The organism is Vibrio sp. 1F253, from assembly GCF_041439295.1.
GTDB lineage: Bacteria > Pseudomonadota > Gammaproteobacteria > Enterobacterales > Vibrionaceae > Vibrio > Vibrio tasmaniensis_A.
The window spans coordinates 1-108,848 of record NZ_JBGONU010000011.1; the positions used below are offsets into that span (position 1 = coordinate 1).

Genomic DNA, 108,848 nt, shown 5'->3' on the forward strand with positions numbered 1-108,848 from the left:
AGAAATACGCGAAACGGGGTTGTTCTATCTTTAAATTTAATTACGCAACAAAGCCGATAAAAGATATAAAAATGCGGTTAAATATCGATGGCATAAGGTTGGGACAGAAAAGTTAATTCCAGAAGAGTGGCCTGTGTCTTAATTTATGTACAAAGTTTCGAAGCGGACATTGGATAGAATATTCTGTCCGCTTCATTTTCATATTAATCGAATAAACATCCTGTGCTGCATTCTTTGTGCGCTGCTCATTGCCAGTTTATCCTGTGCTCAATTGTTGTGTATAATTCTCTCTCGATTTTAGGTCGAAAAACAAACGTTGGAACGGTTTTTAACCAATTGAATCCAATAAATAAATTTTTTTATTGACTCATTATCTTAATCAGTTAAAGTACGCCTCGTTCTCAGGACAACACAGTTCTAGAGATAAAGAATTTTGTAGTGTTGATTCATTTCGACATTAAGATGGTGTTTTACTTTTCAGTAATCGGCATCGCAATAAAGAATTGCGTGCCCTGGTGGTGGAATTGGTAGACACAAGGGATTTAAAATCCCTCGACGTTCGCGTTGTGCCGGTTCAAGTCCGGCCCGGGGCACCATCTATTCGATTGTTACCTTGTTGGGTAGTAATCAACAGAGTTGTTCTCTTAAAACACTATTGAAGGCGCCTTGGCAGAGTGGCTATGCAGCGGATTGCAAATCCGTGGACCTCGGTTCGACTCCGGGAGGCGCCTCCATCATTTAGAAAGCCCGATCAGAAATGGTCGGGCTTTTTTACGTCTTTAGGAAAGTGATTTGGCTTTTGAGTGTTGCTAGTTAAAAGGTCCAAAGCTGATCAGTGAACTGTACTTTTTCGATACTGGATAGCACGTTCAAGCCGTCACGCGAAACAACGGTATCATTAAGCTGAAATTTACCATTCCCCAGATCATGAATTTGGTATTCACTTTTAGGGCCATGGGCGATCACTGTATTTACCCCCGCGTTTCCGGTTACGCGGTTGTCATGCTGGTTGATCTCAATATTCGCATCATTGTTACCTGATAGCGTTAGTTTAGTAAGGTATTGAGAGTGATGAGTATAGGACGTCACTGGGTCATACCTCATTTTAAATGTTCCGGTGAATGTATCGGCAAGGTATGCATCGTAAGTTAATGTTGGAGAGAAAATCTGTTCTACTATCGCTTGTGCATCGGAGTCTTCTTTTGAGAAATCGTCGCGGGTTTTAACTTGGTATAACCCCCACATACCTTTGCCGTTGTATGCTCCCCAAAGCCCGTAGTAGCTATCAATTACAGCGGCAAAGTACTCTTGATCAACGCTGACTTCTTCTTGCCACTCTTCTAAAATATCACGGGGTGGTGTGTAAGCATTGTGTAATGCTTGTCTCTGTATCGCATTAAATTCTTTTTGAAATTCAGGTAATGCGGTTACTGCATCTTCAGGCGCGTTAAAAACCCCGATGCCATAGTCATGGACTAAATGCAGTATTTCCTCATAAGAGGCGTCACGATGCTCTTCATAATCTTGTTGGACATACCATTTACCGCCTTCAACCTGAATCTCTTCTTCGAACAAGGGCTGCCCGGGCAAGTCATCGTTGTATCGTGGCTCATCGTAATAATTCATTAGCTTTAGTATTGCGCCATTGTCGGCCATCGCGTTTGCAATCTCGCGTTTTGAGTCAGTGCTCCCATACTTAGTGCCATCAACAGGGGTTAGATAGTGGTTGAGAACATTGACGGCTTTGACTATTTGATAATCGCTCAGGCGATCCATAATCAAAATATGGATAGATTTGCCATTCGGGGCATTGACCGCGACATATCGGTTGTAGCCTGCTTGAGAGTATTCAGCGAATTGAGAGGGAACGGCTTCAATCGTGACCCCATGCACAACTGACGGTGCTGCGTTTGCCTGATTGAATAGCGATTTACTTTGATTTGAACCGCATCCAATGAGAAAGATAGCTGTCGCTAAGGTAGCTAAAGATAGAGTTTTCATGACACACCTTATTATTCATACGAAGTATCAATATACGGAACTGAAGTGCGTTGTTTAGTGACAGAAGTTGCTGTTAGACAAACCCATACAATACCTTACAAAGCGAGGCTTAATTCGTTGCTACTAACTTTACCGGCTGCGAGTGAAGTAAAAATGAAAGCCTCAAATCAATGGACATGATTTTGCTACCAGATTTGAGTTCTTTGTTAGGGGTGATTACTTGTCGTTTCAAGATACGTGAGAGTGGCTTGAAGAGTCGTTGAGGATCGGCGATCGAATTCACTTTCAAGTATTTCATAAACCGTATGTGCTTCAAAGTTTGCCAACTGTGGATAAAGTAACGGCTCTTCCAAAAGCAACCCGATCAGTTTCTTCTGGGGACAAACACCATTAAGCGCAAGTTGATTGAGCGCTGCGTGCTGAATGCCGATATACGAATGTTTGATCAATTCTAAAAATTGTTGCTCGTCATTGATGTGTTTTATTAAGCCGACTCTTAAAGATAGGCAGGGTGATGACATCAGTGACAAACGGTTCTGTTGTATCCAATCATCGCCAAGCCAGTCGAGGATGTCGCCGATATTTTCGGATTGCTCATCTAGCAAGAGTTCTAACGTGAGCTGATTAAAGTGTGATGATTGTACATCGGAAAAGCTTATATTGTGTCTACATAAGGCATGAATCAAGGCGTGAAATGCCGCTTTGGTTAGATGACTTATTTTGTCGTCAGAGCAAAGGCTGCACAGCCATGTTTTGTTTGAGCAAAACTCTAGAGCGATCGCTTGATTTTCTAGAGCCTCTATCTTTGCAGATCTGTTAGAACGCTTCTTTACTGAAGTAGAAGTAGAAGTAGAAGTAGAAGTAGAAGTAGAAGTAGAAGTAGAAGTAGATGCGACGGTAGAGTCAGCGTTAGGGATAGCAGGTGAGTGAGCTTGTTTTAATGCATCAAGTGTTGATGTAATAAGTGCTGGTTGAGCATTAGCGTCAATGATTTCCGCGCTAATCATTTCATTTATAGGGGCAATGTTCGTTGCTGTTCTACTTTTTACTGAAGAAGCCGCAACTATGATACCTGATGTCCCTAAAGTGAGTTCTTTTAAATAGCTTTGGTGGCTAGTTTTTGGGTTTTTCGAAAGGTGTTCAATTAACAGTCGCTTGATAGAGTTACTGCAAGCTTCCTGCTGAAGTTGTTGACGAATAAAGGCGACGCTAAGTTGTTCGGAAGTTTCAGTTAATAGGCTGTTTAGGCTGTCGAGTTGTACTGACTCTTCCAACTTTGAAAACACTTGGTAGAAATGGGGTATAAAACGGGCAAGTTGAAGCTGTTTGTGCTGACTCTCCAAACTGCAAATCAGCAGAAGGAGCGTTGTGGTTGAATAAGCAACATTGGGTTTATTTTGAAGTTGGTCAATGACATGCAGTTTATCTTCGTTACTCAGTAGCCCTGTGAGTGAGTAGAGCGGTATACCAGATAGCAGTAACTCAAAATTAAGGTGCTTTATATCTACTAGGTAATTCCATTTCGCTAATTGATGTACGGAACTTTTTCTTATTGATGGATCTGAATGAGACAGGCCGTTTAAAAACACCTGCAGATATTCACGACAATCCATTTCAGATAGACGCTGAAATGCCACTTTTTGGCAGCTAATATCAGGGTGTTGTGTGGCTTTGTATAATACGACTTTGTCTTGAGTGTTTCTCAAAAAAATCCGAGTATCAGCGGTGCTTTTGAGTACGTTGTTTTCATTTAGCAGAGTCGGGGAGTGGCGCGAAAGTAAAGCAATGAGTTTGCCTTTTAGATCTGGCTCGGGGTCATTCTGAAGTCGGTGTAGTAAACGCAGAGACTGTTCGTGATCTAGTTGGTGTTTGTGATTGTCTAAAATCCGCGCAGCTATCAAGCTGATGTCATCTCCGTCATTCCAACCCCCATCCCAGTAGTCATTTTCGTCGCATACTGCTTCTAATAATACAGGAACAGCGAGTAGAGAGTGTTGGTTGTTCTCAATAGCCATTAACGATGCCAATTTAATTTCGCTGTCGTCCCAGTATTGATAGCAGTTGAGGATGGGCTCAATAGGCGCTGCATTATCTAAAGCGAGGCATTCAAGACTAGTGAGAACAAGGTCAGGATTCTGGGACTCTAACCTTTCTATAATCAGATATTTAGTGTTTTGAAAACGGCTTAATATTTGTGCTGCCAATACCTGTTCGGATAGGTTTCCAGTCAAGTAGATGTGTTTAACTTTGTGAAGTAATTTATCTAGAGACATTTATTCAAGCACCACTGAATTAACAAGTTTGAATAATAACTCTTATCATTTCTAATTGTATGATCCTAATCATATCTTTAATGTTTCATGTGTTAATAATAGGGGTAGATGATAGTAACCCCGAAGGAATGTCGATGAGCATCGCACTAAAAAGCTTGGTAGGAGTGTGTGCCCTTTTCTCTGCAACTCTATACGCCGCTCTGCCCCCTATGAGTATAAATACGGCGAAGGCAGAACTCGGTAAACGACTGTTTTTTGATACGCGCTTGTCCGGGGACGACTCGATATCGTGCTCCAGTTGCCACATTCCGTCTAATGGTTTTTCTTACCCTGAACCGTTGAGCCCTGCCTATACGGGGAGTGATGGATTTCGTAATGCTCCAACACTTATTAATACAGTCTATAAAGAAGTGTGGTTTCACGATGGTCGTATTGGCACCAACCTAAACGATGTGGTGCGGGAGAATATCACTGAAGACTGGCTGATGAATATGGACATGCGTTTGATGCAGGAACGCCTCAAACAAGACCCAATATACGTCGAGATGTTTAAAGCGGCTAATCTAGGGGAACCTTCAAATGGCGGAGTACGCAAAGCTCTGCCTGAATACCTAAAAACATTGACTTCGAAAAACGTCCCTTTTGACAAGGGTGAGCTTAGCGACTTAGCGAGCCAGGGAGAAAAACTGTTCACAGGCAAAGCGGGGTGCAGCCAATGCCATAGTGGCGCGCTGTTTTCGGACGGAAAGGCACACAATACCGGAGTGCCAGAAAATCATGAGATATTTTTAGACCCCATGCGACATCAATCTTTTCTTGCCTACAACATGTTTATGGGTGTGCAAGATTACTTAACGTTAAAGCGCGATGTTGGTGCGCATGTTCAAACTCATAAAGCGGATGGTAGCGATCGCGGTAAGTTCATAACGCCAACGCTGCGAGAGCTCAGTCAAACTGCGCCGTATATGCACAATGGCATGCTTGCCACGCTTGAAGATGTGGTTGAATTTTATAATCAAGGTGGTGGCGAAGACTCAAACAAAGACTCTCGACTCACCACGCTTTCCCTAACGGACTATGAAAAAAAGGCGCTGGTGGCTTTTTTGGAATCGTTATCTGGAGACGCCCTTATAGGCGAAGAATACGAATGGTTAGACTATGACTTCGGCTACGAATACACGGAGGATTGGTCAAATGCTCGTAACTAAACGCTCTGTATTAAAGGCAGCACTCTTTATTCTTATTGGGATGACGGGGCTTCCCAATGTTGTTAATGCAAAGGTACAGCTTGAGCCTCTAGGGGAGGTGCCTGTGCCTGCGGATAATAAACAAACACCAGAAAAAATTGAGTTGGGAAAGATCTTATTTTATGACGGTCGGCTAAGTGGCGATACGACTAGCCCATGTGCTGGTTGCCATATTCAATCTCAGGGCTGGGGTTTTCCTGATGATTTATCCATGGGATATCCGGGTACGGTACATTGGCGTAATAGCCAAACGATTATTAATGCGGCTTATTATGACAAATTTTTCTGGGCGGGCAGCGCTATGTCATTGGAAGCGCAAGCCAAAGATGCTGCGAAGGGCGCGGTCGCGGGTAATGGTGAAGATGACATCATGGAAGCGCGTTTAGCCTTAGTACCTGAGTATGTTGAACGTTTTAAGCGAGTGTTTGGTGATGATACACCGAAGATAAATAATGCTTGGCGCGCCATCGCTGCGTTTCAACGCACTATGATTCAACGTGATACACCAATAGACAACTATTTACTCGGTGACAAAACCGCGTTGTCTGAGTCCCAATTGAAGGGAAAAGCACTGTTTGAGGGCAAAGCGAATTGCATTGCTTGTCACAACGGGGCTTTGGCATCTGACCAGAAATTCTACAACATTGGCGTGCCGCCAAGCCCTTGGTGGAATGATGATGGACTGGCACAGATAACGTTTCGATTTGAGCTTTATTCTAAAGGTGTCACCGAAGAGATGTACCGCACTACAAAGGCCGATCCCGGTGCTTACTTTCGTGCAAAACGTAAGGAGATGTTAGGTAAGTTTCGCACGCCAAGCCTACGTTATACAAAATACACAGCGCCATACATGCACAATGGCACTATTCCAACTTTAGAAGCGGTAATTGATTTTTACGATCAAGGTGGTGTAGCGGATGACGGGCGTACTACAGGGTATCCTCAGACCAAATCTGCTTTGATTCAACCTCTCGGTTTAACGGAGCAAGATAAAAAGAACTTACTGAGCTTTATCGAAGCATTTTCAGGTGAACAGATTTTTATTGAAGAGCCGACAATTCCAGAATACCAACCGTTATTTACTAAAGAAGAACTTGCTGGAGCAGAAAAATGATCGCCAACTCAGAGCAAAATTCGAGTAAACGACACAACAAATGCATGATGTCACGACGTAATTTTTTACTTTATTCCGGCGCGGCCACTGCCGTATCTATGGTTCCTCTTACCTTATTTGCAGGCACGGATTCTGAAACTCAGGTTGAAGGTCGTATTGTTGGTTACCCGCGTAAGAAAATCGCAAAGTTAAGTCAACTCAGTAACCACATTCCGGTTCACTTTCAATATCCAGATGAAGGAAAAAACTCGATTGCGATGCTGGTTAAATCCGACATCGAATGTGGCGGTGGGATAGGGTTACAGCGAGATATTGTGGCGTACTCGATGACGTGTACTCATCAAGGCGGGCCTTTAACTGGTGCTTACAAAGCAACAGGGGAGCATCGCATTGTCGGGCAATGTCCATTCCACCTGTCTACATTTGATTTACGACGTCATGGCATTATGGTTTCTGGTCAAGCCTTTGAGAGCTTACCTCAAGTACTGCTCGCGCTCGAAGGTGACGACATCTATGCAGTTGGCGTTATGGGGTTGATCTTTGGTCGCATGGAAAACCTGATCGATGTGGAGGTAGTTTAATGAGTGAATCTTCTTCAAGCAATCAATCTCCTTTAAACCGTCAGTACCTTCAACCGACAAATACTTTACTGCCTCCTGTTCATGCTGAAGTTATCACAACAGCCTGTGATTATTGTATCGTGGCGTGCGGTTATAAGGTTTACCGTTGGCCTGTGAGTAGCCCTTCCGGTGGGCCTGCTGCAAGTGAAAATGCATTTGGTGTCGATTTCCCGGTTCATGCTCTGCAAGCTTGGGTTTCGCCACAGCAACATAATATTGTTTCGCATAATGGCAAACCACACCATGTGGTTGTAGTGGCAGACAAAGACATACAGGTCGTCAATAAAGGCGGTGACTCTTCGGTTCGTGGTGGACTGCTCGCAAGAAAGCTTTATAACCCAGAAACACCAACCAAAGATCGATTGAAGCAACCACTTGTTCGAATTAACGGTCAGTTACAACCGGTAGAATGGGATTTTGCGTTGGATATAGCGGCCCAAGTTGGCCGTCATGTGATTGATACGCACAGTTCGAACAGTTACTGCGTAAAAACCTATTCCTATCAGTATATTGAAAACACCTATGCGATAACAAAGTACGCTTTACGTCATGTGAATACCGCGAATTTTTCGTTTCATGATACGCCGTCAGATGTTACCGCAACCCCAGGGTTTCGAGATGCGGGTTTTGATAATTTCGCTCCGAGTTATGATGATTGGGGCGCGGCAGACACCTTAATGATCTGCGGGACGGACCCATATGAGACAAAAACCATCATCTTTACCCAATTCATTATGCCAGCGGTACATCGCGGAATGAAAACGGTGATTTTGAATCCTCGTGAAACGGCTGGAATAGCGTGGCTTAAAGCTCAAGGTGGATTGCACCTCGATATTAATCCCGGTAGCGATAATCTTGTGATTGGTGCAATTGCTCGAGTGATCTTAGAGCAAGGCTGGCAAGACAATGAGTGGATTGAAAACTGGGTCAATAATAAGTGGGAATCGAGCTCTGGCTTTGGCCAAGGTACGCGTAATACGCCATGGCAATGGAGAACCACTTGGGGCAAGTTCCAAACCGATGGCTTTGATGATTATAAGCAATGGAATTTGGAGCAGAAAGAGTACGTACCTGAGTATGCCGCATCGATAGCGGGTATCGATGTGGAGAAGATTCATAAAGCTGCTGAGATGTTGGCAATGCCAGTGAATGGTCAAAGAGTTAAAGCCTCAATTGGTATAGAGAAGGGCTTTTATTGGTCGAATAATACCGGAAATACCAACGCCATTGCCTCCCTTGCAACGATCATCGGTACTGGTGGCCGAGAAGGGCGTGTGATTGGTCGATTTGGTGGGCATCAACGCGGTGGGCTAGCGGGTGGGAAACTACCAAGGAATAAGTCACCTGAAAAAGTGGCAGGCAGACGCAGACGCTCAATAGACACCGATAGATATCTCTATTCCGGGCATACCCGTATGGCCCATGTCATTGGTACAACATGGATTCAAGCTATGTGTGGTAGTTATGGGTTGAAAGAGAAATTCACCGACTTAACAGCACGTAATCCTCACCAAGCGATGCGACGTGATAAACAGCACATTATAGATACACTCAAAAAGCGTGCAGATTCCGGTGGAATGGTCGTCATCAATCAAGATATTTATTTACGTGATCCTATTGGTAAACAATTCGCTGATATCATCTTTCCGGCCGCGACTTGGGGGGAAGAGGATTTCATGCGCGCTAATGGTGAGCGTCGTCTACGCCTTTACCAAAAGTTCGCTGATGCGCCGGGTCAGGCTAAGCCAGACTGGTGGATTGTTGCTCAAATGGCTTCGCGAATGGGGTACGATGGGTTTGATTGGCAAAACTCAAATGACGTTGCTGAAGAGTCATCACGATTTAGCCGTGGTAGCCGTAAAGATTTTAATATGATTAAAGTTGCAGCACATGCTGAAGGGAAAACTCTTCATCAAAAGCTCGCTGAATTTGGTACTGAAGGGATTCAAGGGCCTGTTTTTTATAACTATGATACCAAAAAGCTGATTGGCACTAAGCGCTTGCATGACACTGAAATGAGTTGGGATGATTTGGTCGACAAAGGGCTACAGGATGGGCCTCAAGGCGCCAATATTATGCGTAAACAGCTCACTCAATTTAATAGTCAGACGGGGAAGGTCAATCTTCAAAAACATCCTTGGGATCTGTTTAGTGATTTCCATGCTTGGCTTACTCCCCAAAAGGACGAGTTGTGGTTCTCGAATGGTCGTATCAACGAAATTTGGCAGTCAGGGTTTGATGATACCGAGCGCAGGCCTTACATCACTCATCGCTGGCCTGAAAACTGGATTGAAGTTCACCCAGAAGATGCGGACAAACGGGGCATAGAAGCCGGAGATGAAGTGCTTGTGTACTCGGAGCGGGTGGCCAATTTTAAAGATACGATTCTGGGTATCGAGTCAGATGATTTTCAGTTTAGTAACCTAATGAAAAATGGTCACATTCAACTGGATTACGCGGAGATTAAAGCCGTTGCGATTGTCACCTCAGCCACGAAAAAAGGTGTGTTGTATTGCAATATGATGGACATGAAGAACCCAGCGAATGCTTTAACAACAAGGGTAGTTGACCAAATCAGTGGTAACTACAACTACAAAATGGGCGTCGCCAAAATAAAGAAAATTGGTGAATCAAAATATAAGCGTGAGTTTGAAGGGTTCTCCTTTGCACCACGTAACATTGTGTAAGGGAAGTTTATGTTTGGCGTATTATTGGTTTTGCATGTATTGGCTGCCACCATTTGGACGGGAGGGCACATTATTCTCAGCGTCGTTATCCTTCCTAAAGTCTTGAAACACCGTTCTCCAGAAATGTTATTGGAATTTGAGCAAGGGTACGAAAAGGTGGGAATGCCTGCTTTGGTAGTTCAAGTGGTGACTGGGTTGATGCTCGCTTATCACATGTTGCCGGACGTTAGCTTATGGTTTGATATGTCGATTCCACTGGCTCATGGCATTGCCGCTAAATTGACGTTGCTGTCTCTGACGGTATTGCTAGCCCTAGACGCACGCTTTCGTGTGATTCCAAAACTATCGAAGGACAACTTGGTTGATATGGCGCTGCATATTGTGCCAGTGACCATTATTTCAATTTTGTTTGTGGTTGTCGGAGTTTCATTTAGAACGGGTTGGCTAGTTTGATCTGCTTTTACGTTTAGTGCGGAATATTTGACAATGTCTAAGTTAGATAAGTTAGAAGAAACAGCGCCAATTCGGCGGTGTTTCTTCTTGTTACTGACCCCTTAGCCTGTCTTCAGGCTGGCATTCCTATCACACATCAACAGAGAGCTGATGCTTCAAGGAAGGGACAAAGGTTATTGAACCTTTTGCTCTGCTTGATCGAGCAAGCCTTGCATCTTTTTCTGAGCTCTGCGACTCACACGTTTTTTTGCCGCGGTGCGAGCTTCTTCTAAGTTAACACTTGGATCACCAACAACCACAAGTGCCACCATTCCGTGTCGGTGATGTACTTTACATTTTATGCCATAAACTCCGGGCTTATCAAAAGTGACTTCCTGAGCATTTGACCCAGATATCATAAGAGGTTTAGCTCCGTCAGGAAGCATCCCTTGAATGCTATGAGCAGTATGAGAGCCAACGGTTCCTTTAAAAAGCACCTTGTCACCAGGTTCGATTTCTACGTAATCAGGAATGAATTGATACATCTTGTCGATGTTTTCAGAATTCATGTCCATCACTTGTTTGATGACCTTTGTTTCAGCACACGCAGGGGCTGCAATAATAGATAGGATTAGTAAAATTAGGCGCATCGTATTCACTCTGTTAAATAAGAATTATTTTCAATAATGCTAATTTATTCAGGGTTTGGTTGGAAGTTGATTTTTACATCACACATGTGAATCAAAAGGGTTCTTGTGTTAGATCAAGCAAACAAACCGATGACCCAAGTTATAAACTGAGTTCATCTCGACATTAAAGGGCGAACAGCTTTGTTTACATTCCGAATAGGTAGGAGTGGTTTTCACAATTACACATAGTTTTTCACGCAAACGGTGTTCTACATGTATTTATAGGCTTCTATATATATTTATAAGAAGCTAAATGAAAATGATTGTCATTTACTTGCGTTATTGGTAACCTATTATGAAACTTTACAACATTCCGCTTAATGCACTGAAGTGTATATAAAACCCCGCTAAACCCTATATAAACTATGGTCATTCGTTTGCTTTGCTTGTTAATTAAGCATATCTACCTCTTTTGTTCTACCCCTTTAGGGTAGTTTGTTTTCGTAATTGATTTACATCATATTTTCATTTTCTTTCATAATTCATTATTCGCTCAGTTAAGAAATATATAACCTTCAGGAATTCTTATGAGCAAGATGAAGCTAGTCGTAATCGGTAACGGGATGGTCGGTCATCGCTATATCGAAGATTTAGTCGAGAAGACAGATGTTGCAAACATGGACATCACGGTGTTCTGCGAAGAACCACGTGTTGCGTATGACCGTGTGCACCTTTCTTCTTACTTTTCACACCATACTGCAGATGAACTTTCTTTGGTAAAAGAAGGCTTCTACGAGAAACACGGCATCAACATGCTGATCGGTGAACGTGCTATCAACGTTAACCGTGAAAAGAAAACAGTTTACTCAAGCACTGGTCGTGAAATTCAATACGACAAACTTGTTCTTGCGACTGGTTCTTTCCCGTTTGTACCGCCAATTAAAGGCCACGAAGGTAAAGACTGTTTTGTTTACCGTACTATCGAAGACTTAAAAGCTATCGAAGCGACGGCAAAGAACTCAAAGTCTGGTGTTGTTGTTGGTGGTGGTCTACTTGGTCTTGAAGCGGCTGGTGCACTAAAGGCATTAGGTGTGACGACTCACGTTGTAGAGTTTGCTCCCAAGCTTATGGCAGAGCAGCTTGATCTTGCTGGTGGTAATCAACTTCGTCAAAAAATCGAACGTATGGGCGTAAACGTTCATACAAGTAAGAACACGCTTGAAATTGCTCCTGAAGGCACTGAAGCTCGTAACGTAATGCGTTTTGCAGACGGTACAGAGCTAGAAACTGATTTCATCGTATTCTCTGCTGGTATTCGCCCACAAGACAAACTTGCTCGTCAAATGGGCCTAGGTATTGCGCCTCGCGGTGGTATCGAGATTAACGATCACTGTCAAACAACAGACAAAGATATCTACGCTATCGGTGAGTGTGCATCTTGGAACCAAACGTTCTACGGTCTAGTGGCTCCTGGTTACAAAATGGCGACAGTGGCGGTTGACCACGTTGTCGGTAACGAAAGCACATTTGAAGGTGCAGACATGTCTGCGAAGCTTAAGCTTCTTGGCGTGAAAGTAGGTTCTATCGGTGATGCTAACGGCCGCACTCCAGGTTGTAAGAGCTACGTTTACCAAAACGAAGAACAAGAAATTTACAAGCGACTAATCGTTTCTGAAGACAACAAGAAGCTGCTTGGCGCGGTAATGGTCGGTGATACGTCTGACTATGGTGATCTTCTTCAGTTAATGCTGAATGAAATCGACCTGCCAGAGCATCCAGATGCATTGATTCTTCCTGCTCACGCGGGTGCTGAAAAGCCAACGCTTGGCGCGGATTCTCTTCCTGAGTCTGCTGTTATCTGTTCTTGTTTCGATGTAACTAAAGGCAAGATCGCTCAAGCCGTTGCTGAAGGTCACCACACAATTGGTGATATCAAAGCAGTAACTGGTGCGGGTACTGGCTGTGGTGGTTGTATTCCACTTGTGACTTCAGTACTGAACGCTGAACTTGCTAAAGCCGGTGTTGAAGTGAAGAACGACGTATGTGAGCACTTTGCTTACTCTCGCCAAGAGCTTTTTCACCTGATTCGTATCGAAGAAATCAAAACATTCGACGAGTTACTAGAGAAATACGGCAAAGGCTACGGCTGTGAAGTATGTAAGCCTCTAGCGGGTTCTATTCTTGCGTCTTGCTGGGGTGAGCACATCCTTAAGCCTGAGCTAGTGAAGCTGCATGATACCAACGACAACTTCCTAGGTAACATCCAAAAAGACGGTACTTACTCTGTTATCCCTCGTATGGCAGGTGGTGAAGTAACGCCTCAAGCACTAAGCGTTCTTGCTGATGTAGCGGCTGAATACAACCTGTACACCAAGATCACAGGTGCACAGCGTATCGGTCTATTCGGTGCTCAAAAAGATGACTTACCAGCAATCTGGAAGAAGTTAGTTGCTGCGGGCTACGAAACAGGTCAAGCGTACGCGAAGGCGCTACGTATGGCTAAGACATGTGTCGGTTCAACTTGGTGTCGTTACGGCGTTCAAGATTCAGTTGGCCTAGGTGTGATGATCGAGAACCGTTACAAAGGCATCCGTACTCCTCATAAGATGAAGTTTGGTGTGTCTGGCTGTACTCGTGAGTGTGCTGAAGCTCAAGGTAAAGATTTAGGTATTATCGCGACTGACGCGGGTTGGAACATGTACGTGTGTGGTAACGGTGGTATGAAGCCTCGTCACGCAGACCTACTGGCAAGCGACCTAGACCAAGAAACACTGTTGAAATACATCGACCGTTTCATGATGTTCTACATCCGCACGGCTGCGCCACTACAACGTACTTCGGTATGGATGGACAACCTAGAAGGTGGCGTTGACTACCTACGTGAAGTGATTGTTGATAACAAACTTGGCATCAATGACCAGCTTGAAGCTGACGTGGCTGGCCTAGTGGGTAACTTCGCTTGTGAGTGGACTGACACTATCAACGACGAAGCTCAACTTAAGCGCTTCTCACACTTCATCAATGCTGATGACCGTGATGAAAACGTTGTGTTTGTTGACGATGGCCGTGAACAACACCGCCCAGCGACATTCACAGAAAAACACCCAGAAGCGAAGGGCGACATCCTTCACGTTGAACTGGTTTAATTGGGAGACGACATCATGGCATTTACCAAAGTTTGTAAGATCGAAGATATTATTCCAGGTACCGGTGTTTGTGCATTGGTTGGTGGTGAGCAAGTTGCTATTTTCCGCCCAACTAAAGCCGAAGAAGTTTTCGCTATTAGTAATACTGACCCGTTTTTCCAATCAAACGTTTTATCTCGTGGTTTAACGGTTGAGCACAAAGGTGAGCTTTGGGTGGCGAGCCCACTTAAGAAGCAACGCTTTAACCTAGCAACAGGTGTGTGCATGGAAGACGAGAGCTTCAGTGTAAAAGCATATAAAGCTCGCGTTACTAAAGGTGCTGTAGAAGTTTCAGCATAGTTAGTTTGAAACCATAGTTAGTTCGAAACTTCGATACAGTTACTTAGCAAGATTTGATAGATCAAGGGTTCTAGTTGTCGACATTGCCTTAATTCGGCAATTAGAACCTTTTCCTATCCGATTTCAACTTTTAATTTTAACTTTTTAAGGACAATCTTATGTCTACTGATTTTAAACCAGCAGAATTCGTTCAAACAATGATCGATGTAGGTGAAGCGAAAACGAAAACAAGTACTCGTGATCTACTGATTCGAAGCACAATGGCAGGCATCATTCTTTCTCTTGCTGTTGTAGTGGCAATCACGACTATCGTGCAAACAGGCATTGGTATTGTTGGCGCTCTTGTGTTCCCTGTGGGCTTCGTCATTCTAAGTGTAATGGGCTATGACCTAGTAACAGGTGTATTTGGCCTTGCTCCTTTAGCGAAATTTGATAACCGTCCAGGTATTACTTGGGGTCGTATTTTACGTTGTTGGGGTCTTGTTGGTCTTGGTAACCTTATCGGTTCTTTAATTGTTGCAGTGTTAGTGGCAATTTCACTTACAGGTAACTTCTCTTTAGAACCAAACGCAGTTGCTCAAAAGTTCATTGCTGTTTCTACAGGTCGTAGCCTAGGGTTTGAAAACATGGGCATGGACGGCTGGATCACATGTTTCGTGCGCGGCATCTTCTGTAACCTAATGGTTTGTCTAGGTGTGATTGGTAACATGACTGCACGTACAGTTGCTGGTCGTGTAGCAATGATGTGGTTCCCGATCTTCATCTTCTTCGCACTTGTATTTGAGCACACAGTTGTAAACATGTTCCTATTCCCACTGGGTATGATTCTTGGCGCTGACTTCGGTATCGCGACATGGTTGAACTTCAACCTTATCCCAACAATTTTAGGTAACATCGTTGGTGGCCTACTGTTAACGTGTGTTCCTCTATACCTGACTCATGCTAAAACAGCTCCTTCTCTAGGCGCGAAGTAATACGGTAAACGTAAGTTAGTATGAGATTGAAAGCCCCAACAACGTGTTTGGGGCTTTTTTAGTTTGAAAGCTGTCAGTGTATTCTCGGGCAGACAACATCTTAGTTATCATGGATGCGTTGTTTGCTATTGAGCAAAACATCCGCAATAGATTGTTTTGTTATAATTATTTCTATCTTCGTTAGTATTTAGACTGAATATTTATTTCAACACCTGATAGTCTAAGAGTTAAGGATTTTGATAAGTCATCATGAATACAGTGACTTATCACATAGATTGAAGCTTGAGATAAAACAAGCAAACCTTCGGAGCGCAGAATGTCAGAAGTATCGTCATCGAATGTTAAAGAAGTAAGCAATGGATTTGTTTCATTGGTAGGTGCAGGTCCGGGCGACCCAGACTTACTTACACTAAAAGCCGCACGAGTGATTCAACAAGCAGACGTTTTGGTTTATGACCGCTTGGTATCAAAAGATATCTTAGCGATGGCTAATCCAGAAGCTGAAATGTTGTATGTGGGTAAGAAGCTCGATCATCACTGCGTGCCACAAGATCAGATCAACCAACTATTGGTGACCAAAGCACAAGAAGACAAGCACGTTGTGCGTCTAAAAGGTGGTGATTCGTTTATCTTTGGCCGTGGTGGCGAAGAGTGCGAAACGTTAGCTGAGAATGACGTGAGATTTGAAGTGATTCCTGGCATTACTGCAGCCGCAGGAGCGACCGCATATGCGGGAATTCCATTGACTCACCGTGACCACGCGCAAAGCGTACAGTTTATTACGGGTCATTTGAAGAAAGATGGCGAAGATATTGACTGGCGTTCTCTTGCTCAACACAATCACACGATCGTGTTTTACATGGGCTTGAAAGAGAGTCCTAATATTCAGAAGAATTTACTCGATAACGGTATGCGAGAAGACATGCCAGTTGCGATTATCGAAAATGGCACTCGCCAAGAGCAGAAAGTGTTTAGAGGTGGGCTACGTGACCTAGCTGATCTTGCTGGCGTTGCAAAGAGCCCAGCACTGATTGTGGTTGGAAGTGTTGCTCAGCTCCATGAAAAACTGGCTTGGTTTAACAAGCAAGCTTAAGTGATTGATGATCAAGCTTAGCTTGTTAGCTTGTTAGCTTGTTAGCTTGGTTGATGGTTGATGGTTGATGGTTGATGGTTGATGGTTGATGGTTGTTTGCTTGATGGTTAACCAAAGGCTTAGCTGACCAAGAATCAAATACTGCAGCGGCTACTCTGTCGCTGCATTTCTTGTTGGCGCATGGGCATTTCGTCAATAATATTGGTGATTAAACTCCAATCGGTTTTACCACTCCACCTGTGTTTCTCTTTCCCGTCTTTGCCAATCAACACGGCAGTGTGTGAACCTTTGGGTATTCCATAACTGTTAGTCACTGCATCCAAATTAAACTCTTCAACTAACCATGCAGGAACGGTGTAGCCGCTTTCGGCGATGACCATGATAACTACATCTCGCTCGTCCAATTGACAATTGTTAATCAAGACTTCATTGAGAAACTCTTTTACGATCGAATCATCTGTTGGAGCGAAATAAATAACACTGCGGTGTGGCAGAGCTTTGGAATGAGAGTAGGCTGGGTAGGCGTGTAACGAGTTGACTGACAGAATCATAAACATAACCGTGCTTGTTATTAAAGCGTTCAGTGTTTTGGAAATTACGTTTGTTACCGATGCCTTAGTTATCGCAGCCTTAGTTATCGCAGCCTTAGTTATTGCCGCGCAGCAACGTGTCAATACTGAGTCAATGGTGTCGCTGCCGAGGCATGATCTGATTATTTGTCGGTACTTCATGTTCCACCTTCCTCGATAAACCCAAACAAGCTCTAAGTTAATAACAACTACGTTAAGCCAATAACAACTACGTTAAGCATAGCTAATGAGTTCATTTTTATTAAAGAAAGCGACTCGCATTTTAGAAGTGAATAGAATAGGGTATACGGAAAATCTAAAGGTATGAATTTATGGAAAACATAGCAATTTTGGTCGACGTTCAGAACGTTTACTATACAACACGCGATAAATACCGTTCTAACTTCGACTATAACCAGTTTTGGTATGTTGCCACGGAAGGACGTAACGTTGTCGAAGCCAATGCTTACGCAATCTCAAGCCAAGATCCTAAACAGCGCCAATTCCACCATATCCTTCGTGGTGTTGGTTTTAATGTGAAGCTAAAACCGTTTATTCAGCGTCGTGATGGTAGCGCCAAAGGGGATTGGGATGTCGGTATCGCGTTAGACGCGATAGAGCTTGCGGAGACGGTTGATACGATTGTTTTGGTATCAGGAGACGGTGATTTTGAAATCTTGGTAGAGCGAATCAAAGAGCGTTTTGGAAAGCCTGTTGAAGTATATGGCGTTCCTGGGTTAACAGCTCAAAATCTTATCGATTCTGCCTCAAAATTTGTACCGATTGAAAAAGATTTTCTTCTATAGAGGAAATCACGCACTTTATAATTGAAATCAATAATAACGATAATTAGAATGCAAACAGTTCTTATTTATCGGTGTGTGAAATGTCTCGTGTTTTAGTTGTTGATGATGATATTCAGTTGTGTGAGTTACTGGGTGAAGTGTTGGAAAATGAAGGGTATCACGTTGATACCGTTCATTGCGGTGAATCAGCTCTAGAGTTTATTCAATCAAATCCTGTTGATTTAGTCTTACTCGATGTGATGCTCCCCAATTTAAGTGGTATTCAAGTCGCAAGACGTATTTGTCAGCGTTTTGCTACTCCTATCCTTATGCTAACTGCGCTTAATGATGATGCCTCCATGCTAGATGGCTATCAAGCCGGGGCAGATCAATACATCGCTAAGCCTTTCAATGTTCCTGAGCTTTTGACCCGGATTAAGGTGATCTTACGCCGAGTTGGGTTTGAGCGTCAAAGACAATCAATGGCTTCATCTAATCAAGGTTTGTGCGAGCAACTTACCCGTTTACCTTTAACCGGCACTGAAAAAGAGTTGCTCGATTATCTGATCAAAAATAATGGCATCGTTGTATCAAAATCTGACTTGCAAGTACATGTATTGAAGAAAGAACTGTGTCCATTCGACCGTAACTTAGATATGCATATCAGCAACATACGTCGAAAATTGGTGCAGGCTGGCTTATCAAAGCAACATATTAAAACTGTGCGCGGTCAAGGCTACAGCTACCTAGAGTCGGTAGGAGTATGAGTAACTGGTTTCTACGGTGCCCTGATTTCGTTATCAAGCGTAAGGATGGCTTAACGTTTCAGCTGTTCAGTTGCCTGACCGTGATTTTAGTCAGTATCCTCATCCTTCAAGGTGTCGCAGAACGAGCGCTGATGAAAGCCTTGTTGAAGGTACCTGAACCTGTCAAAGCTGAAATGTTGGATTTGGCTTATCAAGCTAATGTACTGATCGAAGAAGGGGACATGGATGAGCTTGCCGACTGGGGCAATGCCCAACGTTATTATTTATTCATTATCGATGAAAACAACCGACCGATTACCCACCGACACATGCATCCGCATTTTGAATTTAAGTTGAAGTACCTGCGTACATTAGACCATCAACTCAGTGATCGTGTGAGTAAGCCTATCTTCGGCTTGCCACTTGATAACGGCAATACACTCGTGATCCAACTGCCAGGCCAGTTTCATCCAGCAAAATCCTTTGCTCCGTATTCCTATGCGCTGAAAGCTGTGATTGCTTTGATCGTGTTGTCGCTGTTTTCGATTATTATGGCGAAAAGTTTGCAGCAGCCACTCGATCGTTTAAGGGAGGCCAGTCGAAGGCTCGCACAAGGAGACTTTTCAGTGAGTGTTGTGTCTGAGTTGGATTCAACTACACGTGAATTCAATGAGCTTGCCAAGGATTTTGACCATATGACCTTTGAGATTAAGTCTCTGGCTGAAAAGCAGCGTCGTTTGATTCGTGATGTATCACATGAGTTGAGGACACCGTTAGCAAGGCAGAATCTCGCATTACATTTGCTACGTAGTAAGGTCGATGAAAAAAGTATGGGTTTACTCGAACGGATGGAAAGCGAAACGGAAGAGATGAATAAGCTGGTGGGTGAAATTCTTGAGTTCAGTCGCCTAGAAACCTCTCGCTATGATTCTAAGTTAACTCCAATGCATCTTGAGCATTATTGCTCAATGCTAATTGCGCAGATGCAAAATGACTTGAAACCTAATCAAACTTTGACTGGTGATTTGGAAACAGCGACATCAATGGTTAATGTTGATGAGAGGCTACTTTTGAGGGTGATCAGTAACCTTGTAGGAAATGCGATCAAATACGCAGGGGGCAATGCGGATATTGTCGTCAAGACCTACGGGCAGGTCAATGATAAGCGTTACAGTGTCATTTCTGTGGAGGATGATGGTGAAGGTATTCCAGATAACAAGATTGCAGATATCTTTGACCCGTTTACCCGCATTGAGTCAGCCAGAGATAAACAGTCTGGTGGTTACGGTCTTGGACTCGCGATCGTTAAGGAAGCCATGGGAGTGATGAATGGGCATGTTACCGCTGAGAACAGAGAAGGTGGGGGACTTAGAGTGAACCTTATGTTTCCTATCGTAGATTAAGCTTTAGGCTCAGCCCCTGTAATGAGAAAATAGTTTCGGCTCAAAGGGCACCCAATAAAAAACGCCACTGTATCTGCAGTGGCGTTTTTGTATACACGCTTTTCATTATCAGGCTAAGGCACAGCCATTAATTGCGCCTTGACTTGAAAGTAAGAGCACCAGAGAAGCTAGATCATGCCTGTTGGCGTGCTAGCTTTACTTCTTCTTCTTTCTCACCGGCTGCTGGGTCATTGAAGCGAGCTTCGTCAAAAGATCCTTCAGATTTAGCCACAATGATAGTTACGGCACTATCACCAGTGATGTTTACGGCAGTACGGATCATGTCAAGAAGACGGTCAACACCCATGATTAATGCGATACCTTCGAGCGGCAGTCCAACTTGGTTCAATACCATCGCTAGCATAACAAGACCAACACCTGGAACACCTGCGGTACCCACAGAAGCCAGTGTCGCTGTTAGGATCACCATTAGGTAATCACCCATAGTCAGGTCGATGTTGTACGCTTGTGCGATAAACGCCGTTGCAACACCCTGCATGATAGCAGTACCGTCCATGTTGACAGTTGCGCCTAGTGGAACTGTGAACGAAGCGACTTTGTTGTCTACGCCCATGCGGTTTTTAGCCGTTTCCATTGTCACTGGAATCGTTGCGTTTGAAGATGCTGTTGAGAATGCAAACATGATTGCATCTTCCATCTTACGTAGGAACGTAATTGGGCTAAGGCCTGTAAACCCTTTAAGCATCGCACTGTAAGTTACTAAACCGTGTAACAGTAGAGTACCAGCTAACACTAAGAAATATTCCGCTAGGTTCCAAATTGCGCTTAAACCAAGGCCAGAGAACAGCTTCGCCATCAAGAAGAACACACCGTAAGGCGCAAGGTTCATCAGCAGCGCAACCAGTTTCATGATTACTTCGTTCAAATCAGAGAAAACCGCAGCGATACGCTCACCTGGTTTACCCGCTGCACTGATTGCAATACCAAACAACACAGCAAATACGATAACTTGTAGCGTTTTGCCCTCAGCCATCGCCTGAATAGGGTTGGTCGGGAACATGTCGATGATGACTTGGCCCAAAGAAGGAGCATCAGCTGATTTGAAAGAGCTCGCAGCAGTAAGATCCGCACCCGCTCCAGGTTGGAACAGGTTACCTATAGTCAATGCTAGAGTGATAGCAACGGCTGTAGTACCGATATAAAGTGCAAGCGTTTTGCCCCCCATACGGCCAAGAGTTGATAAATCTTTAAGAGAGCTTGTACCGCACACGAGTGAAACGAAGACGAGTGGTACAACAAGCATTTTTAAACTGGCGACAAAGATCTGTCCGCCTACTTCAAAGAGTCCGTTAACGATGTAGTTGTTAACAAATCCGCTGTCTGCAAAAAGGGATTGAATGGCAAATCCCGTTAATATGCCCACGACCATGCCGAGGATAACTCGACCAGTTAGAGACATAGGTTTCTTGGTATTCATTTAGAACACTCCTTATTATTTATAACTTTGATACCTTTCCAAAGTGAGCAGGAGATTAGCAGTCGGTTGTTTAAATCGAAAAACAAAAAATGAGTTTGGAATTACAGATGTGATCATAATCACTGATAATCGTTCAAATAAAACAAATTAAAACAAAATAATTCACCATTCATTTACATTTATCGAGTGTTTTATACAAAAAATCGTCGTTCTGAAGGTAATAAATAAGATAAGAGGATTTTGTTATAGATGTTTGCTTATTACATTGACTGCGCAAATGGCGGTGTTTCAAAAAGTTTGGCGCAGAGAACCGATTTTTAATTCAAGTGCTCGTTAAATGACTGTATTGAATTGGTTTCTTTTAACTGCAGGCTAACGACTCGTCAGCTCGTCTTTACAAAACTTTACGAATGCAAAGAATGTAAATTTAATGCAAATAGTAATAGTTATCACTTATATTCCCCCCTCGAAATAATTCAGTGGTACCGGAAACGGTCTAACGGACACATCGAATAAATAACAAAGTGTTCGTCTAAAAGAATAAAAGTGGAGAAAAGGACATGTTTTCAAAAAAGCCATTGGCTTTAGTGATCGGCGCAGCATTAGCTTCACCAGCAGTATTGGCAGAAGCAGTAAAAACTGACGAGCATATGGTTGTTGAAGGTCGTGATTACGGTTATAAAGCCGACACGAATACAACAGCAATGCGCATGGAGGCGACTCAATTAGAGACTCCAGGACAAGTTACGATTATCAGTGAACAAATCATTGATGAGCAACGCGCAAGCACGCTTGGCGAAGTATTAAAAAATGATGCGTCAATTTCAGCGGGTTCTAAATCAACAAACCGTGAGCGCTTCAACCTACGTGGTTTCTCTCTAGGAAGCAGTTCTGGTTACTTGCGCGATGGCGTTCAGCACTGGTCTCATTACCGTCAACCGGTAGAACTACTAGAACGTGTTGAAGTACTAAAAGGTCCTGCAGGTTTGCTCTACGGTAAATCAGCACCTGGTGGCCTTGTTAACATGGTTGCTAAGAAGCCTACGTATGAAACTCAAGTTAGCGTAAGCCAAGACATTGGTTCTGACAGCTACACACGTACTACCGCTGATGTAAGCGGTTCATTGAACGATGATCAAACTCTACGTGCTCGTCTTATTGTTTCACAAGAAAACCAAGACTCTTACCGCACACGTTTTGACGGCACAGATGTAGAGACTGACCGCTTTGTTGGTGGCCTATTTGTTGATTACGATATCAACGAAGATGTGATGCTATCTGCGCATTACGACCGTACTCAAGAGTTGGGTGATCTAGATAACGGCTCAAAGATTGATACGAAAACAGGTAAAGCGATTACCCCAAATACGGTTAATGACCAACGCTTCGCACAAACAGACAACGACGTAGCAAACTACGGTGTGGCTGTTACAGCAAACTTGAGCGATACATGGGCAGTTAAATCGGGTATCAGTCGTCAGTTTTACGAACGTCGCCGTACTGAATCAGATAACGTTATTGATTCAAAGAAAGACAGAAAAACCAAGAAAACACTAGGTTATGGTTACAAAATGTCAGACCGTCATGATGAGTGGACGTTTGATACGGCTTACGTGGATTTTACTGGTGATGTTGATGCATTTGGTGTGAATCACCGTCTGTTGGTGGGTGCAAATGGGTTGCACTACGATTACAAGCGCCTGTACGTATCAGACTATGCTTGTTTTAACGCTTCAGAAGCAGACACAATGAAAGAGTGTGGCAAAGGCTTTGATATGCCTGCAGACATTCACTATAACAACGATGATTCAGTATCACACTCGAAGAGCCAACACTACGGTCTATATCTTCAAGATTTAGTGACGTTCAATGAGCAGTGGCAAGCACTTGCTGGTGTTCGTTTCGCTTACGATGATACGACGAGCAGTTCTGGTAAAGAAGAGAGCTACAATAACATCCTACCTAAGTTCGGTGCGATTTACTCTCCGGCGCCAAACGGTTCTATTTACGCGGTTTACTCTGAAAGTTTTGAACCTGTAAGTGAGATTTCTGATAAAGATGATGTGAACTTCGGCCAGTCTCAAGATGCGAAGAAAGGTACACTTTATGAGCTAGGCTCAAAGTGGGAACTGTTTGATGAGCGTTTATTCGTATCAGGAGCAGTATTCCAGATCACACAAACGAACATGCAAGTTACAGAAGACCTTCCTGCATCTCATGCAAAAGATACTCGTACTACACAGGTGGGTGAGCAAGTTCACACTGGTGTGGAGCTAGCTGCGACGGGCTACGTGACGGATGTGTTCTCTGTAAGTGCATCAACAATGTTCTTAGATGCTGAATATAAGAATGACCCTGCTCTTAATGGTAAAACACCAGCAGACGTTCCTGAATTTACTGCAAGCATCTGGTCTACTTACGCATTCAACAACGGTACTGATGTAAACCTAGGTGTGTATCACGTAGGTGAGCGTTACACTGAAAGTGCTAACACGTTTAAGAAAGACGCTTACACTCGTGTAGATGCTGGTGTTGCACATACGATTAAGTACGATGAAAACTTAGACTTTGTTGCACGCTTTAATGTAGAGAACTTATTCGATACAGATTACCTAGAAGGTGGCAGCACTCGCGGCGTTGTTGTTGGCGAAGGTCGTAACTACATGGCTACGTTACAGGTAAAATACTAATTTGTTAGTAGGGTACTATTGGTAGCTTAAATATTAAGGGGAAGGTTTCGACTTTCCCCTTTCTTGATTCTGCTATTTAGTAAAAATACCCCTAGCAATGCGAGTGGTTTTTAATGATAATGAGACTGCTTATCAATAAAACTCATTTGTTCTTCTTCTAAAGTAAATGACTACAATTATGAATCTTTTAAAAACTAGCCTAGCACTTGCCATCAGTTTGGTTGCAACGTCATCGATGGCAAACAGCTTGGATCAAGCTCAATCAATTCAAAACAAGACCAATAACGCGTCGGCTTCGAGCCAAAAGGTTATTGATAAAAGCTCACAAGCAACATTATTGCTGCAAGCTGAGGTTGAGCGTCTACAAGAAGAAGTGAAAAATTTAGAAATCTATCACGATCATCTTGCCGCATTGGTTAAGAGCCAAGATCAAGAAGCGCAGAGTATTGAAGGGCAGATCGACGAAATCAAACTAACACGTCAAGGTGTTGTGCCTTTAATGTACAAGATGCTCGATGGTCTCCAGGAAGTTATTGAAAGCGATCTACCTTTCAAGACAAATAGCCGTCTGCGTCGCGTTGAAAAGCTGAAAGCGATGATGACTCGTGCTGATGTCAGTGATGCTGAAAAATATCGCCGTATTTTAGAGGCGTACCAAATTGAAGTGGATTACGGTATTAAGCTAAGTTCTTATTCAAGCCGTGTCGAGTTAAGTCAAGATAAAGTGCTTGAAGTTGATATTTTGCATCTTGGCCGCATTTCACTGGTCGCTCGTAACTTAAATGGTACTCAATATTGGTCTTGGGACCAAAATAGTGCTCAATGGCAAGAGTTGGATTCTTCCATGAAATCTGAGTTGGACAAAGCGTACGATATTGCTAATAAACAAGCATCTCCAAGCTTAATCACATTACCTGTTTCTTTAACTGTTGCGGAGGTTAAGTAATGAACTTAAAGCCATTAGCAGCATTGCTTTGCATTACGTCAATTTCATTTTCTGCTTTCTCTGCATCAGACACGACAGCTCAGCTTGTTAACAAAGCAAAATCAGAGAGTCGCACGCAAGCGTCTCATAACGTAATTCGTGAAGCTGACTTTAAAAAGACAGAACAACAACTCAAAGCGATCAAAGCACAGCTTGAAGCTAAACGTAGCTCTATTCAAGGTGCGACCGATGTTCTGACTCAGACATTCAGTGATAACGAAAACAAGCTTGCTCGTTTAGAAGAGAAACTGCGTTTAGAAACAGGTAGCTTAGGTGAGTTGTTTGGCGTTGTAAGACAAAATGCAAAAGACCTTGAACATGAGCTTACGGATACAGTAACTAACGTAGATCGCGCAGCGCATACAGAAACTGTTTATCAAATCGTGGACGCAAAATCATTACCGTCAATGCCCCAGTTAACAGGTCTTTGGTTGAGCATGATGGAGCAAATTCAAGCAAGTTCAGAGATAAGCAAGTCGACAGTTTCACTAGTTAATAGTGAAGGGGTTACTGAAAAGGCAGAAGCTTATCGACTGGGTTCTATTGGCTTAGTTGCTGAGTCAGGTTACGTATGGTGGGATGCTAGACATCAAGATGCGATTGTTTACTTGAAGCAGCCTTCACAAGGTCCAACACTGGCGTCGCTTTCTACTTTAGCTAATGGCGAAGTGTCTAACGTGGTCGTCGATCCCTCTCGTGGATTCATGCTAGAACAATTAGCTTTGGAACCAAGCCTAGTTGATCGTCTGCAAGCAGGTGGCCTAGTTGGTAAAGTTATTCTTGGCTTGTTGGCAATTGGCTTAATCATCGCATTGGTTCGTGGTATTTCTTTGGCTATCGCTCGTCAGAAGATTCGCGCTCAACTTAAAAAACCTGAACAAGCGGGAGACAACCCTCTGGGTCGTGTTCTTGCGGTTTACAGCAAAGAGAAAAATCAAACAGTAGAAGCATTAGAACTGCGACTTTTAGAAGCGGTAGTGGATGAACAAACTCACCTAGAGAAAGGTTTATCAATGCTGAAGCTTCTAGCTGCTCTAGCACCAATGCTTGGCTTGCTAGGTACCGTAACCGGCATGATAGAAACATTCCAAGTGATCACACAGTTTGGCAATGGCGACCCTAAAGTGATGGCGGGTGGTATTTCGATGGCGCTTGTAACAACGGTACTTGGTCTTGTTGCTGCAATGCCACTACTACTGGCACATAACATTCTTAGCACTCAATCAGAGAACATTCGCAATATTCTTGAGAAACAAGGGATTGGCCTTGTTGCTGAACAGGCAGAAAAGACGGTTGAATCAAAACCTGTTGTTTCACCAGTTGGGACTGCTGCGTAATGGATATTTTGTCGGGTTCTCTATTACCAGCAAGTTGGTTAACGAGTGACTGGCTGCTGTCTTTATCAAGCTTTATGGAGCAGGGCGGTTTCGTCCTGTGGTGGCTAGCCGCTGTTGTCCTAGTGTATTGGGTGCTTGTGGTAGAACGCGTGCTTTATCTTGCGTTCTATTTTCCAAAGCAACGCCAAGCTTGGATTGCAAAGTGGCATGAAAGAGAAGATCACTCTTCTTGGCATGCTAAAGCCATTCGTGAAGGTTGGTTAGGCCAAGCGAGTATCTTACTTAACCAAAACTTGAATTTTATTAAGCTGTTAGTTGCTATTTGTCCGATGTTGGGTTTGCTCGGTACCGTAACCGGTATGATCTCCGTTTTTGATGTCATGGCGACTCAAGGAAGCAGTGATCCTAAATTGATGGCCTCAGGTATCTCGTTGGCAACGCTGCCAACGATGGCGGGTATGGTTGCTGCATTAGCTGGCATGTTTGTTCACGCTCGCTTAGCGAAAGTCTGTAACCGCTTAGAATTGAAATTAGAAAAATCTTTAAGGAGTCAACGATGAGACTCGGTCGACGTCATTCTAAAAACGAAGAGGCTCAAATAGACCTTACTTCGATGCTTGATATCGTATTCATCATGCTTATTTTCTTCATTGTGACGAGTTCATTTGTTCGTGAATCTGGTGTTGAAGTAAATCGCCCGCAAGCTTCAAATGTAGTGAGCCAAAAAGATGCAGGTATCTTTGTCGCGATTACTTCTGCGAATGACATCTTCATAGACAAACGTGTTGTGGATGTTGAACGTGTTCAAGCGACGTTAGAACACTTGTTGCTAGAACAGCCTGATGCTTCTTTGGTTATTCAGGCTGACGAGCACGCTTATAACGGTACGGTTGTTAAAGTGATGGACGCTGCCAAAGGTGCGGGTGTTAAAAATATTGCGCTTGCAGCTGAAAAGCGATGATCTGGGAGGATCTTAATCAATGATTCGCCTATTTCTTGCATTACCTTTAGCGGGAGCGTTGGGTTTAGCACTATTTTCTTTCATGGCTTGGATGGTCGATAATGGACACCAACGTTCGCCAGACAACAGTGAGACGTTAAGTTTCAACATGGTGATGGTTGAACAAGAACAAGAAGTACAGAGAAGACAACGTGCAGTCCCGGAACAACCCGAAATGCCAGAGCCGCCACCGCAAGCGCAAACGTCTCAGTCGCAAGCTGAAGTAACGCCTCTGAATTCAATGTCTTCACTGTCTTCACTGGATTTGAATACTTCAATTGAAGGCCTAGCGATTAACGCTCCAACATTTTCTGATTTTGGGTCAAATCAACAGGTAATGCCGCTTTATCGAGTTGAACCTCGTTATCCAGCAAAAGCGCTCAAGCGTGGCGCTGAAGGGTATGTCATTTTGTCTTTTACAATCGATGAAACAGGACGTTCTGTTGATATTCAAGTTACGGATGCAAATCCACGTCGTATGTTTGAACGTGAAGCGATAAGAGCACTTAAAAAATGGAAGTATCAACCCAAAGTCGTCGATGGAAAAGCGGTAGCTCAGGTTGGTCAAACCGTGAAACTAGAGTTTAAGTTGGCAAAATGATGAAACAGATATGGATATTAGTGGGCTTGTTGATAATGCCCCTTACAGTACCGGCAAAAGAGCTAACCCAATACACCGTTATTCGTGTTCAAAAGGCGAATAAACTTGCTCAAGAGGAGCACGTTAAACAGGCGATTGAGGTTTTGGCTAGTTTAGAGTTATCTAAAGGCTATGACAAAGCCTATGTCGCTCGCATGCTTGGTGTGTTTTACTGGCAAGATGGTAAAACAGAGACGGCAATCAAGCAGCTTACTTATGCAGTGGATAGTGGCTTATTGGTCGATGAGCAAGCTTGGGTAACGAAACGTATGTTAGCTGATTTGCTGCTTAGCGAGCAGCATTTTAAAGCGGCATTACCACACTATTATGAGCTCGTTAAAACAGCACCGGAAACTGAAAAGAAAGACACGCTATGGATGCGAATTGCTCAAGCTGAATACCAAATTGAAAACTGGACGAAAGTACTGGCGGCTATAGGTAATCATAACAAGTTTAATTCAAAACCACAGTTGTCGCCTCTCTCGTTAAAGCTGGGTGCTCAACTACAGTTAAAACAATGGAAGCAATCAATTCCTACGTTAGAAAGTTTAGTTGAACTTCAACCCGAAAAAGACAACTGGTGGCGTCAACTGGTCGGGATTCAGTTAAGACTAGAGCGTAGCCGAGATGCGTTGAATACCTTAGCGCTTGCTGAGCTACAAGGTGTTGAACTGAATAATTCAGACCGTAGGCTACTTGCTCAACTGTACGCGAAACGAGGCATCCCTGAGCGCGCTGCGCAAGAAATCAGCAAGTTAGATGACGCAAACAGCGATGTTCAACTTCTGGCTGAGCAAGCAACCTACTGGCAGCTAGCGAAAGAGTGGGACAATGCTATTGAAGTGTGGACGTTAGCGTCGAACATGAACACTCGATACCATTGGAATGTTGCTCAATTATTGGTTCAGCAAGGTTACTACAAGCGAGCTCTGGTTGTTTTAGACAAAGTGAAAGACAAGAACAAGCAAGCTGACGTTGCATTAGCGAAAGTACGTTCATGGTATAAGTTGAAGAACTTAGATAATGCTCTCGCTCAAGCTAAGCGCGCGAACAACATTGAACCGTCTTCTGAGGCTAAAGGGTGGATCAAATATTTGACCCAGCTGAGAACGGTCAGCGAAAGTGGAAACGCCTAATCACATATAGTTAGAAGCTAGAAAGCAGAGTACTAAATAAGACAGTGAAAGGGTGTCATTTGAATGTTCAAATGACACCCTTTTTTTGTATTCAATAGACTTAAACCTTAAACCTTGGTGCTTGAGCGGTGCGGTTGTTTGACTGAGGTAAGAATAATACCAATCACAGTAAGTAAGTGATCATAAATAGCGCAGGAAAAATGCTTGAGAACAAGGCGGAAATTTTCGATAAGTAGTTATTCTACAATCAAAATTTCTAACGATGTTATCGAGTGTTTTAACCAGCTAGGATGAACAGTTATTTACTACGATTGGTATAAAGATAAAGAGAATTCTAGTTAAAGGCTGCACATCTCGCCACTGTGTGATCCCGCAATGATCACTCCGCTTTGGTCTACAATCCAGTTAATGGTGCAGTCACGATAGGGGTTTTTGAAAGAATGTTGTATTTCACCATGCTCGAGTGAGGTTTGAGTTTCCACCCAAGCAAATGTGCGTGACTCCCAAAATGTAACGGCTTGAGAGTGGGGCGTTAAATACAACGTTTGAGCATCGGCAATATTGGAACCGATGTAACTCTCGACATGTTCGTCAGTACTAACAATCTGGCTAGTACAAGCCGTTACCAATACAGCCAAAGCTACAATAATACGCATTTCTAAATCCTTTTAAACTTGCATGGTTATGTCTGTTTTATAGTCAATAAGCTTAAACCACTCTTGAGCTAATCGTCATGCCAATGCCCTTGATAGTGATCTCTGTTCTAAATAGCTTCAACTTCCTTTCTTAAATGCACGGAACTCCGACTAAACAGGGCCATTTTATAAGCTCTAGAGCTCAGGATATCTACGTTTCCCACTTATATTGCCGCGATTCTTATATGTATACAGTTCGATTGTTCTTCAGTAGATGTTATGTGAATTTCCTTGCGACGCGCGAGAAACGTAAACAATGTAAATTGAATGCCAATACGAATTATTATCAACTAAATTATCGCCATAAAATCTATAGGTACTGGTTTGTATGTCGTTAAAAAGTAGGGCAGTTCAATCATGGGCTCGTCGACTTCATGTTTACATTTCTATGGCGCTGCTGTTTGTTGTTCTTTTCTTTTCAGTGACAGGCATCACCCTTAATCGCCCTGAGCTATTTGAATCCAGCCAACCCAATATCCAACACTCTACGCTAACGCTTCCCACGAGTTTGTTTACGATTCAAGACGGTCGACTGAAAGCCGACGAGTCTGCTTTTGAAACGTTTTTGTTTGAAGAAGCAAACCTATCTGGCGTTCCTTCGGGGTTAGACATCTACGCAGAGATTGAAGACGGTGAGTTGCTCATCGGTGAAGTGTCTATGGACTTCAAAGGACCTGGCTACAACGCTTCTGTGTTTGTTGATGTGACTTCTGAAATGGTGGAAGTCGAAACAACGAATTATGGCGTTATTGCATTGTTGAATGACCTACACAAAGGGCGTAATAGCGGTGAAGTGTGGAAGTGGTTTATCGATATCACTGCGCTGCTGATGATCTTCTTTGTACTGACTGGCGTGTGCTTACTGTTACCTAAGAAAAAAACACTCAATACCTCTATTAAATGGACGGTATTTGGGTCTGCAATTTCACTTGCTATCTATTTTGTCGCCGTACCGTAACCCGCGATCCGATCCATGAGGCGGTGTGAAGGTGAATTAAAGGCGCAACGGATTTGAAAGGTTGTTAAACATGAAAAAAATGAATTGGAGCAAATCGCTCCTTGCTTTGTCTCTTTTACCAAGCTTAGGCATGGCTGAGGTGCTTCCTGACACAGCAAAGCTCGATGTGCATTTCGAGTTACCAAGAATTGAGGCTTCTCCATACAAGCGCCCTTACGTAGCGATATGGGTAGAGAACAGTGAAAGAAAGTCAGTTAAAACGATCGAGCTTTGGGTCGGCCAAGATGAATGGCTTAAAGATTTACGAAGTTGGTGGCGAAAAGTCGGACGTTACGACCGCGAACTCGTTGATGCCGTGACTTCCGCAACACGTCCTGTTGGTCAATATCGTTTTGCTTGGGATGGCAAAAATGATGCCGGTCAATCGTTAGAGCAAGGTGAATACACGGTTCATATTGAAGTTGTACGTGAACATGGTGGCCGAAACTATCTTCGCCAAAAAGCAGCACTCACTGACAAAAATGCTTCTTACCAATTAGAACCAACGGAAGAAACCGGTCAGATTACGCTCAACTATATCGTTAAGTAGTAGATAAAGAAGCGATAAATAATGGTAGCCATCGTAGACGCTCATTGAGTGACACGATTAAAAATTACAAATAATGGAATTGAACATGATGAAACAGACAAAAATAAAGGCGCTTGCTCTTGCAGGTGTAATGGCGTTCGGTCTAGCAGCAACGACGACAGCACAAGCTCACCCTCGTTGGGTTTTGCCTTCTCATTTCACCGTTTCTAAAGAAGGTGGTGACTGGTTAACATTTGATGTGACGGCATCCCACGGTACGTTTGTTTTTGATAAGCCAGCAGGAAGTGATAAAGCATTCGTTATCATGCCTGATGGCCGTAACGAGCGTCCTAACTTCGTTGTAAAAGGCAAGCGTCGCTCAATGTTTGATTTCTATTTTGAGGAAGAAGGTACACACAAAGTAGCAATCAACAACGAACCAACGTACTGGACACAGTACAAAGCGGGTCGTCGTGACACAGTAAAATGGATTAAAGCGACTAAAGCTGAGCGTGATGCCTTATTACCTGAAAAATCACGTGACGTGGTAACTCAAGTTGGTTTCACTCGCGCAGAAAGTTACATCACAGTAGGCAAGCCAACGGATTCAGTTTTCAAAATTGAAGGCAAGCTTCTTGAAATGAAGCCTGTTACACACCCTTCAGACATCGTTGAAGGCGAACCGGTGACATTCCAATTCTTCTACAACGGTGAAATCCAGAAAGACGTGAAAGCGGAAATTACTCGTGAAGGTACGCTTTACCGCAATCACCAAGAGCAGATTGATGTAGTGAGCGATGAAAACGGTGAAATCACGTTTACTCCAGACGTAGCGGGTCGTTACGTAATGAAAGCGAACTACAAAGGTGAGTTGGTTGACAACCCACTGGCAGACAAAGCAAGTACGAATGTGCACCTGACATTCGAAGCATTGCTTCAATAGTCGGTTTTATCGGGAGAAAGCTCCTGATTATTAGATAAAAAAGACAAGGGCTCATTAGAGCCCTTTAACGGTCAGTATACCACTGAAAATTTGTAACGTGGCGAGGGTACGAACGATGAAAATAACAATAAAAGCAAACACCATAATTGCTCCGTGCTTAGCTCTGGGGCTTGGTTTAGCGGCATTACCTGCGCAAGCACACTTTCCATTGATGAGCTGTTGGTTTGAAGGCAAAACGGTTGCCTGTGAGGCGGGTTACTCTGATGGTAGTAAAGCGATAGATTACGCAGTCGCGATGTACGACTACGAAGATAACTTGATAGCGAAAGAGATGACGGATAAACGCTCTATTGTCGAATTTCCAAACCCAAACTCTGAGTTTTACCTTGTGTTTGATTCAGGTCACGAGTTTCCTGTTGAAGTCGACGTTGTAGAGATCAAAGAAAAATGATGATTCAAAGTGTACGCGCTGACACAGGCGGAAGAGAGGGCAAGTGGGTTGGCCTAATCATTATATTCATCCTTTGTTTTGCGACGGTTGCTATTCCGTTTAATCAAGCAGAATCTCATATCGAAGTGACCCTTGATCACCAAGTCTTAGTGACTGATGTTGAGCAAGAAAACTTGGCGATGCTGTCAGAACTCCGTTTGGCTCATGAAGAGATTCGAGATCTTCGCATGGACTTAGACGGCGAATGGCCAAGCGTTGTGTCGCTGAAAGACGAATGGGTCGCGCCTTTTGTTGAAGACCAGAGTTGGAAGCGCAAAGGTTCTCATACTTGGTTATTGGACGAGCGTGGTTATTACTTCTCTACGCCAAGTGAATACGCTACACCAAGCGAACAAGCTACGCCAAACACTCATGGCTTCGCGGACTCCTTTGTTTTGAACGCGAACAGTGTTTCTCCGGAAATCTGGATTTTCTTTGGTGGTGTCGCAAGCCAACCTACTCAATTTGATGAAAACACATTGGAATCCGCAGGCTGGAAATTGGTGGTGAATGAGTCAGAAGTTGCTGATCAGCATGAAGCTTCTTCACATTAATCCCGGACTCTCGAAAAACAAAATGCTGACTAATAATAAGAGATTTACTATGCGATTCATGACTCTATTGATGTCGTTAATGGCGGTGTTATCGACACCCAATGCATTGGCAAAAGAATACACAGTCGACAGCGATAAGTTGACGATAGGTATTACCCTACAGCCTTACTATAGCTACGTAAAAGCAGTGGTAGGTGACAAAGTGAACATCCTTCCTTTGGTTGATGCTGGCTTTAACCCGCATAACTACTTACCACAACCAAATGACTTGAAGCGATTGAGCCAGATGGATGCAATCGTGGTAAACGGTATTGGCCACGATGACTTCGCACTAAAAGTCATTTCAGCTGCGCAACGTGATGATTTAATGGTCATCGAAGCGAACAAAGAAGTACCTCTACTTCCTGCATTAGGCCAGTCTGTTGGCCAAGGCGCGGTGAACCCACATACGTTTGTTGGACTTTCTACAACAATCCAAAAGGTTTACACCATCGCGAGCGAAGTTTCTAAGCTCGACCCAGACAACGCTACGTTTTATCGCAAGAACGCACGTAAATACGCCAAGCAATTTCGCTTTATGAAGCGCGATGCGATGTTGTCACTAGGCGAACTCGACACATCAGGTATGAAAGTAGCGACTACGCACAATGCTTATGGCTATATCCTTCAAGAGTTTGGTGTGGATGTTGCGGCGGTGATTGAGCCTGCACACGGTGTTGAACCAAGTGCGAGCCAACTGCAAGATACGATCGAGAAAATCCGCGCATCAGGCATTGATGTTCTGTTCTACGAGCTAAACATGCCAAACCGCTTTGTTGACACGATTGAAGCAGAAACAGGCGTTCAGCTTTATCGTTTCTCTCACATGACGCACGGTGAGTATCAAGACGATAAGGTAGAAGTTGAGATGAAGAAGAACTTAGAAACGTTAATCGAAGCCATGAAATTTGCTGCGGCTAACCAGACTAAAAGCGGGAAGGCGTAATGCAAGGTCCATCGATTTCAATTAACCAACTCGGTCTGCAATACGACAACAACGTGATTCTTGATGATATCACGCTAGATCTTAAAGCGGGTGAGTGCCATGTGATCATGGGGCCAAACGGCGGTGGCAAAACCTCTTTGCTACGTTCAGTTCTTGGTTTGACGCCTTTCTCTGGTCAAATCAACATTCATTGGCCACAAAAGCCAAGCATTGGTTACGTTCCTCAAAAAGCGACCTTCGAATCGAGTTTACCTCTGACGGTAATGGATTTCGTCCTGCTTAACCAAACTCGAATTCCGCTGTTTTGGCGTCGTAAGTCTAAGCAATTGGATCTCGCACTCGCACAATTGGATCGTGTGGGAATGGCGACTCGTAGCGACCGCCGTATGGGTCAATTGTCGGGTGGCGAGCAGCAACGTGTGTTGTTTGCTCAAGCCTTATTGGATAACCCAAGCCTATTGGTGTTGGATGAACCTACGACTGGCATGGATGAGCAGGGCGTTCGTTATTTAGAATCGCTAGTTCGTGAATGCGTTAATGAAGGGCGTACCATTCTTGCTGTTCACCATGATGTAACCGCAGTACGTCGTCTTGAAGCGAATGTACATGTTGTGAATCGATTCTTGGTGGATAGTGGTCCACATGAACAAGTACTACACCCGACTAAAATCGAGAGTCTGTTTCAGCATTATAGCAGTGGATCTGTCATCACCAAATCGAAGGAGGTTGCGTAATGGAGTGGTTACGACAACTTGCCATTAGTGGCGTTGAAGCGGGTTGGTTATCAGACAGCTTCATGTATGCGTTTATGGTGAATGCACTGGTTGCTGCGTTGTTATTGGGCCCGTTATTAGGTGGCCTTGGTACTTTGGTCATTGCAAAGCGTCTGGCATTCTTTTCTGAAGCGGTAGGTCACGCCGCATTAACCGGTATTGCCATTGGTGTTTTGCTTGGTGAGCCACCAGAAAATCCAATTATTGGTCTGTTTAGTTTCTGTATGATCTTTGCTTTGCTTCTTCATTTTGTAAGAAACAGAACCAATGTGCCATACGATACTTTAGTCGGCGTTTTCCTTGCGCTCGCTTTAGCGGTCGGCGCGGCATTGTTGATGTACGTGGCACGTAAGATCAACATTCACATGCTTGAGAATGTGCTGTTTGGTTCGATTCTGACGGTAACAGATCAAGACTTAGCGATTCTTGCAGGCAGCTGCGCGCTCATCATTTTGCTCTTGATACCGACGTTCAACCGTATTCTTCTCACTTGTATTAGCCCGGATATTGCCAAGGTGCGTGGCTATAACACCAGCTTCTATGACTACCTGTTTGTGATGATGATTACTTTGGTGACGATTGCCGCGGTGAAGATCGTGGGTGCCGTTTTGGTTGGCGCGTTATTACTGATTCCGGGTGCGACGGCACGATTGTTGACTAAACGCATGGGGAGCTTTGTTTTGCTTTCTGCGTTGCTGGCAACCATCGCGTGTTTAGTCGGAACGGTATTACCGATGGAACTTAAACTGCCAGTGCCGTCAGGCGCTTCAATCATCATCGTTTCTGCAACGTTTTTCCTAGCAGCAACGCTATACCGAATTATAAGAAAGGCTTAACCATGACTCCTTTAATGAATCGTATTTCAAGCTCAGTAAAAACAGCGGCTCAAGTGGGTGTACTTGGTAGTGTGTTAATGGCTGGATCTGTGGTGTCACTGAACGCTAATGCAGAGGATATCCTAACCAGTACACCTGTGACTTATGCTTTGGCGACAGAGCTAACCAAAGGCACCGACATTACGACCGAATACCTACCACCAAAACGCTACGGTATTGATCGCTTACCTAACTGGTTTGGCACTAAGGGTGAAAGCAAGGTGCTTAAGTCAGGAGAGAAGGCGACCGTTGCGTTAACGCTGTCATCTATTTGGCAAGCGGATCCTACATTTGTATACGCAAGGCAAGGCAACATCCGCTTGGTTGAGGTGGATGCCGCTCAAGCGATTACACCGCGCGCGCAAGGTGTCGCCGCGTTGACGCTATCGAGTGGTGAAGTGTCTAAGTATGCTTGGTTAAATCCAACCAATCTAACGCGAATGGCCGCTATCGTGGCTGACGACTTTAAGTTATTGTGGCCAGCGCAAGCAGAGACGATTGATCGTAATTTGCAGCGTGTGATGCTTGATGTTCGTGAACTGATTAACAAGCAACAAGCGGTATTATTGGATAACGATGTAGATTCAGTATTGTTGCTTTCAGAAAGCTTGGAAGATTTTGCTTCTGGCAGCCAACTGTTTGTTGAAGAACGTATGTTCAAAGCTGAACTGGAATGGACAGAGCAAGATAAAGCGAAGCTCAAAGCGATGTTTTCAGAAGACGATGCGCTATGGTTAGTGACAGCGAAAAAGCCGACGACTTTGATTAAGTCATTGGTGCCTAATGAGCGAATTCTTGTTGTTGACTCGGTAGACCGCTGGGGAAGAGCAGGGATTAATGCAAAAGCGCCGTTCGCACGCTGGGAAGTTAAACCATTTAAAGGTTAATTGAATCGCTAAGTCGCTAGGTTAATACGGTAGGATCAAAAAAGCAGCCTAAATAGAGGCTGCTTTTTTTGTTCTTGTCTACAGGCTCTGATCTGAGCGCTGAGCAAGAGTATCTCGTGAGTCAAAAGCTTACTCTGCAGCTTTTTTTTCTTTAGTTTCAATACCAGCTTCTTCTGCTTCAACCGTTGTCTCTACTGAACCCTCAGCTTGCTCTAGAGCGGCTTTCGCTTGCTCTTCAGCTTCCATTTTTGCGCGATCAGCTTTAGAAATATAGCGAGGCTTGTTGCTACCATGCAGTTTAGAATTCGCCTGTTTCTGTCTTTTCTTTAGAATTTGATTGATTTTTTTCTTACGGTTCATTGCTGCATAGCCTTGTATTTAGTTTATGCGGTGGAGGATAATCATTTTAGATCTAGAACTCAACCTGTACGGTCTCTCATTAGGTAATTAATCATGTTCCAACATAACAACATTCTACAAGGCGAACTCGCAACGGAGTACAAAACCGTTATTGCGATGGTGCACATCTACTGTAAAGATCACCACGGTGCGGTTCGTCAGAATAACGCGTTATGTGAAGAGTGTGAGCAACTGTTGCGTTATGCAGAGACACGACTTGATAGATGCCCTTATGGCGAAGCAAAGCCGACCTGTAACAAGTGTCCGATTCATTGTTATAAGCCTGATCCTAAAGAGCAGATGCGTTTAGTGATGCGCTATGCAGGGCCAAGAATGCTACTTAAGCATCCGATTTTAGCGATCAGGCATTTGATTCATGAGAAACGTAAAGTGCCAGAGAAGCCACTGCCGAATGTGTCTAATCGCCATATCCGAATGAACAAGAAGTAACTGGTGCTTTAAATTGGTCGCAGAAGAAACGAAAAAGGTCTGATTGCTCAGACCTTTTGTGTTTCTGCTAACTGCCTTATCAGAAGGCAGTCTTGTAGAAAGAATACTTTATGTATAAAGCTACACCGCTTGAGGCTCTTCGTAGGTAACCGTCAGGTTATTGATCCAGCGTCGGCTCAAATAACGGTGCGAGCATATTGCCAGTTTCACCACTTCTTCAACCAACATCAGACCATAGATGTATTTGAAGTCCCATCCAGCGACAAACGCGCCATAAACACACACTGGAATGCCCACCATCCACATCGCGATGAAATCCATGCGAAGGCAGAAAGCGTTATCACCACCAGCACGAATAATACCGTTAATGATCACCATGTTGAGCATACGAATCACCACTGCAAAACACATGATCATCATTGCTGGCGAAGCAAGCGGGTACAATGCATCTGTGGAAAGGTTTAACCATGATAGTACATGCTCTTTACCCATAAACAGTAGCAAGCCAACGACAGCGCCAAAGCCAACGACGGCTTTAATGAATGTTAGACCCATGCTCATAGCATCATCAAATTCATCACGGCCCAGCGAATGGCCAAGCAATACTGAACACGCTACGGAGATACCAAAGAAGATCGAGTAACACAGCGATTCGAACGGCGCGAGCATCGAGAACACCGCAAGCTCTGTTGTGCCCATGTGACCGAAGATCATTTGGTACGCCATGGTACCCATTGCCCACAACACGGCATTCATCGTTAGCGGCAACGCAATACGACGGTAAGAAAGCCACAGTGATGGACGGTGTGGTGAGCTTGGGGTGGTTAGCAGCCAGTGTTTACGCACACGCATGTAGCTATACATTAAGCCCACTTGAATCAATCGCGCTAAGGTTGTCGCCAATGCAGCACCTGCAACGCCCATTGCTGGAATGCCGAAAGCCCCTTTAATTAGAACGAAGTTAAGCGCAATGTTGAGTGCAATAGTAATACCACCTAACAATAGTGGAGTTACGGTGTCACCTGATGAGCGCATGCTTGCTTCTACCACTACAACAATGTGAGTTAGAAGTAGAACAGGGAACCCATACCATAGATAAGTCGCTCCAAGCTCAATCACGGTTTGATCGCTAGTTTGCAACATCATTAAAAACTGAGAACCAAGAGTGATGATTGCTGTAACAGGCAGCAGAACTTTTAAACCAAACACCATCGCGATGGATGATACTGTTCGTGCGCTTTTTCGGTCATTCTTTCCCCAGTATTGAGCGACTAATGTACCGTTTGCTGAGGCCAACCCTGCCATAATCATAATAGCAACGAAGTGCCATTTTGATGCAATTCCCACAGCGGCTGCAGCTTCCATACCAAAATCACTGACCATCAAGACGTCAGCAAGGGCAAGAATAGCAACCAGCGCACTTTGCAAAGCAACAGGCAAACCAAGTTTAACGATACGAGGTAATATGCTCTCTGGCTTGTTATTCATAGATGAGTTAGGGTTGATGTTAGTTGTCATAAGCTCTCCGATTTATGGCAGAACTATAGTGATTTGAGTGAAGTAACAACATGTTTAAAAAACAACAAAACCTGTGCGAATCCGTCATTGATACCATGGAGCCTAAATCAACGTGGCAAGATGATGTTTTTCTCGCGGAACATTGCAAAGAACGTTTTTTGACCGTTGAAGATATCCCAGAGATGAAAAGCTTTGGTGTCTATATGGGCGGTATGGCAAAACTATACGATGGTTATTGGGTTGAGCGAGAATCCGTTAATGTTCATACGTTGATTTTCACTATGGAAGGCGGCGGCATTCTAACAACCACGACATCAGTACAAGCGATTACACCGTATACGCTGGTGGTTCTTCCTGCCGGAACCCCATTTCGTTTTGAACTCGACCCGCAATATAACTATTGGAAAATGGCGTGGATGTTGACCCCCGATACTAAGCAGTGGCAGCACATAGCAAGTTTAGGTCAGGGGATTGTGCCTTTTGGAGAGTGTGAGCAGATCTGGTCACTAATGAACTTGGTTTACTTTGAGATAGGGGGCCGAGCCAGTTACCGTAAGTTACTCTTGAGTGAAATAGTCCGAACGTTGACGGGGTTTGAACCCAAATCAACAAGCACCACTGCTCGTGTTCAAGCGCTCTATAATGAGATTGAAAGTAGTCTGCATCAACCATGGACAGTAGCTGGTATGGCTCAAAGGGTGTTTATCAGCGAAGAGCAGCTTAATCGAGTTACCAAAACGCTCTTCGACTTATCACCACGCAGCAAGTTGATTCAACTAAGAATGGATAAAGCGACCAGCTTGTTAAAATACCAAGATTGGTCGGTATCGATGATTGCCAACCGTTTGGGTTACAAAGATCCTTATAACTTCTCACATCGCTTTAAAAAGCATTTTGGTTTATCTCCAAGCCAATACCGTAAAAGCCATCGACTTACCGGGTAGTGCTGGTTGTCCACTAAAAATTCGTTTCTTAGAACAATTCCACAAGATCAATTTTGCAGTAAATGTACGGTATTAAGTGATCTATCAAATTAGTATTTTTGTACCATTCGATAATATTGGAAATATCTTAAAAGACAACTGCTTATGAAACGTGAGGAATCCATACAAAAAATAGCGGATCACGTAGACGATTTTAAACTTCCGTCTAAGTGGGTTCTAAATAAAAAAGAGTTTCAATCTGATACGAGGATCGTCCGAAAGCAGGAGTGTGGCTCGATAATAGGGACGCTTTCAGAGCCTCATCGTAAGGTTCTTTTTTACTTGTATCAAAATAAAGGACATGTAATCAGTAAGCGAGTTTTGAAGCGTGTAGGTTGGTCGGGTAAAGCCGTGACATCTGCTTCAGTATTGGTTGCTATCTACGAGATAAGAAGGATCTTAGACTGTCGTTGTATAAAAACGGTTTCTAACGAAGGTTATGTACTGGAGGATTAATTTCCCTTTATTGATATCCTGTTCATATATTAATAATAAAAATTTAATCTCTTTACCGTATACGCTGCTTTCATTATCTTCGATTTTAAACGTCCACTTATAAGCGACGTTATACAAAAATGACTGAATTTAACTTTGTTGCTGGCTATATCGTAAGGGAACTGTATAAAAATGGACGCCTATCCTGTAATAGATACTCACCACTCTGAACACAACGTAATACTTGAACTCAACGGAAAAATAGTTGAACTCGACACCAAACTTATTCGCAATGTTGAAAATGGCTATGTTCTCGCTACCATGCCTTTAGCGTATCGTAAGATCATTCTGTTTATGAATCAAAACCGAGGGAAATTGTTCAGTGTCGGGCAATTGAAGAAGATTGGCTGGGAGAATGGGTCAGTCACTAACTCGTCAGTGATTGTTGCGATATCTGAGATCAGATCACTATTCGGGGATGGCCTAATCATTACCATTACTGGTGAAGGCTACATATTTCAGCCTTAACCTGAAGAACACCTCTATTTCTAGTATTGATGCTTTTGTCGACTTTTGCTCAGAAGTCATCAAACAAAAAGAGCTCTTCGTTAGACGGAAAGTCATAACTAAGAGCTCTAGAGGTAACTATCCTACCTGAGGAGGATAGTTGTCATTCGAACTTACTCGCCTGCAATCTGTAGAGGAGAGCGTTTTAAGCTAGCAATCAACATGTAGATCGTTGTAGCGAGTAGAGACGCGAACAGGTAAGTGAATAATCCCGCTTGTGAATCCATAAAGCTATCTGCAACCAATGGTCCTGCGACTGAACCGATGCTGTAACACAACAACATAACCTGAGTCACTGAGACCAAGTAGCTCGGGTCTAAGTTACGACAACCCAAGTTAATCGCGATTGGGTAAAGTGCAAAAGTCGCCATACCTAACACAAACAAGCTCATACCAAGAACATAAAAATCATGGTTAATCGTTAGTACACCAATGCTTGCAACCCCTAGTAAGCAGAACAGCGCCATCAATAACACTTGTCCTATGTGATGAGATAACCATGTCACCATTGGTTGAACGGCCATACCACCCATAATCACTAACGCCATCAAACCGCCAATATCTTGATGTGCGATGTTGCGTTGAGCAAGCTCAACAGGCATCAGCCCGTAAATAGATCCAAGTGTTAATCCAGATACAATACAGCCAATCAAAGCGCTGTGGCTCAGTTTGCTGATTTGCTTTAATGATAAAGACTGCGCATCGTGAATTTGTGGTGCTGTCGCTTGTCCGTACATCAACACAATGATTGCACCAAACAACAAGGTGAACATTGCAATGAAAGGTACGCCACCTGTAATACCAAGGTAACCGATGCCGAGTTGGCCAACGGCAGAGCCGCCGTATAGCGAACACATGTAAACGCCTAAGCGTTTCGCGCGCTGAGATTCGTCACCGCTCATTAACCAAGACTCTACAATCACGAAGATACCTGCAACCGCTACACCAGCGACAAAGCGGGCCAATAACCATACCGCTTGATGTGGGATGAGTGGTAATACGAGGATCGTTGCGATAAAAATAGCCAGAGCGATAACAAACGCATCTCTGTGACCAACACGTGCAATCGCACGTTCAATCAATAACGTACCGGTTAAAAGCCCTGCATAGAATGCACTCGCCAACCAACTCGATAGATTTTTGTCTAAGCCATACTCAGACAACATTAATGGTAATGAACTCATTAAATAGCCTGAAGCGATCGCGTAAAAAGACAATGCAATAACCGGAACAGTTATGCGAGTTGTTGGTTGGATGTTGTCCAATGCAGGAGCCTCTAAATAGTGAAAGAAACGATGAATTTTCCGCGACTATGGAGGAGAAATTGAATTGGGTAAAACGAATAAAAATGGTCGTTAAGATAAAGGAAATTTATCGAGATCTTGAGCTAAAATACCATAGCGGAATTTACGATTTGGCGAGATTTTATGCGGACGAAAAGCCATTAGGATTATGTTTATGATGGTTTGAAAGCGATACAATCATCCGCGTAGGTCACCCGTGATGGTTGTTGTTCATCACGATAATTCAAGCGAAGAAAGTTAAGCTCATTGGTGCTTCATGAACATACGTAACGTCGTAGAGCAGGCCAGAGAGGAATGGTGTTGTGTTCAACTTGATGATTACAAATACCTGCGTAAAATGTTCATTCGTATGGTGTTATCAATCACGGCAATAGCGTAAACGAGAGTTACACCCAATGGAGATAGGCAAATGGATAGTTATGATTTTATTGTTGTTGGCGGGGGCTCGGCAGGATGTGTAATGGCTGCAAGGCTGTCTGAAGATCCCAATGTCACGGTTTGCCTATTGGAAGCAGGTGGTAAAGACACAAGCCCATTAATCCATACACCCGTAGGTATAGCCGCGATGATGCCAACTAAGCTAAACAACTGGGCCTTTGAGACCGTTGAACAGCCGGGTTTGAATGGTCGTAAAGGTTATCAACCAAGAGGTAAGACACTTGGTGGGTCTAGCTCTATCAATGCCATGATGTACGCACGTGGACACCGTTCCGACTACGATACATGGGAAAGCTTGGGTAATGCAGGTTGGAACTATGATTCGTGTTTGCCTTACTTTAAGAAAGCGGAAAATAACGAAGTCCACCAAGATGAGTTTCACGGTCAAGGTGGTCCTCTGAACGTGGCTAACCTTCGATCGCCAAGTCCGATGTTGGAACGTTACTTAACGGCGTGTGAGTCGATAGGGGTTCCCCGTAATGAAGACATCAACGGTGCTGCTCAGTTTGGGGCGATGCCGACGCAGGTAACCCAGTTGAATGGCGAACGGTGCAGTGCTGCCAAGGCTTACTTAACGCCAAACCTTTCGAGACCAAATCTTACGGTCGTGACCAAAGCAACCACACATAAAGTTTTGTTCGAAGGTAAGAAAGCGGTCGGAGTCGAATATGGCTTTAACGGACAGCGTTATCAGATCCAATGTAACAAAGAGGTGATTCTATCTGCTGGTGCATTTGGTTCTCCCCAGTTGTTATTACTGTCTGGTGTCGGTGCTAAAGACGATTTGGAGGCGCATGACATCGAGCAGGTTCATGAGTTGCCTGGAGTGGGCAAGAACCTCCAAGACCATATCGACTTGGTGCATTCGTACAAGTGCAGTGAAAAGCGTGAAACTTTTGGTATCTCGCTACAAATGGCCTCTGAAATGACCAAAGCTCTGCCGCTATGGCACAAAGAACGCCGTGGCAAGATGAGCAGTAATTTTGCAGAGGGGATAGGTTTTCTTTGTTCCGAAGATCATATCGCGGTGCCGGATTTAGAGTTTGTATTTGTGGTCGCTGTTGTCGATGACCATGCAAGAAAAATCCATACCAGTCATGGTTTTACGTCTCATGTCACCTTGTTGCGTCCGAAAAGCAACGGCAGCGTAACGCTCAATAGTAATGATCCTTATGATCCGCCTAAGATCGATCCTGCGTTTTTCAGTCATCCTGAAGATATGGAGATAATGATTAAGGGCTGGAAGAAGCAGTATCAAATGTTAGAGAGTTCGGCGTTTGACGACATCCGTGGTAATGCTTTCTACCCAGTAGACGCCAGTGATGACGAGGCTATCGAGCAAGATATTCGCAACCGTGCAGACACTCAGTATCACCCAGTCGGGACCTGTAAAATGGGCCCTAACAGTGATTCATTAGCCGTGGTAGATAACAATCTGAAAGTCTATGGGTTGAATAACTTAAGAGTTATTGATGCTTCTGTGATGCCGACATTGATTGGGGCAAACACAAACGCGCCAACCATTATGATTGCCGAAAAAGTCGCAGATCAAATCAAAAAGGAATACAGACTAGGTAAGCAAGAGTCTAGTATTCGAGCGAAAGGCGAAGCTGTGGTTTAATTCAAGAAGTTAAGTGATAACCATAAATAAAACAGTAGGTTAGATAGTCTTTGTTTGATAAGACTCTCTAACCTATTTTTGTGTGCTTACTTAGAATAAAGCAAAAGTTAATTCAATCGCTTAAACGATAGCTTAAATAATAGTGTTACTTGGTTAGAGCTTGATTAAGCCATTGATCAAATTGACCTTTTGGTAATGCACCGTTAATCGTATCGACACGTTTACCATCTTTAAACACCATCACGGTTGGAATGCTTCTGATTTGGTACATCGCGGCAAGCTGTTGCTGAGCTTCAGTATCAATCTTAACGAATCGAATATCTCCTGAACGCTCTTTAGCAACGTCACTGAACACTGGCGCAAAGCCAACACATGGGTTGCACCATGTTGCCCAGAAATCGACAACCACTGGCTGTGAACTATTCAAAATAGATTGGAAATTAAGTGACGTTCCCTCGATAGGAGCGCCATCGAGCAATGCTGTTTTGCATTTACCGCAGGTTGGGCTTTCTGAAATTCTTTCTGAAGGAACTCGGTTTACGCCATTACAAGAAGGGCAACGTGTGTTGAATGTAGACATAACTTTCTCTTTTTATTGTAACTCCGTGTCTAACGCGATTTACGAATCACGCACGGAGCGCTTATACTGTTTAAAACTAGAATACGATACTTAAATAAAAACAAACAATAAATAGGTAAATGATGACAAAATTTTACGCCGAGATTACGGGCTGGGGAAAGTGTCTGCCACCAGCCGTGTTGTCCAATGATGATCTAAGCACTTTCATTGATACGTCTGACGAGTGGATTCGAACTCGAACTGGTATCGAAAACCGTCGTATCAGTCATGTAAATACCTCTGAGTTAGCGACTGTTGCTGCTCAACACGCCATGGCGTGCGCTGGTCTTAGTGCCGAAGATATCGACCTCGTGATCATCGCGACGTGCAGCCCAGACTCCCTTATTCCAAATACTGCGTCTAAAGTTCAACAGAACCTAGGCATCAAGAGCGCAGCGGCTTTCGACCTTAACGCAGCGTGTACAGGGTTCATCTACGGCGTTGAAACGGCGACTCGACTGATTCAAGCAGGCAACTACCGTAATGCTATCGTAGTGGGTGCTGAGCGTCTTTCATTCTTCATCGACTGGACCAAGCGTGATACTGCGGTTCTATTTGGTGACGGCGCAGGTGCTGTGGTTCTATCTCGCACTGAAGAGCAGGTTGGCTTACAAGAAGCGCAAATCGGTTGTGACGCAGAAGGCCGTGACATTCTAGCGGTACCAAAATTCGGTACTTCTATGGACCGCTTTGCTGCAGATAACGGTTACTGGGACTTTGATTTCGTAGGTAAAGAAATCTTCAAGCGTGCAGTGAAAGGCATGGGCGCTGCGGCACACACAGTATTAAGCCGCACAGGTATCTCAACCGACAATATCGACGTTGTGATCCCGCACCAAGCAAACATCCGAATCATCCAAACTCTGTGTGATATGGCGGGTATTGATCGCGAGAAAGCGTTTGTTAACATCCAAAACTACGGCAACACGTCGGCAGCTACTGTGCCAATTGCACTGTGTGAATCATTAGAGCAAGGCTTCGTTAAACCTAACTCTAACATCTTGCTTGCGGCATTTGGTGCAGGTTTAACTTGGGGTGCTGGCCATATTAAGTGGGGCAGTCGTGTTGAACCGTTAGGTCAATCGGATGCGAAGCTTCCAGAAGCGGATAAATCTGCTTTGGAGCTTCTAGAAAGAGCCATTTTACACTGTAAAACGCGTCCTAACTCAGAAAGTGAGTAGCGGAGTATGGTACGAGTTCGCCTTTTAAGTCGGATTCGCCTCATGATATAAATCGACCACCATAGTGCTCGTTTAATCAGGGACAGATCTCGTCCCTTTTGTTATTTCTTAGGAAGTGTTTTGAAGAAAGTTTTAGCAATTGGCTACGTTTGGCCAGAACCGAATTCATCGGCGGCTGGCAGCCACATGATGTCTCTTTTACGCCTGTTCAAGAGACAAGGTTGGTCAGTTGAATTTGCAACGCCAGCTCAAGAAACCGAGCACATGATCGATCTCTCTGAAGAGGGCATCACGAGCCAATCTATACAGTTAAATTGCGATAGCTTTGACCTGTACATCGAAGAGCTGCAACCCGATGTCGTGATGTTTGACCGTTTCATGATGGAAGAGCAGTTTGGTTGGCGTGTCGAGAAAGTATGTCCGAATGCCTTTAAGTTACTGGATACCGAAGACTTACAGTTCCTACGTAACGCGCGCCATGAAGCGGTTAAGAAAGAGACTGAACTGACCAAAGCGCATTTGTACAGTGACTTGGCTAAACGTGAAATTGCCGCAATTTTACGCTGTGATCTTTCGTTGATCATTTCAAGTTACGAGATAGAACTGCTTCGTTCGGAGTTCAATATCGATCCAAAACTGCTTCATCATTTGCCGTTCATGGTTGATCTTAATACACTTCCTGAAAGCACGAAAAGCTTTGAAGAACGTAAGCATTTCATGACGATAGGTAACTTTAGACACGCACCGAACTGGGATGCTGTGCTTCAGTTACAGAAGATTTGGCCGAAGATTCGCAAGCAGTTACCTGAATCCGAACTTCATATTTATGGATCTTATCCGCCGCCGAAAGCAACGGCTTTGCACAACCCTAAAACCGGTTTCCATATAAAAGGTTGGGCTAAAGACGCTCAAGAAGTGATGGAGCAAGCTCGTGTGTGTGTTGCACCTCTACGATTTGGCGCGGGCATTAAAGGCAAGTTGCTTGATGCGATGAAGCTGCAAACTCCGAACGTAACGAGTGAAATCGGCAGTGAAGGCATGCTATCACAAGGTGAATTGCAATGGCCGGGCGAGGTTGCTGATGATATCGACGAGTTTGTTGAAGCTGCAGTTGCTCTGTACAAAGATAAAGAGAAGTGGCTTAAGGCACAAAGCCAATGTCATTCAATCCTTGAAGCGCACTACGAGCAAAATCAACTGGGCGACACATTGATTGAGCGATTAACTGCGTTAGAGTCTGATCTTGAATCTCATCGACTGGATAACTTCTTTGGTTCGATGCTTAAGCACCACAGCATGGCGAGCACCAAGTATATGTCGCAGTGGATAGCTGAAAAGAACAAGACTAAGTAACTGACACAATAAACCGAATCAAATTATAAGCCCTTAGGTTAACGCCTAGGGGCTTTTTTCATGCAGGCGCTTGTTAATTTCAGACTTACAAACCGAACATTCTAGTGTACATTAGCATTGACTAATTTATATTTATTAGTAAACTCTAATTTAAATTAAGGGTGATGAGTTAATCGACGTTATGAGAGAGGTCAGTGATGAGTTTAATACCTTGGAATGCATTGTTCGGTGGCATGTTGTTAGGCGCGTCGGCAATTATTCTTATGTTAGGAATAGGGCGAGTAGCAGGTATTAGTGGCATTGTTGGCCACTTGTTACCGTCGAGAAAGAACAAAAGATTAGAATCAGGATCCGAATCGAACTCGGACTCCAGCATTGAGAAAACCGAAAAACATTGGCGACTTGCTTTTGTTGTCGGAATGGTCGTGAGCGGCTGGTTATTGATTCCAACAGGCTACCAACTTCCGCAATTAGAAGAGATCAACTTCGCAGTGGTTATCATAGCCGGATTATTGGTGGGCTTCGGTACCAAGATGGCGAATGGCTGTACTAGCGGCCATGGCATTGTCGGGATGGCTCGTTTGTCCAAGCGCTCAATCATCGCTACTTGTGTATTCATGGGTGTGGCAATCGTAACTGTGTTGGCTAAGAACTTGATCGGTTTGGGGGCGTAATGAAAAACTCTTCACTTACTATCGTTATCGGTTTGGTCGCAGGTATTCTTTTTGGCTCAGGTATGATCATTTCAGGCATGGTTGACCCGAACAAAGTACTTGGGTTTTTAGATATTGCTGGCGACTGGGACATTAGCTTGGCATTCGTCATGGGTGGCGCGTTATTGGTCTTCGCTCCGTTTTATCACTTGGTCATTAAAAAGCGCGCTCAAGCCGTCAATGGCGAACCTTTAGATAGCAGTAATAATCCACTAATAGATAGAAAGTTGATCTTAGGTTCAACTGCTTTTGGTTTAGGCTGGGGGATTGCAGGCTTTTGCCCGGGCCCTGCAGTAACCAGCCTTAGTGGCGGTAACCCAACGGTATGGCTGTTCGTCTTAAGCATGCTGGTGGGAATGTGGTTGGCGGGTCGTACGAACAAAACCTGTTAGTAGCAAGCTTATCGCTGATTACATTGGCTTTGACGTTATTCGTTCTGAACTGACCAAGCATAGAGGTTGACTCGCTTTTAGCAAAAAAGCCAGTCAGCCTCTTTCTATATCTACCGTTAGCTATGATCTGCCGTTATCTAAAATCTACTATTTAATAGTCGTTGAAACTGGGCAATGGTCGCTAAGTTTGTAATCAAGCACATCTTGTGTTTCAAAGACCTTCTGTTTAGCAGGAGAGGCATCTAAGGATTTGCTCACTACAATATGATCAATCACAGAACGGAACTGGTGTGTGCGATGGTTATTGCGGTTAGAGCGTACCTTACAATCTGCTCGAGTTTTTCTTGTCGCCAACTGAGCATCGGCATTTTGAGTTAAGTCTTTCCACATCCAATCTCTTGAGTAAGAAAGGTTATGGTTGAAATCGCCTAATATTGCGTAATCCTGACCTTGGCGTTCTCTTTGCTGTATCCATTTATTAAGTTGTTGCGCTTGGTCTTTGAGCCTTGAACAGTCACGGTTAGATTTATACGCGCCGCTGCAACCCGCCTTTAAATGCACAGACAACATGTGAATTGGTTTTGTATCCGTTTTCACAACCATATAACTGACAAATCTAAGCTTGCTGTTAGCGCCCGATTCGAGAGGAAAGTCAGCGTAGTCGGTGAGTATGATTCCTTTACGAACCGCGAAGCCTGTGTATTGGTTTACTTCTTTGAACTGATGGTTGCTGTTTTCTGGTAATGCTCGGTCAGACATCAATATCTTGTATTGATCACCTGCGATGCGCTGAATGGCATTGATGTCATCGACTTCTTGGAAAGCCACCACATCCGAATTTAAGGATTGGAAATACTGTTCGAGCTTATCGAAATCCGCTTGATCACGTTGGTCAGAAAACTTATTCACAGCCTCATTGGTTGATAACCATTCGATATTCCAACTGGATATGGTTAAAGGTTCGCCAAATGCTTGGCTACTGAGCAAGCAGCCTAACATTATCCAGTTTTGAAGTCGTTTCATCCCAAATATCCCTAATTTTGGTGTGCAATATAGTTGAGCCGTTATCCTACAACACTTACCGAAAATTCAACTCTTTTTAGCAGTTTTTTTATTGTTACATTGTTTCTTTTCGACTTGAGATCTCACGTAATAATATTGGATTTATCTTGTTCGGCGTGCCTATTTTATTGATCCAAATCAATACTCAATGTTGGTGGTTCTCGTTAAATACGCCACAATATCTAGTGTTAGTTAAACGATAAATCGCTCTATAGTGTGTTTGTGGATAAGTCTGTGAATACCTCAAGAGTAAGGAGAAGTGGTGAAATCAATCGTAATCAAGCGTGATGGCTCAAGAGCTCCATTCAGTAGAGATCGCATCCAAGCTGCAGTGGAAGCAGCATCAGACAAAACCGATAAGGAAATTGCTATTTATGCTCTGAATGTGGCATTAGCAGTTGAGTTGAAGCTCGAAGACTACGATGAAGTTCATATCTCTGAAATTCAAACCATGGTCGAGAACGAGCTAATGCAGGGACCATACAAGTCTCTTGCTCGTGCCTACATTGAATATCGTCATGACCGTGACATCGCACGTGAAAAGCAAAGCGCTTTAACTCGCGAGATCGAAGGTCTGATCGAAGAAAGCAATGTTGATCTGATCAATGAGAATGCCAACAAAGATGGCAAAGTTATCCCAACTCAGCGTGATTTGCTGGCGGGTATCGTGGCTAAGCATTATGCAAAAACTCACATTTTGCCGCGTGATATCGTACAAGCTCACGAGTGTGGTGACATTCACTATCACGATTTAGACTACGCACCGTTCTTCCCAATGTTTAACTGTATGCTTATCGATCTTAAAGGCATGTTAACGCATGGCTTCAAGATGGGTAACGCGGAAATCGACACACCTAAATCGATCTCTACGGCGACAGCGGTAACTGCACAGATCATCGCGCAAGTGGCAAGCCACATATACGGCGGTACAACGATTAACCGTATCGACGAGGTTCTAGAACCTTACGTAATGGCGAGTTACGAGAAACACCTATCACTAGCGAAAGAGTGGGACATTCACAGCCCAGAAGCTTTTGCTATATCTCGTACAGAGAAAGAGTGTTACGACGCTTTCCAGTCTTTGGAATACGAAGTAAACACGCTACACACGGCTAATGGGCATTATGTAGTAAAGCACTTTATGAAAATTATATGTGTGTGTGCGTACTATCTAGAGCAAGGAGATTTCACCTTAGCCCTTCAAGCCTCTAAAATGTTGGATTTTTCTATAATAGAGAATTCATTTCACCTCGCTGAGTTGGCTGTTTTTTCGAGAGAGTACTCTCGTAAGTTTCAAAAGAAACAAAACTCACAAAAACAAGCCTTTCAAATTGCAGCTCAGAAAATGAAACTATAAGGAGAAATGAATATGATTATGAAGCAACACGAATTAGCAGTTGTGGTTAAACGTGACGGTGCAAAAGCAACCTTTAACGCACAACTCATTAAGAATGCTGTTCAAGCAGCAGCGGAAAGCATCAACAGCCCTAAGCGCGAACTTGGCGATATTGTAGCCGCTAACGTATGCGAGAAGATGAATGGTAAAGTCGAAATAGAGATTTCCAAGATCCAGTCTCTGGTCGAAAAAGAATTAATGCATGTAGATGAAGATGTAGCTCGTGCTTACATTGAGTATCGTCATGACCGTGATATACAACGTGAAAAAGCAAGTGCATTAAGTGCTGAAATTTCTGGTTTGGTAGATCAAAGCAACGCTGACCTACTGAATGAAAATGCAAATAAGGATGGCAAAGTCATTCCCACACAGCGCGATCTTCTTGCAGGTATTATCTCTAAGCACTATGCAAAACACCACATGCTACCGCGTGATATTGTTCAAGCACATGAGATTGGTGAGATCCATTACCATGATCTGGATTACTCTCCATTCTTTCCGATGTTCAACTGCATGATTGTAGATCTAGAGAACATGCTGAAGAACGGTTTCAGAATGGGTAATGCAGAAATCGACACACCTAAGTCAATCCAAACAGCAACAGCCGTTACTGCCCAAATCGTAGCGCAAGTAGCTAGCCATACTTATGGTGGTACTACATTGAACCGTCTAGATGAGGTACTAGCACCTTACGTTACAGTCAGTCATGAGAAGCATCTCGCTACGGCAAAAGAGTGGGATGTACCAAATCCTGAGGCTTATGCACGTAAACTTACAGAAAAGGAAGTTTACGACGCATTCCAATCTCTTGAGTACGAGATCAATACGCTTTTCTCAAGTAATGGGCAGACTCCGTTCTTGAGTGTGAACCTCGGTCTAGGGACAAGTTGGGAATCTAAGCTCATTCAAAAGTCAATTTTCCAGAATAGAATCAAAGGACTAGGTAAAAACAAGAAGACTGCGGTTTTCCCTAAATTGCTATTTACAATCAAAGATGGCATCAACCTTAAAAAAGAAGATCCAAACTACGATATTAAGGAGCTTGCTCTAGAGTGTGCCTCAAAACGTATGTATCCAGACATTCTGAACTACGACAAAGTAGTAGAAGTTACTGGTTCATTCAAAGCACCAATGGGTTGCCGTAGCTTCCTAGGTCGTTATGTAGATGAGAATGGCAATGAAGTTCACGAAGGACGTAATAACCTCGGCGTAGTGAGCCTTAATCTACCTCGGATGGCTATTGAGGCTAATGGCGATGAAGCGAAGTTCTACGAAATCATGGAAGAGCGCACTGAGCTTGTTCGTCGTGCTCTCGAAACACGCATTGACAGACTTCGTGGCGTAAAGGCACGAGTCGCACCAATCCTATATACAGAAGGCGCTCTGGGTGTTCGACTGAACCCAGATGACGAAGTGTTGGACATATTCAAGAATGGTCGTGCTTCAATCTCGATGGGATACATTGGTATTCATGAGACCATCAACGCTCTTTACGCTAAAGATGGTGAGCATATTTTTGATGATGAAACTCTTCGTCAGAAAGGTATCCAGATCGTTAAGTTCCTCAAGAACAAAGTCGATGATTGGAAAGAGCAAAGTGGCTGGGGCTACAGCTTATACAGCACGCCTTCTGAAAATTTGTGTACTCGATTCTGCGCACTAGATACTAAAGAGTTCGGCGTACTAGATAGCGTGACTGACAAAGGTTACTACACGAATAGCTTCCATCTTGATGTGCAGAAGAAAGTTAATCCATACGACAAGATAGACTTCGAGATGCCATACCCTGAACTAGCGAGTGGTGGCTTTATCTGTTACGGCGAGTTCCCTAACATGCAGCGTAATATCGAAGCGCTAGAGAATGTGTGGGACTACAGCTACGACCGAGTGCCATATTACGGCACTAACACGCCAATTGATGAGTGTTATGAGTGTGGTTTTACAGGTGAGTTCGAGTGTACAAGTAAAGGCTTTACGTGTCCGAAGTGTGGCAACCACGATCCTAAAAAAGTATCAGTTACACGCCGTGTTTGTGGTTACTTAGGTTCTCCTGACGCTCGCCCGTTTAATTCAGGTAAGCAAGAAGAAGTTATTAGACGTGTTAAGCACATGTAGTATATTATGAATTACCATAAATATCAGCAAGTTGACGTTGTAAATGGTGAGGGTACACGTTGCACTTTGTTTGTTGCAGGTTGCGAGCATAACTGTCGTGGCTGCTACAACAAATCGACATTGAATCCAAATTCTGGTCATCCATTTACTCAAGAGATGGAAGATCAGATAATCGCAGATCTTAAAGACAAACGTATTAAAAGGCGCGGTTTATCTTTGTCTGGCGGTGATCCTCTTCATCCTGCTAATTTAGAGCAAATTTATCAATTGGTTTTAAGAGTAAAACAAGAATGCCCAGACAAAGATATCTGGATGTGGACTGGTTACATTTTGACTGAATTGAATCTAACGCAGCAGGCAATCGTGGACAATATCGATGTGCTAATAGACGGGAAATTTGAACAAGATAATTATGATCCTGAGTTGCTGTGGCGTGGCTCTAGCAACCAGGTGATTCATCGCTTTAAAGACATTTAACCACTGATAGACAAGGAGCTGCCATGGCAGATTATATTAAGTACTTACCAGTTGACAATGGTGATAGCATTTTAATTAAGTCGGGTTACAAAGCAGTACTCACCGATATTAAATACCGTACTTCGGATGATGATGTATATGATATTTATAATGACATTAAAGATTCATGTTCAGATAACAAATTAAGCCTGTTTGTGTCTACTCACCAAGATCAAGATCATGTTTTGGGTTTTTCCGATGTATTTCATTGCGGTACTCCTGACAATTGGAAAAACGATGGGAAATCCCTGTTAGTCTGTGAGATTGTATGTTCCGAGAGAGCGTTGACAGAAGAGAAAACAGATCAATCAAGAGCTATATTAAATGAAATTCGCCGTCGCAATCGACTTAAAGGCACTAAGGATGCTGATAAGGACGGGAATCGTTTAAATATCGTCAAAGAAGGTGACAGCCTTTCGGTAGGCACTAAACTTAAAGGTAAGGTTTTAGCGCCAAATAGCGAAGAGGTTGAAGGCGAAAGCAGAAATAATAGCAGTGTTGTGGTGCGTTGGATCTATAGTGGCGAAAAGAACAATACAAAGATACTTTTAGGCGGCGACGCTGAATGTGAGGTATGGGAGCGCCTTGATACTGACTATGAAAAAGAAGATCTTGATTGGCATTTGTGCTCGGCACCACATCACTGTAGTTTGACTCCTTTTGCAAAGAAAGATGACAAAACAGATAAAAACAGTGACTACGTAGATAATGACAAGGCGATTAGCGCCCTTAGTCATCCATTAGGCAAAGCATTTGTTGTTTCTTCTTCCAAGAAAATTAAGCGTGATGATGATAATCCACCTCATTACAAAGCTAAGAATAAGTGGATCTCAATATTGAAGACTTCTGAGAGCGATGAATCTAAAGAACGTTTCTTTTGTACAGCAGACCACGAAGGAGAAACAGCACCGATAGTTTTTACATTAAGTGATAAAGGTATAACCCTAGAGAAGAAGACAAAGAGCAGTAATGCGACTAAAGCGTCCGCAGTCAACAAGCCTACAACATACGGATAATTGAAATGCCAACTCTACCTGATTGGATTGGTTACGATGTGAGGGTATTAGAGCAGCATGAAGAAGTGCTGCTTTCTTCTGTTAAGGTATTGGAGCATACGATTGAGGTTTGTTTTGATATCAAATTCCCGCATTATCCTCAAGCTTGCGACAAGCGTATTCATAATCCAGAAAAAATAAAATTAAGTTACTCAAAAACTGACGTGAGAAATGCGCCTGATATTCTAGCGATACGGAACGACTTCCCTAGAGATCTACCTCACTTAAATCCAACTAAGGTGACTTCTCCAGCTTCAATTTGCCTATGGCGAAAAGGTGGAACTGACGCTTTATACATGCAAAAAGGTATCGAAAGTCTTATTGATGTACTTCGAGAATGGTTAGTTGATGCATCTTTGGGGGATCTAAATACTGACGGATGGGAGCCATCCCCTCGAACGAGCTGTGCAAGCCTAGTTGTGAATGCACCTAAGTTGCAAGAGATGGTGTGTAATCATAAAAATGAAGGGATGTTACTTAAACTCAGTACAAAGGTCTTTTTTAGTAGGTTTAGGGAGACGCTATTTGGTGTTTCTGCCTGCAATTCAGATATTAACCTCAAAAACATTAGCAGTTATGTAAATGCAAGAAAAAGTGGTCAATGTGCTACGCAACAGGCAAGTATAGATGGCAAAAAGCTGGAAGCTCTAAGTACGTTTGTTATTGTACCCAATCATGATCGTGTAGATGATGTTAACGACTGTCGAGAAATAGAATCTTTAGCTGATCTTAAAGCGTTTACTTGTGATGATAGGTTTAACAGTTTTTCTGATATTGTAGAGTCTGAGTTCTCTCGCTTCAATGAAGAGCGAGCAGTTATTATTGTTATTGCTAAACGTAGACCTAAGGCGTTGATCTCCGAAATTATGGGACTTTCTCAAAATGAAGATCATAGAAAAATTGAGTTACTTCCATTTCTAATCCACTATCGTAAACGAAAAATTCAGGTAGATTTTCTGTCGTTACGTTCTCGAATGAGACCAAGAGAGTTAGCTCAAATTTCAGGGGTTGAATCTAACGAAAGTTCGGTTGGTTTTATTGGCGCAGGAGCTTTAGGGTCTGCTATCTCAGATCAGTTGGCTAGATCTGGTGTTTTCAAAATTAAGCAATGGGATAGGGATAGTATAGAATTACACAACTCTGCTCGTCATGTTTGTATCGATCCTACTTTTGAAACACCCGTGCTATCCACTAAAGCAAGAATGGTTGCTGATCGGTTAAAACAGTTGAGTGAAGAACATCGAAAGGGGGTTGAAGGGTTCGATAAGCATTTTGAACTTCAAAGTGAAAAACTCATTTGCTCTAAGCTAGATTTACTTGTAGATACGACGGGCACTGACCTCATCGGCTCATGGCAAGAACGTCCTTCATGTGCAGTAACGCGAGTTTATGTTTCCGATAGTGGTCGTATTGGTGTCATCCAATGTCTGCAAAGTAATGGTGAAGGTGCAGATATCCTAGACCTTGATGCATATATGCTCTTGTCTTCGTGTCGGGTTGAAGCATTGCGTCAATGGTTAGTTCGAGATGCCGCCCTAGAATCTAAATTAGTAGGCTTGAGTTGTAGTAGCGAAACTTTGGCCTTACCGTGGTCTTCGGTACTTAATCATGCTTCAACCTTCGTCCCTTTAATTAGAAAGCAAATGTCTCAGTCTACAGCAATGCTGGGAGTCAATGTTTTAGATGATGATGGTCTACCTCGCGGATATGTCCCAGTAGCACTTCAAGGCGAATTGTGTTTTGAGGAGAAAAAGGTTACTGATGCTAATGGAATAGAGTGGTATATTACCATTCACTCTTCTGTTATTGAAAAATGCGATTTAGTGACACATGAGTATTCACCAAATGAAGCAGGCGGCTACCTATGTGGACTTGTGAGCATGGAGTTAAACCGTATCTCAATAGTATTTGCATCGAAAGGCACATTTACGTCAACTCCAATAGGTCTGACTTTGGAACCTATTGATAAAGATAGGGAATGTAACGATTTAATGGACAATTGCAATGAGATGTTGTTGCCACTAGGCACATGGCACTCACATCCTTGTTCAACATCTAAAGAGTCGGGCACGGATTTGCGTACATTGAGAGATGTTACGAAACAAAAACAACCTTTGCCATTTGTGATGCTTATCAAAGGAGCTGATGGTATCAACTTGCAAGTAGGGTACAACAGGAATTTTGACATAAAATGAATGAATTACTCGCTAAGATATCATCTTATAACTTGTTTAATTACTTGTTTCCAGGGGCATTATTTATTGTATTGTTGGAGGAACTTACACAGTTTTCGTTAAGGCAGGAGGATCTAGTTTTAGGTGTATTCTTTTACTATTTCATAGGTTTGGTCATAAGCCGTATTGGCTCAGTATTGGTGGAACCAATACTCAAGAAGCTACGAATTGTTAAGTTTGCAGACTACACAGACTATGTAACCGCTTCAAAAGAGGACGGGCTTATTGTTACTCTTTCAGAGCAAAACAATATGTTTCGAACTTTGTGCTCTGTGATGTTTTGCCTTAGTTGTGCCAAGGTATGGGAGTTATACTCGTTAAACGTCTCGTGGCTCAATGACAATATGGAAGTTATTGTTATTTCTGGGTTAGGGATTTTGATGGTATTGGCCTATAGAAAACAGACTGCTTATATTCGTGCTAGAATTTCCCGTCATACTAATAAAGGATGTTGATAGTTAGCTTTGTATAGCAACATAGGCAAACTAGCTCTTTTATGTTTAGTTTAGATCATATGAATCTACCGTCTTTGATGGGGATTCTAGTTAGTTGAGTCTAACTTTGGCTGAACACCTAATTCAAACTAATCTATGTAAAGGGAACATAGATTAGTTTGATGGAATCAAGGCCCACATTATACTTTAAAAGCTTAATTACGCTTTATGGCAACGATCTCTAGTTTTTTGCGGTAAATACTGATTGAATGGTCAGAGAGAAACTTCTTGTATGGAAGTTTTCCTATTAAAAGGGCTTTTAGCCTGAACAACAAAGAGACTGAGTAAAGTAGCTGAACATCTTCATATTCACCCTTCTTACAGTTTGTCAAGTAACGCATATTACCGCCGTGCATATATCCACAGAACTTTTCTAATAAGAACTCCTTTGCCTTGACTCCAACCCAAGGTATGAAACTAACCCCCGTACTAATAGCACCAATTGCTAGGCCATTGGGTGGTAGCATCGTCACAGAATCCGCAGCGTTGACAACTCGGTAAATCGGTGTCTTTATTGTAGAAATCCACTCTTTGTCCCCAACTCTTGGTGAACCGAATGTATAGCAGGCTGCTATGCCAAAATCGAATTTTAACCGTTTCGCGGCAATTGTTGCTAATGCGCCACCTAAACTATGACCTGTAATGAACAATGGTTTAGCCTCTGTCAGTTTACTCAGAGCAACACTAAGTTCTTCCTCAACCGATTCAAAAGCTTCATGAAAGCCTTCATGTACTTTTCCTGGGCTTTTACATTTGGTTATTGTAGCTTTGGCGTCTGATTTTATATCGTTAAGGCTCGTAGCTTCAGTTCCTCTAAAAGCCAAAACATAGAAGGTAGGGGTTTCTACCAATATTGCTTGGGTTCCTAGTTCAGTACTGAAGGTTTTTATTAGCTGAGTCTCATTAAGAGTATTTAACTCATTGACTAGTTTATTCTTTTCTTCGTCATGATCCCAGAGTAAACCTTCTATAGTAGATAATGCTTTAGACACATTTATGCTAGTAGATCCATCTGCGAGCCGTTTCAATGCTTCACTTAATCCTATCTTCTGCAACCTGCTTGGTAGTGCTGGATTAAAACGTATATACGCTAGCTCTGAAAAAGTAGCCATTAACCAAGCTGTTCTATCGCTGTATGCTTGGCGATAACTTGGTTGTGTTAAGCCTAATAACGTGGATTTTCGATCTAGTTCAACATTAACACTCTCTAATATAGACATATTCAACAATCTCTTTTGCAATCAAGTTCCTATGTGGGTAACATTTAATCAGTCATTAAAGAGACTTTCAATTAATCAATTGAATTAATCACTCAATATATGGAAATGATTAGATGCGCACACTTTTATTAGTTCTGCTCGGAGTACTTGGTGGATGTTCCCAAGTTCCAACTCAGTCTGTCGAGCTTTCTGCGACAGTTGGGCGTGACATAGAAAAAATGCATAAATCTCACGTTCAAACCATTAGTATTTTGTACTCACGAATGAGATATGATGTGAATGAGTTTATAGATAATGTCTATACACCCTATGCCATCCGAGAATCGATAAAAAAAGATCGTACTAGGCTACAAAATGGCCATACCTCGTTTATACGGATGATCTCTAATGGGCTATCCACTGATGCAAGTTCAGAACAACAAGAACAGGCTATAGATGCTATGGAAATTCTTGTAATAAATGTGACTAAGTCAGTAGATAGGCAGCGCAAGCAATTGCTCGATAATTTAAATGCACAAGAGAGAGAACTCTTGGCTTCTACTAATCGCTCTTACTTAGCTATTCATCAAGCTAACTCAATTGTTACGGGGCATTTGGCTTCAATAGCTCAAGTCCATGACGCTCAAAATGAGTTGTTGAGTGAGATTGGTATTGAATCTGATGTTGGTGGGTATATTGCGACAAAGTTATCTAAAGCCTCTAATGAGATAGCTGAACTTTCGAAAAAAAGTGAGACAGAATTGAATGGAATAGGTGGTGTTGAAGGTGCGCGAGCAAAGCTTCAAGACTCAATCGATAAACTGAACTTCAAACAATAAAGGATTAAGTATGAGCAGCCTAGAAGATCTAGATAAATTACTCAGCGACGATTTTGAAACTATAGAAGCTACCTTCAATGGTAGGTATGGGGCGGAGTTAACTAAGCTATCTGGATTGTCAATCACAGAACTTAAAAATATACATACAGCAGTCAATATTGTGGAGTACGAAAAATTAAAAGCTGTCGTGCTCAGGGCATCCCAACAAAACCTTAGTCAGGCTGAATTGAAAGCACGTATACATGCTTTGGGCAAAGTTGCGGTCGAGATTGCAAAAATAGCGGATATTGCAGTCTAAATATAAAAACACCGTAACGGTGCGCCTTTGAAGTCGCTCAGGTTCAAAGAGAAGATGGATGAGCTAGGCATTATCTCATAGTATAGCAGCCCCAAAGTCGGTGATGATAACCCGTATGTCGAGTCGTTGTCCCGCACGCAAAGTACATTGCGTGCGGGCCGAAAATGGGTTGAAGCCTCCTTCGCTAGTACAGCAAACATAAATTATGTCACGTCTTCACAGAGTCAACGTGCGGAGGCATGGCTCGCTGCAAAACAGCGAAATCCTGAACGATAGGCAAGTGCTCTAAGAAACTATGAAGCTGTTGGTGAGGTTCACTAAAACCCAGAAAGAAAACCTGCTTAATAAGCAAGCAAATAATGACAACTACCTTGAAAAGCGCCGTTAGCTTAAAAGCGCAGGAGTAATGGGTACTTATTCATCAAGCATCTAGAAAATGGCACTCTGGCTCAAGGTCAAACCCAGTGCAAATTTTTTTATAGGCTGGCTTATCGTTAATGGCTCTTTTAAGGGTATCCGTATCTCCGATAAAAATAGTAGCCGTTTTTGAACGTGTTAATGCCGTATAAATCATGCTGTTCTCCACAAATGATGTGGAGGTAGAACTAGGTAGTAGAACGATAGTATATGCAAACTCAGAGCCTTGGGCTTTATGAATTGTGATACCGTAACAATGTACTAACCCAGTATCAAAACATGCACCTTCATCGATATAGACTGTCTTTTCAGCAAACTGGCAGACTAACTTCTTTTGTATGTTTTCACCTGCATCTTCTTGTAAGTAGACAATATCAGCGACAGTTGCCATATCACCGTTGTATAGGTCAAGAGATGCGAAGTTCTGAGTGGCAATAACGCGATCACCTTTGGCAAACCCCCACAGGGTATCAGAACTACTACTGTATCGCTCGTTTGCTATAAAATGGCTGTTGATGGACACTGTCGATAATGGGTTATCAGCATTAGAGTAAGGCGTGATAACTTGCGATTTATCTAAGCCTAGTTGCTTAGATAATGAATAAGCGTTTTGGATAATTTGTGAGTCACTAATTTGCGAATAGTACACGCCAGCCTGACCAGAAAAAGAACTCAGGTCTCTTAGCTCGGATAAAGGATTGTTTGAAAACTCATGTGTTCTGTTGCTCCACTCTGATTTCATTGAGTGACCCACAGTTCGCACCAATGTTGCAACTTCTTTGATTGGGTTGCCAGCTCCTTGCCTGTGAACTCGTTTAAGCTCGCAGTAAGGCACTGTATCGGCATTTAATGCACCAAGACTGACAACATGCTGCCAAACTACTCCAAACCCGACAGGGGCTATTTGAGCAATGTCTCCAACCATTGAAATGCTATATCTAGAAGCGTGCTTATCGAGAAGTGACAAAAACTCTACCACAAGGGATAAATCAAGCATTGACGACTCATCAAAAACAATTAGTGGATTATCGTTAAGCTGTATTGCCCCTTTGATGTCAGGGCTATTTAAGGTTAGTTCGATCTGTCGAATTAACCCTCTAACCGTATAGCTACAGACCTCATATTCGCTCTCGCCGAAAAGGTTTGTGTTTTGTTTTCGGATAACGCACATTCGTTCTAATTCATCATTAACTCTTTTCTTAGCTATGCCTGCTACTGCCACAAAATATGCAGGTCGGTCTAAACGGTTACATACGTACTTAACACATGCCATAGCTGTGCTTTTACCTGTACCGCCTTCACCCTGCGCGATTGACAGGTCATTGGTCAGGGTATTGAAAGCGAGTTTTTTTTGCTCTTCGGTGAGGTAAAACCCATTCACCCTTGATGAGTATTCGTCAAATTCATTAATGAGAGAAAATATGCGTCCACTAGGTAATTTACCTTCCCTAGAGGTGGCGATTTTTGATGCCATTGATCTTTCGACTATACTCTCCAGATTTGCTAGCCCAACGCCCTGATAGTCGCCTCTATTCGTTCTGCATATGGCTGTTAGTGAAAGACCCGTATCAATCGCAATATCAATCAAGCTCTCACCAATCAACGATGAAAGGGCCACCCTAAACTTCTCCTTAGTGATAGCTGTATGGTTTTGCTTCAGTGCGCGATACACCACGCAGTCAATAGCACCAATCAACCGAACAGGGGAGTCGTCAGGAATATTAATTTTGCTCGTCTTTCTTAGTCGTTCAGCAACGCCCCATGCATTATTAAAGCGGGTTCCCATGCGTATAGGAGCATAAGGGTTACTTGTTAACAAGCTCTTTGTTGAGCGACCTAACAGCCTGAATAGCCGATGTGCTGTTCGTTTGTCATAACCAGCCTGGTCGATGAATTCAATAGACTCAAACTCAGCATGTACATTTTGGTATGCTGTTAAAAACGCCATGCCACGTTCAATGCTGTTGAATGCATCAACGAGAGCAGCGAGATTTCCATTTTTTAACTCATTCAGAAATTGCCTTGCAGAGCCTACTCTTTTAATCGCCTTCATAATGCGAGACTTGCCACATCCGATACCTCGGAACTCTGGATGTCCGAGGAATAGCTTTTTAGTTAGAGTTGGCAGTTCATATTGTTTTAATGCTCGCTCGAAGAGCGCAAGCTCCCCCTCTACATCGAATGAGACAAGTAATAATTTACCTGAGGTTGCATGATGTTGTGGGCGATAATTAATCAATTCCTTTTGATTGGTACATGAAAATAGCCACACTTCCGCTTCGCTCGGAGCCTTATACGCGAAAGCCTTTTTGATATGAACTGACAATCGCTTGCTAGTATTGATACAGTTACCATAAACAATGTATGCGTTTAGCAGAGGATGTACACTGGTAACTAATAATCTAAGTTCGGTCAAATGTTCGCCCCCCACTGAGGATAGAGTTTCTAACCTGCTCCGCATGACACCTAATATGGTCATCAACAGATTGTTTTGAGGCAGCCAACTTCAGTTCCAACTCATGTATCCGTGCATTCCGTTCATCAACTTCTATTTTCAGCTTCTGTTCCAGTGTTTGAATTTGAGCGTTAAGCGTTACGATTAATTGACCTTGTTCGTTAATATCGCACTGCTGACTGGCAACTAGGTCATCTCGTTTTTTCTCAGTTATGGATCTTGGCTGAGAGTCCTCAATACCGATATTTTTCACATCTCTGGGAAGCGCATTCCTAATTACAGAGTTTTTGTACAGAGTTGCACGATCCTTGAACGCACACCATCTAGCTAATTTACTGGCATTGATTCCTAGCTCGTTCGTGCCACGCTCGTCTCGTGGAAATCTGATTCCCTTCTCCTGCATCTGGCTAATAACTAGTTTATAGCATTCGACGTATAGAGCAGATTTAGCAGTACCTTTCAGTTGTTCTTGTTCAGGGGTTAATTTAATAGGTTCTATCTCCATAACAATTTAACCCCTGTGTGAGGTGGGTGTGGTTCGTGCCTGCCATGCTAGATATGGCTGTGTCTGCTCTGAATTGACTAGGGTTTCACCAAAATATTCAATTCGCCCATCTGGCATCAGGTCTAGCCCTACATCCTCGTGATCAAGAATTCGAGCTAACGCTCTACATAGTTTCTCGACATTAATGTCAGCTTGTCTGATCTCAGTTGCATCTTGTAGCGTCAGTTGTGAGTTCGATGCATCAGAAATAGCAAGTTCTGCCTGCCTTAGTTCAATTTTCAGCTTTTTTATCTCGTTATTTAGAAGCCCAATCTTTGACCTATAGATAGCCTCTTGATGTACCCAGTTTTTAGGCTGAGGTTCTGCTAGGGAGCCAAGGCTATTCGTGCTAGGCGCGACTTTTATCAAGGCGGTCTCAAGGTATCCTCGGTAGTATCCACCCTTATCCTCACTTTTTAGAAGAGTGGAATAACCAATCCCTGTATCCCGCTCCAATTTTTTTGCAAGCTGATCCATATTAGAAATACCAGCCTTGAGACCAGGCGTTGCGATGTATGTATCTAGAGTTTTAGTAACCAACTCGATTCGCCCTTTCAGGGATTGTGTCCTTTTGTTAACCATTAGATAACGCCTTTGTTACATTGTTTTGTAGGGGACTTCTCATTAGAGGTTGAGTGTTTGATAAATCACTCTCGATAACATCCAGAATCTGAGATTTGGTAATAATATTCGCGTCTAGCATACTCATGATTGGGGACATAATATGTCGAGGGTCTAAGGAATCATTTACGAAACAGGCTTCAACCTTTTTCATGATCTCATCACTAGCGTTCTTAGAATCGTTTAGGATTTTCTTCTCAATCCTGGCTACAGTTTTTTGGATTTCAGGGCTATTCAGTGAAGGCACGTCACTCATACTGGTCATATGGTTGAGTAACAACTCAGCTAAAGACATTTTCAATGTTTCGCATGATATTGATTCTTTGAGCAGGCGAGGGGCAGGTACAACAAACTTATTAGTATTCTTTTTGCCTAGCAGACTGATCCGTGTTTGCTCAACAATCCTCAGAGCTGCCTGCCAACCGAGTAGCTCTGACTTTAAAACAGATTCGTTGCGTTTTAGCTGAGCCACTTCGACTTTATGTACAGTTTCGTCAGCAACTTTGTTTCGGTTTAAGTTAATCAGTGATGTCACATTAGTCTTCAAATCTAACTCAAGTCGTTGCACCATCCTTGAAATAGAAATCAGGTTATCTACATGGCAGATCTTTATTCGACAAACGCCGCATCGTTGATAACCACCATTTTCAGCTATGATTTCTGAGGGGCATTCCATATTGTGAACACAGATATGGGTTGATGAAAATGCGATCATGGATAAAGGAGTGGAGGCAACCAGATCCATACCAGTATCTTTAATGATTTCATCACCATCATCGTCAACAGTAACAATTGGAATCGATGTGAAACCGTACAGGCTCATCGTCTCTCTGGGGTTCTGCTTGAACGATTCCCGAACCTGCTCCTGTGAAACATCACTAGTGCACATAGGCATTATCTCATCCTTGTTTTTGTTACCGCGCACTACCATTAGGTTGGCTCTACGATACTCCCCGACCTTACGTGCTCGATCCTCTTCAGTCTCCCTGTTGTAATAGGCGGTTGTACTGATTTGCATGTGACCGATGTTTTTACTGACAGTCTCTATAGGTATATAACCAACCCTGTGGCTAACGTAGGTCGTTCGAGATGAGTGAGGAGTTAGTATCGCCAACAATTTCACACGATGCCCATCAGCATCAAATCCAAGAGTTCGATTTTTACCTGAAACCTTAGCTCGCGTGACGAATTCACTATCAGCAGTGATGGTTCTCTCTACTGTTTGTGCTGTCATAGAGTCTTTAGCGGATAGAGGCACCATTTTAACAAACTCACAACTTTCCATCATATCAGTGAAGGAGCTATTGATAATACCTTGAGAAATCGTAAGGAATATTTTCCAAATGTCGCTCCATACCAGTTCTGAAAATGCCTCTCCTGGTGCGTTGCGAAAAAGGACGTCTATCTCTTTCTCGTCATCATAAGGTACTAGGTGGTCAACATCTGTTCTCAAATTTTGAAATTCTCTTTCTGCTCTTAGCATTGCTATAACATCAATATGAGAACTGGCTTTCCATGGTTTGCGACGACTTTTATCAGTGCTTACCAATAGCTGAACAATACCGTCCTCATTTGCATCATCTACATATTTGTCGAAATGACGTTTGTCTAGGTAGCGGATATGTTTGTGTCGTATTCCTTGTTCAAGAGCTACAATAATACCCCTGATTGGCCCAAGTAATGGAGTGACTAACTGCGCCTTATCCGTATCTATGGTTCCATACTTAGTCATCGAAAATGGGTTCTCAATGATTTTCGAGGTTGCGTCCAGCCGCTTGTAGGAGTATTTCAGTTGATCATCGACGTACCAAACGATTGGGGAAAATCCTGCACAATCATGAGAGTAAACAGCTCTTCTTAGCGCTTTATTATTGTTCTCTCCAACACGAAGAGAGTCATGATAGTGCTCCAATGGCACTGCCCAGTGGAAAATATTGGCTAAAGGCTTACTCTCAGCAATATCACCGCTTAAAGGGGAGTTGTGTAATTGATATCTCAATATTCCAACAGGCGCAGTAATTTTAGCCCCAATTTCAATCAGCCTAAATGGGTTGTCAGTATGGTAGGAATTTACGGATCTGAAACCTAGCAGTTCAGGGGTATAACCTTCGAGAATTCGCTCTTGCAGGTATGAGCCAAATTTTTCTAGGGCGTAGCCTACTTGCAGAGATACTGCGTATTCATCCCGTGTAAATACATTCTTCACTGACTCGCTCAGAGAACCGAGTTTGATACCACGTTGCGACTTATGCCATGCATTAGTGAACTCCTTAGGTTGTAAGAGCTTACCAATGGAGCTTACGTGTTCGTTGTCAAAACGAAAATTGGTTTCAACAGAGTTTATGGCTGCTTTAACCCATGTAGCAACTGAAACCGACTTGCGCAGTAAAAACTCCCCTAATGTGCGAGGCCATTGGTCTGTGTCGATGTCCTGATTGGAAAACGAGCGAATTACGAACGTCTCCCTATCTAATTCTCTTAGTGTCGTAGGTGTGGATATAGCTTCGTTTTTAGCCTGTTCTGGATACATCGCGCACCAGCAGGATATGTACCCAAGGTACTGGTAGATTACATTCCAACCCCACTTAGGGTTACTAGAAGAGCTTGCAGTCATTGAGCTGAGGTGCTTGTCCTTGTACACATCCCAATTAGTGTGGTCAGGCTCATGAATCAAACCACGATTATAAAACTCCTGAGTTGATTGGTAGTCATTGTCAGCGAAGAACTCAAAAAGTGCTTCTTCATCCTGTTCGTACATAACCTCTTCAAGGTTGAATTGTGTAGCGGTGTTGAGTTGGAGCAGTTCAGATCTATAGGCATTAGTAATGGCGTGAGTATGACCAGATAGACTCTCCCGTTTATGACAGCCCAATCTTGAGGCGGCTGTTCTGAACTCATTAAACGCCGCTTTTGCACCTTTGAATGGCATTGTGTTGTTCGACAATTCCTTTAGTGTGTGTGCGTCACACGGCTTTTGGGAATCATACGTATCGTACAGACAGAATAGACGTGTTAGGTCGTCGTAGGAACTTACAGTTACGTCTTCTTGTGTGTGTAGTGTGCTACAGTAGAGGATGCCTGCTAATTTGTCATAGCACTTTCCATCCTCTCGTTCCAACAATGTTACTTCCAACGAAGGAGCATTACCTATGTCATTAATCAGTTCCGTAAACTCAAGTTGCAGATTTTCACAGTATTCGTCAGACGCGCCAAACATAGGGGGGCGAGAAAGATGGTTAAAAGATTTGAACTTACTAAACTCGCCAAACTTTTCGGAACTTAATTCCAAGTTGACAGTAATTGGAAGGACTACCAAGCCCTCTCTCCAAAGCTTAATAAGAATCAATCTGGAATATAGGATGACGGTTTGGTAGACACCTTTACTGATTTGTACCGACTCAATTCCTATTGATAGGAATAATTTTTCTATTTGATTAACGAACTCTACTGCTCCGTGATAACCCTTATAGTCAGGTTTTCGTGCATGGGCCTTTCTGGTAGTGAAATTGGCAGCGCTGGCTGTATGAGATGCAATATTCAGTAGAGTTTCTGTATCAGAGATGTTTGCTGCTATCTCACATATCACACAACGCACATCAGCCTTACCTATGCTGAGATTGGAGCTGCGATTCAGGATATCCATCTCTGGAACACAAAAATTTTTTTCAACACCTACATTGGAAAAAAACGTTGAGATCTGTCCCCCTAGTTGGAGGGCTATTTCAGTACAGCGTCTATCTGCTTTTTCTTTACCTGACGGGTAGTAGGCGGAACTAGTAGTGTTGAATATCATTATTAGTGTGCCTCCAATTTCATTAGCATCTCATTGACTTTTTTTGCTTTTTCGAGCAATGCATGATGTTCCGTTAACAACTTAGCCTTTTGATCGTCGAGGTTAAGGCGTGTGATATCACGAGATAATTTGTGTTGGCGACCCAGTTTCTCAGAGTCATCGCGTTTGTATTTTACGGTACTGGTGTAGTTGACATGACCTATCAGGTTACTGACATCTGGTATCTCATAACCAAATTCTAACTCTCCATCCTCGGTTAGACGTGGGCACTCTTTATGTAGATAGAAGACCAGAGCATGACGAGCGAAATGCGGCCCGTGAAGTGAGTTCTTTGAAATTCCAATTGCCATTAAGCCTTTTTTAAAACGCTTGACGATATTGGAGTGGCTACGTTTTTTGTCGGCACGTTGAGTCAGAAGATACGGCCGTCCCTTGTTTATGTTTTTTTCATAGGTGAACAAAAAATCGTGACTATAATCAGTGACCATATTCACTAGCAGCTTATCTAGTGATTTCCAAAATATCTCTTCAGCTACACCAAACAGGTGTACCTCATTGTTCAAAGTATTACGGCCTTTCCATGCTGAACATAGCATTTGTTCCTCTGTGGTTAGACCTCGCTTAGAAATATTTTTGGTCAAGAATATTCTTCGTTGCGTGAAATCGATGTGTTTGAGCTGGAGTATTAATGCCTCACTGATACGCAAGCCCCCTGCGAAAGCTAATGCGAATAGGGTGCGATCACGATCTGAAAGCGACTCCTGATTGAGAAATGACTCTATTTGCTCCTGTGTGATTGCGATCTTATCTCTGACAGGGGAGTCTTCAGAGGGCAGGCGCGAAAATACCTGACTTGTTTCACCATGCATATTTTGTAAACCTAGAATTCCTCCCAGTGCTGTGTATTTCTGCCAAAATAGCTTTTGTGCCTGTGATATCTCGGTAGAGTTCCAAACCTGTTTGAATATTGGTTGGTACTCAGACTCTGACGGTGAGATTCCCATGGATCGAATGAGTCTGTCATGTACCGCTCTGCCATACCGCTCAGAGATATTGATATAGTGCTCGATCGCATTTAAATGCACATTAACTGAATCATTCCCAAGCTTGGGGCGATATCCGTCCATCAGTGCTCTTATCGTCTGAAGCTCATGAGAGGCGTTAATTGGAACTGTTTTTTGAATGTATGCGGGATAGCTCGTGACCATCCTATGTGCATGATGCAGATTCAAGGGGGTGTCTGTTCCCATCACTCCTGCTTCATGTAAATAGTCGATAAATTTAATCACAGGATTTCGATACGTAGCTAGTGTGTTTGCACTCAGGTTTTGCTTTTTAGTGGTGGTCTCTGCTAGGCGATCCATTTCCTCCTCATATGCACGAAACTCATCGACCTCGGAACCGTTACTAACCCTATATAGGTGATGAGTAGTGGTCTCGATTAAACAAGAGTCTACAAAAGACTTTTGATGTTTAGTTTCGTATGTAAGATTCTTTAATTTCATGAGAGTTTGTATAACCCTTAAACTTGTATGTATATAACGTTAACTCACTGTAATTTAAAGATCAACTAAATGATTTTTTTATTAAATTCGTGAGAGCTACTTACTATAATACATAACGGACAAACACCATTCGTCACGTTTGGTTTCGGTCTTGGTGAAAGCTGGGGTTCAAAACTTATCCAGCAATCTATCTTGAAAAACCGCATCGCAGGTTTGGGTAAGAACCGCAAAACAGCGGTATTCCCTAAACTGGTATTTGCAATCAAAGATGGCTTGAACCACCAGAAGCAAGATCCAAACTACGACATCAAGCAATTAGCGCTTGAGTGTGCATCTAAGCGTATGTACCCAGACATTCTTAACTACGACAAAGTGGTAGAAGTGACAGGGTCATTTAAAACGCCTATGGGCTGCCGTAGCTTCTTGAATACTTACGAAGAAAACGGTGAGTTGATTCATGAAGGCCGTAACAACTTAGGTGTTGTTAGCTTGAACTTGCCACGTATTGCGATTAACGCAAAACAAGATATGGCTAAGTTCTACGAACTGCTTGATGAAAAATTGAAGCTAGCTCGTCGCGCTCTAGAAACTCGTATTTCGCGTTTAGAAAACGTGAAAGCGCGTGTTGCTCCAATCCTATACATGGAAGGTGCCTGTGGCGTTCGTTTGAAAGCAGACGATTCTATTGCCGATATCTTCAAGAATGGCCGTGCGTCTGTTTCTCTTGGTTACATTGGCATCCATGAAGCAATGACAGCACTTTACGGCACAGACGTTCACCTGTATGACGACGGCGAAATGCGTGCTAAAGCGCTTGAGCTGGTGGAGTACATGAAGCGAGAAGTGGAATCTTGGACAAAAGAGACAGGTTACGCGTTCAGCTTATACGGTACACCAAGTGAAAACCTATGCAGCCGTTTCTGTAGCATAGATACCAAAGAGTTTGGTGTAATTGATGGTGTAACTGACCGTGGCTACTACACAAACAGCTTCCACTTAGACGTACAGAAGAAAGTGAACCCATACGACAAGATCGATTTCGAGATGCCTTATCCAGAAATCTCTAGCGGTGGTTTCATCTGTTACGGCGAATTCCCGAACATGCAGAAGAACATCGAAGCGCTAGAAAACGTATGGGACTACAGTTACACACGTGTTCCTTACTACGGCACCAACACGCCAATTGATGAGTGCTACGAATGTGGCTACAACGGTGAGTTCGACTGTACAAGTAAAGGCTTTACGTGTCCTAAGTGTGGTAACCATGACTCAACCAAAGTGTCGGTAACGCGCCGCGTTTGTGGTTACCTTGGTAGCCCAGATGCACGACCATTTAACTTCGGTAAGCAAGAAGAAGTTAAACGTCGCGTGAAGCACCTTTAGTAAGCTCTAAGATCATTAGCTAGCTTACTAAAAAGAGCTAGGTTTCAAGAAACAAGATTGGTATCGGCGCTATGTCGATACCAATTCTTTTATTTCAGCTCTTACAGCATTTCGCTTCAAACTATTAAGCAATAACGAGTTTTCAATACTGCCTTATGAACTACCATCAATATCACCCAATCGACGTTGTAAACGGCCCAGGAACACGCTGCACTTTGTTTGTGTCGGGCTGTGTGCACCAGTGTCGCGGGTGTTATAACCAATCGACGCAAAGTTTGGACTCAGGGCACTTGTTCACTCAAGAACTGCAAGACCACATTATCGCTGATCTGAACGATCCGCGAATCAAGCGTCGTGGCTTGTCGCTTTCTGGTGGTGATCCTCTGCATCCTGCAAACGTATCTGAAGTGCTTCAGCTTGTTCAGCGTGTAAAAGCAGAGTGTGAAGGTAAAGACATCTGGGTGTGGACGGGTTACGAGCTCGACGAACTCGATGAAAATCAGAAGCAAGTGCTTGAATACGTCGATACTTTGATTGATGGTCGCTTTGAACAAGATAAAGCGGATCCAATGTTGGATTGGCGTGGTAGCTCAAACCAAATCATTCATCGATTTACTGACATATAACAGTTGTCGTGGCTTAGCACACTCGTAAAACGAAAAAGGGCGTCATGGTTAGCGCAATGCAACCAATCGGCCCTTGGGTGTGAGTTCTTTTCGTTTATTCGCTTAAACTACCATTCAAGCAACGACCTGATCTGGCTCTTCTATTAAGTTGTTGATCCATTTCTTAGAGTGAATCCGCTGGCTAGTTAAAGCTATCTTCGCTAGCTCTTCCAGCAGCACAATCATCAAAACCCATTCTAGAGACCAACCCAGTACCAAAGCGGTGAAATAGGCGAGGGGAATACCAATGGCCCACTGGCCGAATATGTCGATGAAGATGCTGTAGTTGATGTCTCCACCACTTTTCAGCACACCGCCAATGCCAACCATATTGAAGACTCTCAGTATCATGCCGAGTGCCATGACTAAGGTAACGTTAACGGCCGTATCTTTGAGCTCTAAGTGAGTAAGACCGATCATGTATACGATCGCGGGTTTGGCGATAAAGCACATTAACGCCAGTAAAGCAGCAAGCCCACAACTCACTAACACATAGCCCCAAGCTGTATTCTCGACACGTTGATAGTTCTTCGCACCGATCTCGTTACCTAGAATGATGGAAGCCGCAACCGCAAAACCCAAAAAAGCAGAGATCAAAATGCTTTCGACAGGCGATAGCAAGGAAATGATCGCAAGTTCTCCAACCCCCATTTGGCCAACAATAACGTTGTAAATAAGAATCCCGCCCGCCCACGCCGTGTCGTGAACCAACATAGGTATAGCCACCGTAAAGTACTTCTTTCTATGCTTCGGTAATAACGCATCTCGCCAATTGCTTAACGTCGGGAATAGGTGCGGGTAATGTTTTCTTGCCATAACAAGCAATGCAACCGTTTGAAAGAACCTAGACACCGTAGTACCAATTGCCGCACCAACCACACCCAGTTCTGGAAACCCAAACAAGCCGAAGATCAATAGGGCATTGAGAATTGCATTGACGATGATTGCCCAGATACTGATTTTGGTGGGGAGCTTGGCTTCGCCCACAGAACGAAGTGCACTCTCTAGCGGCACAACTACAGCGGTACCAATAAGGCTGGCTCCTGTTATCCAAAGGTAATCCGTTGCCAAGCGGACGTAATCAGGGTCTGAGGCCACCACAGACACGACTGATTCAGGAGCCAATGTATAGATGAACACAAAGGGCATGATGGCAAAAATCGAAAGTGCCCATGATTGCGCTAGTGTACGTCGAATTCCGTTGAAATCACCGGCACCAAAATATTGCGAAGCTAGCACGCTCACGGCTCCACTAATCCCCGATACCATGATCAAGTTGAAGAAGAAGATACGGTTGCCAACACCAACCGCGGCGGTTGCAGAATCACCAAGCTGATTGACCATAAAAATATCGACCACGCCAAGCAGTGAAAACAACATGGTTTGCAACGAGACTGGTAAACCTATGTGTAATAGTTTTTGCCAAAATTCTTTGTCTAAATGACGATATGTCGAGAGCATCGCATTTCCCCGGTAGTGATTATGCGAGAAGTTTATCGGCATTTGTTTTCGCTGTATTCTTCAGACTCATCACAAACTTTTGCCAAACTATCCACTTTGATAAGTTGGCCAATTGAATGAGTTAGCAGTGATATGAGTGATAAACAAGAAAGGTATGAGATCTCTGAAAAGACGCACCAAGAGTTTGTCGATCAAAGCCATGTTTTGGCATTTGAAGAGCTCGGTATCGTTCAATGTGGGACGGCGTCGTGTCGAGACTTCTTTTCGGTGTATCGTAAGAACCAACAGAAACACATGCTGTTGTATACCGTGAGAGGAAAAGGTTGGTTAGAAAGTGGGGCGTGTCGTTACATTTTAGAACCGGGTTCGTGCATTACTGTTCCAGCAGGAATAGAGAATGGTTTTGGTATTGAAGAGGAAACATGGCAGATCGCATGGATCTTTCTCTCGCCCGACAAGCTATGGGAAAATGTCGTCAATGATGAGGTGAGTTATACGCTGTCTCCGGCGGCAGAAGTCGTCTCGTCGTGCATTCATACTCTGTTGAGAAGTATTGCCTTACCCATAGATTTAGGTGGAGCGATTGCCACTCACAGCGTTGCCCAAATAGAGTTCATGATTAATGCGCCGGTTCCGCAGCAGCAATCACGAAATTTGATTCGCTTAAGGCGCGTATTCGACAACGTACAAAAACAGTTGCACAAAGAGTGGAATGTTCATGAACTCGCGAGCTTATTCCCGTGCTCAGAGCCACACTTCCATCGTTTGTGTCAGCGCTATTACTCACACAGCCCAATGACTCATATTATGCGTATGAGAATGGAATACGCTGCGCGGCTACTTAGATCGAGTGATTGGTCGATTCAACACATTGGTGAGATAGTAGGATATCCAAATGCCGCTAACTTTAGCACTCGGTTTAAAGCGTGGTCAGGAATGACACCAAGACAATTCAAACAAAGTGCACAATAGCGATCTTAATAGGGAGTATAGAAACATAAGACACATAGAAGCATAAGATACCTAGAAATACAGCGCTTTGAATTGTGCAATAGGTTATTAGGTGTTTGAAATTTGCACTGTTTATCCGTTTGAAATGACCAATCTCTAATTACTTCTGATTACTTATGGTAACTAAGCGCTTCTATTAAAAAATGTTTCTGATTTGTCTACGATAATGTTAACGTGAAACTCATACTTGAATTTCAAAGGGTTGTGACTTTCATGTTTTCACATCTACCAAAACCAACTTTAGATCCAATTCTATCTCTGTCTGTCGCTTACCGCGGCGATACTCGTACTGATAAAGTCGACTTAGGCATTGGCGTTTACAAAAACGACCAAGGTGAAACACCGATCATGAAAGCCGTCTCTAAGGCTCAAGATATCGTTGTTGAAACACAGAAAACCAAAGCTTATGTTGGCCTAGCAGGCTGTGAAGAGTTTAACCAAAGCATGGTTGATCTGTTGCTTAAAGGGACTTCTGCAATAGGTCGCGTTGCTGCGATTCAAACACCAGGTGCAAGTGGTGCACTTCGCATGTTGGGTGACTTGATGAAAGTCTCTCAACCAGACACAACGGTTTGGATTTCAAACCCAAGCTACGTTAACCACAAACCGGTGATGGAAGCTGCGGGCTTAAAAGTTAGATACTACAATTACTTCAGTCCGGAAACGAAGCAAGTTGATACGGCTAAAATGTTGGACGACCTTTCAAAAGCGGGTCCATCAGACGTGGTACTTCTTCACGGTTGCTGTCATAACCCAACGGGTGCTGACATTGATTTTGAAGCGTGGCAGGAAATTACTAAGTTATCGCAAAAGAATGGTTTCTTACCGTTTGTTGATATTGCCTACCAAGGGTTTGGTGATGGCCTAGAAGAAGACGCAAAAGGTCTTCAACATATGGCGAACAACGTAGAAGAGATGTTGATTACGACGTCATGTTCGAAAAACTTCGGTTTGTACCGTGAAAGAACGGGTGCCGCGATTGTTATCGGTAAGAACAGCGAACACGTAGGCAATGCTAAAGGTAAGCTACTGACACTGGCTCGTTCAACTTACACAATGCCGCCAGATCATGGTGCCGCGTTGGTTAAAACAATTCTTCAGAATCAAGAACTAACGACGATTTGGAAACAAGAGTTGAGTGAAATGCAGCAACGTTTGTTAAATCTGCGCCAAAGTTTATGTAATGAATTGCGAAATACTTACAACACGTCACAATTTGACTTCATCGAAAGCCATAAAGGCATGTTTAGTGTACTAGGCTTTAAAGAAACTCAAATGAATCAACTACGTGAAGAATATGGAGTCTATGGTGTTGGTGACGGACGCATCAATATCGCAGGCCTTTCTGAATCCCATATTCCTTATGTGGCTAAAGCGATAGCCAACGTTTCAAAATAGAAGGTGACTGAATGTATAATTGGAAAGCGATTGTAGTCTTAATGCTAAGTGGTGGCCTGTTTGCTTGTTCGACGACGACTCAAGTTCCTGTCGAGCCAGAGCAAAAGCCTCAAGTAGAACAACCTGTTGTCGATGACTCTTCTAAGACTGACACAACGGAAGGCGAGAAAGTAACGGAACCTACAGAGAAGCCTCAAGAAGTAAAACCAACGGAACCAGAAGCGAAACCAAAGCCTGAACAAAAACCGACTGCAAAACCAACCAAGACAAGCGATGGCAAACTGATTCTTGGCGAAGAGGAGTGGGTGTTTGTTCCTGGTCTTAAAGAAGCGTTTAAAGCACGAGTTGATACTGGTGCAACAACATCATCAATCAGTGCCGTTGATATTGTTGATTTCGAACGTGACGGTAAAGATTGGGTTAAGTTCAAAATTGAACATGACGGCATCACAACTGAAGAGATCAGCTTGCCGGTAGAGCGTTGGGTTAAGATCAAGCAGTCGAGCGCGGAAGGTACACAACGACGTGCTGTTGTTGTCGCTTCAATTCAAATCGGCGATCTAAAAGATAAGACTGAATTTACGCTAGCAGATCGAACGCATCTTTCTTTCCCAATTCTGTTGGGGAGAAGCTTCTTTAGAGATGTTGCCGTTGTCGATGTTGGTCAAAAATACGTTCAGAAAAAAGTAACTAAATAGCGTCAATCGGTATTCATTCGAATTAGAGTCTGATGCTTTTATTGATGGGAAATGAAATCCCTACTAATGGAATTAGTGGGGATTTTTTCTTTTTATGATGTAATAACCGACGAAATACACTTTATTGTGCGTTGTTCTTCATTCGTTCACTGTTTAACCTCGACAATGTGATCCTGATCTCTATATAATCCGCGCTTCGTTTTATGTTTAATCCATACTTTCGTACTTCTTATTTTGGCTGATTGAAATAGCCAAATAATTATCTGTCAGTACACGCTTAGGAATTAGTTCTTTGATATCTACCGCGAACATCACAATGCAATTTGGCGCAGAGCCGCTGTTTGAAAACATCTCTGCTAAATTTGGTAACGGAAACCGTTATGGTTTGATCGGCGCCAATGGTTGCGGAAAATCAACGTTCATGAAAATCCTAAGTGGCGCATTGACGCCAAGCTCGGGCAACGTTTCGATCACTCCTGGAGAAAAACTGGGTGTGCTAAGCCAAGATCAGTTCGCTTTTGAACAGTACAGCGTTATCGATGTAGTGATCATGGGTGACAAAAAACTGTGGGAAGTAAAACAAGAACGTGACCGTATTTACTCTTTGCCAGAAATGAGCGAAGACGATGGTATGAAAGTCGCTGAGCTTGAAAGTGAATTCGCGGAAATGGATGGCTACACAGCAGAAAGCCGTGCTGGTGATATCCTAATTCAAGCGGGTATCGAAGAAGAGTTCCATTTCGGCCTAATGCAACAAGTTGCTCCGGGTTGGAAACTGCGTGTGCTATTGGCACAGGCACTGTTTGCAAACCCAGATATCCTGCTTCTTGATGAACCAACCAACAACTTGGACATTCACACGATTAACTGGCTTGCTGAAGAGCTAAACCAGCGTAAATGTACAATGATCATCATTTCGCACGATAGACACTTCCTTAACTCTGTATGTACGCATATGGCGGATATCGACTACGGCGAGCTACGTGTTTACCCGGGTAACTACGAGTACTTCTTAGAAGCGTCTGGTTTGATTCGAGATCAACTTCTAGCGAGCAATGCTAAGAAAGCGGCAGAGATCAGCGAACTGCAAGACTTCGTAAACCGTTTTGGTGCGAACGCATCTAAAGCGAAACAAGCAAGTTCTCGCGCTAAGAAGATGGACAAGATCACGCTTGATGAAGTGAAATCATCGAGCCGCATGAGCCCATCCATTGATTTTGGTGAAGGCAAGAAACTACACCGTCAAGCGCTTGAACTTAAAGAGCTTGGTCACGGCTTCGATGGCGAAACACTGTTTGCTGGTGGTAACTTGCTGCTTGAAGCGGGTACACGTCTTGCTGTTATCGGTGAGAACGGTGTGGGTAAAACAACACTATTGAAATGCCTAGTTCAAGAGTTAGAACAAAACGAAGGTATCGTTAAATGGTCTGAAAACGCATCAGTAGGCTACTGCCCACAAGATAGCACGTCTGACTTTGATAACGACCTGAGTATCTTCGATTGGATCTCACAATGGCGTACAGTGAAGCACGATGACCTTATGGTGCGTGGTATTCTAGGTCGTCTATTGTTTACTGCTGATGATGCGAACAAGAAAGCGCGTAACTGTTCTGGTGGAGAGAAAAACCGTCTGTTATTCGGCAAGCTAATGATGCAAGACATCAACGTGCTTGTGATGGACGAACCAACGAACCACATGGACATGGAAGCAATCCAAGCCCTGAACGACGCATTGAAGGTTTACACGGGGACGCTTATCTTTGTAAGCCATGACCGTGAGTTCGTTTCTTCGCTAGCAACACGCATCATTGATGTAAAAGACCAACAATTAGTGAGCTTCCAAGGTACTTATGAAGAGTACTTGGATCATCAGAAAAAGATGCTGATGGTTAGCTTATAACAGTCTTAGTCGGCCTATAACCGTATTTGTTGACCTATAGTTGCATTAGTAATTAGGTAAACGGCTAGCAGCTAACTGTTTATTTGCTAACTATAATAAGAAAGTAATGAGAATAAGAAAGCCCCCGAACACAATAGTGGTCGGGGGCTTTTGTCGTTCTGATGTTGGTTCTAATTTTAAACGCGGTTAAACAACATTGTTTAACCGCGCTCAAGAGCTAGAACGAATTATCCGTACGTCTAGTATTTAAACAATTGAACTTGAGTATTCAACTGTTGAGCAATACCGCGCAACTCTTCAGACAAGTGACGAGAGTTATCAGCCTCAGTAGACATGTTTTCTGATACATCATTAACCAACTGAATATTCTTACTGACTTCACCGGTAACCGATCTTTGCTCAGAAGCAGCATTCGAGATATGTGAAGCCATCTCTGAGATCTGTTGAATCGATGTCGCGATCTCTTCCAGTGCAATAGTCGCATTGTTTGCATCATCGACACTTGATTGCGCCAAGTCTTGGCTACGTTGCATTGATTCAACCGCACTGACGCTGTTTTTCTGAAGAGTCTCGATCATTTCGCGAATCTCGTCTGTAGAACTGTGAGTACGTTGAGAAAGAACACGAACTTCATCTGCCACAACCGCAAAACCGCGACCTTGCTCACCCGCACGTGCCGCTTCAATCGCTGCGTTTAAGGCAAGTAGGTTAGTTTGTTCTGCAATATCAGAAATGGTTGATAGAATAGTGTTGATGTCTAACGCATTTTTCTCAACTTCTTGAATGATTCCTGAAGCGTTCTCAACTTGTTGAGCAAGGCTAGTGATCGAATCTTGGTTGCGAATGATGACTTGCTTACCTTGTTCACAATTCTCTGTTGAACTGATCGCTGAATCAGCCGTCATTTGCGCGTTGTTTGCTACTTCTTCTGCTGTTGCCGACATTTCATGTACGGCTGTGGCAATCTGAGAAATTTCGTGAAGTTGGACTGATAGACCTTCACTTGTTTGACGAGCGACATTGGTACTAATTTCAGATTGCTGATTAAGCTGGTTTGAAGAGCCCGCAATATCACGCACTATCTCTTGAAGTTTTGCTATGAATGCGTTGACGTGATGCGCTAGAGTGCCAATCTCGTCTTTACTATGAACAGTCATACGCTGTGTTAAGTCGCCGTCACCTTTGGACAATGCTTCCATTGCCGAGCTTAGTGTCGTTAATGGCGACAGTGCTTTCTTGATGATAAACATCGCAACAAATGCGATTACAGCAAGTTGTATTAGACCAAATATTACCGACTGACGAACTAATGAATAGTAAGAAGCAAAAGAGTGATCTTTATCTATAACAACAGTGAAGTACCAGTCTGTATGAGGAACTTTCTGAGCAGAAAGAAGGGAGTCGGTACCTTTAATGGTTAACTCTTCAAATTCTGGATTTTGCGCAAGTGATTTGATTTTCTGAGCAGAAAGGTTGTTTGAAATATTAGAAACAGGCTTTAGCGTTAGGCCACGGTCTCTATGGGCAACAATGTTACCTTTACCATCGACAAGAAAAGCGTAAACACCAGGTTGCTCGATACTTACAATATCATTAATGAGGGTGTTTAAGTTCAGGTCTGCACCAATAACACCAGATAAACCGTTGGTATTGAATGGGCTTGCAATTGTTACCACTAGGTCATTCGTAGCTACATCAACATAGGGTTCAGTGACCACTGTTTGACCTGCCGCCATAGGCGCTTTGTACCAATCTCGAGTACGTGGGTCGTAGTCTTGCGGTACTGGCAAATCACCACCTAGAAGAAAGCGACCGTCAGAAAGCCCTGCGTAGGCAATTTGAAACTTACCGGCACTTGTACTTTGAGTTAAATAGCTGGTTGGGTCATCGGTAAAAGTAAATGAATTTTTCGCTGCATTTACAACGTTAATTCGGCCTTCAATCCATTTTTCTATACCCGATACCGTTGTATCAGTTAGTGTATTTGAATATTGCTGAATGGAACGATAGGTTTCGTTAAGAAGTTGCTTACCTGTTACATAAGTCTGAATCATAGTCATTGCGAAAATAATGACAACAAACATCAATGTTAATTTGTTCTTGATTGAAATATTGCTAACACCCATTTACGGTACTTCACTCTATTAGAAATTTGGAAGAGAGTAGCAGTACGCCGTATTACCGTAAAGATATTTTATTACTGATTTTTATCAATAAATGAATAGTATAAAAATGAGTTATAAACGGAAGTGACGAGAAAGGGTGATTTTCGAGGATTTTAAGCTAAATGTTTAGTTTTTAGTTGCAAAATCAGCCATTAAGGCCAATAGGTCACGAGACTATTAGCCTTTAAGTTACCGTTTAAACAATCGAATTTAACATTTGATCACTGATGGATCATAAGTGTTGAATAGACTTAAAAGCCAAATCGAGCTGACATTAAGAACTGGTGTCCGTAAGTACCGTTATTTCGAAGGTCTATACCTACTGAAAGCTGTTCTGTTGAGTGGAAGCGAGCCCCTACACCGACAATTGAACTCGTGTCGTCGCTGTCGACGAGTTGACCAAGGCGGGCGTTAACTTCAATGTTTGCCAGCAACCAAGCTCTTAAACCAATATTGATTTCAGTTTTAATGTGGTTACCATCATTACGTTCGATGTTGTGCAGTAACATCTGTCCAGTAATATCAGCCAACTGATTAATTGGGCCGTTGAACCCCATACCTACAGCCGCATCCCAATCCCCTTCAAATTCAGAATCGATTCGAGCAACAAAGTGTGAGTTTTGAGTGAACATTGTTGTGACTTCGCCACCAAATGTACTAGGGCTAATACCTGTGCGTAGCTCAAATGTATTGTAGTTAAAGTTGTTTGCATACGCAGAGAATGAACACAGTGTAACCAACCCCAAAAGGACCGTCTTGTTTGCGCTACCTAGCATGGTGACTCCATATTAATTATATTTTTCGGCATTATAATGCAAAAAAGCCTGCAATATGCAGGCCATTTGTTATAAATCATGTCTTTGAAGTCGACGGTACGGAGTTCGTATCTTACAAAACTTGAATATGATCTACTTCGATCTCTGGCGTTTTACCACCTTCGTATTCGCCAAATATACGAACTTTTGTATCTGCGGTGAGCGGTTGCGCTAGAAGGATATCGTCATCCAGTTCGATCTGAATTTCACTCTGACCATCAGAGAATACGAACGTATCGTTCTTTAGTTGACGAACAATCTTGCCATCTACGATTGCTTCTTGCTCTGCGAACATGCTGGTGTCTGCTAGTAGAGTCGCAACTGAAACGGTTTCAATCGGTCCCGTGTACGCAATAGCGCTCTGATGCTTGTGGTTACTGTCGCTATTGTTGTGATTACTGTCGCTGTGATGGTCACTAGCCATTGCGAAAGTAGGAGCGAGGATAATAGTAGATGCGATAGCTAATACAGTTTTTTTCATGGTGAATCCCTTAATGTTGTTTTTATTAGAAACGTTTTTCTTAATTTGAAACGTTTCTTTTCGTGAGTGCGCTTATTTGTTTGTAAGCTTCGTTTCGATGGAGCTATTAAACAACACTGGGGTTGAATCCAGAGTGAGTAACACATTCATTTTCCATTCATTTTATTGAGCATCTACACGACAATGACGTTAAGATGGAGGCAGAGAAATATTGCCCACAGCTATAAATTGAAAATTAAGAAATAAAGGATTTAAGTACAGATGCGATCACCGTTAAACGCCCTTATGGTTCAAGGGACAACGTCAGATGCCGGAAAAAGTGTTTTGGTGGCAGGTTTATGCCGTGTTTTGGCAAGGAAAGGCATCAAAGTGGCACCTTTTAAGCCTCAAAATATGGCGCTAAATAGCGCAGTGACAAAAGATGGTGGCGAAATTGGTCGTGCTCAAGCGGTTCAGGCACAAGCTTGTAATATTGAGCCTACCGTCCATATGAATCCTGTATTGCTAAAACCCAATTCAGATACGGGTGCGCAAGTGATTCTACAAGGAAGAGCACTGACGAATATGGAAGCGACCGGATATCACGACTACAAGAAAGTTGCGATGAATTCGGTTATCGATTCGTTTGATCGACTTTCTGAAGAATACCAAAGCGTGATGATTGAAGGTGCGGGCAGTCCCGCAGAGATAAATCTTCGAGAAAACGATATCGCGAACATGGGCTTTGCTGAAAAGGCAGACATCCCAGTGATCATCGTTGCTGATATTGATCGTGGCGGCGTTTTTGCACACCTCTACGGCACATTAGCTCTATTATCTGAATCTGAACAAGCGCGCGTAAAAGGCTTTGTGATAAACCGTTTTAGAGGCGATATTGCGTTACTTCAATCTGGTTTAGATTGGCTAGAAGAGAAAACAGGTAAGCCTGTGATAGGGGTTTTGCCTTATCTGCATGGTTTTAACTTAGAAGCGGAAGATGCCATTACCTCAGCCCAAGAGTCTGATGGAGAAGCTAAACTTAAGGTTGTAGTGCCAGTACTAACTCGAATCAGTAACCATACAGACTTTGACGCTCTGCGACTTAACCCGTCGATTGATTTACGTTACGTAGGCAAAGGCGAGCGCCTGAACAACGCTGATTTGATTGTATTGCCGGGAACAAAATCGGTAAGAGCCGATTTGGAATACCTAAAACAGCAAGGTTGGGATAAAGATATTCAGCGTCATCTTCGCTTGGGCGGGAAAGTGATGGGTATTTGTGGCGGTTATCAGATGCTAGGGAATATCATCCACGACCCAGATGGCGTTGAAGGGAAATCTGGAAGCAGTGAAGGGTTGGGGTATCTTGATACTGAAACGACACTAACACAGCAGAAAACTTTAACCAATGTGTGTGGAACCATGACACTTGATGGCAAAACTGCACAAGTAAAAGGGTATGAAATCCACGTAGGTAGGACTGATGTCAATGAAACGGTATTACCGGTTCAGTTAGAATCTGGCAGTGTTGATGGTGCTGTGAATCAAGATAACTCAATTTTTGGTACTTACCTGCATGGCGTATTCGATAACAGTGATGCATTGTCGCTTATTTGCGAATGGGCAGGTGCTAATGATGTGACAGCGATTGACCATGAACAGCTTAAAGAGTTGGGTATCAATCGAATCGCTGATGCCATCGAAGATCACTTGAACCTTGACCTGCTTTGGCCTGAATTAACAGCTTAGGCCGTAACTTAGAAGTTAGCTCAAGAATTTAAACGAACAATAGATTAAATGAGAATAATGAAAAAACGAGTCATCCTTTTAACTATCGTCTTAGTTTCAGCACTGAGTTCTACTCATCTTTTGGCTGCTGAAAAACTACGAGTTTATGCTGCATCGTCGATGACGAACGCGGTTAACTTGTTGGTTGAAGAGTTTGAGAAAGATCATTCTGTCGATGTTATTCAAGTGTATGCGAGCACGTCGTCTTTGGTGCGCCAAATTGAACGAGGTGCGCCAGCAGACATTTTTATCTCGGCAAACGAAAAATGGATGACGCATTTAGTCGATCGCCAATTGGTTGCTAGTGACAATGTCACAAACTTGTGCGAAAACGAACTCGTGTTAATTTCCCCGAAAGAGACGCCAATATCTTTGGGCCTCTCAAGCGGTGACCAATGGGCTAAACTTCTAATGAATGAAAGACTTGCAGTTGGCAACACCATGTCGGTTCCTGCGGGTATCTATGCGAAAGAAGCGCTAGAAACGTTAGGTGTATGGGACGATGTGAAGACTCGATTGGCACCAAGTAACAATGTACGTATGGCATTGGCTTTGGTAGAGCGTAGTGAAGCTAAGCTTGGCATTGTTTACAAAACAGATGCATTGCTATCTAAAGAAGTGAACCTAGTGTCGACGTTCCCATCAGATTTACATACGTCAATACGTTACCCTGTAGCGAAATTGAGCGATAAAGTCGTCGCAGAACAGTTCTATACTTTCCTAAAGAGCGAAAAAGCGAAGGACACCTTGAACAGTTTTGGATTTGAAGTGCGTTAAATGATGTATCTATCGGAATACGAATACCAAGCCTTAATGCTGAGCTTGAAAGTCGCTGGTTTTGCCATCTTGTGGCTTATTCCAATCGGCATCGGCTTGGCATGGCTGCTTGCTAAGAAACAATTTGTGGGCAAAAGCATTGTAGAAAGTATTGTCCATTTGCCTTTGGTGCTTCCACCTGTGGTCATCGGTTATTTGCTGCTAGTGATGATGGGTAGACAAGGCGTTATTGGCTCTTGGCTTAATGACGTGTTTGGTATTGTATTCAGCTTTAGTTGGAAGGGCGCTGCTCTAGCGTGTGTGGTCGTAGCGTTGCCTCTGATGGTACGTTCTATACGACTGAGCTTAGAAACCGTAGACAGTAAACTTGAAGAGGCCGCAGCTACATTGGGCGCTTCACCGCTTCGTGTGTTCTTCACTATTACATTACCGCTGATGATCCCAGGGATCATTACTGGCACCATGCTTTCATTCGCAAGAAGTCTGGGTGAATTTGGTGCGACCATCAGCTTCGTTTCAAATATTCCCGGTGAAACTCAAACCATCCCTTTAGCCATGTATACCTTTATTGAAACCCCAGGAGCAGAAATGGAAGCCGCACGTTTGTGTGTCATTTCTATTGTGATCGCACTGAGTTCACTGATGCTTTCTGAATGGCTCAACAAAAAGTCAGCAAAACGTTTGGGGGGCAACGCATGAGTCGCATGAGCGCTTTAGTCCTCCAATATCAGCAACAGCTTGGTGAAACGTTTTTTGATATTGACTTAGAATTGCCAAGTACTGGTATTACGGCAATTTTCGGTCGTTCTGGTGCAGGTAAAACTTCACTTATCAATGCCATTAGTGGTCTCAAACAACCAGATAGTGGCTTGATCAGCGTATCTGGAACCATTCTGTTCGATAGTGAAAATGGCATCAACTTACCAACGCACAAACGCAACGTCGGCTATGTATTCCAAGAATCGCGATTGTTCCCACACATGAAAGTCGCGGCGAATCTTAAGTACGGCATGAAAGGTGCTGACAAAGCGCACTTTGAGCAAATAGTCTCGTTGCTATCGTTGGGCTCGCTGCTTGATCGCTATCCAGCCCGTCTGTCTGGCGGTGAGAAGCAACGTGTTGCGATTGGCCGCGCACTGTTGTCTAAGCCCAGCATTCTATTGATGGATGAGCCATTGGCGTCTCTGGACTTACCTCGTAAGCGTGAAGTAATGCCGTTTCTGGAAAACTTATCTGAAACCGTTCAAATACCGATTATCTATGTCACTCATAGCCTCAATGAAATATTACGCTTGGCAAATCACCTTGTGATCATTGAGCAAGGCAAAGTTATTTCATCGGGGATGACGGAAGAGGTATGGGCATCGAGAGCCATGCAACCGTGGCAATCTTTTTCAGAGCAAAGTTCGTTGTTTGAAGCGACATTAGCGGAACATAATGATGATTATGCGTTGTCACGTCTAACGTTAGGTAAATCAACGTCACTTTGGGTTCAAAAGGTGTCGAGCGAGCTTGGCACTACGGTAAGGCTGCAAGTGAGGGCAAATGATGTCTCTATCACGCTACAGCAGCCGCAAGGCACTTCGATACGTAATATCCTTCCTGTCACTATTAAAAGGGTAGAGACGCACCAGCAAGGCTCGAATAAGCAGAGTGTCGCTGTCGAGTTAGAACTTGAGGCCGGATGCTACCTATGGGCGACTATTACATTGTGGGCGCTGGATGAGCTGAATTTAGAAATTGGACAACGTGTCTACGCACAAATTAAAGGCGTGAGTGTCGCGCAAAGAGATATTGCGATAACGCACTAAACTTATGCACTAAGTTCATGCCGTAAGCTCATGCGATAAGATATTCAGATCTAGCGGTAATACATTAAGGCCCAACGACGTACTTGGTTTCTGGTTTCATTTTAGAACGGGTAAAACTCGAACTTGATTCTGTGACTCGATCTTGATTCCATAAATGACTACATGCGTCATTTTATACGGTGTAACTGCCAGTTTTGCGTCATACTGTATGAGTGTTAATGCACACCTTCCGTGCGATGAGAAAAGTTAGAATTCTAAGAGCCACAATGAGAATCCCTGCACTAACAAGAACCCAGACGTTACATTCGAATAATAGAAGAAGCGAGCAGAAAAAGAACGTATAGAAAAAGCTGCTGGTACAAAAAAGCCGCATGTTTTAAATAACATACGGCTTAATCATTAAGTTTTCCTTAAGCATTCAACCTAAATTTAGGTGCTCTGAATAGCTTAGCGGATGAAAACTTCTTTGAAATCACGCTTCAAGATAGCATCACGGCGCGCTTTCTTGATTTGCTTAGCCATGTCTTTTACACAGTTATGTAAAATTTGGTCAAGCAGTTGAGCTCGGTACTCTTCTTTTTCTTCATCAGTCATGCCTTCTGGAAGTTTAAGAGTAGGGAACTCCTCCATCATGTTTACGCCAGCGAAAGCTTGGCTAACAGAGATTAGAGCGTGGAATTGCTCAAAGTTGTCCAAAACATTTTGTGCGCTTGCTGGAAGGCTGCTCCAAGTTTCACGCACTGCTTCTTCAGACACTTCGTGAATAGAAGTAACCATGTTGTGCATCTCTTTAGGCACTTCATCAAATTCGATAACTTGGCGAAGCTCTGGTGAGATAGTGGTTAAATCGATTTCTTGTACTTCGTTGTTTGTAGCGTCTGACATAGTATTTCTCTTTAAAAAGAAACAATGCTAAAAAGATCTGTAAAAAAGTCAATATAATATAGAGATTAGGGCATGATTTAAGCCCAAATTTGAGCTACTTTGAATATTCAACACTAGATAAAGGTGATGTGATGATAGAAAAGGGATCTTCGATGCGCATATTGCTAGTTGATGACGTTCAACTGGATAGAATGCAACTCGCTATTCGACTCAAGCAACTGGGTCATGTTGTAGAAGCTGTTGGTAGCGGAAAAGAAGCCCTGAATGTTTATTCTGATTTTGATCCTGAACTCGTGTTATTGGATATCAGCATGCCAGACATGGATGGTTTTGAGGTCGCTAACGAAGTTCGTCGGCAATTCCCAGAATGGGTTCCGATCATCTTTTTGAGCGGTCATGAAGAGCCTGAAATGATCGCAAAAGCGATAGATGCCGGCGGCGATGATTATTTGATCAAACCGGTAAACAAAGTTGTTTTGAACTCTAAGTTGATTGCGATGCAGCGTATTGCGCACATGAGACGAGAGTTAAAACAGAGTACCGCCAAACTCGAAGAACTGAATATTTTACTGCAACAACAAGCCAACGAAGACGGCCTAACCAAATTGTACAACCGACGATATATGGATACTAAGCTTGAAGAGAGCATTGCGTGGCACGGACGACGTAATATATCCATGACCGTCATACTACTCGATGTTGACTTCTTTAAGCCTTACAACGATAACTATGGCCATATTCAAGGGGATAAGTGCCTGCAAGGGCTTGCCAATACTTTGAAAGAGCTCTTTGTTCGAGCTGGAGAGTTTGTTGGACGTTACGGCGGTGAAGAGTTCGTCATCATTCTGAGTGATACCGACAGCTCCGCGGCTAATTTACAGGCCAATCGTGTAAAAGAAGCACTGCATCAAATGAACTACGTCCACGACTACTCAGCAGTGTCTGATAGGGTGACAGCGTCACAAGGTGTGTTGTCATTCGTCCCTGAAGGTGGTGAAGCTATCGCTTCTATTTACGAAAAGGTTGACCAAGCACTGTATCAGGCCAAGCAAAGTGGAAGAAATACCTACATACAACGCGATATTATGGAGCTTGAGCAATAGTTGACGAGCTTCGGTAGTAACCTGAATTATACTTCTAGTAGCTTATAAGCTAGGAAGTGACTTAAGTGATAAAAAAAATGCAGCATTCCAAGTCATTCGTCATGACTAACTCAAACAAAGGTCTTGTATTAACTCTGTTTGTTTCCGTGTCTCCAACTGCTGTTAACGCAGCTTCGCTCTCTGAACTGGTCAGGAAAGACATTGAACAAACCTTCGCAACGAGTGTTTTGCTCAATGATACGGATGTGTTTACCTTTGGCATTAATAATTTTGATCCCAACAAAGTCTTTAGTTTGGACAATGAAGATATTGGCTCTAATGACTCAGTAAGTCGCCGACAAAATATCGCGTCCCTCAGCCTTCCTTATACCTTTGAAGTGCCAAGTTATATTGAAGACAACCATCAAGAAGTAACACTTCGTTTATCTGCGTTGCGGATAGAGAAGGATGTTCAATATGCCAGTTCAACGATAAGCGACTTTCAAAAAGAGTCTGTTGTTTCTGGTTACGTTGAGTATGCGAACGTATCCCAGTTGAACGAATACTGGAGTTTTAGTTCTGCAATTGGTAACCATATTTCCTATTATCGAAACGATTTTGAATATCGTTCTTCGTTGCTTGCACCAATTCAAGGTCGCCTGGATGGTCTTTATCTGAACACGGATGCTTGGGCATACATAATAGAGCCTAAGATAAAGTTGATGTTTGAAGATAAGAATGACTGGGGTAAATATAAACTCAGTACCAGTTGGCATTACTTTAATGGTATAGGTTGGGGAGAAGCCAATAACGGTAACATTGGTCACCCAGAAGGTTGGTACATAGCAAATGAAGCTAAGATCTTCTATGACTTAGTTCGTTGGGACAAAAACATCACATCCATGTATTCCAGTATAAGAAGAATAGATATTGGTGGTGATACTGTCGCGTCTATGGGCACTACAGCTTACTACGAAGGTAGTGTAGGTTGGTTGCTTAACCCAAATCTGTTTAATGACTGGGTCGATAATGTAGGAATAGGGTTTACTATCAATTATGGAAGTAGTTTGAAAGGAGGGAGCTTAGTCATCTTCTTTAACCAAGATTAGTCTAAGCACCAACGCTTTCGATGTTCACACCGTTAAATTACGATGTTCAGAGCTTTACATTCCAAGACTTTCAACGTCTTTAACTATCGACACACAGCTTGTTTCGGCCAGTTTCTTTTGCTTTGTACAGTGCGTTATCGGCAAGTTTCAAGACTTCTACGGGTTGTTTAGTGGTTCTACTATCAGACAGCCCAATGCTCACCGTTACGTTTACGACTTCAGTTGATTTGTTGCTCTGACCACGTTTTTTAATGCCGACTTCATGGTCGTCAGGGCGATCGTTGCTATTTCGAATCGTCATATCGTAGTTTTGTACTTCCGAAATGAGAACTTGAAGGTGCTCTTTAACCTGTTCCGAGTATTTGCCTTTAAAAATAATCGTAAACTCTTCACCACCATAGCGATAAGCTTTTGCACCACCGGTTGTTTCACTCAATATACGTGCTACCAACTTCAACACATCGTCGCCAATGTCATGCCCGTAGGTATCGTTAAATTTCTTGAAGTGGTCGATATCAACCATCGCCATTGAGTATTTTCGCCCTAAGTGCTTCATATCCACTTCTAGTGCGTGTCTACCTGGAATGTTAGTTAAACGGTCATTAAAGGCCATATCGTGGCTAGCAGAGACGACATAGATAATGAATAACGTACCAGACAGCGAGAACATCGTACTAGAGATGTATTGCACATCAAAAAATATGAATGTACTAGTAGAAAGTAAAATTGCGCTGTATACGACAACATCAATCGCGCGGTTGTATACCAGAACTAAAATCGAAGTAAGGCCAAGTAAACAAAGGCTATACAGCACTAAAACGAAAGGTAGCCTCGAGAATCCGTTAACGATAAACAGGATACCTTCGCTCCATGACTCAAATCCACCTGACTGGAAATGAGAAACAATTAATTGTGCCCATACCGTAAACAGAACGAGAACCAAAGCATATAGGAACATGGATTTCGAGTTAACGCCGTTATCTGGGAAGGCATACACCAGTAAGCATGTTACAGGAACTAAAGCGGTTAACAGAGACAGTTCTAATAGAGTGGTGCCTGTGTTGAGTGGCGTTTGTAAACGAACTTGAATGATGAGGTATGCGACGAGCATGGTTAAGGACACCATGGCCATACGACCTTGCTTAAATGTGTGGCACAGCAAAACCGCAACGCTCAATAGAATGTATGGGAGGTTGCTAGCAAACCCTAAGTTTGAATCCGTCACTAGGATGACGTTGTTCATACCTGCAAGTAATATTGCTAATAGAAGTAAGGGAAAGCAAAATCGAAATATGCTCGACGTGACGAAAGAAGATGTCATTTATGTGGTGAGCCTAACTATAATGATGATCTTATATTTTAATTTTATACGTAGGATACGGGTAAACAAGCAATTGCCAAGCTTTTTCATTAAATTATAGCAAAAACATGATCATAGCTCGCTAATTGTACAATTAAATTTATATGTGTTTCAGTTGCTATTAACCTAAGAACGAGCTAAACAGTATATATGATAAATGAAACAGCCGTTATTGATACTTAACTAAATTAAGGTAGTTTGTGCTTAAGAGTTAGGTGGTTACCTAAGTAGCAATGAACAGATGTTATACGCCTAACTGCAGAAGCGGTTAGCAACAACGGCAATTAGTTACAACAATGATTAGCTGTAACAACGATTAAACTAGAACCAACCGCTCAACATGGAGGTGTAATAGGCAAATCAGTGTCGATGTCCATAACTATATGGAAACTTTGGTGGGAAATGTATTAGCGACAGAAGAGTATGTTTCTGGCTATACCAACGAGCAGTTAGCCGATCTTGCGTGTTTGGCTTTAGGTCAGCTTAAACCCATCTATATTCGCTTCGATGTCGATTTTCTATCGGCATTGCCAGAGGATAAATTGGTGCTGTATAAACGAAATAGTGAGATCGCGGTCAAAAATGCAGAAAGTATGATCATTGACGACAGAAGACGAGAGCGTGACGACAATGTACCCGTAATCTTTAGTCAACATAATTTTGATGATGACGTTGAATTACAATGGTATGAAAAGCCATTGTTGAGCGGTAAACAGTCATGATAGTTTACGGTTAATGCGGTCATTTAAGGAGTAAAAACGTGGGATTCTTTTCTAGATTATTTAGTGGCAAAGAAAAAACCGAACAAAAAGTAGAAATTGAGCCAGTCGAATACAAAGGCTTCAATATCTATCAAGATGCCATTGCTGAATCTGGTCAATACCGTGTAGCTGGGCGAATCGAGAAAGAATTTGATGGTGAAATCAAAACCCATCGTTTTATTCGTTCAGATGTTGTTTCAAACAAACAAGATGCTGATGAACTGATGCTTAAAAAATCGCAGATGTTCATCGACCAAATGGGCGATAGCATTTTTAGCTAACCAAATAGGGTTAGAATTGATGTTGGTCATAATTTAGAGAGCTTTCAGTGTATATGCTGAAAGCTCTTTTTAGTTTTAGGAACAAAGAACAGCTAGTAGGTTGTTATTTAAAGGAATATTTGCAAGTGGTTTGACCTCTTGGCTCAAAAGAGGCGTCATTTCTTCAAATGAAGTGCTCCAATTCCATCCAAATCGTTATAAGTAATAACTTTTCCTGTTCTTTGAATAAAACGCTTGAAGTATTAGTTGTCGTTAGATACAAACGAATAAGTCATTGTGCCAATAGTCAAGGAATAGCTATGCAAATTGGTGTACCAAGAGAAACACTCGCAGGTGAAACGCGAGTCGCTGCTTCGCCGAAATCGGTAGAACAGCTTCTAAAATTAGGATTTGAAGTTTGTGTTGAATCACAAGCAGGTGCGTTAGCAAGTTTTGAAGATGCAGTTTATGAACAAGCTGGAGCAAAAATTGTCACCGCAGATGAAGCTTGGAAATCCGATATTATTTTTAAAGTTAACGCTCCGATCGTTGACGAAACTAAAAATGAAATTGATCTTCTTAAAGATGGCGCAACATTGGTCAGCTTTATTTGGCCAGCTCAGAACCCAGAATTAATGGAACAATTGTCCACTCGTAATATCAACGTGATGGCGATGGATTCTGTACCTCGTATTTCAAGAGCTCAAGCGTTAGATGCATTGAGTTCTATGGCTAACATCGCGGGTTACCGTGCTGTTGTTGAGGCGGCGCATGAGTTTGGTCGATTCTTCACAGGTCAAATTACGGCGGCAGGCAAAGTTCCACCCGCGAAGGTACTGGTTGCTGGTGCGGGTGTTGCTGGCCTAGCAGCAATTGGCGCTGCGGGTAGTTTGGGTGCGATCGTTCGTTCGTTCGATGTTCGTCCTGAAGTAAAAGAGCAAGTCGAGTCTATGGGCGCTGAATTCTTGGAAGTGGATTTCAAGGAAGATACCAGCGCGGGCGACGGCTACGCAAAAGAGATGTCTGAAGCATTCAATAAGAAAGCTGAAGAACTGTATGCAGCTCAAGCTAAAGATGTCGATATCATCATTACAACGGCGCTGATTCCAGGTCGTCCGGCTCCTAAGCTGATTACCAAAGAGATGGTAGACAGCATGAGTGCTGGTAGTGTGATTGTGGACCTTGCGGCAGCCAATGGCGGCAACTGTGAATATACCGTTGCGGATCAAGTCATTACAACGACTAACGGCGTGAAAGTGGTAGGTTACACAGATATGGTTGGTCGACTACCGACTCAATCATCTCAACTGTATGCAACGAACCTCGTTAACTTGCTGAAACTGCTTTGCAAAGAGAAAGATGGCAACATCAATATTGACTTTGAAGATGTCGTGCTACGCGGTGTTACTGTGGTTAAAGAGGGTGAAGTCACTTGGCCTGCACCACCCATTCAAGTTTCAGCTCAACCACAACAAGCTAAGCCCAAAGCGGTCAAACCAGAGCCAAAAGTTGAAGAGCCGGTTTCTCCAATTAAGAAAGTGGCAGGCATGGCGGTTGCTGTAGGTGCATTTGCTTGGGTAGCTTCGGTTGCTCCTGCTGCGTTCTTATCTCACTTTACCGTTTTTGTACTCGCTTGTGTGGTGGGGTATTACGTCGTTTGGAATGTAAGCCATTCTCTGCATACGCCTTTGATGTCCGTAACTAACGCGATTTCAGGAATCATTGTAGTCGGTGCACTGTTACAGATAGGACAAGGAAGTGGCGTTGTCACGTTCTTATCATTTATTGCCGTATTAATTGCAAGTATCAACATCTTTGGTGGCTTTACCGTAACCAAACGTATGCTTGAAATGTTCCGTAAAGACTAAGGAGTGACAGATGTCTGAAGGATTAGTACAAGCAGCTTATATTGTGGCTGCTGTATTCTTTATTATGAGCTTGGCTGGGTTGTCGAAACAGGAATCTGCGCGTGCAGGTAACTATTACGGTATCACGGGTATGGCAATCGCGTTGCTCGCGACGATCTTTGGCCCACATTCTGCAGGTATTGTATGGATCATCATTGCTATGGTGATCGGTGGTGGTATTGGTATCCACTACGCAAGAAAAGTAGAAATGACTGAAATGCCTGAGCTGGTGGCAATTCTGCACAGCTTCGTAGGTATGGCAGCAGTACTTGTAGGTTACAACAGTTACATTGATCCACCTGCTACCGTTTCTATCAACCCTGCTGATATTCATGCAGAGCACGTGATCCACCTAGTGGAAGTGTTCCTTGGCGTGTTTATCGGTGCGGTGACGTTCACGGGTTCTATTGTTGCGTTTGGTAAGCTTCGCGGCGTTATCTCTTCGTCTGCATTGAACATTCCTCATAAGCATAAGTGGAACCTTGCGGCGATCGTAGTTTCTACATTACTGATGATCATGTTCGTTAAAGCGGACGGCAGCATGTTCGCGCTAATGGTGATGACTCTTATCGCATTCGCATTCGGTTACCACCTAGTGGCATCGATTGGCGGCGCAGATATGCCAGTGGTTGTCTCTATGCTGAACTCGTATTCTGGTTGGGCAGCAGCAGCGGCAGGTTTCATGCTTGCGAACGATCTGCTTATCGTAACCGGTGCATTGGTTGGTTCGTCAGGTGCGATTCTTTCTTACATCATGTGTAAGGCGATGAATCGCTCTTTCATCAGCGTTATTGCTGGTGGGTTCGGCCAAGACGTGGTCGTGTCTGATGGTGATGAAGAGCAAGGTGAACACCGCGAAACATCAGCTGAAGACGTGGCTGACATGCTTAAAAACTCAAAGTCAGTCATCATCACTCCTGGATACGGCATGGCAGTAGCTCAAGCTCAATACCCAGTGCATGAAATCACTGAGAAGCTGCGAGCGCAGGGCATCAATGTTCGATTTGGTATCCACCCAGTTGCTGGTCGATTACCGGGTCACATGAATGTGTTACTTGCTGAAGCCAAAGTACCTTACGATATCGTTCTTGAAATGGACGAACTCAACGATGACTTCAATGAGACCGATACTGTTTTGGTTATCGGTGCAAACGACACTGTGAACCCAGCAGCACTTGAAGATCCAAACAGCCCAATTGCTGGCATGCCAGTACTTGAAGTTTGGAATGCTCAGAACGTTATCGTATTCAAACGTTCGATGAACACAGGTTACGCAGGTGTGCAAAACCCACTGTTCTTCAAAGAGAATACGCAGATGTTGTTTGGTGATGCGAAACAGAGCTGTCTCGGTATTCTAGAGCATCTATAGGAAACACTTTTTAAGTATTTTCTAAGCAAAAGCATTAAGTCGTAACCAAATAAGGAGCTCATTAGAGCTCCTTTTTTTGTTCATCTGAAAGTCGCTGTATCTATAAGCAACAATCTATGACCCATAAGCAGCAATCTATGGCCCATAAGCAATAAGCACAATCCGCTAGACGGCCGTAAAACTCATTTGAATGAAGTTATAGCGACTCAAACGATTAGCGAGTACAGCTGTGCAACATAGTCCTAATATGATCGTAATTGTCGCTATAACTCGTCATTAGCACGGTTTTTCATGCGGTTATAAATTTATCTTTGATAACGAATGGTATATATTTGATTGATCTATATGAATTTGCGTTGGTTTGTGATCATCAAAAGAACATTTACTCTGCTTATCGCTACATTATCCGTTTCAGTGAACGCGTTTGCTGACTCTTTACCTGAGCGTATCGATAACTTCACTAAACTTTTTGATCATGAAATGGCAATTGAATCTTATGATATTCGACTGCTTCAGGCTGATTACCCGACTCGCTTGATCATGCCGTCTTCTATGCTGCCGCAAACTGCTGAATACCCACTAAAAGACATCCAACGCTTATACCGGTTATCAAAAACATGCAGCGGAAAGTTGCCCTTAAGTCCTCTAATAACAGAGCCTTTGGTCTTTACTCGTGCAATGTGTAAAGGAACTAAACTTTCTGATCGTTGGTTTACTCGAAGTGGTTTGATTCATCCCGGTGGCGGTTCATATGCCGCACGCTACGTTGAGTTATACCCTGAGAAATTTGACTCGTTGAAGCGCTACATGCACATTCAAGAGCGACCGAACACCGAACACGATGAACTACTGTCTCGTCTACAGAAGATGGACAATGAAGCCATAACAGCTTTGTTAGCGGGTGCGAGTATGTTTGTTGAGCTTGATGAAATGTGGGTCAAGCGCGGTGATAGATATTACCTGTATAAAGAATCAGTTTGGAACGAAAACGCTACGCTCGCGGGCTTATCCTTTAGTTTGTCCTCAGAAGGCAACAGCTGTTTCGTCCAACGCGGCAATGTATGTTGGGAAATAGAAGATCATTCAGAACTTCTGCAGATCGCCATGTTTATTTTGGTGATTGCCAATATCCTACTCGTGTTGGGGTGGGCGGTTTACCGTTGGAACAGTAAAAAACAAGAGATGAAGAGCCGCATGCTGGTTCTTCAAATTCTAACGCATGAATTAAGAACGCCGATTGCGAGTTTGTCATTGACGGTTGAAGGGTTTAGGCGAGAGTTCGAACACTTGCCAGAATCGGTATATGATGAATTTCGTAGGTTGTGTGAAGATACACGCCGTTTAAGGCAGTTGGCAGAAGCAAGTAAAGACTATTTGCACTCAGACAACCAACCGCTTGCAACAGAGTGGGTGCCAAGTGTTGAAGAGTGGCTTCAATACAAAGTTGAAGAAGACTTTGCACCGGGCATTGAACTCCGCGTAAACAAAGATATTGCTGCAAAAGTAAACGTATATTGGTTAGGAACGTGTATAGATAACCTGATCAGAAATGCCGTGAAATACGGCGTTGCCCCGGTGATACTAGAACTGAATACTTCTGACAAGAAGCTGACATTCAAAGTTATAGATAATGGAGACTTGTCTCGCAAAGATTGGGGGCAACTAAGAAAGCCATTCGTAAGTAAGAGTGGACTCGGTTTAGGTCTGACGATAGTAGAATCTATGGTCGGAAAAATGGGCGGTCACATGACGCTTATCGGCCCCCCAACAACATTTATTTTGGAGATACCTTGTGAAACAGACATTGCTTCTCGTTGAAGACGATAAAAATTTAGCTGACGGTTTATTAGTTAGCCTTGAGCAAGCTGGATATGAATGTTTACATGCCGAGCTGATCTCTGAAGTTGAAGGCTATTGGGAACAAGCGGATCTTGTGATCCTAGACCGTCAACTTCCTGATGGTGACTCAGTAGATTCACTTCCAGGTTGGAAGAAAAAGAAAGACATCCCAGTTATTTTGCTTACGGCTCTCGTGACAGTAAAAGACAAAGTTGCCGGCTTAGACTCAGGTGCGAATGACTACCTGACGAAACCATTTGCAGAAGCTGAACTGTTTGCTCGAATCCGTGCACAGCTACGCCTACCTGATGCTGAAGATCAAGATGCATCAAAAGTGATGGCTCAAAACCTTGTAATTGACAAAGCAACACGTGAAGTGTTTTTTAACGAACTGGAAGTCACGTTAACGCGTACGGAATTTGATCTATTATTATTCTTGGCAAGTAATCTTGGTCGAGTGTTTACTCGCGATGAGCTACTAGACCACGTTTGGGGTTACAACCACTTCCCAACAACTCGTACTGTAGATACGCACGTTCTGCAACTAAGACAGAAGTTGCCAGGTTTAGAAATTGAAACCTTACGTGGCGTTGGCTACAAGATGAAAGCGTAATGAAAAAAACCTTACTTCCACTACTCATTTTATCAAGTGTCATCAATACTGCACACGCAGCCGATTGGTTTAAGGACAGTGATGCGCTGACACAAGTGCACAAGCACCTGCTAGATAATGATTTAGCATTGATGTTTGATTCATTGGTGGAAGTTTGGCAAATCAATGCTTCGCAATCTCGCGAAGATCATCTCAATCAACTGTTCGATCAAGCATTGAACAAGGATTGTGGTAAAACGCTTACAAAAAAAACGTTACCGGACTGGATAAGCTCGGTCGTCGTGAAAAGACACATTATTCAAAGCCCAGGCAGGGAAACATTCCGCGTGGCTATTGATGTTGAATCGGAAAGCAACATCCAAGACATCGCCTTTGAGAAGTGGGTCGACAAGGTCGTTTCGTCTGACAGTGAGTTTACCAAAGGCAACCCGGTAATCAATAACACTTCAGTGAGCGTATACAGCAAACGTTATAGCTTAGCGTCTCAACTTGATTCCGGACTTTATCGCCTGACTGTAAAAGGAAATAGCGGTAACTCCTGGAGCACTTGGGTCATTCTTGGTGAAGTGGTTATGCGTCAACAAGTTCGTTGGGCATCTAAAGACTCTTGGTTGATCGATAAAAAAGCACTGCTGAACCCCTACTGCCCATTACCAAAGCTAGACGTAGGTTTGTACGATTATGTCGATGAACGATATAAGCAGGTGTGGGGTAAAAGTTATGAATCCGATTATCCGACCAATTTAACGGGTGAAGAACTGCCCAATGATCGTTATGTTTTAGCTGTATCAATGGTACATTCGCGCTGGCAAGGTGACATAGCGATAGAGCAAGCACAAACTATCAGTAAAACTTATGATATTTCTAGCGAAGAGTAGCTAAAGTAATTTAGAATTGAGCCGTTAATAATGTAAGGGATCTAACAAAGATAAACGGCATGAAAAATACAACTAAACTACTCGCAGCATCAATTGCATTCGCCAGTCTTCCTCTTTCAGCAGCAAACTACGCCATTGAAGCGCGTGGTGATGCGATGGGTGGTGTTGGTGTTGTTTCAGCAAACTTCCTAACAGCTCCATTCTATAACCCAGCACTTGTTGCTATTTATCGTCGTAACGATGATATGGGTATGATCACTCCAAGTTTTGGTGGTAGTTATAATGACCCCCAAGACATGAAATCAAATATTGATTCCGCTCTGGCGGCGACAAACACTGCAGATTTAGATGCAGCTCTTAAAAAACTCGATGGTAACCAAGCTAATGTTGAACTTGGTGGTGTTGTCGCATTCGCTATCCCAAATCAATTTATAGCGGCTAACCTATTCGGCAAAGCCTATACAGAATCGTTTGCTACACCAAATGTTTACAATGAAGCGTCAGCGACAGATGCCGATAAGCTTGAGTTGTCGACGGTAGAAGCCGTTGCTATTGGTGTTACCGAAGTTGGATTAACTCTCGCTAAATATCAAACCTTTATGGGGCAGCATATTTCATTTGGTATCACGCCTAAACTTCAACGTATTTACACATACAACTACGTTGCTTCTGTTAAGAGCTACGATTTGTCTGATGTAAGAGACAATGGTGAAGGTGAAACTTCTTTTAATATGGATGCTGGCGCGCTTTGGTTCACAGGTCCATTTCGAGTTGGCTTTTCGGCTACCAACTTAATATCTAGAGATATCAATACCAAAGATACATCTCAAACTTTAACGAGTACGACGACCAGCGGTGTGACACACAAAGTCGGTGGCCAATACGCATACAAACTAGAGCCAGTATATACCGTAGGTGCTGGTATCGTAGCGGACTACTTCACGCTTAGTGTCGACTATGACTTAAATGAAACCGAAAAGTTTACTTCGTTCAAAGATAATGAACAGATGATTCGCGTTGGTACAGAAGTTGATGTTTTACGTCAGCTTCAGCTAAGGGCAGGGTACTACAAGAATTTGGCATACTCTGGTTCAGAAGGTACAGTCACTGCAGGTATTGGTTTGTCGCCACTCAATTTGTTCCAGTTAGATTTAAGTGCTAACTACACAAATGAAAATGCAATGGGTGCGTCAATCAATTTCCTTGCTAGTTACTAACAGTCCTTATATAGTTCTGCTCCTAAATAAAGGAGCAGACTATGCTAAACGACTTACCAACCCTTTCTCACGAAGAACAACAGAAAGCTGTTGAACGAATTCAAGAAATGATGACCCAGGGCATCAGCACAGCACAAGCTATCAAAATCGTTGCTGAGCAAATTCGTGAAGAAATGAGTAATAAAGAAGAGTAGGGCATTAGCCCTTCTTTTTTAACAACTTAGTGCACTATAACTAAACATATTACCCTCTAGTATATTATATCGCACATACCAACTCTTTAGTTATCCTAAATTCCGAGCTATTCAAAACCATTAAATGCCGTTTATTCAGTAAGTTACGTTGGAGTAATCCACTTACCAGGCTTTTCTTGGCTTCTATTTGTAATTAAATTACAGCACGAGCTGAAAGTAATACAACTATCATTTCGGGTGTCAGTATTTGTGCCACCCTGTCTAAGTGGTTAAATCTATGGCGTTTTTTAAGGCTAGTGACGTTGTGACTTCCATTTTTAGTGGATCAGAGTGCGTGATTAGAAGCGTGACGGGAGCAGAATAATAAGGATTTCCTCGAAGAGCAGCGCGAGATAAATAACGACGGTAATGTTCAAAACCGATACCGCGAGTGACTTACGACTGCTTAGAGAAAGCTTTTACTAGCCAGATATGTGCGGTTTAGAACAAGTAGTTAGGAAGCTTAGAAACGATACATATAACCTGAGAATGCGATTAATGGCGTTACTACAGAATGTGTTGTTACCGATGGTGAGAGCGCGCTTATAGGCCTACATAACGATTAGAATCCTAATGAGGCAGCAAAGCTTTTGGCTTGTTTAGTCAGCGTTGAAAATCTGACGGCTGCTTAAATGGAGAGTAGATATCGACAGGGTATTAATGGCGTCTTGATTGAGTATTGGAAGAGAGTTGAATGTGTAACTGCAGTCTAGTCAAGCGAGCTTTAGTACAACTTTGCGACTTGGTTTCGTCCGTTGTCTTTCGCTTGGTAGAGTGCCTTGTCTGCACGTTTAATTGCAGAACGTATCGATTCATGTTGCTTAAGCTGTGTTACTCCAGTCGAAGTCGTTACTTTAAGCGCTTTAGGCCAAACGCTTTGGTCGATTGCTAGGTATAGATTATTGATAGATTCGTTACACTGTAGCGCAGTTTGCTCCAGGCAAACTAAAAGGAACTCCTCACCACCCCAGCGATAAAGTAAATATTGCTCACCAAGACTCTCGTTCGCCGTTGCGACAAACTGAATAAGTACTTTGTCACCCACTTCATGGCCATGTTGATCATTGATTTGCTTAAAATGGTCTAAATCAAACAAAGCGATGTGAATTGTTTTTCCTTGCTGGGCTAACCATTCAAAATCATAGAAAGCATCTAAAGCTTCAGTTCTGTTCCTACAGCCGGTTAACGGATCGGTTGTAGCCTTTATCTTTAGCTCTTCAATTTCTTGAGTCAACAAACGTTGTTGCTGTGCGGCATCTGTTCTTGTTCTTCTGGCTAGATATAACGCACAAGATATATAGTAAATCGCATACAGCACCCATAAACTAATTAAGAGTTTTCCTAGTACAAACTTGTCGATCGTCTTGCCGTGAAAAACGATGCTTTGTACTGTCAGTTTATGGTGCCCATCAAGTGTGCTAGCACCAAGCCCTAACTCAACAGACACTGCATTGGTAACGTCTACGGCGCTATTCGTAATAGGGTGGTTGTAATAGTCGATCCACCACAAAGGGACATTGAAATAATCTAAGTCGATGTGTTTTCTATCGGGTAACGAGAAATCTAAACGATTGAACTTATTAGACATAGCGTCACCTTGAACGCTGTAATTCTCGTCGTAATTTCGAATGTAAAAGCGAAACCTTGGCTGTTCTTGGCCTTCGTAATCCATATTGATGGTCACTGAGTCATACACTGAGAGATCCAGACCTTTACCTTCCGTAGAGATAACGAACTCAATCTCACAGAATGGCGAGCTATAGGTACGCTTAAAGTCACACTGTAACTCAATGGTGTCTTCTGACTTATACAGCACCCCTTTGGTGCCACCATTATGTTCTTGGTCAGTGTTAACGAGTGTAGGGAATCTATCTGGAGTGATAACGTAGTTTTGATCCATGATCGTACGGTAAGAGATAAACGACAGTAGAGTGGCAGCGAGGCAAAAAACCGAAAGGAATATATTGATTTGCCTGAATACGTTGTCGCTCAAAATGTTAATCATCCATACATGTAACTTTGTGGTTATGCGTGATGTCACCGCAAACAGAGATTCTATCGAGTATTCACATTCGAACCCAATAGTTAAAATTGAATTGAAGATTATACAGAAAAGTTAATGATTAAACTGATTTTTAGAACAAATTCTGTACGCATGGCGTTGGTTTTGAATGCTATTCACTCGATAAGTGTGGTTTTTGCGGGGGTATCAATTTAACTGTATATTTATACAGTTAAATTTACTGTGGTTCGGTTTGTCGTAATCAGAGTTATGTGTGCGAGTTTTATGGCTTGCTGTGACAACGAGTCACGAGGCCACTGTTACTGTTCGTCAATTAAAGTGGAGGGTAGTTATGTTGCAGTGTCACTTTTTAAGCTCAATTTTATCGAAACACTTTGTTGTTTATTAGAGCGTTCGTTTCATTCATTTTGTCTTTTATTCCCAATTACGCGCCATGGTGCGATACCTACTTGAATATTACGGATCTCGATGGAAAACGAAGTGATGGCGTTTCTTGATGCGTTGGTCATTGCATTTATTACAGGTTGAGTCTCAAGCCTCGGCACGATTGCGGCTTTGAAAACAGACATCAACTGGATAAAGCGAGTGCAACAAGACCAAGAGCAACGGATACGAAAACTGGAGAACCCCAATGAAAGGACACAAGTGCAAAGGTCGTCGACCAAACGGCCAACTTAAGAAAGGTTACACGCTCAAGAACGGGCGTGTGGTAAGGGCGAACACCACACGAAAACGCTACAAGAAACGCCGATGATTCACAGCAATCGAAAGGGCTATTTTTTTAGGAAAGTAGCCCTTTCTGCATTTCTACGACGAGAATCCACACTTTAAGCATCCAGTTTTACAGCTAATGATTTAAATCACTGTTATAAATAGGGTTAATGAGTATAATCCTTTCCCATAAATCAGACTAGACAGAAAAACTCTGTATTTAAATGCAGAATTTTCTATCTAATAAGCGTTAGTTCTACTTATTAAATGTGCGTGCTGGTTCATATGCGTGATTCACTTCTCATTCATATGCGCAGCTACTCCGATATCATTCTCAGGATTTATAAAACAACAATTGAGGTTAAAATGAGTGCTAGGTATTGCGACAAATGTGGTCAAAAAACAGAACATAAAGAATTGATTAAGCAAAAACCGTCCAAATATGGCAATAGTAAGAAAGAAAAGTTTAAGGAATTTCTTGCGGGTTTTTTGGGTGGGATGGCTAGTCCAGCAGGAGCGTCACTAGATTTAATCGATCGCTATGTAGTTTGTTTAGAGTGTGGTACTAAAACATTAGAAAATCATGGCGATGAATTTCAATAAATTGTGTCTTGTCCAGTCTAAGTCGTAGAGCTAACAACAAGCAATTAAAGCAGACTGTCAACGCTTGGGATTTTCAACTCAGTTCAGTTTAAGTGATTTTGGTGGTAATTTTGAACGTATTAGTAGCGTTGTCAGCTACTTAATTGGGTGTTATGCGTCACTCCAACTAGAGAAGGTAACACAAGTGGAAAGTGGAGTTAAAAAATCAGTTCGGTATCTTGCCTTGGGTATTCTTATATATCCGTTTCTTTACATGCTACTCAACTTTATTATCTCTATTCTAATGGCAACTTTGGGCGAAGGTAGTAGCTCGTTGATTGAAATTTTTGAGTATCTCATCTGGTTTATAATGCCTTTTTTTTCGGTGTTTTATCTGTTAGCTTTCCATCACTTTTCGCGAGTGTTAGGTAAATGGCATCAACGAGTTGGGTATACTTTGGTTTTAGCCGCTGTGCTAATTGAAATAGCGATGCCTTGGATGGATTCAGGTCTGGTGTTTAAGACAGCATCTTTTCTATGTCAGCTTTTCGAGATAGGTATTTTAGTTAGTTGTCTGTTCGTTTTTAGCAGTAAGTTGGGGCCAAACTCTGAGCCTGGCACAACCGTATATCGAACTGTTTAGGATTAATTCGTAACACGTGACATTTTTACTATACGTTGCGTTCTGTGTTTAAGGTGGTTTGCAGAAACATCGGTCTTACGCTACTCACCACTTAAGCGGGCGTTAGCTTTCTGAAGGTGTAAGCCTAAAACTATGCTGTTATAATCGAAACGTATTTGTATTTTGAGAAATGAGATGATGAAGTTTACGTTAGAAGGTAATGACTGTATGCCACCCATTTCCGGTGGCTATCTACTTATTTATCGCGGTACTGAAGAGGTTACGGTTGTTAGCGTACCGTCTCCTAACTTTGTGGCAGAACGTTATAGGGATAGTGTTAGCGAAAACTATGATTCGTTTGAAGACGAGGAAGGTAATGAGTTTAACATTAATGTTTGGTCTTCCAATGTTGGTGTTGATTGGACGCTAGACGTTGAGACAAAGGATGGAGCGTTAAAAGAGCAAATTAGAGTGGAGTACCATGCTAATGAGTTCTGATACGGAATTTGATGTATATCTCAATACTTTCACTGAAGGACTTACGCAAATAAGAGCCCAAAGTAGAGATAGTTTTCACAACCAATTGTATTTTTCGAACGTGATAAGCTTAATGGAACAGTATCTTTCAAACTTGTTCATTTTTGAACTTACTAATTCTCCAGAATCACTCCGAAAACTAGCAAGCCATGACAAGTTTCGTTCTGCTACCGTGACGGTTCCTTTTGCTTTAAACAACCCTATTGATGAGTATTTGATACATTCAATGAAAGCATTGGTATGGCATCGGCTTAATGATGTTGAAATGTATTATAAAAAAGTTCTTGGCATTCGTTTTAATATCAGCAGAGAGCTATTAAAACAACTTGAGTTACGCCATGACCTTGTGCATCGAAATGGTCATACCTTAGATGGTGAGAAAGTAGATATAACGGATGACGATCTAGACCGATGTATAGCTTTAGTGGAGCCATTTGTTCTCGATATTCACGCAAAGTATGTAACCCAAAAAAGCTAATAAAGCATTTAAGAGTGTTGATAAAAATGGAGGCAATAATGTACAAGGAAACAGATTTTCAAATGAGCCAAGAAGAGTTTAGCTTTAAAAAAGATTCGTATCCTTTATCAAAAATTAATAATGTGAGAGTTAAGAAACTTGGCTTACTCGACAATCTAGGTCAAATAATATTTTGGTTATTTGTTTTCTCCGGAGCAGTTTGGTTAGCAATCCCAACTCTTGAGAGTACACCTTTTTGGTTGAAAGCTTTAGTTGTTACTTTAACGATTGTAGGTTTTATATTTGGTTTTCTTCGTTGTTCAAAATATGCGTTACAAATTGAATTTCGTCATATTGATGAAACCGGAGTTCAATGGGTAAATATAGCTAAATCTTACTCCAAATTTGATAGTGGGTTGTTTGAGCAACAAGTCGCGTTGCTGAAGGCAACATTCGTCTAACAAATTAATCAACACAATTTATTACATTCGGCATTGTAGGTTTGTCTTTAGTTTCGATGTTTAAGGCGTTATATTTTTCAAGTACGTCACGGGCAATAGGAAGAGTTAGTGTATTTTATAATTAATGATATTGAGTGGTGGAAAATTTCACTTCATAGTTTCATGAATGGATGGCTCCCTGGTATTCTGGCATTCTTTTTAGGTCTTGGGCTCGAGAAAATCACAAGTCGCAGAAAGCTAAAGCAAGAGTTAAAAAACAACCTACTTGAAATTTTCATACCTATATTTAATTCGGGAGAGGTCACAACACTCAGTTCAGCTGAAGATTGCCACCGTAACTTAAAGGCAACGTTCAATGCGTATACGCGGATCTATCCGAAGCTCTTTAATGAAAAGTCTGTTCAAAAATTATCCCAAATATTAGCAGACGGTTTTTTGATTGAAGGTAAAGTTAATAATAGCTACTTAAATCCAGATGAAATTCAAAAAATAATTGGTAATTTATAGTTCGTATCAAAAGAGAATAAATATAACAAACGATTCGACTATGGAAATTTTGGTTCGAATTAGCCTTAATGTTTAAGGCGGGGCTATGTGTATAATGGAACCTTGGATTTGGTGGTGTAAAGGAGAATAAATGAATTTAGATGAAATTGATTGGATGTTTATTGTAGCTGTTATATTCGGTGCCATTGCTTCTGTCTTAAAAGAACTGGAATCGGTCATTGGAGAAGGCGCGTTAAATTATGTGGTCATTTTCCTAAAGATTATCGCAGCTGTTTTGAGTATTTCTTTCGCTGTATTAAAGTTTCTAAAACTTAAGCCATATATAATATTACTAGGTTCCGATGATTTTGAAGAAAGAAAACAAGATGGTCGTAAATATTATCGTTTTGAGATAAAAAAGAGCGAACATAAAAAAGGTCAATCACCTTCTATTTCCGCTAGCCTTCTCAATAATGATGGAAGTGAATGTAATATATTGATGACTCCGAGGACTGATTCTGATGGAAACATATCAGTGACTCATGCAGGGGTAACACTAATAGATAAAAAGCTTAAGATAGTTGTCAAAAATTAGGTCACATAACAAGCGCCTGAACATGACCTACGTACTGTTCAGGCGCCTCTGTTTTAGGCACTTTCTTCTTGTTTCTCAGTTTGTTTCTTCTGGTTTTTTCTTATCGCGTCGAGTATTGCTTTCATGCGCTCTGGGGTCGCTTTGGGCGCGTTTGGTGCCGGCGCTGTGCGATTTGTAGAGCGGGGAAGTTGTGCTGCCATGTTGTCGCCCTCCATTAAGGCCCATTCGGCGATGAACTCGTGATATTCTTCAATTTTAGCCCCGATGTATTCTCGGTAACTGGTGTCAGTATAACACAAGTTGTCGTAGCGCTGAGGCCACACCTTCTTGTGGATCCCGTTGCCGGATTGCTCGTCGACGTGGAACGCCATCGTCATCGCTGTATCTATTCTTGTTAACAGGCAAGATAATCTGTCGAGATCTTGATAAAACGTGGCCGCATGGAAGCCACCAGAGCCAGTAAACACCAGCTCTCCGGTGGTCGCGTTGTTGCCGATGGGCATGTCTATCAGCGCACCGGTGTTTTCCGTTACCGCAATCAAGCCAATCTCATCGCGTTCGTCGAGCGCTTGGGCTAATTGAATGTATTCCTCGTCAGAAATGAGGGCCAGAAGCACGGCTTGCGCGAGGATAATAGGGTGCTCATCACCCGAAAAAAAGATCACTTGCTCGAGACACACGATATGTTTGCGCGTCTCACAGTCGACTTCCAAACCGCTGACTTGGCTAGTCCACATGGCGTCACCCGCGATGAAAATGTTCGGGCTGGCTATTATCGTTGTCATGACGTTTTACGTTCCTAGATTAAAGAAGCTTATCTCGAGGGTTGTTGCTCTGAATGGCACCATTATTTGAATTTGGCCGGGATCCAGGGCTTAGGCGGCATGCGACGACCGCCACGAAATGGCAAGGGATGCTCTTTAGCCGGATAGTATTTCGGGGACTCAATTTTGCCGTGGCGCTCAACCAGTTGCCGGTGCTCGTCATGCCAGTACGCAAAACTGAGCAATTCCTTGGGATTGAATTCCCGATCTTCGGGGGTAATGAGGATCGCACGGTCAACGTTGATTCGAAATCCGTTCCAGCGATGATCCAACGGTAAGTAGCCACGGGCGTGAATGTTCATCAATTTTTCGGCCAGTGGATTGACCGGGACCGCGCCAGACAGCCAACGCTTGATCGTGATCGGTTGAACGTAAAAATACGCGGCGGCTTCATGAATGTCGTCGAAGTAGCGATTCAATAGATCGGCAAAACGGGGAGTGAGCATGTGATCTCCTTCAAGTTATCAAACATCCGTCGAATTATTTTTTCTATGACAAAACACGATGTCCATCGGTGAATTCGATGAAACGGGTCGTCAAACCGGAAAAAAAAACAGTGACGAAAACTAGGTATAACGGAAAATGGAAGGACGAAAACTAATTAATGATCGTATTTATGTGGAAACATTTTGAATTTCAAGCGTCTATAACACGCGTGTACGCAAAATCTGCAAGAACTAAGGTGCTGAAACTTATCAGATTTTACGCACGCTAGTGCGCATTATGGTTATGAATTATGTTGAGGGTTTGCTCTGCTTAACGGAATAAGAACGTGGGTGAGTAACATGCTCAATGAGGAGGCCAGCTTGTCTGGCCTTTTTGATGCCCGTTAGGAAAATCGTTGTTAAAGGTTAACCTGTAACATAATTCGCACAATACGCATTTAATAAGCCAGCCATCCTTTATTCTAATTCGGTATATGTATCTTATTGATTTGTTGTGATTTAACCTCCATATATGTATTTTTATAGAGGTCTATTATATGTATACATTTATTGTTTTATCAGGTGAAGACAACGAAGATTGGGCTCATGTTTACTTACCTGTCATTCCAGAACCAAATAGCATTCTACTTTTTGGTGGTAGCGAACGACATATTGAAAAGGTGGTTTTGACGAATATGCGAGAAAACATGGGGGTTAAGGGGGTCAATAATGCTGGAATATTATATTTAGAGCCGCTTCCTGTGGATTTGGCTGTTGTGCTATAAGGCTCTCTTTTCGTTATCCCAATGATGACATGTAACTAAGTCCGGTTTTCCGGACTTTTTTGTTTTTTGTGGTTCCGAGCGCGTGAGGAAGAAGAGAAGCGAAGACTGAGCCGACGATGATGACGAGCAAAGCGAGGGAAACCCCCGTCTTGTACTACGGGGGTACTACGGGGGTACTTTTCACCTAACTATCAGCCTTCGCCCACTATTCGCAAGTGTAGCGCGCCAGTGTTTGAGCGATAGCGAGTCCTACCTACTATATTATTTACTTAGGATCTCTTTTAATTTATCAGCGATCTTCTTTTTTTCTTCTTCTGAGTTTGATGCTAAATCTAGCATCTCTAACATGTCTCTAGCTTTTGCTTTTTTCTCATCATCAAAGATCTCGTATGGGTAATCTGAAGCTTTCTTCAATGCATTCAAAAAGCCATCTTCATCATTGATATATTCTTGTATACCTATTAGGAATTCAGTGTGTGGCGTATGTTTTAACAATGTTTCAACTTTTCTTATGAACTCTATTGGTTCCATTTTTTGTTTGTGGAACTCACCTTGGCATAGTTCTTTTTCACTTACTTTCAGTGCCTTAGATAACTTTCCCGCTAGTGATATTTTTGGCTCAGACTTTCCATTTTCCCACTTCAAGTATGCGGCGTTTTTCAAGGTAGTTGTCATCATTCGCTTGTTTACTAAGCAGCTTCTCTTTCTGGATTTAGGTGAATGTCACCAACAGGTTCACAGTTTCTGATATCACCTGGCCAGCGTTCAGGGTTTAGCTCTTTTGCTGCGAGTAATACCTTTGCTCGGCGCTTCAAGATCTCTTTATCTTTTCCATTGTGACGCTCTGAAGGCGTGACGTAATTTAGCTTACTGTGCTTATGCTCGGTGTTGTACCAGCGTACGAAGGCTTCAACCCAACTTCGACTAC

At 42.9% G+C, this 108,848-nt stretch carries 102 protein-coding genes, 2 tRNA genes and 4 pseudogenes; 80 read left to right on the forward strand and 28 right to left on the reverse strand.

Features of this window, described 5'->3' with window-relative positions; translation table 11 throughout:
* Positions 1 to 509 precede the first annotated feature (509 nt).
* Both ACED28_RS07765 and ACED28_RS07770 read left to right on the forward strand, forming a co-directional pair.
* Positions 510 to 596 (forward strand) — tRNA-Leu (locus ACED28_RS07765).
* Between the two features lie 64 nt (positions 597 to 660).
* A tRNA-Cys gene (locus ACED28_RS07770) sits at positions 661 to 734 on the forward strand.
* Between the two features lie 79 nt (positions 735 to 813).
* Here ACED28_RS07770 and ACED28_RS07775 read toward each other — a convergent pair.
* Together ACED28_RS07775 and ACED28_RS07780 are read right to left on the reverse strand one after the other, a co-directional pair.
* The gene (locus tag ACED28_RS07775; RefSeq protein ID WP_371709592.1) at positions 814 to 2,001 is read right to left on the reverse strand and encodes a hypothetical protein; all 1,188 of its coding nucleotides are present in this window, start codon (positions 1,999 to 2,001) and stop codon (positions 814 to 816) included.
* Between the two features lie 206 nt (positions 2,002 to 2,207).
* Positions 2,208 to 4,274: a hypothetical protein gene (locus tag ACED28_RS07780; protein WP_371709593.1), complete on the reverse strand. Its 2,067-nt coding sequence runs from the start codon at positions 4,272 to 4,274 to the stop codon at positions 2,208 to 2,210.
* A gap of 134 nt (positions 4,275 to 4,408) precedes the next feature.
* On the opposite strand from ACED28_RS07780, the gene ACED28_RS07785 reads away from it, so the two are divergent.
* From ACED28_RS07785 to ACED28_RS07805, 5 genes are read left to right on the forward strand one after another with little or no spacing between them, the layout of a single operon-like run.
* A complete protein-coding gene (locus ACED28_RS07785) occupies positions 4,409 to 5,482 on the forward strand; it encodes a cytochrome-c peroxidase (protein ID WP_371709594.1) in 1,074 nt (357 codons plus the stop codon).
* Positions 5,469 to 6,635: a cytochrome-c peroxidase gene (locus ACED28_RS07790; RefSeq protein ID WP_371709595.1), complete on the forward strand. Its 1,167-nt coding sequence runs from the start codon at positions 5,469 to 5,471 to the stop codon at positions 6,633 to 6,635. The genes ACED28_RS07785 and ACED28_RS07790 overlap by 14 nt, the downstream gene beginning before the upstream one ends.
* A complete protein-coding gene (locus ACED28_RS07795; protein WP_371709596.1) occupies positions 6,632 to 7,216 on the forward strand; it encodes an arsenate reductase (azurin) small subunit in 585 nt (194 codons plus the stop codon). The genes ACED28_RS07790 and ACED28_RS07795 overlap by 4 nt, the downstream gene beginning before the upstream one ends.
* Positions 7,216 to 9,942 carry a molybdopterin-dependent oxidoreductase gene (locus ACED28_RS07800; RefSeq protein ID WP_371709597.1) on the forward strand — a complete coding sequence of 909 codons (2,727 nt, stop codon included), beginning with the start codon at positions 7,216 to 7,218 and terminating at the stop codon, positions 9,940 to 9,942. The genes ACED28_RS07795 and ACED28_RS07800 overlap by 1 nt, the downstream gene beginning before the upstream one ends.
* Before the next feature lie 9 nt (positions 9,943 to 9,951).
* Positions 9,952 to 10,395 (forward strand): CopD family protein, encoded by a 444-nt coding sequence (locus tag ACED28_RS07805; protein WP_004731117.1) that lies wholly within the window; start codon positions 9,952 to 9,954, stop codon positions 10,393 to 10,395.
* 173 nt (positions 10,396 to 10,568) lie between these two features.
* Here the strand turns inward: ACED28_RS07805 and ACED28_RS07810 are convergent, their stop codons facing one another.
* Positions 10,569 to 11,024, reverse strand: a complete 456-nt coding sequence (locus ACED28_RS07810) for a plastocyanin/azurin family copper-binding protein (RefSeq protein ID WP_371709598.1) — start codon at positions 11,022 to 11,024, stop codon at positions 10,569 to 10,571.
* Between the two features lie 566 nt (positions 11,025 to 11,590).
* Between ACED28_RS07810 and nirB the strand changes: the two genes are divergently transcribed.
* From nirB to cobA, 4 genes are all read left to right on the forward strand, one after another.
* Positions 11,591 to 14,149, forward strand: a complete 2,559-nt coding sequence (nirB, locus tag ACED28_RS07815; protein ID WP_371709599.1) for a nitrite reductase large subunit NirB — start codon at positions 11,591 to 11,593, stop codon at positions 14,147 to 14,149.
* Between the two features lie 15 nt (positions 14,150 to 14,164).
* The gene (gene nirD, locus ACED28_RS07820; RefSeq protein WP_009845418.1) at positions 14,165 to 14,488 is read left to right on the forward strand and encodes a nitrite reductase small subunit NirD; all 324 of its coding nucleotides are present in this window, start codon (positions 14,165 to 14,167) and stop codon (positions 14,486 to 14,488) included.
* A 158-nt stretch (positions 14,489 to 14,646) separates the two neighbouring features.
* Complete coding sequence (locus tag ACED28_RS07825) at positions 14,647 to 15,462, forward strand: formate/nitrite transporter family protein (protein WP_012600575.1); 816 nt, start codon at positions 14,647 to 14,649, stop codon at positions 15,460 to 15,462.
* A gap of 316 nt (positions 15,463 to 15,778) precedes the next feature.
* Positions 15,779 to 16,555 (forward strand): uroporphyrinogen-III C-methyltransferase, encoded by a 777-nt coding sequence (gene cobA / locus ACED28_RS07830; protein WP_371709600.1) that lies wholly within the window; start codon positions 15,779 to 15,781, stop codon positions 16,553 to 16,555.
* 134 nt (positions 16,556 to 16,689) lie between these two features.
* On the opposite strand, the gene ACED28_RS07835 is transcribed toward cobA, so the two are convergent.
* On the reverse strand, positions 16,690 to 17,208 hold the full coding sequence (locus ACED28_RS07835; RefSeq protein WP_371709630.1) for a DUF4174 domain-containing protein: 519 nt from the start codon (positions 17,206 to 17,208) through the stop codon (positions 16,690 to 16,692).
* Here ACED28_RS07835 and ACED28_RS07840 point away from each other — a divergent pair.
* The 4 genes from ACED28_RS07840 to ACED28_RS07855 all read left to right on the forward strand — a co-directional run bounded on the left by ACED28_RS07840 (position 17,144) and on the right by ACED28_RS07855 (position 20,058).
* Complete coding sequence (locus tag ACED28_RS07840; protein WP_371709632.1) at positions 17,144 to 17,305, forward strand: hypothetical protein; 162 nt, start codon at positions 17,144 to 17,146, stop codon at positions 17,303 to 17,305. The two genes, ACED28_RS07835 and ACED28_RS07840, sit on opposite strands and share 65 nt — an antisense overlap.
* A 151-nt stretch (positions 17,306 to 17,456) precedes the next feature.
* Positions 17,457 to 17,930: an NYN domain-containing protein gene (locus ACED28_RS07845; RefSeq protein ID WP_009845414.1), complete on the forward strand. Its 474-nt coding sequence runs from the start codon at positions 17,457 to 17,459 to the stop codon at positions 17,928 to 17,930.
* A gap of 80 nt (positions 17,931 to 18,010) precedes the next feature.
* Positions 18,011 to 18,676, forward strand: a complete 666-nt coding sequence (locus tag ACED28_RS07850) for a response regulator transcription factor (protein WP_012600578.1) — start codon at positions 18,011 to 18,013, stop codon at positions 18,674 to 18,676.
* Positions 18,673 to 20,058: a histidine kinase sensor domain-containing protein gene (locus tag ACED28_RS07855; protein WP_371709601.1), complete on the forward strand. Its 1,386-nt coding sequence runs from the start codon at positions 18,673 to 18,675 to the stop codon at positions 20,056 to 20,058. The genes ACED28_RS07850 and ACED28_RS07855 overlap by 4 nt, the downstream gene beginning before the upstream one ends.
* A gap of 172 nt (positions 20,059 to 20,230) precedes the next feature.
* On the opposite strand, the gene ACED28_RS07860 is transcribed toward ACED28_RS07855, so the two are convergent.
* Positions 20,231 to 21,535: a dicarboxylate/amino acid:cation symporter gene (locus ACED28_RS07860; protein WP_012600580.1), complete on the reverse strand. Its 1,305-nt coding sequence runs from the start codon at positions 21,533 to 21,535 to the stop codon at positions 20,231 to 20,233.
* 560 nt (positions 21,536 to 22,095) lie between these two features.
* Between ACED28_RS07860 and ACED28_RS07865 the strand changes: the two genes are divergently transcribed.
* The 7 genes from ACED28_RS07865 to ACED28_RS07895 all read left to right on the forward strand — a co-directional run bounded on the left by ACED28_RS07865 (position 22,096) and on the right by ACED28_RS07895 (position 29,323).
* Positions 22,096 to 24,225, forward strand: coding sequence for a TonB-dependent siderophore receptor (locus ACED28_RS07865; protein ID WP_371709602.1), 2,130 nt, complete (start codon positions 22,096 to 22,098; stop codon positions 24,223 to 24,225).
* 178 nt (positions 24,226 to 24,403) lie between these two features.
* Entirely contained in the window at positions 24,404 to 25,171 is a 768-nt protein-coding gene (locus tag ACED28_RS07870; RefSeq protein ID WP_371709603.1) for a DUF3450 domain-containing protein, read from the forward strand.
* On the forward strand, positions 25,171 to 26,547 hold the full coding sequence (locus ACED28_RS07875) for a MotA/TolQ/ExbB proton channel family protein (RefSeq protein ID WP_371709604.1): 1,377 nt from the start codon (positions 25,171 to 25,173) through the stop codon (positions 26,545 to 26,547). Before ACED28_RS07870 ends, ACED28_RS07875 begins: the two co-directional genes overlap by 1 nt.
* A complete protein-coding gene (locus ACED28_RS07880) occupies positions 26,547 to 27,107 on the forward strand; it encodes a MotA/TolQ/ExbB proton channel family protein (protein ID WP_010429842.1) in 561 nt (186 codons plus the stop codon). The genes ACED28_RS07875 and ACED28_RS07880 overlap by 1 nt, the downstream gene beginning before the upstream one ends.
* Positions 27,104 to 27,508, forward strand: coding sequence for a biopolymer transporter ExbD (locus ACED28_RS07885; RefSeq protein WP_004731145.1), 405 nt, complete (start codon positions 27,104 to 27,106; stop codon positions 27,506 to 27,508). Before ACED28_RS07880 ends, ACED28_RS07885 begins: the two co-directional genes overlap by 4 nt.
* Before the next feature lie 19 nt (positions 27,509 to 27,527).
* The gene (locus ACED28_RS07890) at positions 27,528 to 28,148 is read left to right on the forward strand and encodes an energy transducer TonB (protein ID WP_009845405.1); all 621 of its coding nucleotides are present in this window, start codon (positions 27,528 to 27,530) and stop codon (positions 28,146 to 28,148) included.
* Complete coding sequence (locus tag ACED28_RS07895; RefSeq protein ID WP_371709605.1) at positions 28,145 to 29,323, forward strand: tetratricopeptide repeat protein; 1,179 nt, start codon at positions 28,145 to 28,147, stop codon at positions 29,321 to 29,323. Before ACED28_RS07890 ends, ACED28_RS07895 begins: the two co-directional genes overlap by 4 nt.
* Positions 29,324 to 29,661: 338 nt before the next feature.
* Here ACED28_RS07895 and ACED28_RS07900 read toward each other — a convergent pair whose 3' ends face one another.
* Positions 29,662 to 29,979 carry a hypothetical protein gene (locus ACED28_RS07900; RefSeq protein ID WP_371709606.1) on the reverse strand — a complete coding sequence of 106 codons (318 nt, stop codon included), beginning with the start codon at positions 29,977 to 29,979 and terminating at the stop codon, positions 29,662 to 29,664.
* Between the two features lie 367 nt (positions 29,980 to 30,346).
* Between ACED28_RS07900 and ACED28_RS07905 the strand changes: the two genes are divergently transcribed.
* The 9 genes from ACED28_RS07905 to ACED28_RS07945 all read left to right on the forward strand — a co-directional run bounded on the left by ACED28_RS07905 (position 30,347) and on the right by ACED28_RS07945 (position 37,051).
* Entirely contained in the window at positions 30,347 to 30,976 is a 630-nt protein-coding gene (locus tag ACED28_RS07905) for a PepSY-associated TM helix domain-containing protein (protein ID WP_102249612.1), read from the forward strand.
* A 70-nt stretch (positions 30,977 to 31,046) separates the two neighbouring features.
* Entirely contained in the window at positions 31,047 to 31,565 is a 519-nt protein-coding gene (locus tag ACED28_RS07910) for a DUF2271 domain-containing protein (protein WP_371709607.1), read from the forward strand.
* Positions 31,566 to 31,650: 85 nt separating this feature from the next.
* Complete coding sequence (locus ACED28_RS07915; RefSeq protein ID WP_017102108.1) at positions 31,651 to 32,487, forward strand: DUF4198 domain-containing protein; 837 nt, start codon at positions 31,651 to 31,653, stop codon at positions 32,485 to 32,487.
* A gap of 115 nt (positions 32,488 to 32,602) precedes the next feature.
* Positions 32,603 to 32,938, forward strand: a complete 336-nt coding sequence (locus tag ACED28_RS07920) for a hypothetical protein (RefSeq protein ID WP_012600589.1) — start codon at positions 32,603 to 32,605, stop codon at positions 32,936 to 32,938.
* Positions 32,935 to 33,531: a DUF6162 family protein gene (locus ACED28_RS07925; RefSeq protein ID WP_371702088.1), complete on the forward strand. Its 597-nt coding sequence runs from the start codon at positions 32,935 to 32,937 to the stop codon at positions 33,529 to 33,531. The genes ACED28_RS07920 and ACED28_RS07925 overlap by 4 nt, the downstream gene beginning before the upstream one ends.
* Before the next feature lie 49 nt (positions 33,532 to 33,580).
* Entirely contained in the window at positions 33,581 to 34,516 is a 936-nt protein-coding gene (locus tag ACED28_RS07930) for a metal ABC transporter solute-binding protein, Zn/Mn family (RefSeq protein ID WP_269336403.1), read from the forward strand.
* A complete protein-coding gene (locus ACED28_RS07935) occupies positions 34,516 to 35,250 on the forward strand; it encodes a metal ABC transporter ATP-binding protein (RefSeq protein WP_371709608.1) in 735 nt (244 codons plus the stop codon). Before ACED28_RS07930 ends, ACED28_RS07935 begins: the two co-directional genes overlap by 1 nt.
* Positions 35,250 to 36,125, forward strand: coding sequence for a metal ABC transporter permease (locus ACED28_RS07940; RefSeq protein WP_012600593.1), 876 nt, complete (start codon positions 35,250 to 35,252; stop codon positions 36,123 to 36,125). The genes ACED28_RS07935 and ACED28_RS07940 overlap by 1 nt, the downstream gene beginning before the upstream one ends.
* 2 nt (positions 36,126 to 36,127) lie before the next feature.
* The gene (locus ACED28_RS07945; protein ID WP_371702084.1) at positions 36,128 to 37,051 is read left to right on the forward strand and encodes an ABC transporter substrate-binding protein; all 924 of its coding nucleotides are present in this window, start codon (positions 36,128 to 36,130) and stop codon (positions 37,049 to 37,051) included.
* Positions 37,052 to 37,180: 129 nt separating this feature from the next.
* Here ACED28_RS07945 and ACED28_RS07950 read toward each other — a convergent pair whose 3' ends face one another.
* Positions 37,181 to 37,411, reverse strand: a complete 231-nt coding sequence (locus ACED28_RS07950) for a DUF2986 domain-containing protein (protein ID WP_009845393.1) — start codon at positions 37,409 to 37,411, stop codon at positions 37,181 to 37,183.
* Between the two features lie 93 nt (positions 37,412 to 37,504).
* On the opposite strand from ACED28_RS07950, the gene ACED28_RS07955 reads away from it, so the two are divergent.
* On the forward strand, positions 37,505 to 37,900 hold the full coding sequence (locus tag ACED28_RS07955; RefSeq protein WP_065680040.1) for a nitrous oxide-stimulated promoter family protein: 396 nt from the start codon (positions 37,505 to 37,507) through the stop codon (positions 37,898 to 37,900).
* Positions 37,901 to 38,020: 120 nt separating this feature from the next.
* On the opposite strand, the gene ACED28_RS07960 is transcribed toward ACED28_RS07955, so the two are convergent.
* Positions 38,021 to 39,418, reverse strand: coding sequence for an MATE family efflux transporter (locus ACED28_RS07960; RefSeq protein ID WP_102582289.1), 1,398 nt, complete (start codon positions 39,416 to 39,418; stop codon positions 38,021 to 38,023).
* A gap of 50 nt (positions 39,419 to 39,468) precedes the next feature.
* On the opposite strand from ACED28_RS07960, the gene ACED28_RS07965 reads away from it, so the two are divergent.
* The 3 genes from ACED28_RS07965 to ACED28_RS07975 all read left to right on the forward strand — a co-directional run bounded on the left by ACED28_RS07965 (position 39,469) and on the right by ACED28_RS07975 (position 41,364).
* A complete protein-coding gene (locus tag ACED28_RS07965) occupies positions 39,469 to 40,362 on the forward strand; it encodes a helix-turn-helix domain-containing protein (RefSeq protein ID WP_017097624.1) in 894 nt (297 codons plus the stop codon).
* Positions 40,363 to 40,506: 144 nt separating this feature from the next.
* A complete protein-coding gene (locus ACED28_RS07970; RefSeq protein ID WP_102257999.1) occupies positions 40,507 to 40,857 on the forward strand; it encodes a winged helix-turn-helix domain-containing protein in 351 nt (116 codons plus the stop codon).
* A gap of 171 nt (positions 40,858 to 41,028) precedes the next feature.
* The gene (locus ACED28_RS07975) at positions 41,029 to 41,364 is read left to right on the forward strand and encodes a winged helix-turn-helix domain-containing protein (RefSeq protein ID WP_012600601.1); all 336 of its coding nucleotides are present in this window, start codon (positions 41,029 to 41,031) and stop codon (positions 41,362 to 41,364) included.
* A gap of 152 nt (positions 41,365 to 41,516) precedes the next feature.
* Here the strand turns inward: ACED28_RS07975 and ACED28_RS07980 are convergent, their stop codons facing one another.
* Complete coding sequence (locus ACED28_RS07980) at positions 41,517 to 42,668, reverse strand: MFS transporter (RefSeq protein WP_017102114.1); 1,152 nt, start codon at positions 42,666 to 42,668, stop codon at positions 41,517 to 41,519.
* On the opposite strand from ACED28_RS07980, the gene ACED28_RS07985 reads away from it, so the two are divergent.
* The 3 genes from ACED28_RS07985 (at position 42,668) to ACED28_RS07995 (ending at position 44,766) form a co-directional block, all read left to right on the forward strand.
* Positions 42,668 to 42,865, forward strand: coding sequence for a hypothetical protein (locus ACED28_RS07985; protein ID WP_371709609.1), 198 nt, complete (start codon positions 42,668 to 42,670; stop codon positions 42,863 to 42,865). The two genes, ACED28_RS07980 and ACED28_RS07985, sit on opposite strands and share 1 nt — an antisense overlap.
* Before the next feature lie 98 nt (positions 42,866 to 42,963).
* Positions 42,964 to 43,086: a hypothetical protein gene (locus ACED28_RS07990; protein ID WP_261879051.1), complete on the forward strand. Its 123-nt coding sequence runs from the start codon at positions 42,964 to 42,966 to the stop codon at positions 43,084 to 43,086.
* A 30-nt stretch (positions 43,087 to 43,116) separates the two neighbouring features.
* Entirely contained in the window at positions 43,117 to 44,766 is a 1,650-nt protein-coding gene (locus ACED28_RS07995; RefSeq protein WP_009845386.1) for a GMC family oxidoreductase, read from the forward strand.
* Positions 44,767 to 44,911: 145 nt separating this feature from the next.
* Here the strand turns inward: ACED28_RS07995 and trxC are convergent, their stop codons facing one another.
* Positions 44,912 to 45,346: a thioredoxin TrxC gene (gene trxC, locus ACED28_RS08000; RefSeq protein ID WP_017097619.1), complete on the reverse strand. Its 435-nt coding sequence runs from the start codon at positions 45,344 to 45,346 to the stop codon at positions 44,912 to 44,914.
* 122 nt (positions 45,347 to 45,468) lie between these two features.
* Between trxC and ACED28_RS08005 the strand changes: the two genes are divergently transcribed.
* The 4 genes from ACED28_RS08005 (at position 45,469) to ACED28_RS08020 (ending at position 49,024) form a co-directional block, all read left to right on the forward strand.
* Positions 45,469 to 46,566 (forward strand): ketoacyl-ACP synthase III, encoded by a 1,098-nt coding sequence (locus tag ACED28_RS08005; protein ID WP_371709631.1) that lies wholly within the window; start codon positions 45,469 to 45,471, stop codon positions 46,564 to 46,566.
* A gap of 120 nt (positions 46,567 to 46,686) precedes the next feature.
* Positions 46,687 to 47,919, forward strand: coding sequence for a glycosyltransferase (locus ACED28_RS08010; protein WP_371709610.1), 1,233 nt, complete (start codon positions 46,687 to 46,689; stop codon positions 47,917 to 47,919).
* Positions 47,920 to 48,116: 197 nt separating this feature from the next.
* On the forward strand, positions 48,117 to 48,593 hold the full coding sequence (locus tag ACED28_RS08015) for a YeeE/YedE family protein (RefSeq protein ID WP_371709611.1): 477 nt from the start codon (positions 48,117 to 48,119) through the stop codon (positions 48,591 to 48,593).
* Positions 48,593 to 49,024 (forward strand): YeeE/YedE family protein, encoded by a 432-nt coding sequence (locus ACED28_RS08020; protein WP_009845336.1) that lies wholly within the window; start codon positions 48,593 to 48,595, stop codon positions 49,022 to 49,024. The genes ACED28_RS08015 and ACED28_RS08020 overlap by 1 nt, the downstream gene beginning before the upstream one ends.
* A 147-nt stretch (positions 49,025 to 49,171) precedes the next feature.
* Here the strand turns inward: ACED28_RS08020 and ACED28_RS08025 are convergent, their stop codons facing one another.
* Complete coding sequence (locus ACED28_RS08025; RefSeq protein ID WP_371709612.1) at positions 49,172 to 50,047, reverse strand: endonuclease/exonuclease/phosphatase family protein; 876 nt, start codon at positions 50,045 to 50,047, stop codon at positions 49,172 to 49,174.
* A 301-nt stretch (positions 50,048 to 50,348) separates the two neighbouring features.
* Here ACED28_RS08025 and nrdD (ACED28_RS08030) point away from each other — a divergent pair.
* The 5 genes and pseudogenes from nrdD (ACED28_RS08030) to ACED28_RS08050 form a co-directional block, all read left to right on the forward strand.
* Positions 50,349 to 51,206: pseudogene (gene nrdD / locus ACED28_RS08030) on the forward strand (anaerobic ribonucleoside-triphosphate reductase); the annotation flags it as partial.
* A gap of 249 nt (positions 51,207 to 51,455) precedes the next feature.
* Positions 51,456 to 53,597: an anaerobic ribonucleoside-triphosphate reductase gene (gene nrdD / locus ACED28_RS08035; protein ID WP_017097613.1), complete on the forward strand. Its 2,142-nt coding sequence runs from the start codon at positions 51,456 to 51,458 to the stop codon at positions 53,595 to 53,597.
* A 6-nt stretch (positions 53,598 to 53,603) separates the two neighbouring features.
* Positions 53,604 to 54,074 carry an anaerobic ribonucleoside-triphosphate reductase-activating protein gene (gene nrdG, locus ACED28_RS08040; protein ID WP_017097612.1) on the forward strand — a complete coding sequence of 157 codons (471 nt, stop codon included), beginning with the start codon at positions 53,604 to 53,606 and terminating at the stop codon, positions 54,072 to 54,074.
* A gap of 23 nt (positions 54,075 to 54,097) precedes the next feature.
* Positions 54,098 to 55,129, forward strand: a complete 1,032-nt coding sequence (locus tag ACED28_RS08045; protein WP_017097611.1) for a hypothetical protein — start codon at positions 54,098 to 54,100, stop codon at positions 55,127 to 55,129.
* Positions 55,130 to 55,134: 5 nt separating this feature from the next.
* Complete coding sequence (locus ACED28_RS08050) at positions 55,135 to 57,363, forward strand: ThiF family adenylyltransferase (RefSeq protein WP_017097610.1); 2,229 nt, start codon at positions 55,135 to 55,137, stop codon at positions 57,361 to 57,363.
* Between the two features lie 688 nt (positions 57,364 to 58,051).
* Here the strand turns inward: ACED28_RS08050 and ACED28_RS08055 are convergent.
* Positions 58,052 to 59,116: a lipase family protein gene (locus ACED28_RS08055; protein WP_017097608.1), complete on the reverse strand. Its 1,065-nt coding sequence runs from the start codon at positions 59,114 to 59,116 to the stop codon at positions 58,052 to 58,054.
* A gap of 113 nt (positions 59,117 to 59,229) precedes the next feature.
* Between ACED28_RS08055 and ACED28_RS08060 the strand changes: the two genes are divergently transcribed.
* Together ACED28_RS08060 and ACED28_RS08065 are read left to right on the forward strand one after the other, a co-directional pair.
* The gene (locus ACED28_RS08060) at positions 59,230 to 59,934 is read left to right on the forward strand and encodes a hypothetical protein (protein ID WP_017097607.1); all 705 of its coding nucleotides are present in this window, start codon (positions 59,230 to 59,232) and stop codon (positions 59,932 to 59,934) included.
* Between the two features lie 10 nt (positions 59,935 to 59,944).
* Positions 59,945 to 60,232: a hypothetical protein gene (locus ACED28_RS08065; RefSeq protein ID WP_017097606.1), complete on the forward strand. Its 288-nt coding sequence runs from the start codon at positions 59,945 to 59,947 to the stop codon at positions 60,230 to 60,232.
* 421 nt (positions 60,233 to 60,653) lie between these two features.
* Here ACED28_RS08065 and ACED28_RS08070 read toward each other — a convergent pair whose 3' ends face one another.
* From ACED28_RS08070 to ACED28_RS08090, 5 genes are read right to left on the reverse strand one after another with little or no spacing between them, the layout of a single operon-like run.
* Positions 60,654 to 63,065 carry an AAA family ATPase gene (locus ACED28_RS08070; RefSeq protein WP_158008818.1) on the reverse strand — a complete coding sequence of 804 codons (2,412 nt, stop codon included), beginning with the start codon at positions 63,063 to 63,065 and terminating at the stop codon, positions 60,654 to 60,656.
* Positions 63,052 to 63,609 (reverse strand): hypothetical protein, encoded by a 558-nt coding sequence (locus ACED28_RS08075; RefSeq protein ID WP_017098257.1) that lies wholly within the window; start codon positions 63,607 to 63,609, stop codon positions 63,052 to 63,054. Before ACED28_RS08075 ends, ACED28_RS08070 begins: the two co-directional genes overlap by 14 nt.
* Before the next feature lie 6 nt (positions 63,610 to 63,615).
* Complete coding sequence (locus ACED28_RS08080) at positions 63,616 to 64,230, reverse strand: hypothetical protein (protein WP_017098258.1); 615 nt, start codon at positions 64,228 to 64,230, stop codon at positions 63,616 to 63,618.
* Positions 64,223 to 68,062, reverse strand: a complete 3,840-nt coding sequence (locus ACED28_RS08085; protein WP_017098259.1) for a hypothetical protein — start codon at positions 68,060 to 68,062, stop codon at positions 64,223 to 64,225. The genes ACED28_RS08080 and ACED28_RS08085 overlap by 8 nt, the downstream gene beginning before the upstream one ends.
* A gap of 2 nt (positions 68,063 to 68,064) precedes the next feature.
* Entirely contained in the window at positions 68,065 to 69,426 is a 1,362-nt protein-coding gene (locus ACED28_RS08090) for a site-specific integrase (protein ID WP_157936319.1), read from the reverse strand.
* Between the two features lie 255 nt (positions 69,427 to 69,681).
* On the opposite strand from ACED28_RS08090, the pseudogene nrdD (ACED28_RS08095) reads away from it, so the two are divergent.
* A pseudogene (gene nrdD, locus ACED28_RS08095) lies at positions 69,682 to 70,950 on the forward strand (anaerobic ribonucleoside-triphosphate reductase); the annotation flags it as partial.
* A gap of 155 nt (positions 70,951 to 71,105) precedes the next feature.
* Positions 71,106 to 71,576: an anaerobic ribonucleoside-triphosphate reductase-activating protein gene (nrdG, locus tag ACED28_RS08100; protein ID WP_009845339.1), complete on the forward strand. Its 471-nt coding sequence runs from the start codon at positions 71,106 to 71,108 to the stop codon at positions 71,574 to 71,576.
* Between the two features lie 114 nt (positions 71,577 to 71,690).
* Here the strand turns inward: nrdG (ACED28_RS08100) and ACED28_RS08105 are convergent, their stop codons facing one another.
* The gene (locus tag ACED28_RS08105) at positions 71,691 to 73,118 is read right to left on the reverse strand and encodes an MATE family efflux transporter (protein ID WP_371709613.1); all 1,428 of its coding nucleotides are present in this window, start codon (positions 73,116 to 73,118) and stop codon (positions 71,691 to 71,693) included.
* A 90-nt stretch (positions 73,119 to 73,208) separates the two neighbouring features.
* Between ACED28_RS08105 and ACED28_RS08110 the strand changes: the two genes are divergently transcribed.
* The 4 genes from ACED28_RS08110 to ACED28_RS08125 all read left to right on the forward strand — a co-directional run bounded on the left by ACED28_RS08110 (position 73,209) and on the right by ACED28_RS08125 (position 78,083).
* Positions 73,209 to 74,048 (forward strand): AraC family transcriptional regulator, encoded by an 840-nt coding sequence (locus tag ACED28_RS08110; protein ID WP_017098263.1) that lies wholly within the window; start codon positions 73,209 to 73,211, stop codon positions 74,046 to 74,048.
* A gap of 252 nt (positions 74,049 to 74,300) precedes the next feature.
* Positions 74,301 to 75,485 (forward strand): amino acid aminotransferase, encoded by a 1,185-nt coding sequence (locus ACED28_RS08115; RefSeq protein WP_371709614.1) that lies wholly within the window; start codon positions 74,301 to 74,303, stop codon positions 75,483 to 75,485.
* A gap of 11 nt (positions 75,486 to 75,496) precedes the next feature.
* Positions 75,497 to 76,183 (forward strand): RimK/LysX family protein, encoded by a 687-nt coding sequence (locus tag ACED28_RS08120; RefSeq protein ID WP_371709615.1) that lies wholly within the window; start codon positions 75,497 to 75,499, stop codon positions 76,181 to 76,183.
* Between the two features lie 292 nt (positions 76,184 to 76,475).
* Positions 76,476 to 78,083, forward strand: coding sequence for an ABC-F family ATPase (locus ACED28_RS08125; protein ID WP_371709616.1), 1,608 nt, complete (start codon positions 76,476 to 76,478; stop codon positions 78,081 to 78,083).
* Positions 78,084 to 78,322: 239 nt separating this feature from the next.
* On the opposite strand, the gene ACED28_RS08130 is transcribed toward ACED28_RS08125, so the two are convergent.
* From ACED28_RS08130 to ACED28_RS08140, 3 genes are all read right to left on the reverse strand, one after another.
* Positions 78,323 to 80,209, reverse strand: coding sequence for a methyl-accepting chemotaxis protein (locus tag ACED28_RS08130; protein WP_371709617.1), 1,887 nt, complete (start codon positions 80,207 to 80,209; stop codon positions 78,323 to 78,325).
* Positions 80,210 to 80,499: 290 nt separating this feature from the next.
* Positions 80,500 to 81,024, reverse strand: a complete 525-nt coding sequence (locus ACED28_RS08135; protein WP_009845348.1) for a hypothetical protein — start codon at positions 81,022 to 81,024, stop codon at positions 80,500 to 80,502.
* Between the two features lie 112 nt (positions 81,025 to 81,136).
* Positions 81,137 to 81,544 (reverse strand): YgiW/YdeI family stress tolerance OB fold protein, encoded by a 408-nt coding sequence (locus ACED28_RS08140; RefSeq protein ID WP_102249595.1) that lies wholly within the window; start codon positions 81,542 to 81,544, stop codon positions 81,137 to 81,139.
* 261 nt (positions 81,545 to 81,805) lie between these two features.
* Between ACED28_RS08140 and ACED28_RS08145 the strand changes: the two genes are divergently transcribed.
* The 4 genes from ACED28_RS08145 to modC are packed head-to-tail and all read left to right on the forward strand — an operon-like array spanning position 81,806 to position 85,899.
* Positions 81,806 to 83,272: a cobyric acid synthase gene (locus tag ACED28_RS08145; RefSeq protein ID WP_102582277.1), complete on the forward strand. Its 1,467-nt coding sequence runs from the start codon at positions 81,806 to 81,808 to the stop codon at positions 83,270 to 83,272.
* 57 nt (positions 83,273 to 83,329) lie between these two features.
* Positions 83,330 to 84,088, forward strand: a complete 759-nt coding sequence (gene modA / locus ACED28_RS08150; RefSeq protein ID WP_371709618.1) for a molybdate ABC transporter substrate-binding protein — start codon at positions 83,330 to 83,332, stop codon at positions 84,086 to 84,088.
* Positions 84,089 to 84,787, forward strand: coding sequence for a molybdate ABC transporter permease subunit (gene modB / locus ACED28_RS08155; RefSeq protein WP_017102126.1), 699 nt, complete (start codon positions 84,089 to 84,091; stop codon positions 84,785 to 84,787).
* 5 nt (positions 84,788 to 84,792) lie between these two features.
* Positions 84,793 to 85,899 (forward strand): molybdenum ABC transporter ATP-binding protein ModC, encoded by a 1,107-nt coding sequence (modC, locus tag ACED28_RS08160; protein ID WP_135444077.1) that lies wholly within the window; start codon positions 84,793 to 84,795, stop codon positions 85,897 to 85,899.
* A gap of 447 nt (positions 85,900 to 86,346) precedes the next feature.
* Here modC and ACED28_RS08165 read toward each other — a convergent pair whose 3' ends face one another.
* Positions 86,347 to 86,784 carry a DUF3069 domain-containing protein gene (locus ACED28_RS08165; RefSeq protein ID WP_017098271.1) on the reverse strand — a complete coding sequence of 146 codons (438 nt, stop codon included), beginning with the start codon at positions 86,782 to 86,784 and terminating at the stop codon, positions 86,347 to 86,349.
* A gap of 131 nt (positions 86,785 to 86,915) precedes the next feature.
* On the opposite strand from ACED28_RS08165, the gene ACED28_RS08170 reads away from it, so the two are divergent.
* Both ACED28_RS08170 and ACED28_RS08175 read left to right on the forward strand, forming a co-directional pair.
* Complete coding sequence (locus tag ACED28_RS08170; RefSeq protein WP_198299351.1) at positions 86,916 to 87,887, forward strand: diguanylate cyclase; 972 nt, start codon at positions 86,916 to 86,918, stop codon at positions 87,885 to 87,887.
* Between the two features lie 101 nt (positions 87,888 to 87,988).
* Positions 87,989 to 88,975, forward strand: coding sequence for a Solitary outer membrane autotransporter beta-barrel domain (locus tag ACED28_RS08175; protein ID WP_371694879.1), 987 nt, complete (start codon positions 87,989 to 87,991; stop codon positions 88,973 to 88,975).
* A 79-nt stretch (positions 88,976 to 89,054) separates the two neighbouring features.
* Here the strand turns inward: ACED28_RS08175 and ACED28_RS08180 are convergent, their stop codons facing one another.
* A complete protein-coding gene (locus tag ACED28_RS08180; RefSeq protein WP_012600626.1) occupies positions 89,055 to 90,296 on the reverse strand; it encodes a GGDEF domain-containing protein in 1,242 nt (413 codons plus the stop codon).
* A gap of 422 nt (positions 90,297 to 90,718) precedes the next feature.
* Between ACED28_RS08180 and ACED28_RS08185 the strand changes: the two genes are divergently transcribed.
* The 9 genes from ACED28_RS08185 to ACED28_RS08225 all read left to right on the forward strand — a co-directional run bounded on the left by ACED28_RS08185 (position 90,719) and on the right by ACED28_RS08225 (position 99,373).
* Entirely contained in the window at positions 90,719 to 91,057 is a 339-nt protein-coding gene (locus tag ACED28_RS08185; RefSeq protein ID WP_371709619.1) for a late competence development ComFB family protein, read from the forward strand.
* 38 nt (positions 91,058 to 91,095) lie between these two features.
* A complete protein-coding gene (locus tag ACED28_RS08190) occupies positions 91,096 to 91,377 on the forward strand; it encodes an HlyU family transcriptional regulator (RefSeq protein ID WP_012600627.1) in 282 nt (93 codons plus the stop codon).
* Positions 91,378 to 91,676: 299 nt separating this feature from the next.
* A complete protein-coding gene (gene pntA / locus ACED28_RS08195) occupies positions 91,677 to 93,224 on the forward strand; it encodes a Re/Si-specific NAD(P)(+) transhydrogenase subunit alpha (RefSeq protein ID WP_371702052.1) in 1,548 nt (515 codons plus the stop codon).
* A gap of 10 nt (positions 93,225 to 93,234) precedes the next feature.
* Entirely contained in the window at positions 93,235 to 94,632 is a 1,398-nt protein-coding gene (gene pntB / locus ACED28_RS08200) for a Re/Si-specific NAD(P)(+) transhydrogenase subunit beta (protein ID WP_371709620.1), read from the forward strand.
* A 345-nt stretch (positions 94,633 to 94,977) separates the two neighbouring features.
* On the forward strand, positions 94,978 to 96,450 hold the full coding sequence (gene vxrA, locus ACED28_RS08205) for a sensor histidine kinase VxrA (RefSeq protein WP_371709621.1): 1,473 nt from the start codon (positions 94,978 to 94,980) through the stop codon (positions 96,448 to 96,450).
* Positions 96,425 to 97,084 carry a response regulator transcription factor VxrB gene (vxrB, locus tag ACED28_RS08210; RefSeq protein ID WP_009845363.1) on the forward strand — a complete coding sequence of 220 codons (660 nt, stop codon included), beginning with the start codon at positions 96,425 to 96,427 and terminating at the stop codon, positions 97,082 to 97,084. Before vxrA ends, vxrB begins: the two co-directional genes overlap by 26 nt.
* On the forward strand, positions 97,084 to 97,962 hold the full coding sequence (locus tag ACED28_RS08215) for a DUF2861 family protein (RefSeq protein ID WP_371709622.1): 879 nt from the start codon (positions 97,084 to 97,086) through the stop codon (positions 97,960 to 97,962). The genes vxrB and ACED28_RS08215 overlap by 1 nt, the downstream gene beginning before the upstream one ends.
* A gap of 59 nt (positions 97,963 to 98,021) precedes the next feature.
* Positions 98,022 to 99,179 (forward strand): conjugal transfer protein TraF, encoded by a 1,158-nt coding sequence (locus ACED28_RS08220; protein ID WP_135384362.1) that lies wholly within the window; start codon positions 98,022 to 98,024, stop codon positions 99,177 to 99,179.
* A gap of 41 nt (positions 99,180 to 99,220) precedes the next feature.
* Positions 99,221 to 99,373, forward strand: coding sequence for a YoaH family protein (locus tag ACED28_RS08225; protein WP_004731009.1), 153 nt, complete (start codon positions 99,221 to 99,223; stop codon positions 99,371 to 99,373).
* A gap of 763 nt (positions 99,374 to 100,136) precedes the next feature.
* Here ACED28_RS08225 and ACED28_RS08230 read toward each other — a convergent pair.
* Complete coding sequence (locus ACED28_RS08230) at positions 100,137 to 101,417, reverse strand: GGDEF domain-containing protein (protein ID WP_371709623.1); 1,281 nt, start codon at positions 101,415 to 101,417, stop codon at positions 100,137 to 100,139.
* Between the two features lie 501 nt (positions 101,418 to 101,918).
* Here ACED28_RS08230 and ACED28_RS08235 point away from each other — a divergent pair.
* From ACED28_RS08235 to ACED28_RS08275, 9 genes and pseudogenes are all read left to right on the forward strand, one after another.
* A pseudogene (locus ACED28_RS08235) lies at positions 101,919 to 102,113 on the forward strand (hypothetical protein).
* On the forward strand, positions 102,067 to 102,189 hold the full coding sequence (locus tag ACED28_RS08240) for a hypothetical protein (RefSeq protein WP_258186662.1): 123 nt from the start codon (positions 102,067 to 102,069) through the stop codon (positions 102,187 to 102,189). The pseudogene ACED28_RS08235 and the gene ACED28_RS08240 overlap by 47 nt, the downstream one beginning before the upstream one ends.
* 323 nt (positions 102,190 to 102,512) lie before the next feature.
* A complete protein-coding gene (locus ACED28_RS08245; protein WP_371702047.1) occupies positions 102,513 to 102,749 on the forward strand; it encodes a hypothetical protein in 237 nt (78 codons plus the stop codon).
* Positions 102,750 to 102,933: 184 nt separating this feature from the next.
* A complete protein-coding gene (locus ACED28_RS08250) occupies positions 102,934 to 103,371 on the forward strand; it encodes a hypothetical protein (RefSeq protein WP_017102129.1) in 438 nt (145 codons plus the stop codon).
* Between the two features lie 174 nt (positions 103,372 to 103,545).
* Complete coding sequence (locus ACED28_RS08255; protein ID WP_017102032.1) at positions 103,546 to 103,848, forward strand: hypothetical protein; 303 nt, start codon at positions 103,546 to 103,548, stop codon at positions 103,846 to 103,848.
* Entirely contained in the window at positions 103,838 to 104,365 is a 528-nt protein-coding gene (locus ACED28_RS08260) for a hypothetical protein (protein ID WP_241810802.1), read from the forward strand. The genes ACED28_RS08255 and ACED28_RS08260 overlap by 11 nt, the downstream gene beginning before the upstream one ends.
* Positions 104,366 to 104,403: 38 nt before the next feature.
* Positions 104,404 to 104,805, forward strand: a complete 402-nt coding sequence (locus ACED28_RS08265) for a hypothetical protein (RefSeq protein WP_371709624.1) — start codon at positions 104,404 to 104,406, stop codon at positions 104,803 to 104,805.
* 108 nt (positions 104,806 to 104,913) lie between these two features.
* A complete protein-coding gene (locus tag ACED28_RS08270; RefSeq protein WP_231903193.1) occupies positions 104,914 to 105,312 on the forward strand; it encodes a hypothetical protein in 399 nt (132 codons plus the stop codon).
* A 130-nt stretch (positions 105,313 to 105,442) separates the two neighbouring features.
* Positions 105,443 to 105,886: a hypothetical protein gene (locus tag ACED28_RS08275; protein ID WP_371709625.1), complete on the forward strand. Its 444-nt coding sequence runs from the start codon at positions 105,443 to 105,445 to the stop codon at positions 105,884 to 105,886.
* Between the two features lie 53 nt (positions 105,887 to 105,939).
* Here the strand turns inward: ACED28_RS08275 and ACED28_RS08280 are convergent, their stop codons facing one another.
* Positions 105,940 to 106,671: a hypothetical protein gene (locus ACED28_RS08280; protein ID WP_017102028.1), complete on the reverse strand. Its 732-nt coding sequence runs from the start codon at positions 106,669 to 106,671 to the stop codon at positions 105,940 to 105,942.
* 62 nt (positions 106,672 to 106,733) lie between these two features.
* The gene (locus tag ACED28_RS08285; protein ID WP_371709627.1) at positions 106,734 to 107,156 is read right to left on the reverse strand and encodes a DUF3653 domain-containing protein; all 423 of its coding nucleotides are present in this window, start codon (positions 107,154 to 107,156) and stop codon (positions 106,734 to 106,736) included.
* Between the two features lie 536 nt (positions 107,157 to 107,692).
* Between ACED28_RS08285 and ACED28_RS08290 the strand changes: the two genes are divergently transcribed.
* Entirely contained in the window at positions 107,693 to 107,920 is a 228-nt protein-coding gene (locus ACED28_RS08290; protein ID WP_371709628.1) for a hypothetical protein, read from the forward strand.
* 261 nt (positions 107,921 to 108,181) lie between these two features.
* Here the strand turns inward: ACED28_RS08290 and ACED28_RS08295 are convergent, their stop codons facing one another.
* Positions 108,182 to 108,598, reverse strand: coding sequence for a helix-turn-helix domain-containing protein (locus ACED28_RS08295; RefSeq protein WP_371709629.1), 417 nt, complete (start codon positions 108,596 to 108,598; stop codon positions 108,182 to 108,184).
* 11 nt (positions 108,599 to 108,609) lie between these two features.
* Positions 108,610 to 108,848: pseudogene (locus ACED28_RS08300) on the reverse strand (IS3 family transposase); the annotation flags it as partial.

Bases quoted from the DNA above. Each gene is read 5' to 3' on its own strand.
- ACED28_RS07790 (WP_371709595.1), top strand. From the start codon at position 5,469: ATGCTCGTAACTAAACGCTCTGTATTAAAGGCAGCACTCTTTATTCTT.
- trxC (WP_017097619.1), bottom strand. From the start codon at position 45,346: ATGTCTACATTCAACACACGTTGCCCTTCTTGTAATGGCGTAAACCGA.
- ACED28_RS08120 (WP_371709615.1), top strand. From the start codon at position 75,497: ATGTATAATTGGAAAGCGATTGTAGTCTTAATGCTAAGTGGTGGCCTG.
- ACED28_RS07845 (WP_009845414.1), top strand. From the start codon at position 17,457: ATGGAAAACATAGCAATTTTGGTCGACGTTCAGAACGTTTACTATACA.
- ACED28_RS07795 (WP_371709596.1), top strand. From the start codon at position 6,632: ATGATCGCCAACTCAGAGCAAAATTCGAGTAAACGACACAACAAATGC.
- ACED28_RS07805 (WP_004731117.1), top strand. From the start codon at position 9,952: ATGTTTGGCGTATTATTGGTTTTGCATGTATTGGCTGCCACCATTTGG.
- ACED28_RS07965 (WP_017097624.1), top strand. From the start codon at position 39,469: ATGTTTAAAAAACAACAAAACCTGTGCGAATCCGTCATTGATACCATG.
- ACED28_RS07960 (WP_102582289.1), bottom strand. From the start codon at position 39,418: ATGACAACTAACATCAACCCTAACTCATCTATGAATAACAAGCCAGAG.
- ACED28_RS08185 (WP_371709619.1), top strand. From the start codon at position 90,719: ATGGAAACTTTGGTGGGAAATGTATTAGCGACAGAAGAGTATGTTTCT.
- ACED28_RS07975 (WP_012600601.1), top strand. From the start codon at position 41,029: ATGGACGCCTATCCTGTAATAGATACTCACCACTCTGAACACAACGTA.
- ACED28_RS07910 (WP_371709607.1), top strand. From the start codon at position 31,047: ATGAAAAAAATGAATTGGAGCAAATCGCTCCTTGCTTTGTCTCTTTTA.
- ACED28_RS08130 (WP_371709617.1), bottom strand. From the start codon at position 80,209: ATGGGTGTTAGCAATATTTCAATCAAGAACAAATTAACATTGATGTTT.
- ACED28_RS07800 (WP_371709597.1), top strand. From the start codon at position 7,216: ATGAGTGAATCTTCTTCAAGCAATCAATCTCCTTTAAACCGTCAGTAC.
- modC (WP_135444077.1), top strand. From the start codon at position 84,793: ATGAGCGCTTTAGTCCTCCAATATCAGCAACAGCTTGGTGAAACGTTT.
- pntA (WP_371702052.1), top strand. From the start codon at position 91,677: ATGCAAATTGGTGTACCAAGAGAAACACTCGCAGGTGAAACGCGAGTC.
- ACED28_RS07780 (WP_371709593.1), bottom strand. From the start codon at position 4,274: ATGTCTCTAGATAAATTACTTCACAAAGTTAAACACATCTACTTGACT.
- ACED28_RS08145 (WP_102582277.1), top strand. From the start codon at position 81,806: ATGCGATCACCGTTAAACGCCCTTATGGTTCAAGGGACAACGTCAGAT.
- ACED28_RS08265 (WP_371709624.1), top strand. From the start codon at position 104,404: ATGTACAAGGAAACAGATTTTCAAATGAGCCAAGAAGAGTTTAGCTTT.
- ACED28_RS07875 (WP_371709604.1), top strand. From the start codon at position 25,171: ATGAACTTAAAGCCATTAGCAGCATTGCTTTGCATTACGTCAATTTCA.
- ACED28_RS07825 (WP_012600575.1), top strand. From the start codon at position 14,647: ATGTCTACTGATTTTAAACCAGCAGAATTCGTTCAAACAATGATCGAT.
- ACED28_RS08065 (WP_017097606.1), top strand. From the start codon at position 59,945: ATGAGCAGCCTAGAAGATCTAGATAAATTACTCAGCGACGATTTTGAA.
- ACED28_RS07890 (WP_009845405.1), top strand. From the start codon at position 27,528: ATGATTCGCCTATTTCTTGCATTACCTTTAGCGGGAGCGTTGGGTTTA.
- ACED28_RS08230 (WP_371709623.1), bottom strand. From the start codon at position 101,417: ATGATTAACATTTTGAGCGACAACGTATTCAGGCAAATCAATATATTC.
- ACED28_RS08140 (WP_102249595.1), bottom strand. From the start codon at position 81,544: ATGAAAAAAACTGTATTAGCTATCGCATCTACTATTATCCTCGCTCCT.
- nrdG (WP_017097612.1), top strand. From the start codon at position 53,604: ATGAATTACCATAAATATCAGCAAGTTGACGTTGTAAATGGTGAGGGT.
- ACED28_RS08075 (WP_017098257.1), bottom strand. From the start codon at position 63,609: ATGGAGATAGAACCTATTAAATTAACCCCTGAACAAGAACAACTGAAA.
- nrdG (WP_009845339.1), top strand. From the start codon at position 71,106: ATGAACTACCATCAATATCACCCAATCGACGTTGTAAACGGCCCAGGA.
- ACED28_RS08055 (WP_017097608.1), bottom strand. From the start codon at position 59,116: ATGTCTATATTAGAGAGTGTTAATGTTGAACTAGATCGAAAATCCACG.
- ACED28_RS08110 (WP_017098263.1), top strand. From the start codon at position 73,209: ATGAGTGATAAACAAGAAAGGTATGAGATCTCTGAAAAGACGCACCAA.
- ACED28_RS08245 (WP_371702047.1), top strand. From the start codon at position 102,513: ATGAGTGCTAGGTATTGCGACAAATGTGGTCAAAAAACAGAACATAAA.
- nirB (WP_371709599.1), top strand. From the start codon at position 11,591: ATGAGCAAGATGAAGCTAGTCGTAATCGGTAACGGGATGGTCGGTCAT.
- ACED28_RS08280 (WP_017102028.1), bottom strand. From the start codon at position 106,671: ATGACAACGATAATAGCCAGCCCGAACATTTTCATCGCGGGTGACGCC.
- ACED28_RS08175 (WP_371694879.1), top strand. From the start codon at position 87,989: ATGACTAACTCAAACAAAGGTCTTGTATTAACTCTGTTTGTTTCCGTG.
- ACED28_RS07945 (WP_371702084.1), top strand. From the start codon at position 36,128: ATGACTCCTTTAATGAATCGTATTTCAAGCTCAGTAAAAACAGCGGCT.
- ACED28_RS08080 (WP_017098258.1), bottom strand. From the start codon at position 64,230: ATGGTTAACAAAAGGACACAATCCCTGAAAGGGCGAATCGAGTTGGTT.
- ACED28_RS07995 (WP_009845386.1), top strand. From the start codon at position 43,117: ATGGATAGTTATGATTTTATTGTTGTTGGCGGGGGCTCGGCAGGATGT.
- ACED28_RS07930 (WP_269336403.1), top strand. From the start codon at position 33,581: ATGCGATTCATGACTCTATTGATGTCGTTAATGGCGGTGTTATCGACA.
- ACED28_RS08180 (WP_012600626.1), bottom strand. From the start codon at position 90,296: ATGACATCTTCTTTCGTCACGTCGAGCATATTTCGATTTTGCTTTCCC.
- ACED28_RS07880 (WP_010429842.1), top strand. From the start codon at position 26,547: ATGGATATTTTGTCGGGTTCTCTATTACCAGCAAGTTGGTTAACGAGT.
- ACED28_RS07785 (WP_371709594.1), top strand. From the start codon at position 4,409: ATGAGCATCGCACTAAAAAGCTTGGTAGGAGTGTGTGCCCTTTTCTCT.
- ACED28_RS07850 (WP_012600578.1), top strand. From the start codon at position 18,011: ATGTCTCGTGTTTTAGTTGTTGATGATGATATTCAGTTGTGTGAGTTA.
- ACED28_RS08225 (WP_004731009.1), top strand. From the start codon at position 99,221: ATGCTAAACGACTTACCAACCCTTTCTCACGAAGAACAACAGAAAGCT.
- ACED28_RS07810 (WP_371709598.1), bottom strand. From the start codon at position 11,024: ATGCGCCTAATTTTACTAATCCTATCTATTATTGCAGCCCCTGCGTGT.
- ACED28_RS08085 (WP_017098259.1), bottom strand. From the start codon at position 68,062: ATGATATTCAACACTACTAGTTCCGCCTACTACCCGTCAGGTAAAGAA.
- ACED28_RS07860 (WP_012600580.1), bottom strand. From the start codon at position 21,535: ATGAATACCAAGAAACCTATGTCTCTAACTGGTCGAGTTATCCTCGGC.
- ACED28_RS08290 (WP_371709628.1), top strand. From the start codon at position 107,693: ATGTATACATTTATTGTTTTATCAGGTGAAGACAACGAAGATTGGGCT.
- ACED28_RS08135 (WP_009845348.1), bottom strand. From the start codon at position 81,024: ATGCTAGGTAGCGCAAACAAGACGGTCCTTTTGGGGTTGGTTACACTG.
- ACED28_RS07900 (WP_371709606.1), bottom strand. From the start codon at position 29,979: ATGCGTATTATTGTAGCTTTGGCTGTATTGGTAACGGCTTGTACTAGC.
- vxrA (WP_371709621.1), top strand. From the start codon at position 94,978: ATGAATTTGCGTTGGTTTGTGATCATCAAAAGAACATTTACTCTGCTT.
- ACED28_RS08045 (WP_017097611.1), top strand. From the start codon at position 54,098: ATGGCAGATTATATTAAGTACTTACCAGTTGACAATGGTGATAGCATT.
- ACED28_RS07935 (WP_371709608.1), top strand. From the start codon at position 34,516: ATGCAAGGTCCATCGATTTCAATTAACCAACTCGGTCTGCAATACGAC.
- ACED28_RS08285 (WP_371709627.1), bottom strand. From the start codon at position 107,156: ATGCTCACTCCCCGTTTTGCCGATCTATTGAATCGCTACTTCGACGAC.
- modA (WP_371709618.1), top strand. From the start codon at position 83,330: ATGAAAAAACGAGTCATCCTTTTAACTATCGTCTTAGTTTCAGCACTG.
- ACED28_RS07920 (WP_012600589.1), top strand. From the start codon at position 32,603: ATGAAAATAACAATAAAAGCAAACACCATAATTGCTCCGTGCTTAGCT.
- ACED28_RS08090 (WP_157936319.1), bottom strand. From the start codon at position 69,426: ATGGATCGCCTAGCAGAGACCACCACTAAAAAGCAAAACCTGAGTGCA.
- ACED28_RS07990 (WP_261879051.1), top strand. From the start codon at position 42,964: ATGAACATACGTAACGTCGTAGAGCAGGCCAGAGAGGAATGGTGTTGT.
- ACED28_RS08020 (WP_009845336.1), top strand. From the start codon at position 48,593: ATGAAAAACTCTTCACTTACTATCGTTATCGGTTTGGTCGCAGGTATT.
- ACED28_RS07955 (WP_065680040.1), top strand. From the start codon at position 37,505: ATGTTCCAACATAACAACATTCTACAAGGCGAACTCGCAACGGAGTAC.
- ACED28_RS08220 (WP_135384362.1), top strand. From the start codon at position 98,022: ATGAAAAATACAACTAAACTACTCGCAGCATCAATTGCATTCGCCAGT.
- ACED28_RS08060 (WP_017097607.1), top strand. From the start codon at position 59,230: ATGCGCACACTTTTATTAGTTCTGCTCGGAGTACTTGGTGGATGTTCC.
- ACED28_RS07775 (WP_371709592.1), bottom strand. From the start codon at position 2,001: ATGAAAACTCTATCTTTAGCTACCTTAGCGACAGCTATCTTTCTCATT.
- ACED28_RS07970 (WP_102257999.1), top strand. From the start codon at position 40,507: ATGAAACGTGAGGAATCCATACAAAAAATAGCGGATCACGTAGACGAT.
- ACED28_RS08255 (WP_017102032.1), top strand. From the start codon at position 103,546: ATGATGAAGTTTACGTTAGAAGGTAATGACTGTATGCCACCCATTTCC.
- ACED28_RS07950 (WP_009845393.1), bottom strand. From the start codon at position 37,411: ATGAACCGTAAGAAAAAAATCAATCAAATTCTAAAGAAAAGACAGAAA.
- ACED28_RS07905 (WP_102249612.1), top strand. From the start codon at position 30,347: ATGTCGTTAAAAAGTAGGGCAGTTCAATCATGGGCTCGTCGACTTCAT.
- ACED28_RS07895 (WP_371709605.1), top strand. From the start codon at position 28,145: ATGATGAAACAGATATGGATATTAGTGGGCTTGTTGATAATGCCCCTT.
- ACED28_RS08215 (WP_371709622.1), top strand. From the start codon at position 97,084: ATGAAAAAAACCTTACTTCCACTACTCATTTTATCAAGTGTCATCAAT.
- ACED28_RS07885 (WP_004731145.1), top strand. From the start codon at position 27,104: ATGAGACTCGGTCGACGTCATTCTAAAAACGAAGAGGCTCAAATAGAC.
- ACED28_RS08240 (WP_258186662.1), top strand. From the start codon at position 102,067: ATGAAAGGACACAAGTGCAAAGGTCGTCGACCAAACGGCCAACTTAAG.
- ACED28_RS08105 (WP_371709613.1), bottom strand. From the start codon at position 73,118: ATGCCGATAAACTTCTCGCATAATCACTACCGGGGAAATGCGATGCTC.
- ACED28_RS07865 (WP_371709602.1), top strand. From the start codon at position 22,096: ATGTTTTCAAAAAAGCCATTGGCTTTAGTGATCGGCGCAGCATTAGCT.
- ACED28_RS08295 (WP_371709629.1), bottom strand. From the start codon at position 108,598: ATGATGACAACTACCTTGAAAAACGCCGCATACTTGAAGTGGGAAAAT.
- ACED28_RS07985 (WP_371709609.1), top strand. From the start codon at position 42,668: ATGCAGGAGCCTCTAAATAGTGAAAGAAACGATGAATTTTCCGCGACT.
- ACED28_RS08015 (WP_371709611.1), top strand. From the start codon at position 48,117: ATGAGTTTAATACCTTGGAATGCATTGTTCGGTGGCATGTTGTTAGGC.
- ACED28_RS08260 (WP_241810802.1), top strand. From the start codon at position 103,838: ATGAGTTCTGATACGGAATTTGATGTATATCTCAATACTTTCACTGAA.
- ACED28_RS07940 (WP_012600593.1), top strand. From the start codon at position 35,250: ATGGAGTGGTTACGACAACTTGCCATTAGTGGCGTTGAAGCGGGTTGG.
- modB (WP_017102126.1), top strand. From the start codon at position 84,089: ATGATGTATCTATCGGAATACGAATACCAAGCCTTAATGCTGAGCTTG.
- nirD (WP_009845418.1), top strand. From the start codon at position 14,165: ATGGCATTTACCAAAGTTTGTAAGATCGAAGATATTATTCCAGGTACC.
- ACED28_RS08050 (WP_017097610.1), top strand. From the start codon at position 55,135: ATGCCAACTCTACCTGATTGGATTGGTTACGATGTGAGGGTATTAGAG.
- nrdD (WP_017097613.1), top strand. From the start codon at position 51,456: ATGATTATGAAGCAACACGAATTAGCAGTTGTGGTTAAACGTGACGGT.
- pntB (WP_371709620.1), top strand. From the start codon at position 93,235: ATGTCTGAAGGATTAGTACAAGCAGCTTATATTGTGGCTGCTGTATTC.
- ACED28_RS08005 (WP_371709631.1), top strand. From the start codon at position 45,469: ATGACAAAATTTTACGCCGAGATTACGGGCTGGGGAAAGTGTCTGCCA.
- ACED28_RS07925 (WP_371702088.1), top strand. From the start codon at position 32,935: ATGATGATTCAAAGTGTACGCGCTGACACAGGCGGAAGAGAGGGCAAG.
- ACED28_RS07855 (WP_371709601.1), top strand. From the start codon at position 18,673: ATGAGTAACTGGTTTCTACGGTGCCCTGATTTCGTTATCAAGCGTAAG.
- cobA (WP_371709600.1), top strand. From the start codon at position 15,779: ATGTCAGAAGTATCGTCATCGAATGTTAAAGAAGTAAGCAATGGATTT.
- ACED28_RS07870 (WP_371709603.1), top strand. From the start codon at position 24,404: ATGAATCTTTTAAAAACTAGCCTAGCACTTGCCATCAGTTTGGTTGCA.
- ACED28_RS07915 (WP_017102108.1), top strand. From the start codon at position 31,651: ATGATGAAACAGACAAAAATAAAGGCGCTTGCTCTTGCAGGTGTAATG.
- ACED28_RS08115 (WP_371709614.1), top strand. From the start codon at position 74,301: ATGTTTTCACATCTACCAAAACCAACTTTAGATCCAATTCTATCTCTG.
- ACED28_RS08165 (WP_017098271.1), bottom strand. From the start codon at position 86,784: ATGTCAGACGCTACAAACAACGAAGTACAAGAAATCGATTTAACCACT.
- ACED28_RS08275 (WP_371709625.1), top strand. From the start codon at position 105,443: ATGAATTTAGATGAAATTGATTGGATGTTTATTGTAGCTGTTATATTC.
- ACED28_RS08025 (WP_371709612.1), bottom strand. From the start codon at position 50,047: ATGAAACGACTTCAAAACTGGATAATGTTAGGCTGCTTGCTCAGTAGC.
- ACED28_RS08170 (WP_198299351.1), top strand. From the start codon at position 86,916: ATGATAGAAAAGGGATCTTCGATGCGCATATTGCTAGTTGATGACGTT.